The following is a 100,040-nucleotide window of genomic DNA, read 5'->3' on the forward strand; positions in this document are numbered from 1 at the left end:
GTTAGCAATCGCTGTTTTATCAAAAGTTGATTCTGAAACCAAGTCCTCATCTCCTACCAGTAGAAAATGTACAGAATTTGCATCAGAACGAGATGATAGATCAATCCCCAAGTAACGTGTGTCATTAGTTAGACCAGAAATTGATTCAGCATGTAAATACTCATAACCATTAAACATGAAACTAATAAGGCTCTGATAGATTTTACGTTTAGCATTTGCAAGCGTTACTGTAGCGCTTGGATTGCTAAAGGTGTTCATATTTTCATAACTTTGGAATCCCTGAGCCTCATCTTCAGCTGAAGTTGTTTTGAGTCCAACTTCTTTAGCTGCAGCATTAACCGCCTTGGCATCATGTCCGATTGTACGTGTCTGAGCAAAAGACCAGTTGTCAGCAACATATCCATCTGTTGTTAGATCTGCTAGGCGGATAGCTCCTTTGGTTACGCTAGTTGAAGTTGTTCCAAAGGCTTGACGAATTTGATTGAGTAAATCTGAAGCAAATAAGGAAAGTTCTGTGCGGACGCTTTCTGACAAGTTATTAGTATCTAAAACAGTCATATCATCATTAGCGTTAGCCTTAAAAACATTTTTTGAACGTAAATCTTTTGCCATCCCGTCCAGTTTAGCCTTAGCTTCTTCACCTTTTTCAAAATAGTTAAGCGCATAGTCACGTAATGCTGCCACGTACTCAGGAGTTAGCGTTATCGTGTTAATACCCTTAACGTCATTTTCTGCAACCATATAGGCTTCTTCAGCTGTTTTCAAGACTTTCATTGCTTGGTCAGCGACTTCTTCAGCCTCAACCACAAGTCTTGTGGCTGTTTCAAGCGCTTCATTCGCAACTGCTACTTGTTCTTGATTTTTTGTAATAGTGGCTTGGCGCTCAGCGTCGGCTTGTTTAGCTTGAGCCAAAGCTTCTTCAGCTTGTGCTAGTGCTTTTGTATCTTCTGCTAGAGTCTTAGAGGCTTCTTCAGCTTCTTTAACAACTTGAGCTTGACCTGTACCATCAAGGATAGCTTGTGCCTTATCAAGATTAGCTTGAGCTTGTTCAACTTCTACAGTTTTCTCAGCCACCTTTTGTTGACTAGCCTGTGACTTAGCTTCTTTAGTTGCAACAACTTCTGATTGAGCGATTTCTGCTTCTTTAGCGTCTGACAAGGTTTGTTCTGCTTCTGTTACTTCTTTCTCAGCAGAAGATATAGCAGTTTGAGCTTGTTCAATACCTTCTGGAGTTGCTTGTTCAGCTAACGTTTGTGCTTTAGATAGATTTGTTTCAGCACTAGCAACTTCTTCAGTGGCAGACATCACATCTTTTTCCGCTTCAGCAACGACATTTGCTTGAGCTCGAGTTTCTTGGGTTGCCGTTTCAGCAACATCTTTAGCCGTTTCTACGTCGGCTTGAGTGACTTCTTTTGTAGTATCTTCTGAGACGGTGTTTGGCTGAGTCGTTTCAGTAGATACTTCGTCAGCATGAACTAGAGTTCCTGATGTTGCCAACAAAACTGTTCCAGCAATCGCAAGGCTTTTTTTAGCCAGACGTGCTGCTTGATTGTCTGTTTGGGATTTACTGTTTCTCAATTTTTCTTTCTGTTTCATATCATCACCAATAATTCATAGATTACTATTTTAGGCTTGATGGCGCTTCTTCCACGTGAAGATGGCGGATAGCGCAGATAAGAAAAAGCCAAGCAAACCAAGAGCAGATTCAGAATCTCCTGTATGAGGAAGCGTCGCTTTAGTACCATCTGCCTTAGTAACAGTAATTGTCTTATCTGCATTTGACACGGCTCCGATTACTTCAGGGGCGACAGTTGAACCATCGCTAAGCACAAGTTGGCCAGCCTGAGTGCTAACGATAGATGCTCCAGTATAGGTTCTAATAGGCACTTCAGGTGTCACAGACTGAACTACCTGACCAGTCACAACTGAAGTCGTTCCCTCTTGAGGTTTTCCTTCTTTGATTGCTTGTTCAGCCGTTTGTGGGAGTTCCGAGCTAGGAAGTTCTGTTTTTGGTTCTTCTGAAGTAGATGGTTCAGTATCCTCTCCACTTTTAGGATCCGTTGGAGTCTCAACAGCTTGAGTCGTTTCTGTCGAAGTGTTACCCTCTCCAATAATTTCAGAATCTGGGATCGTTGAAATAGTCGGATCAACTGGAGGAGTCGGAACTTCAGTTTCAACTGTCTCTGTAGGGATAGTAGGATCTGTTGGAGTCTCAACAGCTTGAGTCGTTTCTGTGGGGGTTTCAACTGGAGTTGTAGGTGATGATTCTGTGGATGTCACAATCTCTGTTGTTGGAATTGTTGGATCTACGGGTGTGGTTTCATCTGCAAAAGCAACTCCTCCAGAGATGAGGAGGGTAGAAGTCGCAAGTGTAGCGAATATTTTTTTCTTTTTCATGTTAGATACCTTTCTTTTTTTAGTTGATATAGTCTGCTTCTTTAGGTTCAGTTGTCACAACAAAACCATATTTAGCAGAATCAGATTTTTTAGCAGTAAAACTTAAACGAATACTTCTAGCTTTATCACCTTCTTTAACTGATAGAACGTAAGTAGGCTGATATTCTTTAGTTTCTGGTTCATAGGTCAGTTGTTCAAGTATAACTGACTGTAAAGTTCCTTCTTTGGGAACAGTATATTTGGCATCTCCATCAGAAAGAAATTCCTCAAGATTTTCTTTCTTACCAGAATAATAATTTGGTAAGAAATAACGACTAAACACATCAATCTGATGTTCTTCATTAACGAGGTTCTGAGTGTTTTTCAGTTCCTGATAAAGATAAGTAATTTGGTCATTTTGCTTGGTTAGTTGCCTGTATACAATAACAGATGAAACGATTCCTCCAACAGCTAAAGTTGCTATAAACCCTATTAACAAGTAAACTTTTTTCAAAGAAGCTTCTTTAACCTTTGGTGCTGTAACTGATTGAGTAGGAATCACAGACATTGTGGAGACTTTCTTTGAAGTCGGTGCTACAGTTGATACTTGTTCACCTTCTACTGGAAATAGGGGCAAGCTTGATTCTTGGATTCCTAAGCTTACTTTGTAAGCTGGATAAATCTGATTCACAAAATACTCACGTTTTTCAGTGTAAGTATATGACTGAAACTCAGTATCTGTAAGAATGGCTTGAATCAAAGGCAATAGAAGATTTTGATAATTCCCATCAATAACAAATGGACTAGCAAATACTTCTCCTTCTGAAACAGCTTCTTTCCCTTCCAAGTGACAGATAGCAACTTTGTTCAATTGCAACTGGCCATAAGCATCCTGTAATGCTTGAAAAAGCATTTCCGCCTGAAAAAACGTCACATAAGGCAACGATTCTTCAATTGGATGCAGGAAGGTTTCTAAATACTGCTGATCTAACCCTTCAATAATTCCTAGAAGTTCACTATCATCTTCTGGAGATTTTCCTTCTTCCCAGGTTATCTCTACAAAAAGATCATCAGTCACCAAACATTTATTACTTTTCTTGAAAGGGATAAATGCCATAGTAACCACCTTATCCTTTCACGAAGTTAAAGCCCCATTCAACAATACTTGGACCAGCTGAAACCGCAATAATTGCTACTGCAATAGCCACCCAGTGTTTTTTGATAGCCGCTTTGACTTCACGTCCGCCAAAACCGTAGACTAGACCGGTTACAACAACGGCAAGACCTAGAGTCACAATACCAATTCCTTGAACTTTAGAAATACCTTGTTGTGCCAGTGCATCAGTTTTAGCGAACGGATCGTCTGCATAGGCTGTATTGGTCATGATACCTGATAGAAAGAGTGAAAGACTGAGTAAGTATCCTTTACCTTTTGTCTTCACTTTATCGATAAAATGTGTCAATTTGCTTTTCATAAAAGTCCTCCTTTAATTTATTGACATTATTAGTGTAAGGGATAATGAAAATTCCTGCGTTAAGCGGACAAGTCATGGGGAAAAAGTTTTTTTCAGCTGAAAAGAGCATCAACTTCTTCTCCAATTTCTCCTTCAACATCTAGCTGAATTTGTCTCAAATCTTTTCGATGTTGGCTATCTGGTGCCTCTCCCTCAACCCATAGATGAATATTGTAGGTTTGCCTACTTTTATCTAAAGAAAGACTTTTAGCTGAAATAGGGGCTAAAACTTTTCTTTTAATCAAACGCTCTAAGGGACGTGCGCCATTTTTTACATCGGTTCCGACATCAGATAAATACTGAATTAAACTAGGCTCATATGAGAGTGTCATATTTTGACGCCTCATTCTATCTTCAATTTCAGACAAGTTTTTTTCTGCAATCTTTTCAATAATTTCTCGTTCCAAAAGATTAAAGATAAGCTTATTTTCAATACGATTAAGGAACTCTGGTCTAAACTCAGTTTCAAGTTCACTAATCATTGACTTCTCAAATTGTTGCCTATCACGTTCGGTTAGATTTTGGAAACTCCCTTTTAATTCCCATTTATTAATGATTTTTTTAGCTCCAATATTAGTCGTCATAATGACAATAGTATTTTTAAAACTAATCAAGCGACCCGAGCTATCTGTTAAGCGACCATCATCCAACACCTGAAGAAAAAGATCCATAACCTCTCCATGAGCCTTTTCAACCTCATCTAACAACACGACACAATAAGGTTTTTGTTTTACAGCTTGTGTCAGTTGCCCCTTGGTTTTCGTTGCACGATTACCAATCAGTTTAGCTACATCTTCTTTCTCTTTGAACTCGGACATATCAAATCGAATCATGGCATTTTCATCATCAAAGAGTGCTTCAGCTAAAGCCTTTGATAACTCTGTTTTACCAACACCTGTTGGCCCTAGGAACATGAATGACGAAATCGGTTTATTCTCATCTTGCAATCCAGCTTGAGCAATCGTGACAGCATCCACAATGGCATCAATAGCATCCTCTTGCCCCTTGACACGATTCATTAATTTTTCCTTCAGACCATCTAAGCGTTCCTGATCACCTTTTAATATTGTAGTGACAGGAATACCAGTTTTATCCTTCAAGACCTGGGCAATATCCTCTTCTGTAATACTGTCTTTTCCTTCAGCTGAAGCAATAGTTGCTGCTTCATCAATCAAATCAAAAGCTTTGTCTGGCAGAAAGCGATCTGTTAGATAACGAACAGATAAACGTACCGCTTGTTTCACAGCTTCAGAAGAAATTTGAATCCCATGAAATTTCTCATAAATTATTTTCGCTTGATCAATAATGGATATGGCTTGTGGAATCGTTGGCTCTTCAACCATAACAGGCTGCATCCGACGTTCTAGGGCCCTATCGGTTTCAATATAATCATGGAACTCATCTAAAGTAGTTGCTCCAATCAACTGAATATCTCCACGTGCCAAAACTGGTTTTATAACATTCCCTGCATCGAGGGCTTGACCGTCCTGACTACCTGCACCAACAATAGTGTGAAATTCATCGACAAAGAGAAGATTATGACCACGTGTGGCAACCATCTCCTCAATAATCTTCTTGAACTTAGCAATGAAGCCACCATCTTCTTCACTCATCAAGCTGGATAGTTCCAGGGAACGAACCGTTAAACCTTTTAAAGCTTCAGGAACTTGGTCACGCATAATAGCAAGCGTTAGGCCTTCCACAATAGCTGTTTTCCCAACTCCAGCTTCTCCTACCAAGATAGGATTATTTTTAGTTCGTCTGAGAAGAGAGATAATGACTGCTTGTACTTCCTTATCACGGCCATACACTTGATAGTCGTCTGATTTTTTAGCAACTTTAGCTGACAAATTATCAGTGTATTTATCAAGATAGGGGGTCTTCAATTCATCTTCCACTTCAATCATTCCTTCCTTTAGCAGTTGCAATCTGATCGGTTAGCTTTTCTTTGATCGCATCAACAAACTCACGTGGATTAATTTTTCCCTCTCCAATCTGAGAGAGGAATAGTTCCCAACCGCCAGTCGTTTCAGGACTCGCAAACTCATTATCATAAAGGTAATGAATTAAGAGATAGGCTTTGTTGGTTGGAAATAGTTGACCTGATTTCTTATTTTTAGTGATATAACCACGGTCTTGAATCGTTTTAAGCGTAGCAGCTCTTGTTGCCTGTGTTCCTAAACCATACTTAGGTAAGATTTCACTGATAAATTGAGCTTCAGTAATTCTCTTAGGTGGTTTTGTCACACCTTCAAGAACCAGTGCCTTCGTTTCTAATTGATCCCCTGTGCGATAATCTGGAAGTTCAACATTACCTTTTAATTTTTGTTTACTAAAAGCGACCCAACCAAAATCAAGCATTTGTCTACCTGCTGCCTTAAAAATCAAGCCTTTATTTTCCAATTCAACAGTTGTAGTGTTGTAACGACAATCAGCGGCAAACATCAAAAGCGTTCTGCGAACAATGGCTTCATAAACTAAACGCTCATCAGGTTTTAAAGTCACTAGGTTAGGAATATTTTCTGTTGGAATAAGGGCGTAGTGACTCGTTTTAGCCACTTTTTCAGGATCAACGTAATTTTCCCTTGGTTCTAAATGAACTGGCTCAAAATGGCAACTGATAGTATCTTGATAACTCTTGATGTAAGTCTTTAGATAATCAAATTCCTCTTCAGTAATAAATCGAGTATCTGTTCGAGGATAAGATAAGTATTTTTTCAAATAAAGACTTTCTACTATCCTTTCTGTTTTGAGAGGTTCAAAGCCCCACCATTTTGCAGCAAGCCCTTGAACATCCGAGAGATTAAATAATGCAGGTGCTGCTTTTTGGTGTTCCGTCATTTCAACTGAAGAGACAATAGAGATCGGACTTAATTGTCGTGAAGTGGCCAGAACCACATCACTATCTGAATACTTCTCTTTATTAGAGAATATCACACCTGTTTCTTTATCTTCCAACTGTAATTTCCAATACGTTTGGGGTCTAAAATTCTGAATAGCTAAATCATTTTCACAGATTAAACGGACTGCTGGAGTTTGCACTCGACCAACAGATAAGCTATTGCCTTTGCCTCTGGGAAGTCGTCCTTTATTTTGCAGATCTATCGTTGCTAGAGGCGATAAATTCATTCCTACTAACCAATCTGATTGCGCACGTGCTTCAGCTTCTAAATAGTAGTTATAGGTTTCCATCGGTTCCCTAAGTGCCTGAAAAGCTTTTTGAATAGAACGAGTGGTAACCGAGTTAACCCAAAGACGTTTGGTTACCTTGCTTTTCCCTTCAGGAATATGGGATAAAATCGAATAAGCAATCCTTTCCCCTTCTCTGTCAGAATCTGTACCAATAATCACCTGATCAGCTGCCATAACTTCTTGATAAATCTGCTTAAAGGTCTCTTTAGAATCTTTGTCCTTCTTTAGTGTCTGTTTAAATGAAACATCGACTAAGGGTAACTTATCTAAATCCCAATTATCCTTTGGTAAACCATACTCAAATAAGTGTCCTTCAGCAGCAATAACATGAACTTCATCTGAAAAGTACGGTGTGTGTTTAATTATATGAACTTTTCCTTTTTTACTAGCTGTTCCTAGACTCTCTGCGTAAGCAGCAGCCTGTGTTTCTTTTTCAGCCAAAATGACTGTCACCATATAATTGTCTCCTTTCTCTTAATAGTTCCATCTTAAGAGATAATAGAATTTCTTGCGTTAAGCGGACAAACCCTTACAACTAAAAGAGTCATGACACAATTTGTTATATAACTTTTTGTATCATTTCTTATATATAAAAAGGCACTCTCAATTGAGAATACCTTTTATCTTAACGGCTTGGCCCTTTGGTAGGCGCTTTAGGAAAATTTGGCGATTGTCCCCGATTCTTTCCTTGCTGATAAGGTTTCGTGTGATGCTCAATTTGCTTGTGCATCTTAGAAACTGTTTTATGGATACGTTTCAAAGAGTCCGCTAATTGCTTATCATTTAATCCTTGTAAATTGTCGGTCCACTTAGCCATATAATCAATAGCCTTCTCAGTCGTATCTAAACCAAAATGCTTTGAAAGCAAATGACTAGTCATTTCAGCTTCAAGCTCTTTTTGAACTTTAGGTAACTCTTTATACTGATCTGTAAGGCTAGGATTATGAAGTGTTGCATGAGCCAGTTCATGAATCGTTGTTGCAATTTTTTCTCCAGGCGTGTTATCTGGATTAATTAAAATTAATTGTTCTCCTGGAAAAAAGGCACCTTTCGCATTTCCAAGAACATGAGCTTCATCTTTCATGATAGAAACTCCAATGCTTTCAGCATAATCACATAAGCCTTCAAGTACTTCTTTAGTCTTAACCTTATCGGTATTAAAGTTATAATGACGGTTTGGCATAGCTTTTGGATAACTTTCTGGTTTAAGTGTAGTTTGTGATAGTTCAAAGACCTTGTAAGTGGTAAAACGAGGATACCCTGTTTTCGGATCCCTTTCTTGGAATTGACGTACAGAAAGTTTGCCGTCTTTCACAAGAGCTTTTTCTTGTGGCGTAGCATCAGACAATTTTTTGTACTTTGGATTGCCTTTATCATTTTTTAGCTGTTGGCCAAGTTCATCTAGAACTGGAATCATCTTAGCCATAACTGGTCTAAAAAGCGTAATTTTAGACTTCTCGCCTGTTTTAACTGACAGTCCTTGGTGTACTATTTCTTTCGTTTCACCAGTCCTCTTGTTGGTGTACGTCGCTTTTGTCTGGATAACATCGTCTGGTTTAATACCTAAAGTTTCTCCCATAGCTTGCCACTGATCATAGGTTGCAACAGCATTAGCACCGCTCCACTGCTCATGAATTAAGGCTACATTTCTAGGAGATAGCTGTGGGAATTTACTCATGAAATCCATATACTCCATTAGATCCTCAGGTGACTGTGTGTATTCACGAATTTTTTGGAAAGCATGTTCACTGATTTCAAAAGCGGATGCGCTGGTATAATCAAATGGTTCATCAGATGTCACAGGATGCTCCTGCTCATTTTCTCTGACTGGATTTTTAACTGATTCTTCAGCCATAATCTCTTCAAGCCTTTGAGCTAAACTAACTTTCATTTCTTGATTAGGAGATTGGAAATGTTCTCTAGGATTATTTGTCTCATCTAAAAGAATGTCTTGCCTCTTCAAGCTCTGCTCATTAGCTTCAGTGGCAATTTCCTGATTCACTTCTTGATTTTCCAGCTGAGAAAGAATCTTTTCGTCGATAGCTGCTAACTCAGGTTGTCCTTCTAAACGACGATATCCCAGCCCCAACAAGCGTGAGATAGGTTCCGTTTCATCACCAATATCATAGCGGATATTATCTTTGATTAGTATGCCTCCAGGAGCATACACGTCAAATTTAACTTTAGTAAACGGTACATAATCTGCTTGATTTCCTGTTGCCAAACTTTCTTGATGTCGGTCGTAGAAGGCTCTATTCTGCTTGTAAAGCTCTTCAGCAAATGTTTGATACTCTACAAGCTCTGTTTCCTTAAATGGAATCTGAGGGCCGTCTGGCCATATTTCAGACCATTGAAGACGTACATGGTAAGTTTCATTATAGATACGGTCTTGATGCCACTCTTGATAGAAATGTGACGATTTATCAACTAGCTCCTGCTGGTCAGCTGCTGCAATCACAGCAGTAAAGTTTCCATCATGACCATCAGAAAGTTCATAGTAATGCTCCCATGCAGCTTTTGACTCTTCAGGTAGTTCTGTTCCCAGTTGTCTAGGATCTCCTACATTATATGCAGCATCTAGCACCTGTGTGAAAAGTTCAGCTGAGATAGTATCGCTTTGAACAATTTCTTGACTCGGTTCAAGAGCCTCTTCATATTGCTTATTTTCTAAAATTGATAACATTTCTTGACCACCATCTTTGACAAACTCTTCATTGATTGACAGTTGATCAATTTGCCCATCTCTTTCTCTATAAACACCCAAAATAATGTTTTCGTCAGCTGTTTGTGCTAACTGATTTTTTAATCCTGTACGTAGCTTCATCAAACTAGCAGGAAAAGTAGTATTATCAACAGTCCTAAGTGCCAAAATAATATCTTCATCCCCAGATTTAATGGCTTTATCCAAATCTAAAGAATGAAGTTTTGGAACTTCAGACAGATCACCAAAATAAAATGAATCTGATTCTACAATTGCTGGCAATTCAGGCAAGACTTTTAACTTATCAAACGCTGCACCTTTATTTGCTAAGAGAATTGTATCAAAAGCACCATTACCATTAGCAAAATCTTCCAATGTTTGCTCTGCTGACTGACCTTCCTTATATGGAAAAACTCCTGTTAAGTGTTGAAATTTATCCTTATCAAATGTCACCTGAAGCGTCTGGACAGAGTCATTTTCTTGATAGAAATAATAGATTTTACTATCTGCTAATTCATTGAGATACCAGTTAGCAGCTTGTTGTAACGTCCCAGCGTAACGATTCAATTTCACCAAATCCTTATCACTAATAGCGTGATAATTACGTTTATTGATTGACTGCCCGTCCTTATTTATGCTAAAATGTAATAAAGGCTGAGGCTGAGTTTGATTTGGTGACAAGTCATTCAAAGGTTGCGACTGGTTCGCTTCAGGTAGAGGTGCTGCCTCCTGATTGTTATCAGGAAAATCCCCGATTGTACCCTCAGCATTTTTTTGTTGCCTTGATTCGCTTATCGTCTCTTGAGTCATTTCAAGAGACTTTTCTTTTTCTTCTGGAACAACAACCGCTTCTTGTTCTTTTCCTGATACCAGCAAGTCGGCGTCATAAGCTATCTGGAGATACTCTGCTGGCAAGGCTTGTGAGAGTTGTTCTGATAACAACTCTTTTTCTGTGCCAATATCGTATCTGAAGGACTCTACAAGAATCTCACCATGTTCATTTTGAAGAGCAAAATACGTCTTAAAATAACCAAGGTCAAAAGTCGCTAGACTGTTCTCCTGGTAGAGGTCAGAGACAAACTCTTGATAAGGAATAATGTCTCCTTGCTTGTATTTCTCAGCGATTCTGCGATTTTCAGAGAAGTCAAAAATCACTTCTAGTTGTGGTTTCTGTGATAATTCTGGGTTTTTGACCTGCTGGAGATAGTCGTTCCAGTCTGTCTTTTCTTGACCTGCTTGCAATTCTGGCAAGTCAGAAATAATGGCTGCCCCTTTCTTCTGAAGAGAGTCAATAAAGGTGCGACCGCCTTCGTCGTTATCAACGGCAAGAGTGATCCAGTTTGCATGTTTTCCATCTGTAAAGAAATTATTGTCAATAGCTGTCTGTAATCCTTCTCCTAATTGATCATGAGTCCAACGAAGCGGACGACCTGAAATATCTGCCTGAAGCTGTGCTAAATGCCTTCCTACCACAGATTCTTTCAAGCCGTCCATCGATACTAATCTGACATCTTGTAGTTTTTCTTTATTCAATTCATAGTAAGACATCAAATCAATAGCACTTTCTGCAAAGATAAGGCGATTAGGTTGCCCAATATCAACGTGCATACCAGTAATACCATCTGAATTTCTGACAATATTCTTAGCATATCCACGTTCTGGCCATTTCTCCCAATTTTCTTCACTACCTTGCAGAGTAGCCCCTACAATTTCACCTGAGAAATCAAATGACTTAAAAACAACTACTGGCTCAATACTGCCATTAACTTTAGCATTAGCTTGGGCAAGGACTCCCTTTTCTAAGAAAAAATCAATCGTTTCATCAGAAAGGCCACGTTGTTCTTTTAGATAGTCTCTAGCAGCTTCAAATGGCTGCTCATAAGGCTGCAAATAGTAGGTAAACGGCTCTTGTACTCGTTCTACGTGAGTAAATTCTTTAAAGGTACCATCATTGAGAAAGTCAATTGCTTGATTAAAGTTGACTTCTTTCATAGTTTGAACTAGAGCAATAACATCACCACCTTGATGACGTGAAAACCAATTCCACATGTTTTTTTTAGGTGAAATCACCATAGAGTCGTGCTCTTTCCAGCGATAATCTCGGCCTGATTGAACCAATTCCATGCTAAGTTCATTAGCAACATCTAAAATATCACGAGACCTGGCATGTTCTACTCTCTCACGACGGCTTTTCCCACGTGGAGATTGTTGTTGTGTATGTTCTTCTGCCATAAAAACTCCTTTCATTCACTAAAAACACTCATATGTCGGCTGATATGGTGATATTTCAGGAACAACAAAAATTTCTTTTGGTAATTGAACTAGCTCTCCAACCGAAAAAATTTCAAAATGCTCTGCATTATCTTGAAAATCAAGTTCTAATTCTAGATCACCATTTTTTCCTTGTCCGGAAAAAAGAATTTTCTTTTGAGTATCATCAATGGCCCTAACCAACCATTCAGCTTCAAAATCAAATTCCTCTTCTGAGACACCTGGGAAATGTAACATTGTTTTCACCTCCTTTTCTACAGTTACTTTTAGTGTAAGAGATAATGGATTTTCTTACATTAAGCGGACAACTCACAGGATTTTTCAGCAAAAAAGCCATTGATAGCTTATCAATGACTTATTAGCGTTGTGCTTGTCTGCGTTCCTCTTGCTCCTCACGTTCATCGCTTCGTGCACGTTCCATCAGTGCTTTTTTACTTGCTTGTTGTGACCGTTTAAGAGAAGCTGTTAGTTGTCTCATAAAGTCGGTATTGATTCTACCACTTCCCTGTGACTGTTGCATTTGAGCTTTTTTGATGACTTTACGCTCTTGTAATTGCTTAGAAACAGCTTGAGTAATCTGACTTTGATTCTCTTCATTTGGTTGTAATTTGGCATATAAACGCTTTAACTCTGTAAAACCTTGTGCATTAGCGATTTTCATCTCTTTGATAGCTGATTCATCAGATAATTGATTCATCTGTTGATTTCTCGTGTTGATTTGATATTTCAACTGAAAAATAGAGATGTGAGTTTGAAGTTCCTCAACATAAGCCTCTTTTGAGGTTGTCACCCCTTTCAGAAGCATTAAAATCCCATCATCTTGAAGTTGATTGACAAACCCTATCTCAGATCTCAGCTGCCTAATAGGGAGCTGTATCGTGCCCGCAGTAGCTTTATTGATAGGCAATGCAACACTATCCTCAAATTGACCTTTTAACCGCTGCTTAAGCAACTGCTCATCTTCAGATAACTTATAGTTCGGAGTGAGTTGTAACTGTATAGCTTGCAACTCCTGAGTTATCGATTGTTTCTTGAAATTCACAAATGGTTGATCAGAAGCTAGTGGCTGGATCTGTTCAAGTAGTTTTTGACGAACTTGCAATTCCTTCTGACTAGCTTCTAACACGCTGAGTTTCAACGCATAACGATAAGTACCTAATTCACGACGTTCTTTCTCTGTGGGGTTAGGCTTTAACTTAGCAGCATCCACCAACTCTTTTAATTCATTTGATGACAATAAGGACAAGTCTTTTAGTGTCAAGGTTTTCATCTGAATATTTTCTGTTAGCTGGCTAATGTCATAAACATAATCTAGGACAAACTCTGGCTGACCAATTCCCTTACCATCCGTATCGTAAGCTTCATAGACTGGCTTTATAATTTCAAGTGGTTGTTCTCTAGGTTTCACAAAATAACCTAACTTCTGCCAAGCTTTCTGACTTTTTACTACACTTGCTTTAGGTAGTTGTTCCAAAATTTTTTTCTGATTCAAAACAGAAAAGTTCTTCAAATTTTTTTCCAGCTGAACGTCCTGAATTTGTGGCGCTGCCTCTCTGAACGATCGTAAGATATTATTAGCTAAACGCTCCCTTAAATCCATCACACGACGTGCTAAATGATGTTCTAAATCATATCCTTTGGATTCAGCCAATGTCCGAATTGTTTGTCCATCAACCTTTCGGATTTTTTCATAGACTTGATTTTTTTCAGCCGAATAGACCCCAGTGTAGGTCTTTAGCAATTCTCTAGTCTCTTGAAGAAATTCTTGATAGGCAACACTCCCCTCATTTTGCAAGTAGGAATCTAAATAACGATCAAGAAAAAACTTACTAACCGCAAAATCTCTGGCATTAGATCCATAACGCCACCTCTTGTTTAGCGGCAAGTGATTATAGGCCTGTTCCAAAAAATTTTTTTCAGCTGAAGAGGTGATTTTGTCCGCCTGGTAAACTGAAGTCATTAAGTCAGTTTTTAAGTTAGCAAGAACCTGCTCTTTTCTGATAAGGTTTGATCGTGTTTCTTCTTTCAGAAGTCCATGATAGATACCACTCTTAAAACGGTTGATTGTTTTCTGGGAAAAATTTCCTTTGTACTCCATACGTCCACGAGGCCGATAGAAAATTTTGTCACGATTAGATTCAACCTCAGACAGTCCAAAATGAATATGAATATTATCTGTATTCAGATGGATATTCCCCCACCAAAAGGCAGAAGTAGAAAGCCCTTCTTTCTGAATGAGTGTAGGCATCATATCACGCATAGCCGCTTTAATCGCTTTTTGATCAACTTGGCCAGTTGCAACATCATACAATCCCTGTTCAGCAAGAAAAGTATTATCAAACGAAATAACACCTTGCCAAAGAAGTGAGCCATTTTGGTAAGCTGATTCTAACTTATTTTTTAGGTCGTTTAATCGACGTTTCTGGAGATAATCTGCTTCCTGAGTAAAGACAGCTGTTATTTCTTCTGATTGGTTTTCTGTTGCATATGATCGGTTCATATAATCAATGTATTCCCTAAAATTTAACTGAGTTTCAGGAACAGCTTCCTGAATACGAGTCATCTCGTCTTCAGTCAATCCTTCAATCATTTGCCTGTTTGTTTCTAAGGACAATTCTTCGTCAATTTTGACAGCTTCATCACGATTTGTATAATCCACATACTGAGGATTAGCCTCTGTATATTGAAGCATAAATGTAATATTAGGACTAGATGATACATTCATCACTTATGCTCCTTTCTTAGTCAAAACAATCCATCTTTCCTTAATTGAACATAATCTTTCAGTAGAGGCTGGAGTTCTTCAGGTTCTACTTTAAAATCTTGAAACCACGGTCCAGTTTGAGAGACATGCAACTCTTTTTTAGCTTCAATAAATTGCATAGGAACTAATAAAATATTTGGCTTATGCAATTCTGAGCCGCTTTCACGTTCTAGAAATGCTACAATAAAATCTTGACTGCCATTTGTTCTAAATTGCCAATGTTGAGAGTTTCCATTTTTCTTTTTATGTAGAGAACTATACTTAACATCAATCGTCAAGCCATCAAACCAAAAATCATAAACAGGATTATTTTTCTTAAAGTACTTATTAGCATCTGTTGCTTCTGGAACATACTTTTGAAAGAGTTCTTCTGCCATTCCTCCCAGTTTAGCCGTTCGAGATCCGTACTGAATTTTATCTTGAATTTTCAAACAACCACTCTTAATTAATTTCAAGTGAGCAATATGAGTCGGTAATCCAGATTGCTTTACTGCCTCATGAAAATCTCCTGTTTCTAAATATATGTCAACTATATCAGCCATTTTAATTATCCTTAATGTGAGTTTTTAATTGTTTGGCCACGTGCCACATCTTCTTTAATGAGGTCATCAATTCTAGCCATCAATTCATGCTGAGCTGGATCAAAGCGAGAATGAACAGACTCTAAATCTTGAATATCAAAATCATCGCCTTTTGTAATGGCATGGAAATTAGTCAATTCTAAATAAAGTAGCTGATCCAATTGACGACGGATAGATTTTAAAGCACGCCCTTCATCTGAGTTGGTCAATTTTTTTTCCAGCCGAGACAGTCTTTCGGAAAATGGCTGTCTTTCTCCTGTTTCCAAAAAGAGTTTATGAAAGGCATGAATCACTTTAACTACTGTCGCTGAGTTGTTAGGACTTTGACGATTCAGACTTCCTCCCATTTCTTCTTCTAAATAACTTTTGATTTCAGTAAACTTCTGTAATGTCTCTTCGTTAAAATAGACGTTGATTCTTCTAGTCATTGCTTCTCCTTACTCTGATTTTTTGAAGTTCCTGTCAGATAGTTAATGTCATATCCTGATTGAACATTAAAGATATAAACATCAAACGACACTGTTTCATCTTCTACACTCTGTGCTTCCATACGAATACCACGAGCAACTAATTCTACATTTTTAAAAATAGGCGTTACTCGATAACGAACGTGATGGTCTGTCTCTCTTATATAATTTGCGACTAAATTTTCATAGTAAACCATTGACGATTTTTCATCATCAAAGTTTGCATTAAGGGCACGTGTTCCTGTAAATAGGTTTTTTACATTAGCATTCTCACCACTTAGTTGAAATCCAATCAAGTGTGACCGATTATACAAATAATCTTGTTTTCCATTAAACAGGATTTTTTTATTCTTCCATCCAGTCGGTTTTACGGATGAAATATCTTCACGTTCATTTGTTGGCATCAACTCTTGGCCCAACATTGCTTCAGCAACCCCAACACGATTCAAGAAATCTAGGTTACTGTATTTTTCCCATGAACCATTTTCTAGACTCAACTCTTCATCAGTAAATTGTGCTTTATCATTCACCACAATAACCTGATGTTTCCCATCAAACACCTTACCTTTCAATTCTTCATTTTGTGTCTGGTGAGCATTGCCTAAATCACCATTTTTTTCTTCAGGTGAATCCGAAATATTTAACTGACTAGCCAGATCATTTTGAGTAAATGCACTTTTTAGAGATTGAAAATTTTGTGGCTGCACTAACAATATGACAATAAATAAAATACTGACTAATAAGAATTTGTTCTTTTTCATGAGCGCCTTCCTGCCTCTCTTTCAGCAGCAAGCGCATCAACATCATCCATAAATCGCAACCAGTCTGTTGTCAACTCTTCAACAATATCTTGCTTGGCACTGTAAGCTAATAACTTGATTTCATTTTTTAGTAACAGTTCCAATATCTGTGACTGTTGTTTTTTAATATCTGCCAGAGTTTCCGCAAACTTATTATCGTACAAATCCAATCCATCATTTTCAACAATTCGTTGAAGTTGAGCAAGCATAAATTCGTTAAAAGACGGATACTCATATTCTTTTGATATCATGTGTAACTGGGTCCATGTCGTTTCTGGAATGGATCTAATTTTTATTTCTTTAGTCACTTCTTTCCACCTCACCCTCATATTCTAACCATCTCGAAATATGATCTGCATAGCGAGCCATTTTCGTTTCAAAATCAGATAATAGATTTGTTTGTTTTTCAGCCAACAATAAAATATGATCTGATGTCAATTTCATGTTTTCTAAATACGCAAGATAGTTCGATTCAACTAAATTAAATTGACCTTTTTCAATTTTTTCACGACACATGACTAGTAAAAATTCATTAAATGATTTTGCTTTAGTTTCTCTTGCAAGAGCTTTTAAGTAATCTATCTCTCGAATAGATAGCCCTCGAATTTCAATCCTTGTTTGATGGCTTTTAGCCATATTAGTTACCTCTCTTTCTACAAAGCAGAGCGCCCTTCTTTTTTCTTTTGACGAGGCAAAAGCTAAAAGAAGCAAAAAAGAAAACCTCAACCTCGCAACGTCACGAACCAAACTGGTTCTACTTTTGCGGTTTTTCCACACACTAACACACACTACTACGGCTAATGCCTTTTGGGGTGTGCTGTGTTAGAAAAGAGCATAAGGGAAACTGTCCCCACGTTCCGTGTGGAGTTGATAGTATCAACGTTTCCGTTACCGGTAATTTTCTCGGCTACGCCTACTTACACACACATAGGTTACACACCTAAGCACACTGTATCTTTCAATATACACACTTAGACACACCGTAACAGCCACAAACACACACAGTATTCAACTGTCAAAATGTGGTGATTATTCAGCTGGAAAGGTAGAAAGTTTAACTTTTTTATTCTCCCTCTTCTCGCTCTTTTTTAGCAGCCTCACGTCTTGCTTTTCATCTTCTTTAATAATTGCAAGCTCTGTTTTTAGATCATCAAGGATTGATTCATAGGACTGATTCTTGTCCTTTTTCAATTGAATCTGAACGTAAATTTTACCAATTTGTTTTTGAAAATTTTCTTCCACAAGCTTCCGTTCATTCTCTAAAGAAGCAACTTTTTTCTTTGCCTCTTCTAGTTCCAAATCAATTTTAGTAAGATCTTTTTTTGCCATTTAATAGCCTCCTTCATTTTGATAATTTTAGTATAAGGGATAACAAAATTTCTTGCGTTAAGCGGACAAATCATAGAAAATATAAAAACTCCCTAATATCAAAATTAGGGAGTAACACAATCAGCGATTGAGGCCAAAATAGAGAAGCATTTCTTTCCTAAAAGTAGTCTTTCGACTATTCAATGTACTGGCTTGGATAATTTGTTCCAAGGGCTCTCATGTTTCGTAAATGCAGCTTTTTGACTAAGCTCAAATTGAATTAATGTGTGGTCAAAATTTTCCTCAATTCCAAAAGGATAAACTCTAAAAACAGGATAATAGATGGTATCAACATCTTCAAAAATTCGTTCTACTTCTTTAGTAATAAGATCCGTTTTGTGATGGATACCTGTTGTTACTTTTCTATTTAAAAAGCTCAATTCAACAACATCTTGATATGGTTGTTTGATCACATTTTGGTTAATTTGTCGCATCCGTTTATCTGCATCTGCTTCATCTACATCATTGTAAAAATTGATTTCTGGTGGCAAATCATCTGTTAATTTCCGAATACCTAAATACTTTTTATCAATGATATTTTTCAAGACATAGTACCTAAATAATCTTGGTAGAAGAATATTTCCTAAAATTGCAAAAGCGGCACTTATAATCCAGAACTTGTATAAGTTATTTACCATCTGTTCAGATATTGTATGGTCGAAAGCATAGTCAGCTTCTGCTAGAAAAACAAGCAAAAATATAAATTCTTTTAATGATAATTTTATACGTCTAAAATCTTGTAACCACGTACCATAACCAAAATTGAAGATAACATTAGCCATTAGAAAATATCCTATAAGACCAATTGCAACTACTCGATAATCTTGTGGAAGGTAATACATCAGCAAGCCTAAAAAACCAGCTGAGAAGAGATAAAACTGACTTTTAGCAACAAATCTAATGAGCCAATTTAAGCCACAAATAAGAGATAATTTGATTCCGTTTTTGTTTAGTGATTTCCATTTTGAAGTAATTTTTTTCATGTTACTTTTCCTTTCATTTCAATATTAATTTGTCTTCTGAAAATGTGGTCAATAGGTCTCTAATCCTTTTATTTTCCAATCTCTTACTCCTTTACAGTTTTAGCAAATGAAAATCCAACAAAATACTGTATAATGCCGCTAAAAAATTTATTACAAAAACCAATAGACACCATATCCATACAAACGGTTCTCTCCGGTGAAATGAGATAATAAACATGGGATAGATCCACAAAGCGATACAAATATTAATTGGTACTAAAATGCTCATTTTTTACTCCTTTATTTCATTTCTACTGTTTCAATCGGATTAGAAAATTCAAAGGTTCCATCTTTAATAGCGGCCTCTTTTTTCTCTAGGCTGTCAATCTTAGCTTGGACCTTTTCAATATTTTGATTAGCAGTTTCAATAGACCTATTCTTAGTTTCGATGTTGCTTTCAATAGTAGCAATATCTTTTTGATTGGTTTCTAAATCATCGCCAGATAGGTAATCTGCTTCTTTGAGAAGGCCCTCTTTACGAGAATTATCATCTTCAATTGAAGCATTAAGCTGTTTGATTGAGTTATTCAACTTTTTGATCTGACCTTCTTGAAAAGACTTCTCTTCTGTGATTTCTGATAAGGCAAATTCCTCACGAGAAACACTTTTTATCTTTTCTTTTTTAAGCCTACTATTTTGAGTCGTTACATAGAACTGAACAACATTATCTTCAGTATCTTCTGTTTTCACAGATTTCTCTTGTTCATCTGAAGGGCTAGAAATATATATATCAATTGAGCTAGTGGAAACTGTTTTATTCGCAATATCAATCGCATAGGCTCCAAAATTATCCGGTACATTTCTGATGATCACTGAAATTTTATTATCTACAATCGGTACAATTTCCATTGTTGTATCAGCAGATTTATTCTGCGCATATAAGTCCCATTTAAGACGTTTGGTATCAATACCACGATCCACTGGAGAGGTAGAATCTTTTGTTTCAAATTGTAGAACTATAACACCTGTCGAAGGCGAATACGTTTGACTAGAAAGTCTAATCTCACCTGTGCCATTCTCAAAAGACCTTTTAGTTTTTAGCTGTTCATCAGTATAGGTTAGTCTTTGTGGAGAATAGAAAGCTCCCAATAATAAGCTTATCCAAGCTGTAAATAGTATTGAAAAAATAACTAATTTACGCTTAATAACATTTTCTTGAAACCACCTCTTAATTCCTATAAAAGGTTTAGCAATAGAGCTGGATTTTATCTTTTCAATCAGGTTCTTTATAGTGTCAATCATAAGTTACACAGCCTTTCTTATTAACTTTTCGTAATCTTTCCTTAAGTCCTCATCCTTGGTATTAGTAGCAATCATAGTCTGCTTTTTTTCACCCTTAACGCTGAGAAAAACACCAATCACTAATAAAAGCAGTATTACTATCCCAACAATAATAGGTTTTCCCATGGTATACCTTTTAAATACTTCCCAAACTATAGGTTCACGAAACTGATCTGCATCTGATGGCTTCAAAAATCCTAAACTTGCAACCTTCAAAACAACCTGATGAGCGTACGATTTTAACATCTTTATACTGAAGTAATACAAGACTCCTACAAAAAAGTAAATCATTGTGCTAAATACTAATAAACTCCCTAATGATTGTGAAGCGGCAGCTTTCCTATACTCTTTATTAGTAGCTAATAACACTTTTGTTTTTAATAAAGGATTCATAGGTTCGCAATTTTCATTATTAGTAGGACCTTTAAACTGTTTCCCTAACTTATGAGAAGCACGTCGCTTTTTCTTCTGATCCCATGTCCTATTCTTTCTCCTTGGTATCGTCATCTGTCTTACTCCTTCCTGATAATAGCCACCTCACCTGACTGTTTGGTCGAAATATTTTGACCAACATCATAACTGCAAGGCTTAAGTAGCGTGTTCGTTTTTTGTTACCAAAGTTATCGTAAATTTCAACTTCAAAAAGAGGAAATACCCAAGCTGAAACAAGAACAATAAGGAAAAGATAATGCCCAGCTGCCTTAAGAATTATAATCATTCAATGCCTCCTTAATGGCTTTCTTATCAGACCGAATCTTACCTGCTTTATCCTTAGTAGCATAGAGAAAAAGCTTGAATTTACCGTCTCTTATTGTGACTAGAGTCGCTGCTTTTTCTACCTGATATTTCTTCACCAAGACTTGACCATCTGCTGATTCCACATCGATATAAAACGTTGGATAAGCACTCTTCTCAGCCGCTTCAATGACAGCCCTTTTCCCCTTTTCACAATAAGGGCAGCCATGTCTATAAAAGACTAAGTTAGCATTCTGATTGATCACAGCATCCACATAAACTTGTTCCGTAAGGTGTCTATCATAGCCTTTAACAAAGTACCTAGTCCAAACTGTCTGTACACCAATAACTGTGAAAAATAGCAAACTGACTGCTGCTATCGTGCCAAAAATCATTTTAGCCCATTCAAATCTATTAGCCACTATCCTTCACCTCCTTGCATAAAATCGAATAAGTCTCCTTGAACATAGTTCACTTTGGCCAAGCGCTTGATCTCTGATTTTAAGTTATCAAAAACAGTCATCATGGTACTAAATTGTAACGGATCGAACTGTTCATACAGAGAAACAAGCGGCAGCATAGGAAAATGGTCCTTCTTTTCACTTTTAAGAAATTCTAAAACCTGTTTTTCTCCCTCAATAACTGCATCTACTCTAATCAATGCAGGTATGCTTGTAATAGCATCTCCATTTTGATAAAAGGTCAAAGCAATGTCTCCAGCTTTCACTACCTCAAACTCAGGAAAATCATCTGTAATCTTAAAATAATAAGCTAATGGTTCTTGACCTAAACCAGTAAGATAATAGCCACGTAACACCTTGATATTATCCATTTTCTTCCTCCTCGTTATCCCTTTCTTAACAAACTCTATGAACTTTAAACGGTGCCTGGTAATAATTTGAATAGTGAATAACTTTCTTAGTCTTCTGAACTGGTAAAGGAATATGATAATGCACCTGCATGTACTGACAAGCTAATCCTCTACTCTCAAAGACTAATAAATTTCCCTTGTTGTCATAGAGATAATCTCCATCTTCAAAACTAAAAATAACGTATCCCATCTATTCTTCTCCCTTTCTAGTTTGATCTACAATTGCCCTATAATCATTTTCAAATTCCATAACATAACCTTCTGCATATCTAATCTGATGACTACTGATAAGCCATCCTAACAGAAATAATGCCAAACAGAAAATTGCTATAACTAAACTAATTACAATAATCCACGTCCACATAAAATTCTCCTATCAATTATTTTCATATTAGTTTTTTCCCCTTCTCAAACCTGCTCTCATTATCAGAGATATAAATGTAATGGCAGTTTGCGGGTTTTATCAATTAACCAATGTCAGCCTCAAATAGAGATAGTTGTCTTGCTTGTTTAAGCCCATTTTTAACCCCTTCTATCACCCTTTTGGTGAACCCTATACTCTCATCAAAGAAAGTAGCAATGTTTGCAAAATAAGCCTCCTGACGCTCTTTTTTCACCTGAATAAGGGAAAAAACAATAGCTTTAACAGAAGCTAATCTAATCCCACCACCACGGCCAGCTTTAACCGCAAAGAAAATCTTACGATCAGCTTTAAGAGCCTTCAGAACTTTATCTAATGAACGTTCAGGGATATTTAACTCTTCCCTAATAGCTTTTTTAGTCGTCTGAATAAAAGGATCCTCAGACTGATAAAAAACTTCTAAATAAGCCATAATATCAGCTTTCCACTCATGTAGGTGGCTATGCTTACGATCTGCACGTTTCTTCTTAAATTTATACCAGCGTTGCTTGATAAACAAATCTGAGCCCTTCAGATTCTCATTGACCCAAGCTTTGCATAGTAATTTGATGTAATCTCGACTAGCAGCTTCATATTTCCCTGAATAAGCTGAGCCAACGACTTTTAGGAACTCGTCCTGAGAGAGTGGTTCGGCCAAGTGCTCATTGAAATCGGCTAAAACAGCCTCACAATCGCTCTGAGAGACACCACTTGAAAAGTTAGCCAGTGCCAAAGTAAAGAGTACATTGTTTCTTCCCATCAATGCTTTAGCTCCTCTAATATTGGCTTCTCTCAGCAGTAAACCATACCAGGGTTCATCTACCTGTTTAACTCCTTCAGAACCTGCAATAACCGTTAAATTAGGTTTCTTACTTGGAAACGGTAGATCAGACTGTTTCATAGACCAATCTAGCCATTCCTGGAATGAATAAGTATAGTCAGCATGAAAGAACTCTACATTGTTCGTTCGTGGCATACGTGCAATACCAAAGTGGTTACACGTCATATCAACTGGCAATGTTTGGCCAAAATAGTTACGTAAATTTTGAGAGATTGCCTTGGCCACTTTTACTACTTTGAACTGTGAATGAGTTGTCACATATGCTGCTTTATCCAGTACAAAATATGCTTGATAACCCTTGTCAGATTTTAAAATCAACGTAGGCATGAAGCCTAAATCAATGGAAACTGTTAAAATATCTCCAGAAGTCATCTTTTCAGCTGAAGATGTGATGTCAAAATCAATATAGAATGTATTAATTTGTCTTAAATTATCTTCAGAATGTCCACGTGTAATTTGACGTTTGGGATCGCTGTAACTACCAAAACGGTAAACATTTGGTGTCCAGTGAGTGAATCTATCCTCATTCTCAGAAATAGATTCCATTGATGTCAAAACAACACCGCGTGCTTTTATCATTTTTTCTTTTGTACGATATCCAAAGATTGCTCCTCGATTTCCTTCTTCAACTGAAGAAACTGGTTTTAAGTGACTATTCTTAAATTTATAGTTTCTTAAACCATCTTTTAGAATCAAGCTGTAGATGTTAGTTAAGTTCATCTGTTTCCTTACTATTAATGATTTTATAAGCTAATTTTCCCTTGAATTCAGTTAGTTCTAGACCTAGCATTACAGCCATGTCTTTATATTGACAAAATTCATCTACGAGAATCCCTCCATCAGTAATTGGAAGCCTTTTATGAAGCTCTCTTATCTGTTTAGATTTGGTATCCATTTAATAATTCCTCTGACAGCAACTTTGTTTCCTTTGACTGTTCAAGACCAGAAAGATACGCCTCATAATCAACGTCAAATGCCATTTTAAGGCTTCTACTTTTTAGGTCTCCCATACGCTGTCGCTGTTCTTCTAGAACCTCTTCAGGAACCTGTACCATTAGAGCATACTCTTCTGACGACTGAACCTGATCTCTGAAGCGATGATCAAGACCTTCTAAGAAACCTAATAGATAAGATTTCTTATAGTCTTTCCACCTTGACTTTGTAACAGTAGGCAAGAGCCGTTTTAATCGATATTTAAGATATAAAATCGCTCCTTCATATACTCTAGTGCAAAGTTCAGTATCAGACCGATAGCCAAAGAAAATCACCTGAGTAATGCCTTCATCCATCTTCCGTCTTCTAATTGTTTGGCATCGGAAATTTTTTCCTAGAATTGCAGCTAATTCCTCCTGCCACCAGGGCATTCTATATTCCCATGTCCCAACTGCCTCACCTATATTATTTTTGGTTTTAGTAGCCGTTACATCACTCATCGACAACTTATGTTTAAACATGAGCTTCTGAGCCATTAGAAGGGCTGTCTGTCCTTCTTCATCATTAGGTGCATCATAGGCTAGTTCCAAAAGATTTTGGATTTTTTGAACGATTTTATTTTCCATATAAATTCTCTCAACGATACTTTCTTGGCAAATATCTAGCATAATGTTCAGAATCACTCACCATTGCATTATAGAAAATCATATTATTAGCAATGATTTCTTGCCATTTTGGAATCTCTTCACGGTAAATACGGTTAATACCATAGAAATTCCTTACAATAAATCTAACGGCTCCAATATGATCACCTAAACCAACTACACATAGCACATCGTGTTCCATATCATAAACCCAGTGATACTTTGGATTTCTCAATATTCCCTCAGCAAATTCTCTATCTCTTTTTAGCCAGTCACGCCCTGGTCGATAGTAAACCTTCATCTGATAAGGTTCATCGTTCCATCCATGGAAACAGTGGCTACATAGTGTTCTATTCTTATCAATCCACCAGCAAGCACCGTGTTCTTCATCAATACAAGGCGTAACCCAATTACAAGCACAACGTCTGCAAATCCCTGTTTCCAGTTCCTCATCATCAGGTATCAACTGCTTTAGTTCAATCGGAAAACCAGTTTCTACCCAGTCTTCAACCAGTTGATCAATGTCTTCTTGTGATATCATTAACTTCTCCTTTAGTTAATTTTCATACTTCTGGGAAGAGTCGTATTCGGCACGCTGTAACCATCCTGTAAGTCTCTCTTCAAATAAAATTCAGGGCTTATTGTTGTAACGTAGTCACTTCTTTTCCAGTTACTTCGTAAGCGTGTATTAAATAGTGAAATCCTAGCTTCAATCTCTTTGAACCTGAATCCAAGCTTTAGATAAGTTGTAACAATCTCATTAACATGCTCTTTAGATTCTTTATTCCTAACTCTGTTGTGAACACCTTGTTCCTGATCTTCCAATATCAAGCTTTTCTGATACTGAATATACAGTGCTCTCATCTGTTCTATTTTGTTCTGCCAGTTTAGATTGTAAGGTTTACCTGAATATTTGTTTTTCAAATTCCTAACAGGTTCACAGAACTTCATCTGAATAGAATCGAACTCTCCTAGATCACTCAGAGGATCAATAAAACCTAATGGTTCACTATTGATTAATTGATCATAAAACTCATTCCTAACCATTATGTCCTCCTAGCTATGTTATCCATTAACTAAACTATTCAAGATGTATTAAGTAAGTTCATTTCTTCAAATAGATCCAACTGATAAACTTTAACAATATCACTACGATTATCAAAGACTAATTCTTTTTCTTCCTCAGTTGATTCTGAACTCACTTCTTGATCGTGATCAATGACTTCATAGACTTCTAAAGTCTCAATATCCATCACTATTTCCAATCCCTTCATGGTAAGACTCCCTTCTTTATGAAATTTTAAGCGAACAAAAAGGAGAACAGATTTCTCCGTTCTCCTCATAAATACAGGATTATTTTCTATTTCTAAAAACTCTTACCACTTACAGCAGATTTCATGAAAAGTCGCCTCCACCTTCTTAGACAGACTCTCAAAATAATGAAAAATCATGCTTCTAGGACTAAAACGACTTACTATTTAGTTATCATTTTAGCAAAAGTCCGAGCTTCTTTACGAACCCAAAAAAGACATGACCGCCCAAATCTAGCAAAATCTCCTCTGAACTTTCTGTATTCAAAAATATCGGGGGCCCTGAAATCTGTCCGAGCTCGTCTCCGAAAATCTGGATCATGATGGTTGACTGGTAATACATCGAGTTCCCAATGGCGCTCGTTATTTTGACTGGCATAGTTAAAACTAGCGCCATTGATAATTCCAGCCTCAGTTACCATTTCAGGATCAAGTTCATTGAGAAATCTCCCCGAACTATTCAGAATAAACTCTGTGTGAAAATGCTGCAAAATTTTGATATTATAACTCCTTTTGCCATCGGGAAAATGAACCTTACCACCTCTAAAAGCCAACTTATTGTGTAAACGAGCCGATTCAGTCAAATCGTAGGAACGATTGCTCAGATACTTGGCTAGACTTTCAGCATCTGTCATCTTCCCTCTACGAAAATGTTGGCGAACATACTCCGCCTGATGGCTAGAAATCACATAGCGTAGCTGATGAATCTGTCTAGCAAACTTCTCCTTTTGAGACAAGCTGTCGCCAGGAAAAGCTTGATCGACCAGCTCTGCAATCTCCCTCCAAAAAAAAGAATCTGGTGACAGGTCAGGATAGATATTAGAAAGGATAGACTGCGTCTGGGCAATTTCTCCTGTCAACTCAGAGAAATTTAGAAGTTCTAGCACTAATACGAGCAAGTCCCTTGGTCCTTTTTGCCTTTTGTCAATTTGCCAGAGACATTCAAAGCTTGGCGAACCTAGACGGGGATCAATCACTGTCAACTGTCCCAATTTTTGAAGGGCTTGCGCTGACCAAGATAGATTGAAAAATCGTTTTAATTGTAGGTATCTGAGCCAAACTTCTTGCATGACTCCTCCTTCCTTGCATCTCCCTTATCTCTCAAAGGAGATAAATCGTGTTCCTTGATAAGTCAGTTTTCCCAAATCTCCTTCAGCAAGATAGGCAAAAATTTTCGAAGGCACCTTAAACTCTTTGCGACTACCATCGCCAAATTCAAAAGTCACAAAATATCAAGTGACCGCCCGACTTTGATTACCACCTGAAATAGACTGGCGTTTGGTGATTACTTTGGCCATATCGATTTCCTGCGGCAACTGATTATTTTGGTGCCAAGTCCATAGTCTCCTCAACAACTGAAAGACGATAAGGGCAAAGACAAGCCCCATAAAAACGTGAACAAATAGGAAATGCACATCACCCATAATCCCAATCTCCGTTTTTCTATTATTATAACAAAAAAGAAAAGCCCTTTCGAGCTTTTCCTAATCAATTATTTAGCTTTACGAAGGTATCCAAACAGCACACCAGATACCACTGCTCCGATAAGAACAAAGGCAAGGTAAAGGAATGGATTTGAAGTCAAAGCAATAACGAAGATACCTCCATGTGGCGCCATCAATTTGATACCTGCAAGTCCAACAAGTCCACCTGCAAGGGCAGAACCTGCGATAAAGCTTGGGATAGCACGTGCTGGGTCAGCAGCCGCAAATGGAATCGCACCTTCTGTAATGAAAGACAGACCCATGATAATGTTTGTCAAACCAGAATCGCGTTCTTCAGATGTGAATTTATCCTTGTTAAGAAGGGTAGCAACGAATACTGCCAATGGTGGCACCATACCACCAGCCATAACAGCTGCCATAACGATTGAACCACCGCTTGTTACTGATGCTGCCAAAGTACCGGTACCAAAGACATATGCCGCTTTGTTGATTGGACCACCCATATCAACAGCCATCATACCACCGACAAGGAGACCAAGAAGAACCGCCGAGCTACCAGATAGTCCGTTCAAGAAATCATTAAGGGCAGTATTGATTGCTGACATTGGAATGTTTACAGCCAACATTAGAAGCCCTGTCAAGATAGTTCCAAAGAGAGGCAAGATAAGGATTGATTTTGCACCTTCCAATGAGCGGGGAACTTTAACATATTTCTTAAGAGCAAGGACAAGATAACCAGCAAGGAAACCACCAACAAGTGCTCCAAGGAAACCTGAAGGAACTCCTGAAAGACCTGAAGTTGCCTCGCCACCAGCAGCGTATGCGATTTTACCATAAGCCAAACCGTTTGAAGCAATGGCACCTGCAACGAAACCAGCTACCATACCTGGTTTTTCAGCGATTGAGTAGGCCACATATCCAGCAAAAACTGGAATCATAAAGCCAAAAGCAGCCTGACCAATCTTCATAAAGGTTGATGAAATTTCATGATAAGAACCAAGGTTGCCAAGTTGATCCTTTGGAACGCCCAAAATATTATCAAATAGAAAGGCAAGGGCAATCATGATACCGCCACCGATAACAAATGGAAGCATTTGAGAAACACCTGACATCAAGTGTTTGTAGAAGGCTTGACCAGCAGAAAGTTTTTCTTCTGATTGGACACTTGCTTCTCCTTCTTTAGCCACGTAAGTGTCAGCTTTTCCTTCAAGGATGATGTTAATGAGTTCTTCTGTTTTCTTAATACCATCGGCTACTGGACGGTTTACCAGCGGTTTACCATTGAAACGGGGCATATCAACTGCCTTGTCAGCTGCAATGATAACCCCTTTAGCTTTGGCAATATCGTCAGCTGTCAATTTGTTACCAACACCGGACGCACCGTTTGTCTCAACCTTGATAGCTACACCCATTTCAGCAGCAACTTTTTTAAGTGATTCTTCTGCCATGTATGTGTGGGCAATTCCTGTTGTACATGCTGTTACAGCGACGATGAAATCTTGACCTTCAACAGGAGCTACAACTGCTTCAGCGTCAGCTTTCTCAGAAGCAGCGTCAAAGACAGCAATCACTTCTTCTGGAGTTCTAGCCGCACGAAGTTTGTCCGCAAACCCATCTTTCAAAAGGTATTGTGACAATTCAGCTAGAGCAGCTAAGTGCGTATCGTTAGCCCCTTGAGGAGCAGCAATCATAAAGAACAAATCAGTCGGTTGCCCATCAAGTGATGCGTAATCAACACCCTTACTTGATTTGGCAAAGAGAACTGCTGGCTCAGCTACCACAATATTTTTAGCATGTGGCATGGCAATACCATCACCAAGACCAGTTGTCATTTGCTCTTCACGAGCCATGATGCCTTTTTTGAAGGTCTCAAAGTCGTGGACAATATCTTTTTCAACTAGATTGGTAATCATCTCATCGATTGCCGCTTCTTTAGTGATAGCTTGAAGATCAAGCAACATCAAGTCTTTTTTCAATAAATCTTGAATTTTCATCGTTTTTCTACCTCTACTTTTTCAAAAGTCTCTTTAATAAAGTCAATACTTGCCAAATCGTCAGAAAAGGCAGTTGCTGTACCACAAGCCACACCCCATTTGAGGGCCTCAAGTGGATTACCAGATGCTATAAACTCTCCTGTAAAGCCAGCCACCATCGAGTCTCCAGCACCAACCGAATTTTTCACCTGTCCTCTGATTGGTTTGGCGAAATAAGCCGCTTCAGGAGTGACTAGAAGGGCTCCGTCACCAGCCATTGAGACAATAACGTTTTGAGCACCCTTGGCTAAAATCTGACGAGCATACCTTTCAACATCGTCAATGCCATTAAGCTCAACATCAAAAATAGCTGCCAGTTCATGATTATTAGGTTTCACTAAAAGTGGCTGGTAGACCAAGCTATCTAGCAAGGTCTGGCCTTCAAAGTCACAAACCACTTGAGCGCCAGCATTTTTCACCAGAGGAATCAGTCGGTTATAGACCTGATTACCGAGGTTACTTGGCGCCGAACCTGCAAAAACAACGACATCCTCTGGTGTCACTTGAGATAAAAGTTCCTCCAGTTCAGCCAGCTGTTTGTCTGTGATGATTGGCCCCGTACCATTGATTTCTGTTTCATGGTCCGCCTTAATTTTGACATTAATGCGGGTGTCTTGGTCAACTTGAACAAACTTGGTTTTGATGCCTTCAGCAGCCAAACCTTCTGTCACAAAGCGACCAGTAAATCCGCCCATGAACCCAGTTGCTGTACTGTCATATCCCAGCCTTTGCAGAATGCGACTGACGTTGATTCCCTTTCCTCCGGCAAACTTATCATCGCTCTCCATACGGTTGACAGCTCCGATTTCCAGAGCATCCAGGCGGACGATAAAGTCAATAGAAGGATTTAGGGTTACTGTATAAATCATACTTCAATTACCCTCGTTTTTTCTTTTATTTCTTGGAAAATGGCAGAGCTGCTTTCAGAGGTCAGTAGCGTTACCTTTTCAATAGGTGCAACTTTGACAAAGGAGACCTGCCCAAATTTTGACGGATCAACTAGAATGAAACTCTCTTTAGCGTTGTCAATAACTGCCCTCTTAACCATAGCCTCCTCAAAATCAGGAGTAGTCAAATAGCCAGCGTCAACGCCGTTCATGCCCAGAAAAGCCTTGTCAAAATTAAGGTGTTCTATTTGCGCTACCGCTGCTTGACCAACGCTAGCATCGGTGGTTAATTTCACAAAACCGCCAATAATAATGGTCTTAATCCCCTTGTCAATCAAGTGACTCGCGTGATGAACCGAATTGGTCACCACCGTCACTGTCATATCTGTCAATGCCTCAATCAAGAGTGCCGTTGTCGTACCAGCATCTACAAAAATCACATCGTTGGGATGAATTTCTGCTAGCGCTCGATTAACAATTTTTGCCTTTTCTTGAATGTTTTTGACAGATTTTTGAAGATTACTGGGTTCATCTCTCAGAGCCTGTAAACTTTCCGCACCGCCATGAACACGTCGCAGTTTGTTTTCTGCCTCTAATTGATCTAAATCCCTTCGAACCGTTGATTCCGAGGTTTCGAGTAAGCCGACCAACTCTTCCAAGGTGGCAAATTTGTCCTCTGCTAGCTTGTCCATAATCACCTGCTTACGCTCAGATTTTAAGATAGGAACACCTCCTTTGCAATCGTTTACAGTTTTATTTTACATCATTTTCCTCCAAAGTCAAGCAATATCTATCAAAAACATTCAAAAAATTGTTAAGAGCCGTCTTTTAGTAAACGGCTCTCCCTATTATTTGATAATTGGTATCCAGAGTTCCATCTCGTAGTCAGGGTGGTACATGTCACCCTCCCTATAAACTTCAAAATCTGGCGCTCCTGAGTGTCGGTATCCTGTTTCTGGGAAGAAAACTTCTAGGACATATTTCCAAGCTTTATGAATAGAGTCTGGAATCGAACCTTTAACTGGGATGACGGCGTATTCAGCCGCCTCTACCTCTAAGATAAAGAGATTTAATTCTTTAGCTTTTTCCTTATCAGTCACGTCGTAAGCTGCCATGTAGTTGATTAGGTTTTCTTCTTTAACATCTAGGCAAACACCATAAGATTGCCCATTTCCGAGACTTTCTAACCCTGCAAGAGAATGCTTATCATAGAGCTTGTCCCATGCTGACGGGCAAAGACTATTCGTAATATTTTCCAGTAATATCCCCGCTACTGTAAAAGCTGTTTTTCTTTCAATTTTGATGTCCATATCTTTTCCTCCTGTGATTTTCAGTGATAATTGAATGGGTGGAAAGATCTTGTAAGCCTTTCATTGCCTAACTTGAGAGGGTGTAGAATTGTGAAACTTCTTAAAGGCTGCGCTGAAAGCATCCGCCGAATCATAGCCGTATTTGATAGCAATATCGATAATTTTATCAGACGTTTGAGTCAAATCATAAACAGCTTGTGAAAGCCTACGATTGCGCAAATACTCTGTCAAAGTCATGTCAGCTAAGACCGAAAATAGCCGGCTAAACATTGCGTAAGAATAACCTGATAGCTGTTGGATCTTCTTATAGTCTATCTCCGAATCCAGCACAGTTTCTAGATATTTCATAGTTTGGTTAAAGTGATGCATCATTTATGACAATACCAAGAACGACGAGAAAGCTCGGGTTCAGTTCCTTTCTTCACCTCTCACTGAGAGTATAGCAAAATTCAGAACAGCTCATCCTAGAATTTTTGTACAAGTTTTATTGGATAAGAAGAGAATTGCAAAACCGCCTCTCCTGAGAAAGGCGGTCATCATCATTAGTCGTTAATAAGCGAAGTGGAATGCACTGGTCGATTATCCTTATCTGGATAGGCATATTTGATAGCCTCATTGACTGCGATCGGCGCTTCACCAAATCCTGTGGCAATCAACTCCACCTTTCCTTCATAATCAGCTGCATCACCGATAGCAAAGACTCCCTCTTGACTGGTTTGGAAAGTCTGTGATACGTGAATTGAACTGCGTTTGTAGTCTACATTCCAATTTTTGAGATTTTTATTATTTGTTGAAAAGCCAAAGCTAACAATTAGAGCATCTAGCGGTAGGGTGATTGTCTCCTCTGACTTGACTTTTTGGACAGTCAAGCAGGTCGCTCTGCCATTTTCCCCCAAAATAGAAAGGGGGAAGTAAGGAGTTAGAACTTGAACAGTTGAATTTTCCATGACCTCAACGCTATGCTCATGGGCACGGAAGGAATCTCGGCGATGAACCACCGTCACACTCTCAGCGATAGGCTCGAGGGCATTGGCCCAATCAACTGCTGAATCTCCGCCTCCACAGATGACTACCTTTTTACCTGCAAACTGATCCAACTTGTGAACATTGTAGTAGAGATTGGTATCCGCATAGAGCTCTTCATCTTCTAACCCTAAGGGACGTGGCGCAAAGGCTCCGTTTCCACAAGCGATAATGATTGAGCGTGACAAATGCTCAGCCTTATTGGTCTGAATATGAAAGATTCCACCAACCTTTTCAAAACTTTGCACTTCTTCTTTTAAACAAATAGCTGTGCTATCTTTGAAACGCTCCAACTGAGCAACTAATTTCTCGGTAAGCTCATTCCCAGTTGTGACAGGATAAGCTGGGATGTCATAGATTTTTTTCTCTGGGTAGAGGACAGCAGGTTGTCCCCCTAGCTCAGATAAACTCTCAATGATTTTAACGTCCATACCGCGAAGCCCTGCGTAAAAGGCTGCCCAAAGACCGACTGGTCCTCCTCCGATAATGGTGATGTCATAAATTTTTTCTGTCATACGTCCTCTATTTCTAATTACAACTGTCGTCGCAGATAGAGCGAGCTTGGCCCACATTCTATCGCCTTATTATCTTTAGCATATTGAAAGACAAAGCCCTGTTTTTCATAAAAAGCTTGCCCAATATGATTGCCTTCCGTAAGCGCACTAATCCATTGTTCCTTTATCCCATAAACTTCTTTTTGATAGGCAATAAAACCATCTAATAAGGCCGTGCCAATCACTTGTCATTTAAGCTCTGGTGTCATATAAAACACATAGATGTGACCTACTTTTTGCTCATCAATGCACCACCGATACAGCCGATGACCTGATAATCCTTTTCTGCTACCCAATAACCGTGAAAATAAGGGGTGTTTCCCCTAATCTCCCTAGTCACACGCTCCTTATGATAGTAGTCGGCAATCACCCTGTCAATGTAACTCTGTGGATATAGTTCTTTATAGGTTGACTGCCAAGCAGCACTACAAATGTCTATGATTGCAGAAACATCGCTTACTTCTGCTCGCCTGATTAGCAATGCTGTCATAAGCTTCCTCCTTTACCTAGAGCCAATCTCCTGCAAAAATGAGGCAATGGTTTGTGCTAGTCCCTTTGGATTTTCTTTATTACTCTCATGCCCTGTACGGGGGAGAATCGCCAGCCTAGCATGTGGCATAAGAGCCAACAACTCTTTTGAAGTTTTAAGATTGATCTTATCTCTATCACCACAAATTAGCTGACAGGGAACTTGAGACCTTTTCAAGGTTTCAGTCAAATCAAAGTTAGCCATTCCCTGATAAAAGGATAGGACATTGGCCTTATCCACCCCATGCTTTTTAAAAAAGGATTTGGGAAATAACCTAAATAAGCTCACTTGAAACTGATAAGCTTTATTATGTTTGAAACGGTATTGCCCCGCGCAAGCAACTATCCCCTTGAGATAAGTACTAGGATGTTCAAGTAAAGACAAGGCTAACATAGCCCCTAGAGATAAGCCAATGACCACAGTATCTTCCTCAAAATCTTCAATCATTTCATGTAAGCACTGACTTAGGATATCTAGATTTTTAGGTAAACGCCCCTTGTCAAAAAGTTCCAGACAAGAAACCTTATCGTCCGGAAAAGCTTGTATCACTTTCTCCCAGCTATCTGGACCTTGCCCTAATCCATGTAAAAATATCAGGCGCATCTAAGCCACCATCTTTAAGGAAATGGGATGAACCAAAGAAATAATCTGCCCTGTCAAAACAACAGCAACAATGGTTCCAATCCCCATACCAAGGAGTCCCTGACCAGTAGCAAGACCAAGAATAGCCGCCAGTAGGACACACATGGCATCTAAAAGATTTTTCCCAATACCAAAACCTTTTTTTAGACTGATTCCGATAGCATTGGCTAGGCCATCTGGTGCACCAGGAAAAAGCTCTGAAACAATTGTCAAGGAAGCCCCAATAGCAGTCAATAGGATACCTATCAATAAAAAGGAAACCTTGCCAGTCAGTAATTGCGGTCCTTGAATAAAACTATCAAAAATCTGCAATAATAGACTAGATATAAAACTGGAAACTAGCTGTAGCCACTGGGAGACAGCAAAATGTTTCCCCAGTAATACTAGCTGTAAGACTACCATAATCGTATAGATAGCAAAACTAGTGATACCAATAGGAATGCCCATCATATCCGTAAGCCCATAAGGGATAGCCATAATAGCCGACATCCCCAAATTTGCCTTAGCATTAAGGCAAATCCCCAAAGCTAAAATGATATTTCCTAACAAATAGGCCCAAAATCGTTTTTTCAAACGTCCCCCTCCTTCTTAATCTTATCCAAAATGTCCCTTTCTTCATCCGTGAAATCGTAAGTCTCCAGCAGATCTGGTCTGCGCTCTAAGGTTTTTTTCAGGCTTTGTTCCAAACGCCAGAGGCGGATATTCTCATGATGTCCTGACATGAGGACATCAGGCACAGTCATGCCACGAAAGTCATAGGGACGCGTGTATTGAGGATATTCCAAAAGACCTGATGAGAAGGAGTCGTCTTGATGACTAGCCTCTTTACCAATCACTTCTGGAATGAGGCGCACCGTCGCATCAACCATGGTCATGGCTGCCAATTCTCCACCTGTCAAAATAAAATCTCCAAGAGAAATCTCATCGGTCACAAGCGTCTTGATGCGCTCGTCATAGCCCTCATAATGACCGCAGATGAAAATAAGCTCTTCCTCTTTTGATAAGTCTTCAGCGTAGCCTTGGTCAAAAGTAGCCCCCGCAGGATCAAGGAGAATCACACGGGGCTTTTTGGCGTCAATTTTCTCGATGGTATCAAAAATAGGCTGAGCACGAAGCAACATTCCTTGACCGCCACCATAGGGCTCATCGTCTACATGGCGAGCTTTCTCAGCATTCTCTCGAAAATTATGGTAATTAATCTCCAGCAATCCCTTTTCCTTAGCTTTACCGACAATGGAATGTTCAAGCGGTGCAAACATTTCAGGAAAAAGGGTTAGAATATCAATTTTCATCATCCAAACCTTCCATGAGTTCCACATCCACACGATTACCAGCAATATCCACATTTAAGACAACCGGTGGAATGTAGGGCAGGAGCAGGTCTTTTTTCCCTTTACGCTTTACCACCCAGACGTCATTAGCTCCTGGTTGTAGGATTTCCTTAATTTGACCAATGAGAATATCCTTCTCATAGACATCTAGCCCGATGATTTCGTGATAATAAAAATCACCATCTTCTAGCTCAGTCAGATTTTCTTCGGCAACTTTCAGTGAAAAACCTTTATATTTTTCAACTTCATTGATGTGGTAAAGACCTTTAAACTTAACAATATCAAAATTTTTCTGCTTACGATGACTGGCAACTTCTATGTCCATAACAAAGTTATCCTTATCATCAAAAAGTGACAAAATGCTACCTTTTTTAAAGCGTTCCTCCGCAAAATCAGTCACACTCATCACACGTAGCTCGCCTTGCAAGCCTTGCGTATTCACAATTTTTCCAACGTTAAAATAATTCATTTCAGTTCTTCTTTTCTACATAAAATCCTTACCTATTTTACCACGAGCGCTCAAAAAAAGCCAACTTTCGTTAGCTTTCTTTTACTTCCAATTTAGACCTACCAGATTGTTCATTTCTTTGTAGGCAATGTCAACTTTTTCTTGAATAGGAGCTGGGATTTCTGAACGGTACTTACCACCTTCGATAAAATCTTCTAAAATCAGGACACGGTAGTCAAAATGTTCATAGCCTTCAACATCATAGTCCCCCTTGCCCCAAGCCCAGACCATGGTAGGATGAGCCTTAGCAGTTTTAATGATGGTCTTATCGTCCTTCTTTTCAAAGGTAACATCCATAAGGAGGCCTCGTTCAGTCCAATAATCTCCTAGCATTTCATAGGTTTGATTAGAAATGAAATTCCCCATGGAATAGATAATCAATTTTTGATCACCATCATGCTCGACAATTTCTGATGGCTCTGCCACATGAGGATGACCTCCGAAAATGACATCTGCTCCCCAATCAATCATCTTATGATAGAGTGTGACCTGCTCTGCACTTGGCTCCAAAGCATACTCAACCCCCATCTGAGGCATGACAACGGTAACGTCCGCTACCTTTTCAGCTTGCTCAAGCTCTGCCTTCATCTTTGTCTCGTCTAAATCTGACATATGCTTTTGGTATTCTTCGGCCGTCAGGTTGCCTTCCATGCCATTATAGCCGTATGCGTAACCTAAGATGGCAATCTTGATTCCATTGACTTCCTTAATCAGAAAATCTTGACTGTCTCGATTTTTTGTATAAATACCGATGGTATCAAGTCCTAGCTTATTAAAGGTGTCAACTGTATTGAGTGCACCAGATAACTGAGAATCCAAAATATGATTATGCGCCAAGTCAACCACATCATAGCCCGTATTTTTCATGGTTTGCGCAATTTCTGCCGGCGCATTGAATAGCGGATAACCCGCTAAAGGAAAGTCCGGACTAATAGTCCCCTCATAGTCACCGATTGCCAAATCTGCTTTCTCAATCCATTCTTTAGCATAGGCAAAATAGGGGTCAAAGTTATAAGTACCATCAGCCTGATAGGCCGATGTGTAAAGAACATTATGAAGAAGAATATCCCCATTAGCCACAATACGAGCCGTTTGAGTCTCTTTGTCAGAATTGGATATGTCGTCTTTTGAATTTAAAGCGGACTTGACGGTATTATTTAAAACAACATCACCACTATTTAAACGTCTCTCCAATAGAAACACAAAAAGAACCGTCAATAATAAGAGGGTGAATAAAATCCATGCACGACGACATTCCTTTTGTCGTCTTTTTAAGCGTCTTTTATCCATAAACACTCCTTTCCTGCATAACTATTATAACATGTTATACAAAGATAAAAAAGCGGTTTACGATGAGAAAGCAAAACAGCACTCCAACCGTCAGGAATGCTGCCCTCATCTCAATAGCTTTTATATATGTAAATCCTTACGACAAAAAACCAGAACACCTAAAGTGTAGAGTAATACCGCTCCTACAACTAAAACAATAGCTCCCAGTGTCGCATTACTATCACCAGCCACTATTCCATTTGGATCAAACAAAGTGAAAAAGGTCATTTTATTTATAAATTCAGCTTTTTCTCCAGAATTGGCAAGCATTTGAAGGACATACATTAAAGCTGGAATCCCAGCACCAACAGTAATACTGTATTTAGTATCAGAAAAAAAGCAAGTAGCTAAATAGCAGATACTACCGATAAACAAATGCAAGCATAACAATGCGCTATTTAACTTAAAAAGTTCAGAAATCGCTAACTCACCTGGGAATTTCGCATGTGCAACAGCTAACTCAAGTCCTGTCGCATAGGCAATTAAAAGGACAATGCCACTTAACAAGACCGATAACTGTGTCAAAGCAACTGTACTCCTTTTAACTGGGGAAGCTAGGAGTGCCACCATTGACCCTTTCTCAACATATTTTGCAACCAAGCTATTCCCACGGATAATTGCAAAAATCATAGGAAATACTAGCAGGATAAATCCATATAGATAAGAAATCATAAATCCCAACAAACTTGTCGCTCCAGTAGTCATTCCAACTGCCGACATCAATTCTGGCATCATATCGTAAAATTGGTCAAGTGAGGCCATCATTTCGGGATCGTACATACCAATTATGATGGCTATATACATTGAAATCACTGCTACAAAAATGACCAGTATCTTAATACTGTTTTTCATTTCACGCTTATATAAAGTGAGGTTAATCATTTGGCTCACCTCCATAATAAGTCAAAAAGATTGACTCTAAACCCTGTTTTGTCACAACGGTCACGTTATTTCCGTGGCGTTCTCCATTGAAATCTTTAGCAAAAGCTTCTGCTTCTTCAGAGGAATGCAGCTGAACAGTATAAGATCGCATATGACGATTTCTTAAATTTTCCACAGAATCAACCGTCACCAACTTACCATTTCTAATAATCCCGATACGATTGCAAGTCCTCTCAACTTCTTCAAATATGTGACTGGAGAGCAAAACAGTTTTGCCCTTTTCTCGTTCTTCTTCTACAAGGTCAATAAATCGATTTTGCATTAAAGGATCAAGCCCACTAGTAGGTTCATCTAAAATCAAGATTTCAGGGTCATGCATAAAGGCAGATACGATACCCAATTTTTGCTTCATCCCCTTGCTCATCTTTTTGATTCTCCCTCTAGGATCAAGTTCGAATCGCTCAATCACTTCTCTCATTTTTGTATCATCTTTAATCTTGCGGTATTCCAACTGAAATTGAAGAAACTCTTTCCCCGTCATATCGTCAAAAAAGCTAATTTCACCGGGAATGTAGCCGAGCTTTCTCTGGATAATTTCTCTATCTGCCCAGCAATTCTTACCATCAATCTGGCAACTTCCTGTTTGAGGCCTGATAAATCCCATAAGATGACGAATAGTTGTTGTTTTTCCTGAACCATTTGGTCCTAAAAAGCCAAAAACTTCACCGCGATCAACACCAATAGATAAGTCAAAAATCCCTTTCCCAGAGCCATAGTCTCGGGTCAAATGCTGGACACTAATCACAGTCATCCCTACTCCTCCTTAGCCATAATTGACTAAAATACGTTTGCTAGCATACCAATGTTGCACTCACTTATCCTCAAAGTAGCAGACCTGCATCATAGATGAACTACTGCTCTCTACCCTTAACGATATATATACATATTATACCATAAATAAAACCCCACCAAGATTAAATCTTGGTGGGGTTTTGGTGGAGAATAATAACATTCTCCCGATTTTTTATCGCTCTAAGCAATTCTAAAACCTTGATTTACTAGGCTTCCGCAATCAAATTGCGATACTCTATTATTTAAGAGTAACAATTGCATTCTTTCATTTTTTCTTTGTATTATCAGTATTTCAGCTACCTATCTATTGGTTGTGGTGGGGTGTGAGGTGGGGTGTGCAACAGTTTTATTTGATTGTGTTTTTGCAACTCCACTTTGTTCCAAAATTTCCTGAATTTGTCCACCAATTGTATTATCTACTTGATAATAATGTGAATAGGTATTTAAGGTGGTTGCTTTATCAATTCTTCCTGATCTGTGTGATAATGCTACAACATCTAAATGTAGAACATTTATCATGAATGAATCATGTGAGTGCCTTAATCCTTTTCCTGTAATAATAGGAACGCCTGCTTTAAGTGCGTATCTTTTTAGCATTCTTGATAAGGTGCTTTTTACCATGGGTTCACCGAATCTAGAAAGGATAAAATTATCCTTTGAGTTCGAAACTTGAATTTTTCTCCATTCCATTAATATCCTTACCGTTTCGTCATCTAAAGATATGTAACGTTTTCCTGCGTCAGTTTTTGTTTGTAATTTTCTAAAATACTGACCTTTCCCAATCGCTTCAAGTGTTGATTGGACATGAAGTGTTTTTTTCTTAGCATTGAAATCAGACCAAATCAACGCGAAACCTTCACTTACTCGAACTCCAGTCATATAGTATAACCAAACTGTTACATATCTTAAATGATCTTCATAATCAGTTAAGTCAAATTGCTGAATAACTTTTAAAAAATCTTCATAAGTCCAGAATTTAGTTTCCGGTCTTTTTCCTTTTGGATTATCTAACGCTTTACATGGAAAAGATTTTATATACTCTAAACGTTCTGCATATCCTAAAGATTGTTTAAATCTACACCATAGTTGTTTGGCATAGTTTGGTGAATAATTGGCAATGATTTTTACTCTAAATTGCTCACACATTCTTGGTGTGATATTTCTTAGTTTTGTATCACCAAATTCTTTAATAAACAATTCAAAATGTACCATGGCAGTACGATAAGTTAATCCTTGAACAGTTTGTCTGTAATATGGTAGGAAAACACTATTCATGAATGTCGAATATGAAATATCATAATCTGAGTATTCAAATTTATCATGATACTCTGCACGCACTCTACATAATTCATTGTACGCTTCCTTTTCTGAATCAAAAGGTTTCCCCCATCTGTTTAAATAACTTTTATATCTTTGTCTTTTACCTGTAACGGGATTTGATTTAAATTCTGTCTGTATGTATATTCTGCCTTTCTTATCTTTATTAACACCTTTATAACGTTTAGTCATGGTTAATCTCCTCGTATTCAACGAGGGAGAAACCTAATAATTCTTCAACAATAGATAGCGGTGCTAAGTCTAATCGCCTATTGTCGAATGGAGATTTACTTAATTTTACCGCATTTTTACTATTTTTGTCTGCTTCTTCGAATCTCTTTATTGCAATATTTTTGGCCTGACGTATTATTTTTCTAGCTGTAGTTTTTGCAAAACCCAATCTCATTAATTCCTTGTGAGTTATTGTCTTCATATAATACCTCTATCTATTAAAAATTTCCGAATGAATGTTACTCAGAACTAAGTTTCACGACATTGGTGGGTTGATTTGGACATCAACATAGGAATCTCACCTGCTCCATTTTTCGACTAGAGCCTGAACGTTCAGAAGTATCATTAACATTATTTGTGTCATGGCAAATTGGATTCCATCCCAATTTTAGAAACAGATATTTTTCGCTCATATCATCGCGTATCTATTTCAACTGCTCGACAAATAAGTAAAGTCCCACCTTGGTCTATTCAATTTTCAAAGGACCGGGAGGGACTTATTTTATCTTGTTCTTTATTCTAATTGGACAATCAGACAAACCTAAAAGATAATCGGTGCTGACATTATAGAGATTTGAGAGTCGAATTAAGTCTGGAATCGATAATCCTCTTTTTCCAGATTCAATTCGAGAATATGTGGCTTGTGTACAAAATAATTTTTCAGCAACATATTGTTGCGAATAATCTGCATCCTCTCTCAAGTCTTTTATACGTCTGTACCTCACATTCGTTCACTCCTATAATCAGTATATAGGTAAATAAAGCGAATATTCTCTTTTATTCCAAATTGGTATATTATTATTTGTATTCCAATGATATAGCTTAGCTTACTTTGATCTTACTTCTATAAAAATTCTTCCTTTGGTGTTACACCAAAACGAGTAGCCAATTCCTTTAGTTCTGAATCTGTTATTTCTTGTTTGATAACACCGCCTTGTGCCCCCACTTGGCTATAAATCATAGCTGCTTTTTCAATAACTTCCACCAAGCCATAGGTTTCATCAAGAGAGACACCAGAAGCAAAGAGTCCATGATGTGGCCAGATGACTGCTGAGAAATCGGACATTTTTTCTGCTGTTGCTTTTCCAATTTCAGTTGTGCCCGGAGTCATATAAGGAATAACTCCGATTCCTTCTGGAAAGACAACCAGCGATTCTGCCTGCATCTTCCATAGTAAGCGAGACAAGTGACGTTCATCCAAATCTTGCGTAAAGGTCAAAGCAATCAAGTTGGTCGGGTGACAATGGAAGACAACACGTTGTTCAGGGTTAACTTTCAGGCGTTCAATGTGGCTCATCAAGTGACTTGGAAACTCTGAGGTTGGTAAGCCACCATCTTCAAATCCCCAAACAATATCGTAATGGTGACCATCTTCAGAAATTTTGACCAATCCTAAATCAAGTAGGGGTTGCTTAGTCACATTTCTAAAATAGCGACCTGTCCCTGTAACAAGATAATACTGACCTGCTAATGCTGATGCATCAAAGCCAAGTTCATGCGTGGATTGGACTTCATGCACATCTTCATAAGGGCTCACTTCTTTCTCGGTTAACCGGCAGGAAACATTGCCACCATTTCGCTCATCCCAGTATCTAAGATAAGACTGGTAAGTCACTTCTCGCATGGTTTCTACATAGGGTGAATCAATAAATTTTGTCATCATGTTCCTCTTTCTAGTTTCGTTTACTTAAAACATCTTCTTCATATTGACGGACTTCAGTTAACCAGTCCAAGCCAACAGGTACATTATTCTGCAAGCAGAAGTAATTCCATACATCTGCATACGGGAAATCTTTCAGCTCTTCTGTGTAGGCCAAACGGGAGGTGAAATCAAATGCATTTTCCATATCTTTCAAATCTTGTGTGGGCTCAAGCAAGGCTTTCAAGAGAGCTTTTTGGGTATTGCGTGTACCGATAACCCAGGCTGCAATTCGATTGATGGTAGCATCGAAGAAATCAAGACCAATCACTGCCTTATCCAACAAGTCATTGCGGACCAACTCTTTGGCAATATCTTGCAATTCATCATCCATAATGACCACATGGTCAGAATCCCAACGGACAGGACGTGAAACATGGAGCATGATTCCTTTTCCGAATAGTGCTAATGAAGACAGTTTGTTTGAGATAACTTCAGTTGGGTGAAAGTGTCCTGCGTCTAACAAAATCATCTTACCACGAGTCAAGCCATATCCCATATAAAACTCGTGTGAGCCAACGGTATAGGCTTCTGCTCCAAGTCCAAATAATTTGCTCTCCACTGCATCTTGTGTGTAGGTTTCATCCACATGGTCAGCGAAAATTTCATCCAATGATTCCATCAAACGTTTGCGAGGGCTGAGTCGATCAACTGGATTATCTTTGAAACCATCTGGCACCCAGAAGTTGTTGTAACAAACTTGACCTAGTTCTTTCCCCATGTACTCAGCAACCTTACGGCTACGTTTGCCATGCTCAATCCAGTAGTCACGAACTTCCTTATCTGGATGGGACAAAGTAAAACCGTCTTTCATCATCGGATGCGAAAAGAACGTTGGGTTAAAATCAAGTCCCAAGCCTTGTTCCTTAGCCCAAGCTACCCATTTTTCGAAATGTTTTGGCTCGATTTCATTCAAGTCTACTTTTTCATTTGTGTCTAGATAAATGGCATGAAGGTTGAGTTTATGCTGGCCAGGAATGAGGCTAAAGGCTTTTTCCAAATCTTGACGCAACTGGTCTGGGTTCTTTGCTGCACCAGGGTAATTTCCTGTTGACATGATACCACCAGTCAAGTCTCCTTCTGGTGACAAGAAGCCTTTGACATCATCTCCTTGCCAGCAATGCATTGAAATCTTGATTTCTTGAAGTTTTTTTAGAGCAGCATCAGTATCAACTCCAATAGCTGCATAACGTTCTTTAGCAACTTGATATGCTTGTTTCAATTGTTCAGCGTTCATTTCTTTCTCCTTACAGTTGTGGTATAAATGTTTCAAATTCAGATGTTCCTGCTAACCATTGTCTAGCTTCTTGAAGATTTTCAAACTCCCCTGTCGCAATCATCTGGACTAGGATATTGCCAATTGCAGTTGCCTCTCCAGGCCCCGCAACCACTTCTTTTCCGATGACGTTGGCAGTCAGCTGATTTAGCAAGCTGACATTGGAGCCACCGCCTACGATATGAAGGCAGTTAATGGTCTGACCAGTTAATGCTTCAACTTGCTTCAATTCTCGTCCGTAGGCCTTAGCTAAGTTGGAATAGACAGCCATAACCAGTTCTCCGATAGATTCAGGCACTTTTTGTCCTGTCTCATGACAAGCCTCTTTGATTTCTTCTATCATATTTTCAGGATTAGTGAATCGATCGTCATTCAGATCAATCTCTTGCTGGAATGGCTCAACAAGGGCTGCCTGCTCTGCCATTTCCTTAAAGGAATAGCGATAATCGGTCAGGCGTGCAATTTCTTGGACACACCACATACCTGTAATGTTTTTGAGGAATCGGTATGTCTGATAAGCGCCCCATTCATTTGTATAATTGGCTAGATAGCTGTCTTGATTGGCGATAGACTGTTTAGATTCAATACCTATCAAAGACCAGGTGCCTGAGCTAATATAGGCCCAGTTCTCGCTAGTCGCTGGAACCCCCACAACGGCCGATGCGGTATCATGTGTACCGACCGCAATCACTTGTGCTTCTGGTAGATCATATCCATCTACTTCTAACCGACCGATGAAACCACCCGCTTCAATCAAATCAGGGAACTTGCTATTCTCGATACCAATCACTTCCAACAACTCCTTGTCAAAAGTGCGTGTTTCAAGGTTCATAAATTGGGTCGTTGACCAATTAGTCACTTCTCCTGTCATCTTTCCTGTCAATCTGTAGGCAATGTAATCAGGAATCATAAGAATTTTATCTGTTTTTTCCAACAAACTTCTGTCTTCGACAAAGAGCTGATAGAGGGTATTGAAATTTAGAAATTGGATTCCTGTTTTCTGATAAATGGTTTCTTTTGAGATATGCTGAAAGACTTGTTCCATCGCCCCTTGAGTTCTAGCATCCCGGTAGGCAATTGGTTGAGCTAGTAGGTTGCCATTTTTGTCAAGTAGGCAATAATCAACCGCCCAGGTATCAATACCAATTGTACAGGTGTTTACCCCACTTTGTTTCACTTTTTCTAGCCCAATCAGTACATTATCAACCAGCTGGTCAATATCCCATCTATCATGTCCGTCTGACTTCTCAAATCCATTTTTAAAACGATAAATTTCTCTTAATTCCAATCCATCAGTCTTATTTGCTAAGATCACACGGCCACTAGATGCTCCAATATCAATGGCAACATGATAGGTCATGAGGTTTCTCCTTTGTTTTTTGATACTTCTATTTAACCTTATTTCTGTTTATGGTACAATGTCGATAGAACATTGAAAACGTATCAAATTTACAGTTAGGAAAAAACGAAATGAATCAGTTAGAACAGTTATTATTAAGAAAAACAGAGCATGAACTCTTGCAGGAAAAACAGGGATTCGTAGCAGATTATTTGGACATACAATCCGCAAGTCAGACACCAAAACTCTCTCAACATTTCTTTTTTCAAAATAAAGATATTTTTATCAGTAAACATAGCCGGTACGCTGCTTATCCAGAGCATACCCATCAATTTTTAGAGATCAATTATGTCTATAAGGGGCGTTGTTGCCAGCAGATTAACGGCCAGGAATTTGAGCTGAAAGAGGGAGATATTCTGCTCATGGATGTGGAAAGCCGGCATTCCATTGAGGCATTAGGGGACGAGGATATCCTGATTAACATTTTGTTTCAAAATAAGGATGTATCGATCAACTGGCTCAAGCAACTTCAGGGTGAAAACAGCCTACTTTATCAATTCTTACTGTCAGATTCCTCTCAACACTTCAAGCGGGACAATTTCCTTTTGTTGCATACGGAAGAAAATAGCCCTGTCCGACAAATTTTAACCGAAATGATGACCGAATATTTTTTGCCGCAGGAATTTTCCCAACAGATGTTGAAACACTACCTGCCACTCTTTTTCTACCAATTGGCTCGACTATTGCCAACCCTTGAAAAAACTGTTGATTTACATTTAGAAGAATCAACCTACGCTCAAATATTGAAAATTATTGATCGTGAATACGCTACAATTAGTCTCACTAACCTGGCCCAGCGACTGAGTTTTAATAAAAACTATCTGAGCAACCTCATCAAAGCAGAATCTGGCCAAACCTTCACCCAACTGGTCAATCAACGCAAACTGATGAAAGCTCAATTATTACTGCGAACAACCCAACTCCCTATCCAAGAAATTGCCCTCAGTGTCGGTTTCAGTAATAAAACCTATTTTTACGAAAAATACAAAGAAACCTTCGGCCATGGACCGAAGGAGGAGAGAAAAAGCTAGCAGTTTGAGGCTGCTAGCTTTTACGTTTATGAAATATTCTTTGTTGTATGTACTGCATTTCAAATTTATCCATACGTAAATTACTCATAAAATATACGGAAATTAAATTACATAGAATAGGAATACCGAAGCAAATTAGTAATGTTATCCATTTCTTTTCGACTGTAAATCTGTCAGAAGGTTGTGGTATTGTATCCTGATAACCAACAAATGAAATAGTTCCAGCAATAACCAATGTTGTCGCTGAGCTAACAAATTGGTCTAAAAAATTGAATACACCGTTAATTACAGCTGGGAAATACTTACCTGTTCTATAAAGCTCATAATCAACCATATCATTTTTTAGAATCCCATTTGTAATAATTAGGATCATGTTTGAAGCATTCGTTAGTAATTGTAGAAAAAAGAAGAAACATGCAAAAATCGGATTTTCTATTGAAATACCAGCTTTGGAATAAAATACAGAAATAGCACTCATAAATAGGAAAAATATATTAGCCAACATTGAATAATAACTTATTTTTTTTGCACCATGTCTTTCTATATAACGAAGGATAAACATTCCTATGAAAAGTGATGGCAACAAGGAAATGGTGTTTATAATGGTTCCTAATTGATAGTTTCCTAATACAATCCCATATAAAAGCGTCGTCACAATCGTTTGTCCTGAAATTTGTTGGGCAAATTTTGTAAATATTGAGGTGGCAAGCAACTTTTGAAACGACTTATCTCTAATTAGAATGTCGAATACATCATTCCAGCCTATTTTTCCCAATTGAAAACTTCTATCCAAACCACGAAATCGTTCTGGAGTATCAATCTTTGATAAGGATATTATAGATAAAATTGTAAATAATAAGGTTAATGGTAATAATTTTAGCGCAAGATTACTTAGCAAAGCTTCAGAATATGTATTATTAAACATTGGCAAAAGAATTATCGTTACATATAAAATAGTTAGCAATGGAGTTAAGTAACTATATAGCGTTGAAACAAGCTGTAATATTCCCCGTTGTTTTGGATCATTAGTTAGAACGGCACCTATCATACTTCCACTAATATCTGAAATTGAGGAACCACAAATAAACAAAAGATAAGTACAGATAAAAAAGATAATTCCTAATTGATTATCGATTCCTAGGACAAAAAGCAAATAGATTGAAAGCGCCCTAATTAGCCACCCTAAAGCCATAAAAATACGTAATTTACCAAATGGAGATTTAAAGCGATCTATCATTAAAGCTAACAATGGATCGATTAGGCCATCAAAAATTCGAGTATTTGTTAGAATAAATCCACTAACTACTACTGTAATTCCATAGCCAACATTTGCCAGGTAGCTCATATAAGTTAATAACGTAAAGAATAACATGGAGGAAACAGAATGTAGTTGTGAAAGTACTATTGTGCTAATCTTCGAGCGATTATAAATTGAACTATCAATCTTATCCTGCATAATCATTTTGTTTCCTCCAATATGTTTTCTAATTATATCCTATTTTTTCAAATTTGAAAATTTTCTACCTAGTTGAGTTAGACTTGGTTTAGGCATTCTTTCTTGAGTTTCCCGATTAACAGCTACCAGACCAAACTGCATTGCAAATCCTCGTTGCCATTCGAAATTATCCAGCAAACTCCAATGGAAGTATCCTTGGACTGGATAACCTTCTGCAACCAATTGTTCTACGTCCTTACAAACTTCATTAATAAAATGAACTCGAATTGTGTCATCTGTTGCAGCAATCCCGTTTTCAGTAATGATAATGTTACCGCTATAATCTTTTGCAACTTTTTTAACAACATTTGCTAGTGCATATGGATAATTTTCATATCCCATATCTGTTAAACTAGCCCCTTCAGGAGCTTTTTGAACTCCATTTTTTCCTATAATTTCTCGAGTATAATTTTGAATACCAAGAAAGTCGTCTTTTAAAATGTATGGCAAATAGTGTAAAAATTCTTCATTCCATCGTTTAGCCACATGTTCAGAAGCTTCTAAGCTATCATCCGCAACTTGAAAATCATGAAGGCTTAATGTTAATCCAACTTTTATTTCAGGAAACAAGCTCTTAATTACATCACGCGCTGCAAGATGACAATCAATAATAATCTGATCACCTTTTCTAGTACGATTGGATAAAAATGTATTAGCTTGTTCACCCTCTTTTAATCCAAATACACGACAAGCTTCCTCCTGTTGTTTTTTCATTTGTTCCATCAAAGGATTTACCCCTACTTGCAAGGACTGCCCACTTTGTTTCATTAGACGTTCCATAATCGCTGCCAACTGTAACCCCATATTGGCTTCATTAATGGTACACACATGATTCAACCGATGACCAAGATTTTCCATCACTACTTGTGTATAGCTTCTAAAATAATCGACAGTTTCTGTATTTTCCCATCCACCTTCAGAAATTAACCATTTGGGACTTGAAAAATGATGGAGGGTTACGAATGGCTCGATTCCTTTCTGGTGACAATAATCAATTACTTCCTTGTAGTGGTTTATTTCCTCGCTAGAATATTTTCCTCTTTCAGGTTCTATTCTAGCCCATTCAATTGAGAATCGATATGCATTAAATCCTGCATCTGCCATCAAGTCAATATCTTCTTTAAATCTATGATAGTGGTCTACCGCATCTAGTGATGGTTCCGCAAAGATTGAGTTTTCCATTTGTTCCTGTGCCCAAAAATCGCTATAGATATTATTCCCTTCAATTTGGTGAGCAGCTGTTGATGTACCTAAGTAAAATACCATGATTAATTCCTCCTAAAAAGTATACTTATAATTCCCTGCCGATACTTGCTGAGACATTCCATTTGGCAATTCGATTATAGACTCTACTGGAGTTTCAACACTTAAGTGCCCAGTGCCATCTTCATCCAATTTCCATTCAACAGAAATCTTACCATTTCGGGAGTTATAACTTCCTGAAACTTGACCTAACCGGCTATCCATGATTGGTTTAATTTGAACTTTTTTATAGCCTGGTAACATTGGTTTAATTCCCAAAATATATTCATAAATAAATCTTCCAACACTTCCGAATGCATAATGATTAAAAGATACCATATTCCCATCTGACTGCATTACTTTATCGTCATTGATTCGACCATCTGGTTTTATAGCATCCCACCGCTCCCAGATAGTTGTTGCTCCTCTATTGACCTGATAAATCCAACCCGGACAATCTTCTTGAAGTAATAAATCATATGCTAATTCAGGCTCTCCATTTTCAACCAATAATGGTAATAAATATTCGGTTGAGAAAAATCCTGTGTTAATCCCGTTTTCTCTAACGTTTTCTACAAATTTTTTTGCAACCTTGTTTCGCAACTCACCTGGTTCTAACACATATTGCAATGCCATAATATATGCACCTTGGTAATCTCCAACAACTGTACCATCTACGCTTACAAAAGTAGAAATATAGGCTTTTTGAACTTGTTCATATTTTTTGCGATAGTATAGATAATCTTCTTCAAAACCTAACCGTTTGGCTAATTTTGAAAAAATGTTTAAATCGTTTACAATAAAAGAATTTGAAACAGGTCCATTATTCGTTGCCATCCAAGCCATATCTTTATCAGGCATTAACCAGTCCCCTAAGTTAGGAGCTAACCATAGATTATTTTCTCCGAGGTGCGCAATCTCACAATCAATAAACGCTTTCATATTGTCGTAGTATTGAACCTGTAAATCTTCTGACCCAAATTGCTGATACATAGCCTCAGGAATAATGGTTACTGCATTCCCCCATCCCAACATATTTAAGAATCCAATGCCTCCAGGACCATTTGCTGGAATTGTTGGAGCGACATAGTTTTCACTATTATCAGCCTGTGAAAATGCAATGTCTTTGAAAAATTTCTTCCAAAAGTCTTCGCTATCAAAATTATATGCACCAGTCCGTGCAAAAGCCTGTCCATCGCCAGTGTACCCCATCCGTTCATCACGTTGTGGGCAATCTGTCGGTACTTCAACGTAGTTGGATTTTTGACCCCACAGTTGATTTTCGTATACTCTTTGAAGTTTTTCATGACTGGTATTGAAGTACCCTGTTCTACGCATATCATTATAGAGAGCTCTAGCCTCTACCAGTCCATCCTTGTATTCTACCCCTGAAATTTCGATATAACGGAAGCCCATATAAGTAAATCTCGGCCGATATTTTTTTTCATTTCCATCAGAAGTATAAATAATTTCTGCTTTTGCTTTACGTAAATTATCAGTATAAAGCTGCCCATTTTCTGTAAGTACTTCCCCATGTCGAATATGAATGGTCTCTCCAAAATTTAAATATTTAGTATTTAACTCAATAATTCCTGCAAAATTTTGTCCAAAATCAATAATAGTTCGATCAGGCTGACGAATGACCTCTTTAATTGGAATTTTCTCCTGTAAGATAACTTTAGATTGTGTTAGATTTAAATGTTCAGGGATTGAACCAGTATACTTTACTGCTTCTCCAATAATAACGGGGTCAATTCGGTCATCACGAATTTCACCATCATAAAAACCAGCGTATTGGTATTGTGAAACTTTCTCCACGACTGCATCACTTGAAGTTATGGTATCTTGTGAGCCATCCTCAAAATGAACTGAGAGCACCCAAGAGACCGCTGTCTTATCGCCATAGATTTGAGTGATATTTTCATGAGTGAAACGACCACTGTACCATCCTTGTGCGAGATATACATCGAGTGTATTTGTCCCTGCCTTCAATAAGTCCGTAACATCATATTCTTGATAAAACAAATCTTTTGGATAGTAGGTAAATCCCGGTGCAAAAATTTGATTTCCCACCTTACTACCATTTATCTCGGCTTCGTAAATTCCAAGAGCAGTTATCACTAAACTTGCTTTCGAAATTCTGTTTTCTAATTGACAGACTTGAGAAAAATGATTCACTTCTCCTTCAACATACTCAGAACTATTACTCGTAATGAAATAGCTTTTTAAATTTTCCATTTTACTACCTCTAATAAAATTTATTTAGATAATCAATACTTACCTTAGCAGATTTAAAGCCACTTTTTTCAACCCAATTTCTATGAGTTTCTACGACGATTCCTTCAACACCATATCGCTGGCTCTGACAAATTATCGATTCTAAATTCATATTTCCAAATCCTAATTCAACACAGTCGGATTTCTGAATCGAATTTTGACTAGTTTTTGTTGTTCGAAAACCTCGATCAGTCAGGTGTAAAAGTTTTAAACGACTACCAATCCTCGTTATCCAGTGACTCACATCTGCACCAGCTTCCACTAACCAAAACACATCTAATTCAAAATTTAGAAAATCTGAATTTGTTTTCTCAATCAGATATTCAAAAAAACTCTTTCCAGAATTTAATCTCATTAACTCAACATTATGATTATGATAGAGTAAGTTTAAACTTTCTGATTTTAACTCTCGACCAATTTCATTTAATTGACTTATGAGCTTGTCTGCTTCTTCCTGTGATTGATAATTAAAATTTCTAATTCCTGTTAAAACTATATTATTCGTGTGGAAACTCTTTGCTCTTTTAATTACAGTTTTACGATCTGTTGTTAAGCTTTCTATACTTTCGTGAATACTTACAACCTTTAAATGTGATTCTTCGATCAATCTATGCCAGTCTAATCTATCACAATTTCCAATTGACATACCACTAAGTTTTAAAAGAGTTTTAATCTTGAAAGATAATGGTGTAAGCATAAAGCTATTTAATTCAATACCCTCAAAACCAGCATTTTTCAATTCTTTCAACATTTGTAAAGTCTGCTGATACGTTTTGCAGTCCTTACCTATTTGTAATTGTTGTATCGCTTTCATTATACTCCTTTACTTTCATTTCACTACCTTTTCCAAGTCGGCTAGTTTTTTTGAAAAGAGATAGATACCGAACATACATGCTAGTGGAATCAATGCATAGATACTTCGAATCATAAACAAAGCACTTTCAGATTGAACATTCGCTGAACCAATATAACCTGAAATACCAAGTAATAGTCCAACAAGTCCTGTACCAATACCATTAAATACTGCACCAACAAACCCAACACTTACATTTGTACTACCTTCCATACGTTGCAGTCCAATTTGTTCATTATAACCTGCTAAATTCATAATAATGACATTTCCAAGATAAGAAAGAGGTAAGACCGCTAAACCTGAAAGGAGACTGCCCACAATTAATAATGGAATGCTATCTTTAGCAAAGAAGTTTATTAGATAACCAACACCTGAAATGATTGCACTATATTGAATTAACTGAGATACACTCAATTTTTTCATTAATTTGGGGAAGAAGAACATAATTGGTAGCATTAGGATTGTTAAAAATCCCATAATACCTTGTAAAGAAATATTCCCGACTACATATTTAAAATACTGAGCTTGGACCGCCATCCCCTGGATGATATTAAAAAGACCTATCATACCCGCATAAAACCAAAGGAATTTATTGGCTTTAAACATTGTCACAACGTCTTTTATTTTGATTTTTTCTGAACTAGCACCAGCATAGATTGAGGTATCTTCTTTAACAAAAATAAATCTAAGGATACCAATAATGCACAATGGAATTGCATAAATCAGAATTAATTTATTCCAACCAGCACCTGATGTTGCTAATTTTCCCATCATCATCGGAAATGTAATACTTACTATCATCGCTCCTAACATTGATATTACACCACCATAAGATGAAACCTTAATCACCTGGTTTCTACTAGGAAAAGCACGAATCATATATGGGGTTTGAGCTGCTGTTAAAAGCGAGTTAAAGACAGAAAAAATAAAGAAATACATTATTACAATCCAGATAGACTTGACTGTAGTTGACCATTCAGGTGGACAACTAAAAAGTAGAACAGTACAAATCCAAACGCCAATAATCGCAATTTCATATGGACGACCCTTGCCAAGTTTTGTATTAGTGTTGTCCACTAAGAAACCTGCGAAAAGGTTAGTGATGGCATTAATGATTTTACTAATCATCAGTAGCCCACCAACAAATGCAGGAGACAAGTGTAAAGTATCTGTTGCAAAAAGCATAAGATACCCAAGAACAATAACTTGAACTGCGGACGAAGAAACATCTCTTCCCTTCCATGCTAAAAATTTTCCCAAGTGTAATTTGTCACTTGGATTACTATCAACTGTTTTATTCATCGTTGATCCTCCTTGTTTTTTATGTCATTATTATAATTATAAACGTAACCGGTTTCTTGCATTTTATTAACATTTATTGTATTATTTTAACATCATTTAAATTTGGAGTAACTCAATGAATGAAAACGAATTAACACATTTTCTAACACTACAGAGCAAATTATCAAATGTACCTTGTTCACTTTTCAAAAAACAAACTTGTATCTTTTCGGTAAATATGCCCCAAGGTTTTGCAAATGGCTATTTTAGAAATAATCTCACTTCAGATTTCTATTATCATGTTACAGATGATTTTCTAATATATGGAGTCCTTCCAATATCTGATGAGAGTCATCTTTGTATCGGTCCTGCATTAATAAGCGAACTTTCAAAAAAAGATATTCAATTTTTCCTAGAAAAAGTAAATATAAAAGCTGATGTTGCCGAAAATGAAAAAATATATTCCCTTGAATATATTTCTTTGGAAATGTTTCTCTGTTTACTTTGCATATTTCAAAATGCAGTCAATCATCAACTTGTCGATGTTAAACAATTGATGCAAAAGAAGGAAATAAGTTTTACGGATTTTCAAATTAACATTAGTGAAAAAATAGTAGAAAAAATAGATGAGGAGCAATTTGAATTACAAAATAACTTCCATTCCTCAGACATTGAAGAGAGAATATTCTTAGTAATAAGTCGTGGAAATAGTAAACGCTTAAAAGAAATATTGCTAAGTAATACTTACCAGCTAGGAAAACTCGCCTCAAATACATTCAGACACTTGAAAAATGCTACACTAATCTTAAATAGTATCTCACTTAGAGCAGCTATCAAAGGCGGACTTGACTCCGCTACTGCATATCGCCTAGGTGGGATATATGCCCAAAAAATCGAGAACTGTCAAACTATTGATGAATTGAATTCTGTCAGTTGGCATATGGCATTGGACTACTGCGAAAGGGTTAATAATCATTTGAATCGTGACCAAATAATCAGTCAGAAACAAGATATCAATGTTCGAAAATGTATTGACTATATTCTAGATCATTATTCTGAAGAGATTAGTCTGGATCTCTTAGCAAAAATTACTGGTTACTCTGCTCCTTATTTATCAAAAAAATTCAAAATGGTTACCGGAGTGACTATTACTCATTTTATTAATAAGAAACGCTGTTCTGAAGCACAAGAACTCCTTCTTCTGACAAATTATTCAATTTGGGAAATAGCTAGTCAAGTTGGCTATTCCAGTCAAAGTTACTTCCAAAAACAATTTAAAAAAATAGCAGGTTCAACACCACAAGAGTATCGAAATGAAGAGAATTTAATACACCAATCAATTAATATGTTCGAATAAAAAAGTTACTTATATCCTGATATTCTAGTTTTACAGGAAATGATGACCGAATATTTTTTACCGCAGGAATTTTCCCAACAGATGTTGAAACACTACCTGCCACTCTTTTTCTACCAATTAGCACGACTATTGCCAACCCTTGAAAAAACTGTTGATTTACACTTAGAAGAATCAACCTACGCTCAAATATTGAAAATTATTGATTGTGAATACGCTACAATTAGTCTCACTAACCTGGCCCAGCGACTGAGTTTTAATAAAAACTATCTGAGCAACCTCATCAAAGCAGAATCTGGCCAAACCTTCACCCAACTGGTCAATCAACGCAAACTGATGAAAGCTCAATTATTACTGAGAACGACCCAACTCCCTATTCAAGAAATCGCCCTCAGTGTCGGTTTCAGTAATAAAACCTATTTTTACGAAAAATACAAAGAAACCTTCGGCCATGGACCGAAGGAGAAAAGAAAAAGCTAGCAGTTTGAGGCTGCTAGCTTTGTTAGAATACCGTCAAAAAATAGAATACGTCTATTTCTTTAAAAATTGCTCAATTGCTGGAATAGCAACTTGATTGAAGTTATTGTCAATCCAGTGTACGCCACCCTCTACAGTTACAAGTTTCGATGATGGAAATAATTGATTGGCCTCAACAGCATACCGATAGGGCACTACTTCATCATTGGTTCCTTGTATAATCAGAACAGGGGATTCAACTTTTTTTATTTCACTATCAATATTAATGCCAAGTGCATCTTTTAGATAAACGGCACCAAGTTGAGCATTTTTATGTGTAATCACTGCTGGAATCTGATCCGTTGACGAGACACCTAAACTGGCATAAGTTTCTTTGACATCGTCAAAGAGAACAAAGGCTGGGAAAATCAAAACAAGATTTTTTATAACTGTCGGATTTTCTGCTGCATATAGAGTCGATACAACTCCTCCTTGACTAGCTCCAAGTAAGGTTGTTGCATCAGGATTGACAAACGATTCTTTTGAGAGTTTGTCAACTACTGCTGACAAGTCCTGTTTTTCAGTCAAGACAGACATAGATAACATATCTGTTCCGCCACTTTTTGAGTTATGACTTCCGCCATAAAAATCAAAGCGATAAACGATAAATCCCATACGAGCCAGTTTATCGGCGTATTCTTCATACATTTCTAAGGTATTGTTAAAACCGTGTGAAATGATGACAAGCGGTCGTTTCTCGTTTTTATAGTTGCGAGATGCTGTTACTACACCATATAAGTTAACACCTTCTCTTTCAACCATATAGGTTTCAGAAACGATGTCTTCAGTAGCTTTGAGTTCAAAAGTTGAGGAAGATGTTGTTGTTTCAGATGTCAGTGCTGTCGATTGTTCTGTGGATGACTCACTGGTTGATGTTCGGCTAGTCATCTGATTTTCTACATTTCCATTCTTTTGTTGTACAATCACAAATATTAATACAAAGATACTCATTAAAGTTGCCAAAACTAGTATGATTTTTCTCACAATTCACCTCGTATTATGTTTTTATTATATTCTACCATTTTTTTCTGAAAATAGACTTTGTCCATTACTAGCTATCACTTCTTTGTACCACCAAAATGATTTTTTCTTAAATCGTTCAAGCGTTCCCTTTCCGTCATCATTTCGGTCAACGTAGATAAATCAGTACCGTTTGCTGAGTTCCGCCGTGCTTGCTGAAACCAGATCAATCGGTCCCCAAGTAGTGTATCCCCATAATTCCACGCCATCCTCAATTACCTCAGCCAATTGTCTGAGATGTTTATGCGGTAATCACCCTCAACAGTTGGACCATTAGGTCCATCAACAAGTACATCTTTCGCACCTAGCCCATTTTCAACGATAAAAAGCGGTAACTGGTAGTGATCATAGTAATCATTTAATACTAATCCTAACCCAATAGGGTCAATCTGCCAACCCCATTCTGAACTTTTAAGATATGGATTCTTCATACCACCTGGGAGTTTGAACAACGCTATCTCTCCTATGTCCGTGAAGGCAATCTGGAAAAACTCTAACAACTCATGGAAAACCCAGAAAATATTGATGCTGGTATCGTCTCTGACGATAATCTCCGACAAATCAAAAACCTCCATATTGCCTCAACAACCCTGTCTACACGCGCAGCTATTGAAGGTAGACTAGAACCACAGATTACCTACCATTTCAGGGATATGGTCCTCTGGGAAATGGAGAAATTATCCAATCTGGAGAATATTATGGAATAGCTACAATCCTTTCTCTTTGAATTGACTAAAAAGGTCGCTGCTCTAAAGACAGTTAAAACCGTCGGACCACTTGTACAGCAAGTCATCAATTACATTGCTACTCATATCATTGAGCCGTTGACCGTCAATAACCTGGCGCAATCCCTCTATCAAAAACGCTCTTATCTGTCCCGTATTTTCAAGTCCGAAATGGACACAAACTTGAGCGACTATATCATCGAGCTCAGACTCCTTGAAACTAAAGATTCGCTTCTCTTCACTGATAGAGCTGATAGCGACATCAGCAACTTCCTCGCCTTCTCCAGTCAATCCTACTTCCAGACCGTCTTCAAAAAAAAGCACGGTGTAACCCCACTACAATACCGCAGGCACGCAAAAACCTATTCTTCCAACAAATAAGAATAGGTTTTTTATTTTTTGAAGATTATTTACTTACTTTGAGTAGTCTGTCTCCAATTTCAACTTGTCCACTCGCTAATGATAAGACAGCATGGTAGTCAGCAGTATTGGTTACAATAACAACGGTTGTATCGTCTAAGCCTGCTGCGGTAATTTTCTCTTTATCAAAGGTACCTAGTAGGTCACCTGCTTTGACTTTAGCACCATTTTCTACCTTGAGTTCGAAGCCCTCACCATTCAAGGTAACGGTATTGACACCGACGTGGATGAAGACTTCCGCACCAGATTCTGTCTTCAAACTGAAGGCATGACCAGTCGCAAAGGCTAAAGTCACTTCAGCATCAGCTGGTGCATAGACTGCATAGTCACTTGGTTTAATAGCAATTCCTTGTCCCATGGCTCCACTTGAGAAGACTGGATCGCTGACATCACTTAGTGTCACTACTTTACCAGCAAGTGGTGCAAGTAGAACTTCGTCTGAAACTGGAGTTGCTTGTGGGCTTGCAACCTGTACACTGGTTGCATCTGTTGTCTCTGTATTTCCACGACGTTCCGCAATAGCTGCGTAAATTTCAACCATTCGACCTTCCAAGTCAAACTTACGAAAGCATAGAAAACTGACCAAGCTCAAAATAAATGGTACATAGATAGAAAAAGTAAAGATTGCCTGACGGACAGCCTCAGTTGCAACTGTCATCTCTGCATTGTAACCAGCAACTGCCAAACTCCAACCAATGATAGATACACCAAGACCATTACCAATCTTGTTTGTAAAACTTTGAGCCGCACTCGAACGTCCAACCATTTTCGTACCAAAGAGATAATCATTGTAGTCAATGACCATGGCCATGAGTACACCTGACAAAGCCATAATTGGAATACCAGTAAAGGTTGTAATCAAGCCAACGGCTGTGTTAAATACAAAATGGTCAGGATTGATAACACGTGCAGCAGTAACCACAGTGGTAATCAAAGCCATAACTGTCAAGAGTTTCGTTGGACCCAATTTTTTCACAAGAGGTGTCAATAGTACAAAGCCAAGCAAGGTTGCCAGCAAGCCCAAACCACCCATGATGGCAACTAGGTTGTCATTACCATAAATCCATTTTGCATAGTAAGTGCTAGAGGCTCCTGAAATCCCCCATGAAACTTGGGCAGCAAAGTTGATGACAAGTAGCAAGAGCCAATATTTATTGCGACCTAATTTTGCCAAAGCCTCCCTGTAGGTAAGCTTTTCTTCCTCATCAACATGAGTATGTTTCACTACTTCTTTTGCAGTTTCTTGGCGTGCATCTACTGCTGATTCACGTGCATACTTGTAGCAAAGAAGCATGGAGAGAACGATGATAGCTCCAAAGAAGGCAGCTAGTTTAATCCATGCTGATTGGTCTCCACCCAACATATTTGTAATTGGAATAACCCCGATAACAATAATCATACCTGATACATAGCCAGCTGCTGCTCGCCATGTACCCATATTGCTTCGTTCTTCCTGACTGTTGGTCCGCACGATTTGAAGGGAAACATAAGGAAGTGAAATTGCTGTATAGAAAATATCTGTAATCAAGAGGTTCATAACCATGATATATCCCAGTTGGAACCAATCTGGACCTGGTGGAATGATGAACATGGTCACCAATAGAAGACCAGCTGGTATTCCTGCTTTCAAAAGCCATGGCCGATAGCGTTCTTTCCCTGGAGGAGTATTGTCCACAATAGAACCCATAAACAAGTCTGTAAAGGCATCGATGATACGGTTGATCATAAAGATGGTCGCAATAGCCCCTGCTGCTAAGCCAACCTTATCTGTATAGAAGTAGGTCAATTGGCCCGCCAAACCTGTGATGATGTTAAGCGAGAACATTCCCAAGGAGTCCGCAAAATAATCACGAATCCGCATCACCTTCTGAATCCCGTCACGGTCGTAGCGGATGGCATGTTTGTCTTTTTTACCCACGATATTTTTCCTCCTATGTGTAGGTTATAACTGTTTTATTGATTCAAAACTGCAACAAGTCCTTCTAGCATAGACTTTTCAATCCCTGGTACGAAGCTCAAAAGCTGTCTGATTGGCATTCCTTCCATCATGGCTTGCATCATTTCTGCACTGACGGCATCTGACTGGCTATCAGCCACTTGTTGAGCTTCAGCATTGCCTCCCAGTGCACTGCCCATCATCTGTTCAAAGATTGGACCGGCATGTTTGTCCGCCAATATTTCTCCAATCGTTGAGTTCAGGTGAAAGACCTTTCTTGTAGGTTGGGCTGGAGCGACATGGACACTTGCTTCCAAGATTTTTTCCTCAGCTGACCGACCGATGATAATTGTGTAGTCACCTTCTTCAACAGTCCAGTTCTGTCTATCCATATCCCAGTAAGCAAAGGCTCTCTTGTCCAGTTCGACTGTTACCGTCTTGCTTTCGCCTGGCTCAAGTCCAATTTTGTCAAAGGCCCGTAACTCTAGGCTTGGACGGATAATCTTGCTGTTTGGCGCTGCCACATAGACCTGCACTACTTCTTTTCCGTAACAAATCCCTGTGTTAGTCACGCGAACAGTGACAGCAAGTGTATCAGCATCTGTTAGTTCCTTTTGGCTAAGCTCCAGCTGACCATAGCTGAACTGGGTATAGGACAAGCCATGACCAAATGGAAATAGGACTGGCATTTCCTTAGAACTATAATAACGGTAGCCGACAAAGACACCTTCTCGGTAATAGGACTTGTCATTTTCTCCGCCGTAATCCAAATATGTTGGAGTATCTTGAAGACGAAGGGGGAAGGTCTCAGCTAATCGTCCACTTGGATTGACCTCGCCATAGAGCAAATTGACAGTAGCTTGACCAACCGCCTGCCCTCCGAGATAGACTTCCAAAAGCCCTTTAACCTTGTCAATCCACGGCATTTCAATAGCGGAGCCATTATGAAGAACGACAACTAGATTTTCCTGCACCTGACTGATTTTCTCTAGCAATTCAACCTGATTAGCTGGTAGTTGCATGTGCTTGCGGTCATACCCTTCTGATTCATAGCGGTCTGGTAATCCGATAAAGAGTACGGCCACATCGGATTGTTGCGCTAGTTCGAGCGCCTGTTCTTCGAGGTTTTCTACTGCCACATCCAATCTATCATCATAACCTCTGGCATAGCTAACAGACAAGTCCTTAGCAGCTTCTAATGCTGAATCGACTTTGAAGCTATTGATGTGGGAAGACCCGCCACCTTGGTAGCGTGGTTCTTGGGCATATTGACCGATAAAGGCGACCTTTTGCTCCTTTTTCAGTGGCAAAATGGCATCTTGGTTTTTCAAAAGGATGCTGGACTCTTCTGCTAAGTGTTGAGCAACCTTGTGGTCAGCTTCCCTGTCAAATACAGCTGACTCATCGCGATTGTCCACATAATTAAAGATAACTGTCAAGAAACGCTCTACGGCTTGGTCAAGAATAGATTGGTCCAACTTACCTGACTCAACTGCTGCTACAATCTCCTTGTCAGTACGGTCTGACATAGCTGGCATTTCCAATTCACAGCCCGCTATCAATCCATCTACTCGGTCATTCATAGCACCCCAGTCGGTCATCACATAGCCTTCAAAGCCCCACTCATCCCGGAGAATATCTGTTAAGATTAGCTTGTTTTCACAAAGATAGGTTCCGTTCAGCTTGTTGTAAGCTCCCATCATGGTCCAAGGTTTTGCTTCCTTAACCATCTTTTCAAATGAAGCTAGATAGATTTCACGCATGGTTCGATCGTCCATAATGGAGTCGCTAGTCATCCGATGAAATTCTTGGTTGTTAGCCATGAAATGCTTGGGACTGGTTGCCACATTCTTGCTCTGAACTGCTTGGACATAAGCACTGGCCATATCAGAAGAAAGTAGGGGATCTTCTGACAAGTATTCAAAGTTTCGACCACATAGTGGCGACCGTTTGATGTTCATGGCAGGTCCCAAAATAGTGGACACATTTTCAGCCTGACATTCATTTGCAAGGGTTTGGCCTAGTAGCTTGGCTACTTCCCTATCCCAGCTGGATGCAATGGCACAGCCTGCTGGAAAACAGACTGCTGGAATACTTTCGTTCAATCCCAAGTGGTCGCCTTCGCTCTCTTGTTTGCGCAAGCCATGCGGACCGTCTGATAACATAACTGACGGAATCCCTAAGCGTTCAACTGCCTTTGTATTCCAAAAATCTCTACCAGAACACAAACTTGCTTTTTCTTCCAGAGTCATCTGGGTGACCAGTTCTTTGATATTTCTTTCTGTCATGATATTCTCCTTTGATAACGTTTACAATACTATCTTATAGTGTTTTTAGTGCAAAATATTGTAAAAATCAATTTTTTTGTATAAATTACAATTTAATTTTACAATTTTCTACAAAATCCAAAGCTTTTTTCAAACTCTTTCTCGCTTCTGGTAAAAATGGAAAGGCATGGCACTGCTTGTCTTGAATATCAATAGCGATTCGATGATCTTACTGTTTCAGTTTTTCATAAAGCAGTTTTGAATCATCATAGTGGACCTCGCTGGAAGACACTGATAGTAAGATTGGTGGCATGCCTGTATAGTCTGCAAATTATGTTGAGATGTAAAGATCCAGCAAGGCAACTCTGCTATTAGCCACAGCCCAACCATAAACTGCTTCTTTCTGTTGGTAGCTAATGTAATTACCTCTCAACATGTAATCCATCGCTCTATTTGACAGATGAGACGGGAGCTCGTCTGCATGGTTGGTTGGTGGGGAAAGGGCAATAATGGCGCGTGGCAGGATGTGTTTGCCATCTCGAAGTTTGAGGCCTAGATCCAAGGATAGGGTACCACCCGCACTTTCGCCCATGATGATAGCTTGGCTCAAGTTATGACTACACTTGGCTAAATCTAGAAAGATTGCATAGACATCATCTATCTGTCTCGGCCACTTGTGCTAAAGGGCCAGCCGATAATTGACAGAAATACAGTCGTAACCCAGCTCTTTTAAAATATACTGGGTAACCGCTCGGCGCTCACCGGCAATACCTGTCGTAAAACCACCTCCGCGGATATAGAAGACCCATTTTGGATTGCCAGGTTTGGAATAATACTCGATAATCTGACCTTGTATTTCCAACTCTTCATACTAGAGACTGGAGTCGATTTTGCCACTGTATTTGGCATTTTCTCGCTGTTCTTTTTCGTAATCATATGGACCTGTTGTTTTGTCAACAGCTGGTCGCAGTTACATATAAATATTTAATAAAAACTTTGAAAGCTCATCTTATTCTCCTATAGAGAAAGTATGTGTACTTCCTCAAGATTATTCTGTAATTCAATCCGTTTTGAACCAAGTACAAGCTGTCCTCGAGTATTGCATGGTAATGTTGTCTTGACAATTACCTGATTTCCTTGTTTTTCCCAAGCTATAGAAATTCGCCCATATGGACTGTCATAGTGTCCATAAACCTGATTAAATGGTGCATCAAAGTCAGGCGAAATTTCAATTTCCTGGAAACCTGGACTGGTTTGTTTTAATCCTAAAGCCTCTTTGTAAAGGAAATCGCCCACACACCCAAAAGCATAGTGGTTAAAGGAAACAGGATTGATTTGCCCGTCTGGTCGAATGGCATCCCAATTTTCCCATAGACTTGTCGCTCCTTGATTGACCTCATAAAGCCAAGAAGGACATTTTTCCTGAAGTACCAAGGTCCAGGCAGTATCTGCATAACCATTGGCCTTCAAAACTTCTAACAACAGTGGAGTAGCCATGAAGCCGGTATCCAGACGGTAATCATTTTCAGCTATCAGTTGATTGAGACGATTGGCAAAGCGGACAGCATCAACCTCTGGAACCATTTGATGAGCTAGGGCCAACACATAATTCCCTTGAATTTCCTGCTCTAAGAGTCCGTTTTCTTTAACAAAGATAGCTTGAAAGGCCTGACGGACGTCGGTAGCAAACTGACGAGCATCTTCAGCAAGGTTTGTATCACCAAGAATCTCAGCAATACTTACCAACTTATCCGCCCCTGCAGCAACCAGACAGGTTCCCACTACGTTCATGGTTAGGAAGGAAGACATGGGGCCGTCTGTAAATCCTGCTTCGTTAACAACGGAGGGAATAATCCAATCTCCAAAATGAAAACCAGTATTGATGACATGCTGCTGATGTTTCAAGTCAGTCTCTGATAGGTCATCTGCAGAAACTCCATAAGGTAATTCAGCGACCATTTGTTTAACTGCTGAAAACCACTTTTTCATAGCATCAAGATTCTCAGTTATGACTGTAGAATCGTTATAGACAGTATGCAAGGTTAGAGGTAGGTCATAGATAACATCTGCCCAGCCCAGTGAACCTGCAAAAGATTGCTGGATATAATTTTTAATCTGAGGAACTGTATGGATAATATGTCCATTCTCTCTTTGCTCTGCGCGAATACTCTTGAGCCAGTCATCATAAAAAGCAAACATGTCTTGGTTGAAAAGGGCTGTCTTAGCATAGACAAGGACATCCCCAGTCCAGCCTGCCTTTTCTCGTGTAGGGCAATCTGTTGGAATATCGATATTATTACTCCACTGACTCCACTGGATATTTTTTTGTAGACGATTGATTTTAAGGTTATCCGTTTCAAAACTTCCGGTTTCAACGTTGGAAGAACTAATGGCTAAAGCTGTGAAGTCTTCTTTTTTCCAGTCGATATTTCCAGTAAGTCTCAGGTACCTAAATCCATGATAGGTAAATTGAGGCTGGAAAATTTCTTCTTGACGACCAGCACAGATATACTCATCCATTTGGCCTCTGTGGTCACCGGTGAAAGGATAATAAAAATTCCCTTCCTTATCCAAAGTTTCACCGTGCTCAAAACGAAGCTCCTGACCTTCCTGAGTATTTTGCAATCTCACATGTAACTGACCTGCTAAATTTTGTCCAAAATCAACAAGGGTATCGCCATTAGGAGCCAGCCAGATTTTTTCAGCCTTTACTTCTCTGATAACGGAAACATATGGAGATAATTGAGCTTCCAAGTTTTCTAGAGAGTAGCTTGCCAATTCTACTAGCTTCCATTCATCTGCCTGATAGTTAGGTAGATGAATGGCCAGATTTTCTAATCTAGCATCAACCTTTTGCCCCAGGAATAAATCTGCATGTCGTACGGGTCCATTATAACTATAAGTCCATGACTCATCTGTTTTCACAAGTACCTCCTGGCCCAACTCATCTACAATCTGAATTTGGCCCAATAAGCCAAGTACATCACCATACTCACGTCCCCGACCCAATGCGATTTTTCCCTTGTACCACCCGTCAGCCACTGTAACCACAAGGACATTATCACCTTTCACTAAGTAATCCTTAATATCGTAGACTTGGTAACGTAATCGTTTGTCGTAAGTAGTAAAACCAGGTGTTAGTAGGGCGTGGCTGACTTTTTTGCCATTGATTTTCAGTTCATAAATCCCGTGACTGGTCATAAAAACTTTTGCTTGTTGTACTGTTTGCTCCAAAGTAAAGACCTTACGAAATTGGACTGCAGGGTCATAGGGGCTTAGCGGAAATTGAGACATGAGCTCTTCATCTGTTTTAAAATCGCTCATATCCCCAGTCATGATTTTTGGTAATAAGGCCAGCCATTCAGCCGTAGCTTCTGCTATAGCATCAACTGCTGGTTGTGGCAAAGGAGCAGGCTCAATCCATTTGGCTTGCCAATCAGCTATCTGTAGTAAGCCAGTTTCAAAATAGAAATCATCGCAGGTCACGGTCATTCCGTTCGTAAACCACAGTTCCAGTTTGATTTGATAACGATGATTAGACTGTAAGCTTTCTGAGGCCTTCATCTGTGCCATATTTTTCTGGCTAAGTATTCGTCCAGAATCCCAAAGAACACTCCCATCTTCGTTTACTACAGTAAGCTGATAAGCCTCCTGAAGTAAGTTTGGCAAATCTGAGGCTAGTTTCCAAGAAAAACGTGGATTTCCTTTGGTTACAGCTATTGGATTTTCTATATACTCCGTATAAAGTTTACTGACTGTAATCATTCTCTCTTCCTTTCTTTCATCAAGGGTGTCACTTGAAACGTTTTTTTTGATTATATCTATTTTCTTCTCAATAATATTGTATAATTCAACTTTTTTATGTAAAATACAATTATGATTGATGTATTAAACTATTGTAATTCTTTTTACCATGCCCACTATATCCCTGTTTCCTATTTTGATACTGAGAAACATTTAGTAGTCTGCTTTCCAGATCAGTTAGGTTGTTTAGGTAAACTACTTGACCGATTTGAAGAAACGGATGAAGTAGGTATCTTCTACGCAACTGGTTTTTCTATTTTTTACAAGATTGAACTTGGAAATGAAAATGGAAGCCTTGTTTTTGGTCCTTTCTGCACTAGCAAGCCTAATCAGCAAGAAATGAAAGACTTCCTAGATTGCTTTGCTATTTCCCAAGAAAATACCATGCTGATGGAACAAAGTGTACGGCAAATTCCGATAACTTCTATCAACCAGAGTCTCTTTATCTTAGATCAGGCCTATACTGCCGTGAAGCAGGAGCAAATCAATATTTTTGAGCGCTTTGGCTTTGTTCATCCAAGCCAGCAGAGCATTCAGGAGGATTTAACTGACCAGCTCTACGATGCCAAGGAAGAGGCACGCCACCACAACACCTACTATTTTGAAAAGCGGTTAATTCAGGCGGTGAAGACTGGCAATGTCCAGAAACTCCATGAGTTATTGGTCTACCAGGACCAGGCCTATCACGCTGGTCAGTTGTCTGACAATCTTCTGAGGCAGTTGAAAAATATCTTCATTATTGCGATTACCCAAACCGTTCGTGCGGCTATTGAGGGAGGGCTATCTATTGAAAAAGCCTATCAGCTCAGTGATATCTATATCAATAAGTGCGAGCATATGACAGATGAGGCTAGTATTTACGGTCTTAGCTACACCATGTATATGGATTTTGTACAACGGGTAGCAGATTGCAAGATTCAGTCTCGTCTGAGCCAGCCAGTTCAGCAGGCCCTTAACTATATTCAGACCCATACCAATCTACCTCTGACTGTTCAAATGGTGGCAGACCATGTTGGTTTCAGCTACTCCTTCTTCAGTAAGCAATTCAAACAGGAAACTGAGAAGACGATTAACGAGGCTATTCTAGAAGCTAAAATGGAAGAAGCCATGGAACTGCTGGCATTTACCGATAAGCCTATCAGCCATATTAGTACCTATTTGGCCTTCTCCAGTCAATCCTACTTTCAAAACCAGTTCAAAAAGTTTACTGGACAAACTCCACTCCATTATCGGAAGGATAAAAGATAAGGGAGGAAGGTGCTCAAGTACCTTCCTTTTACTCCGCCCTCATTTCAACCATTTCTTTGTTCTGGGACTCGAGTGACAACTTGACTGAATCGTGAATAGCTCCCACAATGTCGTCCTCTTCTACACCTAAAATGGTCGCTCCCTGGGATTTATCGATATATAGCTGACTGCACTGCAAGTCAGCAAAGCGAACCACATCTAATCCACCCTAGTGGCCATCTTTTTTCTGGGCATTCATAATTTGCTTACCGACTTGAGCATAGGCCCACTTGGGAATGGAAATAATCTTCTTGCCCGGCGTTCTCATGGCATAATGGAAGTGACCTAACTTTTTTATCTTCCAACTTGTAAAATTTATGATGTGTTAAACAATTTTAATGAATTTTATGATACAATGATATATATCAGCTTACCGCTCTACAACTTTGAACTCTTGTAGCAAGCACAGTAAGTGGGTACCCACTTACGATAAAATTAACGAAGCAGACGCCTTTGGCTCTGCTTTTTTCGTTATATTTTACTTGTTAGGGAGAACCCTAAGACCCCGATAGGAAGGAATAGACAATGGAAAAACGTACTAGACCAAACCAATTAAAAATTCGACTTTCGGATAAAGAACTTGCTCAAGTGCGACAAAAATATGGACAATCTCGGTCAAAATCAATGCGACATTTCGTCCTCAAGTGTATCCTTGAAACATCGATTTATGAAGTCGATATGCAACCATTTAGAGAGTTACAACATCTCCTTTCCAAGACCTCCACTAATGTCAACCAAATTGCCAAGAAGGTCAATACTTACTCCCTTGTTTATAAAGAGGATATTATGACGATTCAAAACGAAATACATCGTTTGAGTAAGGAACTCAATAAACTACAAAACATACTCTACAACAGAACAAATCAGGGGGATATTTGATATGGCTGTTACTAAAATTCACCCCATTAAATCTACTCTGCATTTTGCAATAGACTACATCCTTGAGAAGAAAAAAACAGATGATCAAACGCTCATTTCGACACACATGTGTTTCCCTACCACTGCTCATTTACAATTCTTACAAACTCGAAAAGAGAATAAAGTAAATGGAACGGTACTAGCTCGACACCTGATCCAATCCTTCTTACCAGGTGAAGTTGACCAAGAAACTGCCCATAAAATTGGATTAGAACTCTGTAAAAATATATTGAAAGATGAGTATGAATTTGTACTTACTACTCATATTGACAAAGGCCATATTCATAATCATATTATTTTTAATAATGTCAATTTTGAAACTGGGAAATGCTATCAAAGCAATAAACGGACCTATCATCAAATACGGTCTACTAGTGATCGCTTATGCAAAAAATACAAATTGTCAATTATTGATGAACATTATCAAACTTATCGCAAGAAATACAAAACCAGGGGAAAATCCCATTATGAGTGGGAACAAAGCCAAAATGGTAAAGGTTGGAAGTCATATTTACAATTTCTTATCGACCTAAATGTTTCACGTTCGAACTCATGGGACGACTTTCTTGACCGTATGAAGAAATCAAAATGCGAAGTCAAATTTGGAAAACACATTGCCTTCAAATGTAAAAATGCTTCTAGATTCACACGCTCTAAAACAATTGGATCCGACTATACTGAGGAGAGATTGAAAAAAAGAATTGAGAATAATCCGCCTCAACAACTTATTGATACAAGTAAGATTAATGATAAAAAAGGATTGGAATTTTGGGCGAGAAAACACAACTTAAAATCCATGGCACAAGGTCTAGTTGAACTGAGAAACCTAGGTATTCAAACAAAAAATGATTTAGAACTTGCCATCGAATCTATTGCTGATAAACAAATCTCGATTCAAGATGAAGTTAAGCAAATTGATAAAGAAATGACGGAACTTGGTAAGATAATGGAAAATCTTCACGTCATACAGAAGAATAGACTCATTTATCATCATTATCAGAAGCAACCAAATAATCGCCAGTTCTTAAAAGAATATCAGAAAGAAATTACTGCCTACAAAATGGCCAAACAAGACCTTTCACTCAATAATAAATCAGCCAATCCAAAAGACATATTATCCCAGTTAGAACATTTGCAAGAAAAAAAGAATACCCTTATGACAGAGTATTCTCAAATAAAATTTCAATTCAACAAACTATATCAGCACAAGAAAAATATTGACTATTACTTTGAAACTGAACAAAATCGCAATATTTAAGATTATTCACCAGCTAGATAATCCATCCGCTTCTTCCATACAGGTATAGAAACAAAGAAGAATAGTATATAGTAAAATACATCATTAGCAAGGTCATTATTCAAAAACTGTAACCGATAGGTTGCTTCAATGTTTGAATTAAAGATTGATAGCAGGGAAGTTATGAAATCAGTTGCCAAACAAATACCTATCCCTACACCAAAATATACTATGACGAAATTGATAATCTTACTTACCTTTGGCAAGTAAATGGTCAACAACAACATTAGAAAACTATAGACCACGATTGAAGCCAATCCAAACAAAACATCCCAAAAATAAGTCATATTTCCGCTAGAAAGTTTACTAGATACTGGTCCGTGTAAAAGATAAATTGTATAAATAAATACCGCAACGAAATCAATTGCAAAACAAGTAAGCTTAACAGAAGTCTTTGCAAAGAAAAAGAAAAGACAAATTGCTGCAACAATAATTAGCCCATATAAACTCAACAAAATCATAACAGTATCACTCCTTTCGCACTTCTAGTTTACTGCATTTCTCATAATTTGTCCGCTCATTATATGGAGTTGTTGAATTATTTTTTTAACTAATACTTGTCAAAATTCAAAAAATATTTTATACTTTGTGTAAGTTTATAAACTGACAACGGAAGGAGTAAACATGTTCTCTCCAAAAAAATTAAAAGAAAAAAGAACAGAATTAGGATTCTCACAAGCTGAAATAGCACGAAAACTGAATATTAGTCGCATGTCTTTTAGTGCCTGGGAAAGCGGAAAAACCAAACCAAATCAAAAGAATCTTGCCATACTTGCTGATATTTTCGACGTAGAGGAATCATTTTTTGAATCTGAATATACTATCGTTCAAAACTATCTTCTACTCACAGAAGAAAATAAATTAGCTGCCGAGGATTATGTTGAACAACTGTTAGCATCTCAATCCATTGCTGAAAATGTTGTGTCACTGTTCTCCTATCAGGTGCTTTCTGAAATTCAATTATCTGCCGGACCAGGTGAAAGTTTCTTTGATGAGTATGAAACAGAAACTGTTTATTCAGAAGATGAATATTCAGGGTTTGATATAGCGACTTGGATTTCAGGTAACTCAATGGAACCTGTTTACAAAGACGGAGAGGTTGCGTTGATTCGAGCTACTGGATTTGATTATGATGGGGCTGTCTATGCATTAAACTGGAATGGAGCTCTCTACATCAAGAAACTCTATCGTGAAGAAGACGGCTTTAGAATGGTTTCTATCAATCCAGATGTTGCCGAGAAATTTATCCCCTTTGAAGATGAAATCAGAATTGTTGGCAAGGTTGTAGGGCACTTCATGCCTGTGATTGGAGGGTAGGAGATGTCAAAGTTTGTTAAAGAAATGATTTACCTCAAGGAAGACCGCATTATCTTATCTCTTGAAAAAAAAGAATACGACGTAACAGACCATCTGACAGAATTGGTCGATGAACTAGCAAAACTAAAAACAAGGTGAATAGTATGGGCTATATCGACTATTCAAAAGAACCACGTAGCGATATTGCTTTTGTTGATATGAAATCCTTCTACGCATCAATCGAATGTGTAGAGAGAGGACTTCACCCTCTCCATACTTCACTTTGTGTCATGAGTAGGGCTGACAACTCTTCTGGTTTAATTTTAGCCTCTTCTCCAATGTTCAAAAAAGTCTTTGGTAAAGGAAATGTCGGTAGAGCCTACGACCTCCCCTTTGATGTTCAGACAAGAAAATTTAACTACTACCGTGCTAAAATCTCAGGATTGCCAACGGATGAAAAGTTTGTTTCCTTCATAGAAAATTGGGCCAAGCGTACATTTATAGTGCCACCCAGAATGGACTTGTACATTCAAAAAAATCTTGAAATACAAAAGGTATTTCAAAATTATGCAGATCCGACAGATATTCTGCCCTATTCTATTGATGAAGGATTTATAGACTTAACTTCATCGCTAAATTATTTTGTTGAAGACAAATCTCTAAGTCGCAAAGATAAGTTAGATGTGGTTTCAGCAAAAATTCAACACGATATTTGGGAAAAAACGGGTGTCTATTCAACTGTTGGAATGAGTAATGCCAATCCACTTCTAGCTAAGTTAGCACTTGATAATGAAGCTAAAACCACTGCTACCATGCGTGCCAATTGGTCCTATGAAGATGTTGAAACAAAGGTCTGGAATATTCCAAAAATGACTGACTTTTGGGGAATAGGTTTACGAACAGAAAAACGACTAAACAAATTGGGAATCTACAGCATCAAAGAATTGGCCAACTGTGACCCTACTATCTTGAAAAAAGAATTTGGTGTAATTGGCGTGCAACATTGGTTTCATGCTAATGGTATTGATGAAAGTAATGTCCATGAACCCTATCGACCGAAAGAGGTTGGGATTGGTAATTCACAAGTACTTCACAAAGACTATACACGTCAAAGCGATATAGAGCTTGTCCTACGTGAAATGGCAGAGCAAGTCGCGATTCGGCTACGCAGAAGACACAAAAAAGCAACCGTAGTTGCCATAAATGTAGGCTATTCAAACTTCGAAAACAAGAAATCAATCAATGTTCAGAGAAAAATTAACCCCAATAATCGTACGCTTGTTTTTCAAGATGAAGTTGTTTCTCTCTTTCGTTCTAAGTACGATGGAGGGGCAGTTAGAAGCATTGCTGTAAGGTATGATGGATTGGTGGATGAAAACTTTGCTGTGATTTCACTTTTTGATAATTTTGAAAAAAGCGAAAAAGAGGAAAAATTGGAGACAACCATTGATTCCATTCGTGATCGATTTGGATTTCTTGCTGTACAGAAAGCTAGTTCTTTATTAGAAAATTCAAGGGCAATTGCTCGCAGTAGATTAGTCGGCGGACATTCCGCTGGAGGATTGGAGGGATTAAAATGATTGATAGAAGTTATCTGCCATTTAAGGTTGCTAGAGAATATCAAGACCGAAAGATGGCCAAATGGATGGGATTTTTCTTATCAGAACATATATCGGGTTTAGAACAAAAACGCAATCGCATTGATTATTCAAGTGAGTTAAGTTTGGCAGATAAACTACTGCTACTCAATCAACTATATAGCCACCAATTAACTGGTATTCTGACAGTTCCTGGTAGGACTTATGTAGGGAAAGTAAAGAACTTGAATTTTCAATCGATTTCATTTGAAACAAAAGAAGGCTACATCAGTATCCAAATATCTGATATTCTTGCAATAGACTTGGAGGTAGAGTATGAATCAGCTTGATTTTAATAAGAATCAACTCCAGATGGACTATTTTAGTGACAGTTACCGAAAATTTGAAGCGGATTTCTATCGCTATTCTGCTCTAGATACACCACTAACATTTTTAACAGATGATATTATGCTTGCCATGGCCAAATCTCAAAAATCCTATTTCAAATTGAACAAAGAAAACGCTAAAGATTATCAAGACCATTATTTTATGTTCAATGTTGAATCACTAAAAGATAATAGGCTTGTTCGTTTATATCAGTATCTAGGAGTAAAAACAAGACCTACTAATCTCTAACTTCAACTTATCCTGAGACTAATTGCAGAATAGTTATTTTTTTGTAAAATACTTGATTTAATAGAACATTTTCTATATAATAAAACTGTAGATAACAAGAGTATTTACTAAGCGTTGAAAGTCTATGGTCGGTTGGTTTGACTGTGGCTGGAGCTTTACCAGGGTTGTGTGTGAACACCTCAAGCCAACACTGAAAACACTCATTACTAAGGGCAGGTTATCCTGTCCTTTTTTCTAAGGAAATACATGGAATCATTATTACTCTCATCCGCAAGAAATTATAAAAAACTCCTTTCGAAAACCTATCAAATTGTTTTAGGGCGAAAAGGACAGCAAACAACGCTCAATCTTACATTTGCTGAGGAACATTTTGTACACTTAGCAGGAATACATAAGTTAAGAGGCTTATCTTTACCAACCAGATCTAAGCACGAAATCTATAATTTGATTTTGAACAAAACGATCTCTGAAGAATTGCTAACTAGTTCAAAAGGTTTTACTGATATATGTGGAAGGTTGCGTATTCTCGAAATACTCAGAGAAAGTTTTTCTTCACCAACTCTATCAGTACGATTTACAAAACTATATCCAATCAAGGGAAGCAAGATTCGATGGGAGTATCTATTAGAATTTACGTTCGACAATAAAATCGGTTATCTATTTCTTGATAGACAGAGAGATTCCAAAGAGCCAAATCAGTATATACCTGTTTCAACCTTTGAAAAATCAACTCGTGACTACACAATGAATCAAGTAAGGTATACAGTATTAGAGATAATTGAAATTGACCATCAAACCAAGCAATGCACAACACTTTACTCCAGACCGAAAAAATAAGCTAGACCTCCAAAATCGGAAGTCTAGCTTATTTCATAACTCCATCCCTTTATCCTGTTTAGGTTTAGTTTGTTCTGATTTTGTTTGTTGGGAATACTCTTTCAATGCTCCTAACGTTGAAGGTTTCTCTTCTTTCGCAGCCTTCTCCTCCAGGGATTTCTTTCTCGTTTTTAAGATTTTTATATTCTTAACAACAAGGTTATTGAAGAGTTTGCCTTCATACTCATCATACTTCATCTGACCTGTTAACTTGACAAAATCCCCTTTCTTTAATTGCTCTGCAAAGTCAGCCCGTCCGTTATAAGCTATTACCTTCGTAAATTGTGTATTCCCTTCTTCATCATTGCGTGCTATGGAAAAATTTGCAACTTTAAAATCCTCGCCATCCGCACCTCGAAATACGTTAACCTCGACATCTTTCGTAACATTGCCTACAAATTCAACATTAACTAGGGATATTTGGCTCTTATCAGTTTCTAATGTTTCAATAATAGCATCAATATTGGAATGCAACAAACCTGAAATTGAATCATCATCCATATAGGCCTGGTAGACTTGTTCCAACAGGTCTGGGTCTGAAATATCCTTTTCAATTGAAATAATGGCCTTGGTAAAGTCTGCATAGTTTTCTTTCAACATATTTTCTAAAGTTGATTTCATTTCTTCAAAATTCATATTACTTGCTCCTCTTCTATTTTTTCTTTCTTCTGACTTTTGTAGTCACGTTCTTCAACTTCAGCTTTAAAAGCTTGAATTTGTGCTAATGTGGAAGGTCGTTTTTCCTCTCCATCGACATCATAAGTTGATTCAAAGGCATCACTATCCTTAATATCATGGTCATAACGGTCTGCAATTCCATCGTTATCCATGTCATGATTAAGCGACTCTCTCGTATAAGGTAAACCGAGCATTTGACAGGTTGTTTTCTCATCAATTGATAGCAAATCGTCTTTGGTTGAATGTTCTAAAAATAACTTAAAATGCTGGGCTTGCTCCTCTGGTGTACTTCCATCAAACTGACCTGTACGAATATCTGAATCTGCGAAGGTTAATTTCCAAGAAAAATTGGACAAGTCCACACTATACTCAATATCATATTCACCAACGTTACTTTTGCTCTTGGCTAAGTAGACTAAATCTCCAGTTGAGAATATATCATTGAATTGTTCTTCTTTACTTTGATTTGATTCTTTTCTGGAGCCATACTCACGATCCATAAAGTCAACAATCGCTGCTTTAACATCTTCAAGTAAGGGATTGGGGTTATCCAGTTCTTCTACTTCGCCCATGTCCAAGATACGATTGACCTCTGCTAAACGCAAGGTCTTTTCTTTTAACATATCAGCCTTTTCAAATGGTTTTGTCACCTCTTCTTTTGCTACCTGGAGCTTGTATTGGACATCTGACAGTCTATTTTCTAGCTTGGATAGTTCTTCATCAATCCGATCCAAAACGTTGTCTAAACGCTGAATATTGCCTTCTGGGCTTTCACCAAAATGACCATTGTAAGAAAGATTTCCCTCAATCACAAAATCCATTGCTTGAGCAATCTGATTGAAGAAGGCTGAAAGCTCAAATCCACGATAGTTGCCAATAGGCATACTGCCTTCAGCTGGAACCAATGGTAAAATTTTCATCAATTCTTCTGCTGCTTCTTTTTTGTCAGAATAAGTCTTACCTAAAATCTCTATTCCGTTGAATAGGCCATCACCTTGTAATTTAGGCTCACGTCTTTTAATATCTTCATTTGCTTTTTCAATTTGCCCTTTTAATCGAATAATCTCTGATGGATAATGTTTTGCAATTTTATCTTCCAACTGATAGAGGTTAGATTTATAATTGGATTCCAACATTCGTAACTTCGATACTTCAACATCTAAATCCATCTTTTCTTTAATAAGTGGATTACCAGTCGCAAGTGCTTTAATTTCTGCATAGTTCAAGGTATTCTCATCAACATCATCAGCCACGCGCACAGGTGTTTTTGAGGTCATAATTTGGGAGATAAACTTTTGCTTATTTTCAATGGTCTGCCAAAGGTACGCATCAAAGGTATTCTCGGTCACATAACGGTAGATATAGACATCCTTGTTTTCGTTCCCCTGACGCACAATACGACCAGACCGTTGCTCCAAATCAGCTGGCCTCCAAGGAACATCTAAATCATGTAAGGCTATTAGTTTACTTTGAACGTTTGTTCCTGCTCCCATTTTAGACGTAGAACCAAATAAAATGCGAACATCTCCACTTCTGACCTTGGCAAAGAGTTCTGCCTTTTGCTTTTCATTATTTGCATCATGTATAAATGCTATTTCATTTTCTGGGATACCTAGTTCAATTAACTTGTCTTTCATATCATCATAAAGATTGAATGTTCCATCCCCTTTAGGTGTAGACATATCACAAAAAACTAGCTGTGCTGACTGTTGTTCGCTCGATTTTTCCCAAATAGAAAAAATATTTTTTGTGCAAACATTGACCTTACTCTCCGGATCATCTGGTAGTAAGGTATTGATTAACCGTTGATCCAAGGCAATCTTTTTTCCATCATTTGTTATTCGCAACATATTATCTTCATGAGGCTCAACTTTTCTATTCCGAACTTTATCAGCTCGTTCAGATAAAGTCTTTAAAATTTCTTTCTGATGGTTCGTAGGTCTGGTTAAAATTGTTTCGTAATGGGCTTGGGGTGTTGGTAAATTCAAAAGGTCTGCAGTTTTAATATCAGCCATTTCTTTAACAAAGGACATGAGTTCAGGCAAATTATAAAATTTTGAGAATCGTGTCTTACTACGATAGGAGTCACCCTCTGGAGATAGTTCGATGGCAGTAACTGTTTCACCGAATGTAGAAGCCCAGGAATCAAAGTGGTGTAAACCTTTTTTCTCCAGGTCATCATATTGGAGATAACGTTGCATTGTGTAGAGTTCACTCATCGAATTTGACACTGGTGTACCTGTCGCAAAAACAACACCCTTTCCACCTGTCAACTCGTCCAAATAACGACACTTCATAAACATATCTGAAGATTTCATAGCTTCAGTTTGGCCAATTCCTGCCACGTTTCGCATTTTGGTATAAAGATAAAGATTTTTGTAGTTATGAGCTTCATCAATATATAGTTTGTCAACTCCCAATTCTTCAAAGGTGACAACATCATCCTTACGGAAATCATCATTTAATTTTTTTAGTTTGGCTTCTAATTTCTTCTTAGTTCCCTCAAGTTGCTTGACAGTAAAGTTTTGTTCTCTTTGGTACTTATATTCTTCAATAAACTCAACTATATCTTGAATTTGACGTTTTAAGTGCTGCTCCTGATATTCCTTACTCATTGGAATCTTCTCAAATTGAGTATGTCCAATAATAACTGCATCATATTCACCAGTCGCTATCCTACCAACAAACCGTTTACGATTGGCAGGTTCAAAATCTTTTTTCGTGGCCACCATGATATTGGCAGCTGGATACAACTCCATAAACTCCCGTCCCATTTGTTCCGTCAAGTAGTTTGGAACAACAAACAAAGCTTTATTGCTCATGCCCAGACGCTTACTTTCCATAGCACTGGCAACCATCTCGAAGGTTTTACCTGCTCCAACAACATGAGCTAGAAGTGTATTGCCGCCGTATAGTGTCCTCGCAATAGCATTTTTTTGATGAGGACGTAAACTTATATCTGCTGTCATTCCTTCAAGGGATAAATATTGCCCATCATACTCACGATTTCGTATAGAATTAAATTTCTCATTATAGAGTTTTTCTAAACGATGTCTTCGCCTTTGGTCCTTAAAAATCCAATCCTTGAAAGCCTCTTTGAGAAGTTCCTGCTTCTCACCTGCTAACATAGTTTCTTTCTTGTTTAGAACTTGTCTCTTATCACCACCATCAGTATAGACAGTATCGTACACTCTAGTATCACGCAAATTCAATGAATCTTCAATAAGTCGATAAGCATTTACCCTGCTTGTCCCATAAGTCAAATTTGCTAAGTCATTGCGACTATCCTGGGTCTTGCCATCTATCTTCCACTCTGATGTAAAAGGAGAAAAATGAACATTTATTGCTTGTTTGGCATAATAACCTGGCTGTAAAGTGTCAAAAATAAATTGATTGATATCTGATGTAGGAATCCAAGTTGCACCAAGTCGTACCGATATTTCACTTGCGGTCAACTCTTTAGGCATGACTCCCTGAAGTTTATCTCGCTGAAATTTCAGTTCAATTATATTATCAAGCACATCCTTATCTGGATTTTCAATTGCTTGATACCTTTCAATGTAAAAATCCATGATTGCCATTTTCTCACGAATATTTCCACTTAAGTATTGGTCTGCCGGAACATACGTTAATCCCATTTCTTCCATCCCTTTATCTGAATATGGAAGTAATGTTGTTTCGGGATATATGTAGGGAATATCGAGATATATCTCGCCTTTCAACTCTTTTACGAGAACTTCTCTCGGTTTGTCGGTCAACTTAGTCATATAATCAAAGTCAACTCTTCCCTTTTCTGAAATTGAAAGTATCAAAGCTTCATGACTAGATTCACAATGCTCGACAACTTTTGCTTTAGCAATCGTCCGTTTAAAGAAAATATCCCCTTTCCCTGCAAACTTACCTTTATCCAGTTTCTCAATTGATGATACTAATGGATAGTTACTATCCTCTCGCAAATTCCTACGGTTTAGTGTAGAGTTAATATAATCATGATTGGCTTTGAAAGTATCATAAGCTTTATTTAACCTATGTTGACTTTCTTGAATTAACTCATCACTAGCATTTTCTTTTTGGAGTTGAATGACTTCCTTCAGACTTTCGACAACCGCTAGATAATTTTTTAGTCTATTGATTTCCTTGTCTGTCATGTGTTGCCGAATCATCACCGAATCTTCACGAAAATAGGGAATTCCATCTATCATGGTATAAGAAAAATTCTTAACATGATCCAAAGCTGGAAGTATGTCCTGCCCATCATTGATTTGTTGATGGATTTTAATATTTGGTATCTCACCTTGAATTTCTTCAACGGCAGTTGTCAATTGCACACTCAAATTTTCCTCATTAGGAATACAAGCTAAACTTGGACCAAATCTCCCAGACACTTCTGTCATTTTACCCAAGACCATCTCTGGATGATCTACAAAATACTTATTGTAAGTAAATCCATTCTCATCTCTTGCTAAATGTATCCAGTCAACATCTTGCTCTCGAATCACATCTCGCTTCTGCAAGAAAAGAATATCACTAGTAACTTCAGTTCCTGCCAAACCTTTAAAAGTTGAATTTGGTAGCCGAATGGCCCCCAATAAATCGCACCGATTGGCCAGATACTGACGGACTCGACTATCTTGTTTGTCCATGGTTCCAGAAGAGGTCACAAATGCAATCACTCCACCACTGCGAACCTTGTCTATAGACTTGGCAAAGAAATAATCATGTATCAAGAATTTTTCTCGGTCATAATCTCTATCCGAAACTTTAAAATCACCAAACGGAACATTTCCAACTGCCACATCAAAGAAATTATTTGAAAAGCTTGTATCTTCGTATCCTTGTATTTGAATAGAGGATTTTTGATATAGTTCTTGTGCAATCCTACCGCTGATTCTATCCAACTCTACACCATAGATTTTTGAATGCCCCATTTCACTTGGTATTCGACCGAGGAAGTTTCCAACCCCACAAGAAGGCTCCAAGATATTACCATTTTCAAATCCAAGATTCTTCAATCCCAGATAAATAGCGTCAATGACCATTGGTGGTGTATAAAAAGCAGTCAAGGTGGATTCCTTGGCTGCTTGAAATTCTTCTGGACTAAGCAATTCTGTAAGTTCATTTCGTGCTTCTAACCATTGTCCGGTTTTCTCCTCGTTAAAAACATCAGCCAGACCACCCCATCCAACATATAAGGCAAGTGATTTCTGTTCTTCAAAAGTAGCTCGTCTACCTTCCAAATCTAATTTTTTTATGATTCGAATCGCTTCTAAGTTATTGTCTAAGCGTTCGGAGGGAGAGAGTGAATGTGGTAAATTATCTAGAATGTAGTTGTCTAATAAATCAGGTTTCCTAGTGGACTGTGAAGGAGTGAGATGGTCTGCTGAATTTATAACTTCCGCAACAGATATTGTGTCATCAACACTACTATCATCAAAAGCTGAATCATCAAAGAGATCCAACTGCTCATGCTGACTGATTTTTTCTATCAGCAAACTAGTTTCTAGGTTTTGAACATACTCATCAATTTCAAACTTAAAACGGTCCTCTAACTCTACAACATAGCTAACCTGACCAACTGTATCAATTCGTGCTACAAGTTCATCTTCCAAAAATACATTAACTTGACCATTGTCCAGTTTATCAAATTCAAATAATGGTGATTCTTGAAAATTAGAGAATATCTGTTCATTGTATTGGTAAAGCTTGCTTTCGTCATCAGACAGATAGGTTTCATTTTCTAAAAGTCTATCAATTTCACCTGCAACTTTCCTCCAACTAAATGTTTCATTATAACCATCAGCCTTTCTTGTCAAGTGTAAGCCTCTGGAGTCATAATTGTAGGAAATAGGAAAATTAGGACCAGTAGCACCACCCCACCCATATTCTTTTTGTAAAAACTGAGCTTGAATTTTTATATCTTCCTGACTAGAAAAAAAGTGAGCAACTCTAAGTCGCCCACCTCTTGTACCAGTACCTTTTCGAAGTACATCATGCAATTCTTCAAGTGATATTTTATCTAAATGTAAATTAGATTCTCCCTGACTTGTTCCTTGACGGATTGACGAAGATTGTTCATCTGGCTGATCCAGCTCAACATATCCTTGGTCTTCAAGTCCTCGGTCAACTTCCATTCTTGAATCAGATGACTTTCTATTTGTTCCGCCATGCTCTGTGATTCTTTCTCCACTGCTATCAAATGTGGAATCAGCTGTCCTGTATGATATAATTCCAAAAGTAGTTCGGTCTTGTTCTCTTCCTTGCTCAGGAACTCCAATCTTTCCTTGGCGTAGAGAGCTTTCCCAATCTCGTGCCGAATCTGTTGATTGGTTCGAAGGGTCTGTAATGTTAGACGATAAATCACCTCTACTATCTCCTCTGTTGATTGACAGTGACTGAAGTCGTTGACTGTCAAGGTCGTGTTCATCTTCTCGATCAGTAATGCTTGATTCATCTCTTTGTCCTCCTCTTTCTTCTACAACCTCATTATACCGCTCAATCAGTTCTTTTGTCTGCTCTTTTAATGCAATTTTCTCATACTTTTTTTGATGAATAATCCTGAGAATTTTTTGCGACATTCTGGTCAAATAATCACCAAATATCAGAAACTGACGTGGGCTAAATTGACCGAGACCATTTTCTAGCAAGTCTTGGTTCAATTTTAGTGCAATTCCAAGTCTATTTGATAATACAGCTTCAAAACTTTGTTCAATAAAGCGTAATAAGTTTGATTCGGTTTCCACATCTAAATGCATTCCGACAAGAACTTTTGAACCAATACCTTTCGTTGCAAGATTTGCAAGATAGCGAATTGCAGCAACCTCATTTTCTGGTCTAAGCGATAGTCTCTCATGAACAAGGTCTGCTAAAATGGATAGATCCTGACCTGCTTCATATTGCCACTCCACAATTGGCTTGTTATCTCTATTCGTCAAAACTGTCTGACTTATGTCAAATACATATCCAATTGACATTTTGGATTGTTTATTTAATAAAATTGGAATCCCTTTTTGACCTCGTCTAACAATATGGTCAACTGATTTCCAGGATTGAAAGTCTGAGCATAAACTGGCTGTCGGTCTCTGATGAATAATGCTCAATTGATTTTGAAAGTCAAAGCCAACAACAAAGCCCAAGCGTGCTAACAGTCTCTGATAAGCATCAACATCTGAGAGATAGTAACTGGATAAGTCTCCGACATAGTTGGCATAATCTTCAACTCGCATGACTTCTCCTTTCTATCCCTATAAAACATGTTCGGACTTAGGTTTGTTCGTTTGCTCTTTTTCAGGGACTGGACAAGCAAAGTGCTGACCAAAATCCACTTTATTATCATCTTCATCTTTAGAGATAACTGTTACAGAAGTTCGAACCACATCCGATACACCAGTAGAGCGAATGGTATACGACTGGCCGTAAGCCATAAAGCAAAGATTTCCTTCGTCAGTCAAAAGAACATCAACTCCATTTTTTATGTCTTGCTCCGCAATAAAATCGAAAATATTATGAAGAAATGATTCATAGTCTAAAGGAACATTCATTTCCTTATGATAATCATCCTCGAATCGTAATTGAAATTCCGATTGGTAATCTGGTAGCGACAAAAGTTTTGATATAATATCGTCTATCTCCTTGTCATGTCGTAAAGATTCTTCGTAATTGCTCTCGTAAATTGATTTCTTGTGTAATAGTTTCATTTGATTAACTCCTTCTGATAAATTTGTTTTATGATTGCCTCTAGAACTGGTACTACTATGGAATTTCCGGCTTGTTGATAGAGGATACTGGATTTCTTGTTGGTTTTTTCTGGATATACAGTTCGTAATAAATCAAAGTCTAAATCAGTAAATCCCATCAAGCGGAAACATTCTCTTTCTGTTAGATAGCGATATTTCCCATTTGTAAGTTTAATAAACCCAGCATTTGGTACTCGTGTTTGCTTCGTAGAAATGGTATAGCAATAATCTTGAATGATATGAACTCGTTCAGTAAAAACTGACTGACAAGCTTTTTCAATATATTTTAGAATTGAAGGTTGGGTGACCAGATACTTCTCGGCTACATCTTTCTCCAAAAATACCTGAATCGACGGAGATTTCATGCGTTCCAATTTTGAAAAATCAAATGGGTTAACTTCGCCAAGAAAACTCACTACAAAGACACGCTTCCGTTTTTGAGGTATTCCAAAATCATAGCTGTCCAAAACCCAATAGCAAGATGAATAGCCTAAATATTCTAGTTCAGATAGATAGGTCTCAAATGTTGGCTTCATTTTCTTATCGAGTACACCTACGACATTCTCCCAAATGACCCATTTAGGTTTTTTGACAGCATTTTTTAAAATCATAATTGTCTCAAACAATAGTGAACTTCTCGTATACGAACCTTTCCTTCCCCCTCTTTTTAGTCCAGAACGTGAAAAATCCTGACAAGGACTACCATGCATTAACAGGTCAATCTGAACATTTGGTAAGGAATACCCTTTAACGGATTGAGGAATAAAATTCTCGTTATAGAGGACGTTATAACTTTTTACACAATTCCTATCTATTTCAACAAAGTCTATCAATTCATGAGGGACCTTCTGATTTAGTAGTGCTTTCCGAAAAGCACCAATTCCTCCAAATAATTCAACAACTCTCATGGTTTTCAACTGCTTTTACCTCCTTTTCTATAGCGGCTAATCGCTTGCCAATTTCATAAACAACAGGTACCGTTACTGCGTTACCTGCTTGCTTATACAATTGCGAATTGGAAGAAACACTACTGGCTCGACTAAATGCCCAGTCAGGAAAACCCTGTAAACGAAAACACTCTCTTGGAGTTAATTTACGAATCCGCAATTGATTCGTTACAACTCCAAGAGAGTTACCAGTTACTAAGGTTTGAGCAACCTGTTTTCCAACTCGTCCTCTACGAAAATTTGATGATGGATAAGCAAAATTAAGCGAGTCACCTTCAATAGCAATCTCGAATCCCTTATTTGTATTTGAACGTATGTAAAGTCCTCGTTTTCTCGGCATGCGTTTTTCCAAGACAACTCCGTGTCGGTCTTGTGCCGTTAACGTAAACATGGGTTCTGTTGGGTCTTTCATCCGCCGTCCCCTTTGCCTTTTAACCAATCTATCAGGTGTTAGGATAGGATAAGCAATTTTTACCCCCTCACCTTTATTAGTAGTCAAAGTGGGCGAAATTCCGCTCGATGAATATACATTTCCATTTAACCCACTTCCTGAAGGATTTATATTTCCTAGACATGTTGGACTTGATAAATTAGTCTGTTTACTTTTTCGTCCGATAGGAAAAATGAACTGTCGACTTCTTCCTCTAGAATGTCCAATAATATAGACTCTTTCCCTGTGTTGAGGGACACCAAAATATTTGCTGTCAAGTACTTGCCATTCAACATCATACCCCAGTTCATTAAGCGTGGTGAGTATAGTTCGGAACGTCCTCCCTTGGTCATGATTGAGTAAGCCCTTAACGTTTTCAAGCAGTAAAAACCGTGGTTGGATTTGTTGGGTCGCTCTAGCAATCTCGAAGAACAGAGTTCCTCTAGTATCTTCAAATCCCAATCTTCGTCCAGCGAGCGAAAATGCTTGACAAGGGAATCCACCACAGATGCAATCAATTTTTCCTCGGAGCTTTCGGAATGACTTATTGGATATTTCTCGTATATCATGAAATTCAACTTCTCCTCCCGTATCAAAAATAGCTTGGTAGGAATTTCGAGCAAAGCGGTCTATTTCACAAAAACCTACACAAATGTGACCAGCTTGTTCAAGTCCTAATCGAAAACCTCCTATCCCTGCAAATAAATCCAAAAAATACATTTTTCCTCCTTTCTGACAATAGAAAAAAGCGACTAGATTTCTCTAATCGCTCTAATGATTAAGTATCAAAAAGTTTTTTTAAGTCTGAAAATACTCAGGTTTTATTTTATCAATCAAGGTGCTTGCGATGGAGTTAACCCCAACATGCATCAAGATTGGATCTTCAAAATCTACCTGACTTGCATACTGTCTTGCAATTTGATGTGCAACACTAGCCTCAAGTCTGTATTTAGATGCTTCTAACAAAGCCTGTGCTAATTCATTACTATACAAATCAACAGGGCTAATCACAGTTTTTACCATTGGTCTAACTCCTTTCCATCTTCAGATAAATATATCTTATTTACCTTCATTATATCACAAAAGTCTTGATTGTGAATGGATAACTGCTTAAATGAGAATGGCTTACGAAATTCTTCTAAAACATCTGCTTTTGAAACCATTCCAGCCTTATATTTTTGAAGTAAACCAGTCGGATTATCATCTGTCTGAACTCCATAGATAAAATCAAATTGATGAATAAGCTCCGTTGAGCGAAGCCGATTCTGAAACACGAACTCAGCAAAATCTATTACATCATTAGAAGCCTTATGACTATTGAAATAGTGACACTTGTATTTAGAATTTGTAAAGATGGAAGGAAAATCTGTCAGTTCAAACTCTAAAATAATCCCTTCCTCATCCACATTCCCCAAAAATTTCGAACTAGCATTATTGGCATTTAGAAATTCTACCAAACGATTGATATATTTTTGAGCTTGTTGAAAATCCGAAGTGATATAAAATCCAGCACCAAAATCGAGTTCATGTCCTAAGTTGAAATCTACCTTTATCCCTTTCAACAAAGACGGAAGATGTCTTTTTAAAGTAGCATGATACCATTTACTATGTGATAAATTTTTAATTTGCTTACTTGTTAAATCCATTTCAATACCTCTATAGTCATTATACAAAAAAGGAAAACAATGTCAAACTTCCTCTTCTCCTTCACTTACGTAATCATCATCTTCTTCAAACTCTTCAAAGTTGTGTTCTTTTTTGGGTTTAATGACCTTCATATAGTAACCTGCACACAAAACTCCTATAAGAAATAGACCTATGATAATATAGCTACCAACTGAAGAATTTTGTTTCGGTTCTTCTTTCTTGGCAGTTTTTTCTTCGACAACTTCTTCAGTCTTTTGTGGTTTGACTGCAACCGTATTAGTTGATTCAATTAGGTTAAGCAAATCCTGTTCTGAAACTTCTGTTAGTAATTGGACATTCTGTCCACCTTTATCATGATCAATAATCAGATGAAACACCTTACCTGATTTACTCGTGAATGTGACAAATTGTCGCTTAGTTGCAACAGATTCGGTAATTTCATAATCTTGATTATTAGCATCAACATTTTCTGTAACTTGCCCCTTAGCATTGCTTTGCTCTGAGGCTTGAGGATTAACCGAAACTGCTACTGGCTGACTATTTGTGTCTAGATTTGGAGAACTTGCATAAATAGTTTGGCAACCACCAAAAAGCATAACCAACCCAGCCAACCTCACAAAACTACTTAATCGTTTCATGCGACAACTCCTTTTCAAATAGAACTTTTTTAGTAAATTCTTCAAGTGATAGATTTGATTTTTCAAAGACAACGATGACCTCTTCATAAATTAAATCTTGTTCATCCTGCAAAACCTGAGCCAAATCTTGGTCAAGTTTTTGCTTTTTTTCTAGTAACTTTTCTTTCTTTTTTTGCAACATTTGAATATCTTTACGCATATATTCCTCCTTATAATCCAAAATTGATGTAATAACATTGTGCCGCCATCTCCCGAGGAAGATAGCCTGTTGAAATCACGAATTCCCCTTTAACATTCATTTCTGATATAACGATACTTCCATCAGGATTAACTCGCTCGACAAACGCAATATGACCGTAGGTAGGGTCCGCATAGGGTACAGTTGGTGGCATACATACTGCGGTACCAGCTCGTGCCTCCCGACTAACTGTATAACCGTATTTTGCAGCGTAGAAAGCCCACTCTCCTCCATTTCCCATTGGGGAATGTTGGATTGGCTTTCCAAGTTGTGAAAAGCGATTATATACATACCAGGTGCATTGCCCAGGGTAACCACCATTTAAGGCTGCAACATGGCTAGGATTTGGTGGTGGAAAATTACCACCTGTCAAATTTACGTCGTAAACTGATGATACATTTCCTGGAAGACTGATTCCTGTACCTGAAGGAAAAGAAGCTTCTAAGTTCCCTTTCGATTCTCGTAGTATCTTATAATGTTCTAAATTATGTGGCTTACTCGCAAATATTTCATGAACTAGACCATCCATATCTTTTTTTGAAACCGTTGCGACTAATTTTCGATACAAATATGGAACTCGTTTTTCTACAATAGTTTTCTTCCCACTTGTGTCAAGCACTTCTTCCTTGACTGTTCGGTACCGGATTTCCTTCTCCTCATGGTAGGAAACATGATACATCTGCTCAAATAATTGTCTCATCGCAGGTTCAACACTTGCTTGGTCTTTTATTTCACCGAAACGAGCTGTCAGATAGGCTAATAAGACATGCGGATCATGGCCAATTTGTTCCCTACCTTTTACAATGTATTCATCATATCCAGGTTTCGACTCCTTCAATCTCGTCAACTGATTGGATAATGTCAATTCATAAGTAGAGAAAATGTGATTTAAGGCAATTAGCATTTCCTCTGAAGATAAATAAGATGTAGTGGTAAGTTGGTAAGAAACTGATGATAGAGCACCGAACATAAATTGACTATTAGAGTAAACAACCGTCAACAGTGAAAATACAGCCAAAACCAAAACTAACATACTCTTCCATTTTGTGGTAATGTATTGAACGAATTGATTAAGTATTTTTATTGCTTCTTCTTTTATCCTGTCTCTGAATCTAGGAAGGTGTTTCTTACGTATTTGTTGCCTCATTCGATGACGATACATCGCTTTGCGGTAGAATGATTGCCGTTTAAAAGTTTTATCTTCCTTCAACAAACGATACTTATGTCGAAACTCCAACTGTGATTGTCTAATCTTTGCCTTCTTTGTCAGTTTCTTCAAAGTCTTTTTTCGATTAGATTTTTGGGCAATCTTCATAGTTGTAGTTGCATGGATATTCATCGCTTTTGTTGTTGCATCCACTGCCACATTCTCCTCAGCCCCCGCTTGAAGATAACTAGCTGCTAGAAACTCACTATTGGCCATTACTGACATTACTTTTTTATATGGAGTTCTTTGGATTCGACCAAGTTTACTTTTTTCAATGTTTTTTAATAAACGGTTATTCTTCCTATCCTTGACGAATTCAATAGGTTCATTTACTAATGAATTTATCTTTTCGTGTACCTGTGCCTGTCCATTTGGAAATCTGAGTGGTTTATTTGGTTTTACCTTAATGTTATTTTTTGACGGAAGACGCCCCTTATATGTTTGATTCATAGTTGTTTTTGTCAAAGCATAAGTTGGTCTTCTATCAACAGGTAGTAGGCTAGTATTTGACGTGGGTTTGGATACTAAAGAATCAATTTGACTATCTTTGTTATTAGTAGAATCTAGAATAGATCCCTTATCAACAAATACTTTTGCTTCCTTTTTTACCTGTCTACTTGAAGATTGCTTTCTTGTTCGTGTTGAAAACTGATTCTCTCCAATCTTTACCTTTTCAATGACAGCATTTGATTGCAGAATATTACTTGAGAATAGGCTAAATTTTGATTGATGTAACTTTTTTGACCAGGCATTTATAGACAGATCTGTTTGTCCAACCGTAATTGTATTATCATTAAGATTTGGCTGAAATTGCTCTGAACTTTGATAAGCTTCATCAATTAGAGTAACCATTTTATCATTTTGAAGGTGCTGACTATTCTTTACAAACATTCTTCTGATATTCGGATTTTTTGATTCATCAGAAATGATGATTTGAGAGTTTCTATTGCCCGGAATAATCCGACTTGAAAGAATAGAATCATCATTAACTTTTACATTCCTATCACCTTCAATTATTGAAGCTGTCTCAACAAAACCAGTGGAATCTGCTTCATTTTGAGATAACTCTAAACCAGTTTCAAATGGTGATAAAGGTCTATCTGAGAAAATATTGCCACGCTCTTTAACTAACTCACCTTGACCGTGTATTCTTCTCTTCTTTTTTCTAAGTTGAGAAGTATTTTCTTGGCTTTGGTGATGAATAAGTTTTGTTTCCCCCTCATTTCTACGATGGGAAAACTTTGAGTCTGCATCAACGATTCTACTTTGATTAGTCTCAAATCTACGAAATGGACTTTCGGGATTTTTTCTAACATCTGACTGATTGCTCAGAGAAACGCTTTTTCCCTGAATATGACTAGTTTTTGACTCTATATCCCCATGCTTCTTTATATATAATTCAGTTGAATTAACAAAGTCTTCATGTATACTTACAAGTTCAGGAGGTCGGCCATCCATCTCAAGAGGGGGTGGTTGAATATCCTCCTCAAAACTTGTTTTGATTTCGGAATGTAAACTAGTCTGGACAGTAGTTGCGTAGTCGTTCTGTGTTTGTGAAAATTTTTGATTTTCAAAAGAATTACGTTGATTTAATTGAACTTGTCTTCTCTGTGTCGGTGGCCTTGATTCAACTTGTAATCTTTCTGGTAGATGAGACTGTTGCGAACTTTCCTGATTAACCATTTTAGTTCGTAAACTATCAAGTTGTATAGTTGATTTGTTTGCGTCTTGATTGTTAGAATGTGCTTGCAGGGATTTATCATTTGATTTTTTGTGAATATGATTCTTTTTTTCTGACGTATCACCTTTAAGATGGTTACACTCTAGTTTACTTCCCTTATGAATAATTTGGTGCTGAAAGCGAACTTTCTCATCAACCGCTCTCCCAGAAAAATCTTGTACTTCTTTCCGTTGTCCTATATCAGGTTTAGATTTAGAATAGCGTTTCTTATTGGTCTCTCGGACCATTCGTTTTGACTTTCCCATTTCTCACCTAGCCTTTCTTGACCTCCTCTGGTTTGGTAGTCATCTTTTGATACAAGAGTGTATTCTTAGGAAATTGGTCTAGGAATGGGACAATGGTATTCCCAAAGAATAGTAGCCCCTCACCTGCATTAGAGTTTGTCACGTAATTGAGCTGATAAGGTGAAATTTTTAGCTTTCTAGCTAATATTTCTCTATCGCCAGAAGCCTGGTTTAACATCATGATAAAATCGGTGTTATCAAAAACATTTTCAATTTCTTTGCTTGCCAATAAATCCTTCACGTTCTGGGTTAATCCAGTTGGAATACCTCCCCACTTCCTAAACCTCTTCCAAATTTCAACAGAATACTGAGCTGTTTGTTCTTCCTTTAGTAGTAAGTGAAATTCATCTATATAATAGCGAGTTGACTTTTGGCTCTGCCTATTTTGTGAAACCTTGTTCCATACCTGGTCTTGAATAACTAACATACCTATCTTTTTCAATTGGGTTCCTAACTCTTTAATATCGAAACATAAGAGGGACTTATTCAAGTCAACATTTGAACGATGATTGAAAACATTAAGGGAACCTGTCACATAAATTTCCATTTCAGTCGCTAATTTCCGGCCAACACTTTCCTCCTGTTTTAACAATAATTCATATAGGTCTTGTAAAATTGGCATATTCTCTGGTATCGGATTTTCAAAATACGCTTCATAAATTTTTGGAAGACACCTATCGATAACTGACTTTTCTGCTGCAGTTAAACCAGAACCACCTACAACCAATTCAAGCATAGACATAATAAAATTCGCTTTATCCTTCAATGGTGCATCCCCATCCCCATAGTTAAAGTTAATATCCAAGGGATTTAGGTAATCTTTTGATTTTGCGGATACATGAATAACCTCTCCACCAAATGCTTCAACTAAAGCACCATACTCTCCTTCCGGATCACAGATGAGAATATCATCATCAGTTACTAAGATAGCATTGGTGATTTCACGCTTTGCTGAGAATGATTTTCCAGACCCTGGCGTCCCCAAGATTAAACCATTGGGGTTCTTTAGTTTCTTTCTGTCTGCCATGATTAAGTTATGACTAATAGCATTTAGACCATAATAGATGGATGTACTAGAGGTCATGAATAATTCTTCAGTCGTAAACGGAATAAATACGGCCGTGCTTGAAGTTGTTAATTGTCTCTTTATTTTGATGCAATTCATTCCTAATGGTAGTGCTGATATTAAGCCCTGCTCCTGTTGGTAATCCAAACATTTCAGCATACAATTGTGGCGACTGCAGATGGTCGCCAACTGGGAGACTGCATTGTCCAGTTTAGCTTTTGAGAATCCTTGGTTTAGAATGATAAACGAAACGAGAAACATCTTCTCGTCACGACTTTGTAAATCATTCAATAGGTGTTTCAAATCAGTACCGTAGGTCATTAAGTCTGAAGGAATAATATCTAAATCATAACCAGAACGATAAGCTTTCTTCTGCTCTTCCATCGTCATCCGTTGCACATCGGTAAACTTACGTTTGACTAACTTTATCGCATCAACTTGATCCAAGGCTTGAATATGCAATGATAGAACCATATTCTCCTCTAGTGAAAGTAATTCAGTTAAGAATCTATCAGACAATTCTGATGCTAATATCTGCACATGACTAGTCTGGCATAGGACATTATCCATTGAAAAATACTTCTTCTGAAAGTGAATTTTATCTGGTACGATTATAGAACGACAATCCCGATTTTCCATTTCATCAGGTAATGTAGATAAGTGCTCTGTCGGGTTCAATATATGATGAAGTACAATCAAACGTTCAAAACCGTTTAATACAGTAGAACGAATTCCCATCCCTTTTAAATGAGATTGTAAGTCAATTTCTAGCCTTGATAATACAACCTTTGCTTGCCTATACGAATCCTCTTTTACACCAAAAACGATATACTTTGTCTGCCTTAATCCATTATTTCCTTTCTCCAATTGATTTTGAAGCATAGTCCTAAACTCACTTCGAATTTCCTCAAGTCCGTCATTTTTAATTGGGATTGTAATTGCATCAGCTAATTCTTCTAACCTTCCAAGTTGATTCGTAAAACAGAGTTGCAATCTGGTATTGTTATCAAAACTATTTAAAAACGAAGCAAACTGATTGAAGATGTAATCTCGTTGCTCTTCCAATGCTAGTTGGTAGTTGATGTCTTCAAAAGCAATCATTTTAGTAAAATAGCCATCAGTTAGTCGACAAATCCCATTCTCATACACTGTCTCAATAGGAATTGTATCTTCTACAGTAAAACATTTTTCACCTAATTCAAAAAATGATTTTATAGAAGCAACAAACGAATTTCCTTCCTGTTTTGCTGTTTCCTTTTGTATCTTTTTTAGTTGGGCCTGCTTCACTTCAAGAAATTCTTGTGCCTGTTTTCTTTTTCTTTCTGGTCTCATGTACCTCCTCCTTGAATTTTGCTTTATAAAGTGCTCTTTTATACCGCACACATGGCTGATAGTGTTGTTGTAAGAAAATATACTTTAGATAGATTTCACTCGTTAACCCATCTTTTTCATAAAAAGTTAAAAATAAAAATGGGAAAGCAAGAATAATAAAGACTAACATTGCCAAATCATTTCCAACACTTTCCCTAATTGATAAATAAACAGGCAGACTAACAAAGCCTGCCAATGAAAAACCAATTAACTGACGCTTGGTTAAATTAAATGCTATTTTAGTTTTTACTTTGGATAAATCCTTTGGAATTTGAACGTAGGCCATAAACTCTCCTCTCTAGTGGGCATTCATAATCGACCTTGCAAGTGTACCAGTTTTCAACATCATGAATCCTAGCAGAACTGTATAACCTAAAATGGAAAAGACGGACATATGAATATCCGTCATTTTTACACCTCTAAGTAATACTGCATAGATTCCAAAACAGATAACCAGGAACAAACCTTGCAGAGCCAATGCAAACAGTCCACGAATGTAGTTATGTCCAAGTTGGCCCCATTCCCTATTGCCAATGGTAGCAAATGGCAAGGCAGCAACCGAACTATAAGCATAAATTTCGAACATTCTTCCATAAGTGATGATAAGAATGATTAAGGAAATTATCTGTATCGTTAGCTTAACCGCTTGAAGTTCAAAAACAATACCAGCTAATTCTCCAATATTCTTATCTTTTAAACTGTCAACCATTGCTGTAATCTGTTCGGATGATATTGATGTTTCGCCATGAATGACTCCTGTTGCTTGTCCAATCATGTGTTGACCCATATCGAATGCTGCCATGGCAAATTCAAAAGCATGGGAAACCAAGTATACTGCAACCCACATCTTAATGACATATTTGAAAAATTCAAACGTATCAACTTCTGCCATATTGTTCTTTTGCATCACTACTTGGATCAATTCTAAACATAATACAGCTGTAATTACCAAACCAGCTATTGGTAGTACAACACTATCATTAATGTGTTTGATAAAGGAAAACACTTCAGCATTGAACTGGCTTGGCGATTGACCGACCTGACCAGATACAAAGTCTAATTGATGATTCAAGTCAGTAAACATACTTGTCAAAGTCCCTTTTATCATATCCAAAAGAATTTCTTGAATCATCTCTTCTAGTTTTCCAAATATATCAAACATAGCTCCTCCTATTGGATTAAGTTAGCAAGCAGAGGAATTAGTTTTAAACCAATTAACACAATGCCACCACCTGCCATCAGTTGCTTGATCCCCTGTGACTTAGCTCCTGGGTTATCGTTACCATAACCTTCCATGAGGTTAATAACACCCCAGGCACCTAAACCACCGCCAATTGCGATAACCAATGTTTTTAAAACATCCACTCCCTGTGTGAAAAAATCCATTACTCTTCCTCCATTTCATCTTGTTCAATTTTATACATTGATTTAACAATAAAATTCTTGTATACCTTATCACCTTTACGATTTTCTTTAAAGTAACCGAAAACATGGATAAGATCTCCCTTTTCAAATTCTTTTGCAATCTCAACCTTATCACCATAGGCAGAACAGTTAGTGTATTCCTTACCCTTTCCATATTTTTTAACAAGGGAGAAATTTACAACTGGGACAATTCCATCCTCGGATTCAAAACTTGAAAACACAACATCTTTTACAAGATGAGCGTTAATATTTATCATTTCATGTTCCATAATTTTCCTCTTTCTATTTTTTTCTTTACGTTTTGTGTATGTTGGTGGTGCTCTAATCCTCATAAGCAACCTCCTACAATTGAATAACCTTTGTATTCTCAGTTAGTTTGACTCCGCCTCTTTTCTTGAGATACTTTTCTATGTCAAACTTGTTTCTCTTATCAAAATCCTCTAATAATTTGTAATGCTTATGCTTGGTAATATCATACTTATCTGAATAAAACGGCCGTGTACCACGAATCTCAAGAATACATTTTCCACCATCCATGACTTTTAACTCATCTCGTGACATTAGCTCCTTTCCTAGTTTCTGGTAATTCAGACCAAATGATTTCTGATTGGACCTAGTTTCACTAGTATTGTATAGATCGATTGTTTCTTTACCTAAATTCTCCGCTAATTCTTTCAGAGTAGTTCCTTCTTTGCCACCAAGAAATAACTCGGTATCACAGTTTCCTATAATTGTATCTGCATTATCTTTATAAATGGCTTTAAGTTGAGATTTTGCTTGAAGAATGATAGCAGCAGAAATTTCACGAGAACGAATGGTAGCAATCAACTTTTCAAATCGTGGAATTAAACCAATGTTGGCAAATTCATCTAATAGGCAACGTACATGTACTGGTAATCGACCTCCATAAACATCGTCCGCCTTGTCACAGAGTAAATTGAATAGTTGCGAGTACATAATGGAAACCACAAAGTTAAATGTATCATCTGTATCAGAAATAATGACAAAGAGTGCCGTTTTTCGGTCACCAAGTGTATCCAATTCTAACTCATCATCACTCATCAATTCTCTCAACTCTTCAATGTCAAAAGGTGCTAGCCTTGCACCACAAGAAATCAAGATTGATTTTGCAGTTTTCCCAGCTGCTAACTTATACTTTTTGTACTGTTTAACAGCAAAATGATGAGGCTTTTTCCGTTCTAAAGCTAAGAATAGATAATCAATGGCATTCTTAAAATTCTCATCATCTTCACGCACCTCACTAGCATCCAACATTGCAAGTAAAGTATTAAAGTTTTGTTCTTCCTTCGGACTTTCATAGTAGATATAACCAATAAGTGCCGTGTAATAAAGTTTCTCAGCCTTGACCCAAAAATCTTCTCCAGCTTTTTCACCCTCACCCTTAGTATTAGCAATGATTGTCTGAACTAACTTGAGAATATCTTTCTCGCTTTTCAAATAAGCGAAAGGGTTGTATTTCATGGATTTCTTGAAGTTGATTGTATTTAAGATTTTTATCTGATAACCGTTACTTTCTAACATCTTGCCACATTCTAAAACTATCGTCCCTTTTGGGTCTGTTACACAGTAACTCGAATGCATTTGCATAAGATTGGGTTTTACAAAAAATCTAGTCTTACCACTGCCTGAGCCACCTACCACCAGAATATTTTTATTTCTGGCAAACTTTGGGTTTGACGGTCGGGAATTCATAGTTAGCTTTTCGCTATTTGTCAACAAAATATTATTCTCAAAAATTGGATCCTCATATGGTTGAATATCTTTCCCATCTCCCCATCTTGCAGAACCATATTCAACTCCATGTCTAAATTTTTTTGCATGACGCTTTTTTGAATACATCACTCCCCAAACGCTTATAGATAAACCAATACCGAGAAGCAAATCATCAAAACTTGGAATGAATAACCAACTCATAGATTCAATTTCTAAAATTGCTTGAAATAGCCTATCTAATACATCGCCCCCTTTAAAACTTCGGATATGGTGGCCTAAACAGGTTCCAAGATAGAAAAAAAGAAGATAGGGAATAAAACTTTTAATAAGTGTTCGCCTATCTCCAATTGGAATACTATTTAGAATGTCAAGTTTAATTTGCTCGATCACTTCAATCCTATCACCTCCTACAATGACTGTTCTTGATGTTTTTGTTTGATTTTCGGTTTGATAATCTGTTCTCCAAGAGATTTTTGATACTGTTTGATTTTTTTCAAGGTTGACTGCTTGATTCTTGTTTTCCTTTCAGCTTTTTGAACTGCTTGTTTGAATGAGTGTTCTAATATAGCTGTGTCTTTCGCTTGAAAAAATACTTCAAAGTTTTTGTTCTCTTTGTTTTTTAAAATAGAGAACCGAACACCATGTTTATTTAGCTCCTTTTTTAACTCAAGTAATTCAGGATGTTTCATAGGGATATTCTCTAGTGAACCCTTGCCAACCAAATCTTTTAAAGGAACCTCTCCTTGTTCACTTTTATGTGATAAATATTGTTTAACTGATAACTTTTTTGATTCTGCCTCCTTAGCCAATACTTTTAAAGCTGCTACTATCAATTTAGCTGATACCTTCGCCAGACGAAGATTTAATGTAACTAAACGATTTCCAACATCCTCATTTATCATCTGACTTCTTATCCTTCCACATTATCATTCCTATTGAAGTAACTAGGCACAATAAACTGCTTACTATGACTAAAAGAGGATTTAGAACTGTCTCTCCAGTTTCTGGCAATTTTTCAGACACTATTTTCTTGTCAGAATTATCACTACCATTCGCCTGCGTTTGACTAATTTTCTCTTTTGATTTCACTGGATAGTCTGATACAGATCGATTGGGCTCTTGATTTTTGGGTTTACCATTATCACCCTCTGTTACCTGTGGTAGGATTGGAGATTTTGAATTATCATCAGTCTCGTTTTTGTTCGGAGTTTGATTCTGTTTTTGCACCTTCTTTGTACCAACCAATATTATTTCTTTTACTGGTTCCAAAATGACTTCCTCTTCAATTTGGACATCACCATTTTGAACACCTCTTAGGTAATTCGTAACGACAATCACTCTTTTCTGACCGTTTTTGCCTTCTTGAATAGTTTTCACAATGCCTTCTTCAAGTGTGTCATCTATCTTTTTCTCCACTTCGAATGGAATATCAACCAATTTTTCAGAACTAGTGATAGATTCTATTGGTTTTGTTCCCACTTTAACCACTTCATCAACTGGTGCTCTTACAACACTTTCAGATATATTGATTGGGTCACCAACCTTCTCCCCCTTGTTTGTCTTGTAAGTTGTAACTAAATCTACAAGCCCTGGAACGCCATTTCTCACAATAATTCGCTCATCTTCATACAACGAATCATCTCCCTCAACAAGAACTCCAAATGGGGTTATTTCACTGTTTTTTTCAGTTGTCTCCCCTTCTGTTTTCTTAGTTCCAATTCTTACAACCTTATTTACTTTTATTTTCGTTTCAGTAGATTCTGAATTAAATGGTTCAGGATCTCTTACACCCTTAAACGTTTTATAGTGGTCATGGATAGTTACCTCACCGTTCTGACCCTCAGTAACAATTACAGCTTCACCTTCATACATATTTGGATCTGATTCTTCAATTACATCGAATGGTACAATCTCTGTTCTTGTTATTACTTGTTCATTTTCAATTTGTTTCGTCCCATACTGAATGATTTCGTCTACCGCTTCTTTATTTATGATAGTTTTCGTATCAAGCAATTTTTGTGTTCTAGCACCTTTTCTTGTTTCGAATGTTTCTTGAATTATTCTGATACCTTTACTACCTTTACTTACAATAACTTCTTCATCTTCATACATTTCTGAATTTTCTTGACGTATTACCTGGTAGTCAATTTCCTCTTTCCTTTCAACGGTCTCTCGGCCAACTACCTCATTCACAATGATTTGATAAGGGCTATTATCTTTAAGTATTATACTTGTTGGAGGTGTTGTGGAAAATACATATCCATTAGGTGGTGTCACTTCAAGTGTTACCTCATCACCTTTATTGCCGGTAATTGTATGTCCGTCACCAACTTTTTCTCCATCCTCTGTTACATACTCAATTTTCTTAGCAATTGATTCAGGAATAACAGGAGTGTTTTCAGCTTTTTCAACAACCTCAATATAGTTGTGATTAGAAGCAAATAAATCAAATCCATGTAGGTTGCTTCCATCTCCAATCGACATAATCGCAAGTCGAGTTTTTAACGGATTTATTGTTGAGTTTTTCCATGAGTTGATTCTTCCACTCGTCTTGTATGTTTTTCCGTCAATTATAAATTCAATATTCGAATTTACTTTTTGGTCGGTCAGATTCAATTGTTGAACTTCCTCTTCAGTAAGTTCTTTCAAATGCTTAATAGATTTCCCTGTTTGTGGTTCTATTGAAAACTCACTGTTTAAAACTAAAAAATATTTTTTAGTAGCTGATTTCAACCCCTTTAGTCTACCATCAATGATGTTAGTTGATAACTCCTTGTCACCAACCTGCACTTTTAAATAGCCTGCATTTGATTTCTGATATGCTGAAGCCATTTCATAGTATTGTGGAGTCTGAAAAAATCCTGTGACTAATTGACCATTTGCATCTCGTACATTGTCTGCTTCTGTCAATTCAAAATACCCGTGATGAGAATTTCGACTTGTTAGAAAAGCATATGCAGTGTAAGAAAGGTTCCCGTAAATATTATAAATATCTTGACCTAAATAACGGTTCAATTGATATTCAACCATTCCATAATCTAATAATGGAACTTCACGACCATCAATCTCTGCGATTAGCTTACCGAGTTTATCACGCCTAAAATCTGACAAAGTTTTAGGTTGTCCATTGACTAATAATTTGTATGGATAAGCTTCAGGAATACGAATAGCCTGATAATTCTCAGTAAGGCTCGAATGTGCCCCCTTAGAAATCTCCAAACTTGTATCCGTATAATCAACAACGAATTGATTCCCATTTAGAGTACCCCAATCTTTACTACTCCCATCTACATCATTTCGATGAGAAATTACTTCATTGGCATATACTGTAAATGAATTTACAGATGAAAGTTGTGTAGAATTAAGACATATAAGTCCTATGGAAAGAGAAACCAGTCCAATTGTTAATTTACGCAGACAAAATTTACATTTTTTTGAAATCATAAGTTATTTCCTCCAAAATCTTGTTTCACTTGGTTTGAATAATAGGCACCAATAGTCTGAGGTGCATTAAAAGCTGTTGTTAAAATATAAGCTCGGATATTTCGAATGTTTGTATCGACCTTCGATAAACACTCGCAGATGTAGTCAATATGATACATTGTCAGCTGTCTAAATCGCTCTTTTACAAAGTCAATCGGCAATCGCATCTGATTGATAGAAATTGTTCCATCAAGCTGATAAAACACATCAGCTATCACTGGTAGAACCTCATCCCATTCACATAATTTTTCTCGACAACCTGACTGTACTAATAATTCATACTGTACTTGTTTCTTTAATTTCTCAAGTTCATCCCCCTCCTCAATAGATTGATTGATATAAAATGAAGTATCTTCTGTTGTATTATTTGTTGTATTATTTGGTAATGGTTGGTTCAAATTGACACCATGTATTGGGTCGTTCTGACCTAATGCAGTAGAACTTTTTGAACGAGTGCATTGTGTCAAATTGAACTTTTCCATTGGGTCATTTTGACCCAATGCATTGGTTAATGTAGAATTTATTCCTTCATCCAATGCTTTCTCTGCAATTTGATTTCTTTTTATTTTTACCATCTCCTGTAATTCAAAAATTCTTTCTAAGTCCAATGAATACCACTTGGTTTTATCTCTTGGATCTTTATTGTAATTGGCAGTTAAAAGAAAACCTGCTTTTTCTAGTTTTGAAAAAGTCCTCTTAACTGTTTCATAACTAAGATATGAAAAATCGGACTCATGCCAAGCCCGAATAGAATTATATGTCCAATATCTACCATCATGGTAATTTTTCCCATTTTGTTTATTAACTTCAAGCCAGAAATTTATTTGTTGGAGAACAATTGCTTCATTCAAACCTATTTCTCTAGCCAAGACAGGATTTGCGACAATTGGTCGCTCATCAAACAAGAGAGCATTCATAGACACCTCCTATAAAAATTCTTTAAAAAGAAAAGCAACCAGAAGAATTCTGATTGCTCGATAATCTAAATTATGACAAAACCCCACCACGCGAAATCGTGGTGGGGTTTGTGGTGGGGAATCAAGTGATTCCACACCATTTAAAATCTCCATAGAGGCTTTAAAAAGCCTAACTATTAGGATTCTCACCTCAAATATACTCTAATTTATTATTTAAGAGTAACTGAAAGTAACGTTTACATAAAGTTTCAAGAGGGAAAAAGCCTATAAAATAAGGCTTTGTAAGTTTAAAACCTATCATGTTTTACTACATAAAATATAGTAAGTTTTGAACTTATGCCCCCTTTTTGCCCCTTGTGACTATTTTTTATCAAAGGGGCAAAACAAAGTCCGTTATAACAGACATTTTTGAAAATGTCCGTCATAATAGCAAAAACCCCCGGCAAACGCTGAGGGTTTTTGCTATTTTTTTCATTTTGCCCATTTTGTCAAAATAGAAATCAATTCCAGCGACCATTATTGACAGAATGGCGATCTTGTCAATAATACACCGAAGTTATTTTCCAAGTAAATTCCAAACGGTCTAAAAACGTTGATTTAACAATGTTTTTTTATTTTCCAAACAAATACGGTTGAAAATCTACCGCAAATCTACTGTATTTTACTATCTCCTACTGTATTTTGTCAGGCTGACCGACATCAATGTCGGTAGCAAAAAAAGCCCCCAGCAATCTGCTAGGGGCTTTGTGTGATTATTAAACTCGTTTAGCGCCTGTCGCGCCGATAAAGCGCACGTACCAAGGTGCTTTGCTAGTCCATTTTTTGTGAGGCATATCTCGGCCAGTAGACTCTTTAAACATCTCTTTGATGATTTTCCACTCGTCTGGATGTGATAGCCCTTTGATTGTATTGTTAGATCCGTTGTAATAGTAAACGGTGCCTTTATTCCAGTTTTTGTCTCCGTCGACGGTAAAAGTAAAGTGCATATCTGCTCCTTCTATTGATTGATTTGTTTTTGGTGTGGTAGATTCTTTTTTACTTGGTTTAGCTACAGTTTTTTTAGGTCTAAAAGCCG

93 protein-coding genes and 7 pseudogenes are annotated in these 100,040 nt (G+C 37.7%); 14 read left to right on the top strand and 86 right to left on the bottom strand.

The genetic code is table 11. From position 1 onward, the window contains the following. The 52 genes and pseudogenes from G576_RS0105255 to rhaB all read right to left on the bottom strand — a co-directional run. The coding region (locus G576_RS0105255; RefSeq protein WP_027973719.1) for an SEC10/PgrA surface exclusion domain-containing protein at positions 1 to 1,596 on the bottom strand (1,596 nt) is incomplete at its 3' end. Between the two features lie 30 nt (positions 1,597 to 1,626). Further along, positions 1,627 to 2,397, bottom strand: a complete 771-nt coding sequence (locus G576_RS0105260) for an LPXTG cell wall anchor domain-containing protein (RefSeq protein ID WP_027973720.1) — start codon at positions 2,395 to 2,397, stop codon at positions 1,627 to 1,629. 19 nt (positions 2,398 to 2,416) lie between these two features. Next, complete coding sequence (locus G576_RS0105265; RefSeq protein WP_027973721.1) at positions 2,417 to 3,493, bottom strand: hypothetical protein; 1,077 nt, start codon at positions 3,491 to 3,493, stop codon at positions 2,417 to 2,419. A gap of 10 nt (positions 3,494 to 3,503) precedes the next feature. Next, positions 3,504 to 3,851 (bottom strand): TrbC/VirB2 family protein, encoded by a 348-nt coding sequence (locus G576_RS0105270; RefSeq protein WP_000837589.1) that lies wholly within the window; start codon positions 3,849 to 3,851, stop codon positions 3,504 to 3,506. Positions 3,852 to 3,943: 92 nt separating this feature from the next. Beyond that, complete coding sequence (locus G576_RS0105275) at positions 3,944 to 5,797, bottom strand: AAA family ATPase (protein ID WP_037618566.1); 1,854 nt, start codon at positions 5,795 to 5,797, stop codon at positions 3,944 to 3,946. Continuing rightward, entirely contained in the window at positions 5,790 to 7,538 is a 1,749-nt protein-coding gene (locus tag G576_RS0105280) for a type IA DNA topoisomerase (protein ID WP_027973723.1), read from the bottom strand. Before G576_RS0105280 ends, G576_RS0105275 begins: the two co-directional genes overlap by 8 nt. 169 nt (positions 7,539 to 7,707) lie before the next feature. Further along, positions 7,708 to 12,015 carry a PBECR4 domain-containing protein gene (locus tag G576_RS0105285; protein WP_027973724.1) on the bottom strand — a complete coding sequence of 1,436 codons (4,308 nt, stop codon included), beginning with the start codon at positions 12,013 to 12,015 and terminating at the stop codon, positions 7,708 to 7,710. A gap of 18 nt (positions 12,016 to 12,033) precedes the next feature. Next, positions 12,034 to 12,291 carry a hypothetical protein gene (locus tag G576_RS0105290; protein ID WP_027973725.1) on the bottom strand — a complete coding sequence of 86 codons (258 nt, stop codon included), beginning with the start codon at positions 12,289 to 12,291 and terminating at the stop codon, positions 12,034 to 12,036. Between the two features lie 121 nt (positions 12,292 to 12,412). Further along, positions 12,413 to 14,779 carry a MobP2 family relaxase gene (gene mobP2, locus G576_RS0105295; protein ID WP_027973726.1) on the bottom strand — a complete coding sequence of 789 codons (2,367 nt, stop codon included), beginning with the start codon at positions 14,777 to 14,779 and terminating at the stop codon, positions 12,413 to 12,415. Between the two features lie 20 nt (positions 14,780 to 14,799). Then, positions 14,800 to 15,360, bottom strand: coding sequence for a hypothetical protein (locus G576_RS0105300; RefSeq protein ID WP_027973727.1), 561 nt, complete (start codon positions 15,358 to 15,360; stop codon positions 14,800 to 14,802). An 11-nt stretch (positions 15,361 to 15,371) separates the two neighbouring features. After that, positions 15,372 to 15,827, bottom strand: a complete 456-nt coding sequence (locus tag G576_RS0105305; RefSeq protein ID WP_027973728.1) for a hypothetical protein — start codon at positions 15,825 to 15,827, stop codon at positions 15,372 to 15,374. Next, entirely contained in the window at positions 15,824 to 16,627 is an 804-nt protein-coding gene (locus tag G576_RS0105310; protein WP_027973729.1) for a DNA/RNA non-specific endonuclease, read from the bottom strand. Before G576_RS0105310 ends, G576_RS0105305 begins: the two co-directional genes overlap by 4 nt. After that, a complete protein-coding gene (locus G576_RS0105315) occupies positions 16,624 to 16,974 on the bottom strand; it encodes a hypothetical protein (RefSeq protein WP_027973730.1) in 351 nt (116 codons plus the stop codon). The genes G576_RS0105310 and G576_RS0105315 overlap by 4 nt, the downstream gene beginning before the upstream one ends. Further along, positions 16,967 to 17,302 carry a hypothetical protein gene (locus G576_RS0105320; protein WP_027973731.1) on the bottom strand — a complete coding sequence of 112 codons (336 nt, stop codon included), beginning with the start codon at positions 17,300 to 17,302 and terminating at the stop codon, positions 16,967 to 16,969. The genes G576_RS0105315 and G576_RS0105320 overlap by 8 nt, the downstream gene beginning before the upstream one ends. A gap of 427 nt (positions 17,303 to 17,729) precedes the next feature. Next, positions 17,730 to 17,995, bottom strand: a pseudogene (locus G576_RS12340) (hypothetical protein). Between the two features lie 179 nt (positions 17,996 to 18,174). Next, a complete protein-coding gene (locus G576_RS0105330; RefSeq protein ID WP_027973732.1) occupies positions 18,175 to 19,017 on the bottom strand; it encodes a hypothetical protein in 843 nt (280 codons plus the stop codon). A 279-nt stretch (positions 19,018 to 19,296) separates the two neighbouring features. Next, a complete protein-coding gene (locus tag G576_RS0105335) occupies positions 19,297 to 20,298 on the bottom strand; it encodes a coiled-coil domain-containing protein (RefSeq protein ID WP_027973733.1) in 1,002 nt (333 codons plus the stop codon). 3 nt (positions 20,299 to 20,301) lie between these two features. Next, positions 20,302 to 20,844 (bottom strand): hypothetical protein, encoded by a 543-nt coding sequence (locus G576_RS0105340; RefSeq protein WP_027973734.1) that lies wholly within the window; start codon positions 20,842 to 20,844, stop codon positions 20,302 to 20,304. Further along, positions 20,819 to 21,055 carry a hypothetical protein gene (locus G576_RS0105345; RefSeq protein WP_027973735.1) on the bottom strand — a complete coding sequence of 79 codons (237 nt, stop codon included), beginning with the start codon at positions 21,053 to 21,055 and terminating at the stop codon, positions 20,819 to 20,821. The genes G576_RS0105340 and G576_RS0105345 overlap by 26 nt, the downstream gene beginning before the upstream one ends. Next, positions 21,039 to 21,494, bottom strand: coding sequence for a thioredoxin domain-containing protein (locus tag G576_RS0105350; RefSeq protein WP_027973736.1), 456 nt, complete (start codon positions 21,492 to 21,494; stop codon positions 21,039 to 21,041). The genes G576_RS0105345 and G576_RS0105350 overlap by 17 nt, the downstream gene beginning before the upstream one ends. Further along, on the bottom strand, positions 21,494 to 21,904 hold the full coding sequence (locus tag G576_RS0105355; RefSeq protein WP_003045896.1) for a hypothetical protein: 411 nt from the start codon (positions 21,902 to 21,904) through the stop codon (positions 21,494 to 21,496). Before G576_RS0105355 ends, G576_RS0105350 begins: the two co-directional genes overlap by 1 nt. Positions 21,905 to 21,929: 25 nt before the next feature. Continuing rightward, positions 21,930 to 22,133 carry a hypothetical protein gene (locus G576_RS0105360; RefSeq protein WP_027973737.1) on the bottom strand — a complete coding sequence of 68 codons (204 nt, stop codon included), beginning with the start codon at positions 22,131 to 22,133 and terminating at the stop codon, positions 21,930 to 21,932. After that, positions 22,134 to 22,307 (bottom strand): hypothetical protein, encoded by a 174-nt coding sequence (locus G576_RS13710; protein ID WP_169361570.1) that lies wholly within the window; start codon positions 22,305 to 22,307, stop codon positions 22,134 to 22,136. It lies immediately after the preceding gene. A gap of 103 nt (positions 22,308 to 22,410) precedes the next feature. Then, positions 22,411 to 23,904 carry a primase C-terminal domain-containing protein gene (locus G576_RS0105370; protein ID WP_027973738.1) on the bottom strand — a complete coding sequence of 498 codons (1,494 nt, stop codon included), beginning with the start codon at positions 23,902 to 23,904 and terminating at the stop codon, positions 22,411 to 22,413. After that, positions 23,891 to 24,079 carry a hypothetical protein gene (locus G576_RS0105375; protein WP_027973739.1) on the bottom strand — a complete coding sequence of 63 codons (189 nt, stop codon included), beginning with the start codon at positions 24,077 to 24,079 and terminating at the stop codon, positions 23,891 to 23,893. The genes G576_RS0105370 and G576_RS0105375 overlap by 14 nt, the downstream gene beginning before the upstream one ends. Beyond that, a complete protein-coding gene (locus G576_RS0105380; protein ID WP_027973740.1) occupies positions 24,063 to 24,743 on the bottom strand; it encodes a DUF2786 domain-containing protein in 681 nt (226 codons plus the stop codon). The genes G576_RS0105375 and G576_RS0105380 overlap by 17 nt, the downstream gene beginning before the upstream one ends. Before the next feature lie 10 nt (positions 24,744 to 24,753). Further along, positions 24,754 to 25,302, bottom strand: coding sequence for a hypothetical protein (locus tag G576_RS13900; RefSeq protein ID WP_245563016.1), 549 nt, complete (start codon positions 25,300 to 25,302; stop codon positions 24,754 to 24,756). Positions 25,303 to 25,313: 11 nt separating this feature from the next. Further along, on the bottom strand, positions 25,314 to 25,808 hold the full coding sequence (locus G576_RS0105390; protein WP_027973742.1) for a hypothetical protein: 495 nt from the start codon (positions 25,806 to 25,808) through the stop codon (positions 25,314 to 25,316). A 38-nt stretch (positions 25,809 to 25,846) separates the two neighbouring features. Then, a complete protein-coding gene (locus G576_RS0105395; protein ID WP_027973743.1) occupies positions 25,847 to 26,035 on the bottom strand; it encodes a hypothetical protein in 189 nt (62 codons plus the stop codon). A gap of 200 nt (positions 26,036 to 26,235) precedes the next feature. After that, entirely contained in the window at positions 26,236 to 27,141 is a 906-nt protein-coding gene (locus G576_RS0105400) for a DUF3114 domain-containing protein (RefSeq protein ID WP_027973744.1), read from the bottom strand. 24 nt (positions 27,142 to 27,165) lie between these two features. Beyond that, complete coding sequence (locus G576_RS13770) at positions 27,166 to 27,297, bottom strand: DUF2500 family protein (RefSeq protein ID WP_083959950.1); 132 nt, start codon at positions 27,295 to 27,297, stop codon at positions 27,166 to 27,168. 6 nt (positions 27,298 to 27,303) lie between these two features. Beyond that, positions 27,304 to 27,495 (bottom strand): DUF2500 domain-containing protein, encoded by a 192-nt coding sequence (locus tag G576_RS13775; protein WP_083959952.1) that lies wholly within the window; start codon positions 27,493 to 27,495, stop codon positions 27,304 to 27,306. A gap of 68 nt (positions 27,496 to 27,563) precedes the next feature. Further along, positions 27,564 to 29,510 carry a PTS fructose transporter subunit IIABC gene (locus G576_RS0105410; protein ID WP_027973745.1) on the bottom strand — a complete coding sequence of 649 codons (1,947 nt, stop codon included), beginning with the start codon at positions 29,508 to 29,510 and terminating at the stop codon, positions 27,564 to 27,566. After that, entirely contained in the window at positions 29,507 to 30,418 is a 912-nt protein-coding gene (gene pfkB / locus G576_RS0105415) for a 1-phosphofructokinase (RefSeq protein WP_027973746.1), read from the bottom strand. Before pfkB ends, G576_RS0105410 begins: the two co-directional genes overlap by 4 nt. Next, positions 30,415 to 31,158, bottom strand: coding sequence for a DeoR/GlpR family DNA-binding transcription regulator (locus G576_RS0105420; protein WP_027973747.1), 744 nt, complete (start codon positions 31,156 to 31,158; stop codon positions 30,415 to 30,417). Before G576_RS0105420 ends, pfkB begins: the two co-directional genes overlap by 4 nt. A 126-nt stretch (positions 31,159 to 31,284) precedes the next feature. After that, a pseudogene (locus tag G576_RS12350) lies at positions 31,285 to 32,118 on the bottom strand (AraC family transcriptional regulator). Positions 32,119 to 32,288: 170 nt separating this feature from the next. After that, the gene (locus tag G576_RS0105430) at positions 32,289 to 33,284 is read right to left on the bottom strand and encodes an NAD(P)/FAD-dependent oxidoreductase (protein WP_027973748.1); all 996 of its coding nucleotides are present in this window, start codon (positions 33,282 to 33,284) and stop codon (positions 32,289 to 32,291) included. 17 nt (positions 33,285 to 33,301) lie between these two features. After that, positions 33,302 to 33,508 (bottom strand): N-acetyltransferase, encoded by a 207-nt coding sequence (locus tag G576_RS12990; RefSeq protein ID WP_051178011.1) that lies wholly within the window; start codon positions 33,506 to 33,508, stop codon positions 33,302 to 33,304. 44 nt (positions 33,509 to 33,552) lie between these two features. After that, a complete protein-coding gene (locus G576_RS12995) occupies positions 33,553 to 33,813 on the bottom strand; it encodes a hypothetical protein (RefSeq protein WP_051178013.1) in 261 nt (86 codons plus the stop codon). Between the two features lie 12 nt (positions 33,814 to 33,825). Continuing rightward, a complete protein-coding gene (locus tag G576_RS0105440) occupies positions 33,826 to 34,455 on the bottom strand; it encodes an alpha/beta fold hydrolase (RefSeq protein ID WP_027973749.1) in 630 nt (209 codons plus the stop codon). After that, the gene (locus G576_RS0105445) at positions 34,456 to 35,067 is read right to left on the bottom strand and encodes a YczE/YyaS/YitT family protein (protein ID WP_027973750.1); all 612 of its coding nucleotides are present in this window, start codon (positions 35,065 to 35,067) and stop codon (positions 34,456 to 34,458) included. It abuts the gene before it with no gap. Then, complete coding sequence (gene trmD / locus G576_RS0105450; RefSeq protein ID WP_027973751.1) at positions 35,064 to 35,789, bottom strand: tRNA (guanosine(37)-N1)-methyltransferase TrmD; 726 nt, start codon at positions 35,787 to 35,789, stop codon at positions 35,064 to 35,066. Before trmD ends, G576_RS0105445 begins: the two co-directional genes overlap by 4 nt. Next, entirely contained in the window at positions 35,776 to 36,294 is a 519-nt protein-coding gene (gene rimM, locus G576_RS0105455) for a ribosome maturation factor RimM (protein WP_027973752.1), read from the bottom strand. The genes trmD and rimM overlap by 14 nt, the downstream gene beginning before the upstream one ends. Positions 36,295 to 36,375: 81 nt before the next feature. Next, a pseudogene (locus G576_RS0105460) lies at positions 36,376 to 37,431 on the bottom strand (CapA family protein); the annotation flags it as partial. Positions 37,432 to 37,743: 312 nt separating this feature from the next. Next, positions 37,744 to 38,544: an ABC-2 transporter permease gene (locus G576_RS0105465; protein ID WP_027973754.1), complete on the bottom strand. Its 801-nt coding sequence runs from the start codon at positions 38,542 to 38,544 to the stop codon at positions 37,744 to 37,746. Then, positions 38,537 to 39,355, bottom strand: a complete 819-nt coding sequence (locus G576_RS0105470) for an ABC transporter ATP-binding protein (RefSeq protein WP_027973755.1) — start codon at positions 39,353 to 39,355, stop codon at positions 38,537 to 38,539. Before G576_RS0105470 ends, G576_RS0105465 begins: the two co-directional genes overlap by 8 nt. Before the next feature lie 341 nt (positions 39,356 to 39,696). After that, the gene (locus G576_RS0105475) at positions 39,697 to 40,905 is read right to left on the bottom strand and encodes a tyrosine-type recombinase/integrase (protein WP_027973756.1); all 1,209 of its coding nucleotides are present in this window, start codon (positions 40,903 to 40,905) and stop codon (positions 39,697 to 39,699) included. Beyond that, the gene (locus tag G576_RS0105480; RefSeq protein ID WP_027973757.1) at positions 40,898 to 41,146 is read right to left on the bottom strand and encodes a DUF3173 family protein; all 249 of its coding nucleotides are present in this window, start codon (positions 41,144 to 41,146) and stop codon (positions 40,898 to 40,900) included. The genes G576_RS0105475 and G576_RS0105480 overlap by 8 nt, the downstream gene beginning before the upstream one ends. 295 nt (positions 41,147 to 41,441) lie before the next feature. Next, positions 41,442 to 41,669 carry a helix-turn-helix domain-containing protein gene (locus G576_RS13235; RefSeq protein WP_032502205.1) on the bottom strand — a complete coding sequence of 76 codons (228 nt, stop codon included), beginning with the start codon at positions 41,667 to 41,669 and terminating at the stop codon, positions 41,442 to 41,444. Between the two features lie 119 nt (positions 41,670 to 41,788). After that, complete coding sequence (rhaD, locus tag G576_RS0105485) at positions 41,789 to 42,604, bottom strand: rhamnulose-1-phosphate aldolase (protein ID WP_027973758.1); 816 nt, start codon at positions 42,602 to 42,604, stop codon at positions 41,789 to 41,791. Between the two features lie 13 nt (positions 42,605 to 42,617). After that, the gene (gene rhaA, locus G576_RS0105490) at positions 42,618 to 43,880 is read right to left on the bottom strand and encodes an L-rhamnose isomerase (RefSeq protein ID WP_027973759.1); all 1,263 of its coding nucleotides are present in this window, start codon (positions 43,878 to 43,880) and stop codon (positions 42,618 to 42,620) included. A 10-nt stretch (positions 43,881 to 43,890) separates the two neighbouring features. Then, positions 43,891 to 45,279 (bottom strand): rhamnulokinase, encoded by a 1,389-nt coding sequence (gene rhaB, locus G576_RS12360; RefSeq protein ID WP_037618576.1) that lies wholly within the window; start codon positions 45,277 to 45,279, stop codon positions 43,891 to 43,893. Between the two features lie 110 nt (positions 45,280 to 45,389). Here rhaB and G576_RS0105500 point away from each other — a divergent pair, with 110 nt between their 5' ends. Continuing rightward, a complete protein-coding gene (locus G576_RS0105500) occupies positions 45,390 to 46,349 on the top strand; it encodes an AraC family transcriptional regulator (RefSeq protein WP_027973760.1) in 960 nt (319 codons plus the stop codon). A 13-nt stretch (positions 46,350 to 46,362) separates the two neighbouring features. On the opposite strand, the gene G576_RS0105505 is transcribed toward G576_RS0105500, so the two are convergent. From G576_RS0105505 to G576_RS12365, 5 genes are read right to left on the bottom strand one after another with little or no spacing between them, the layout of a single operon-like run. Further along, complete coding sequence (locus tag G576_RS0105505; protein ID WP_027973761.1) at positions 46,363 to 47,811, bottom strand: MFS transporter; 1,449 nt, start codon at positions 47,809 to 47,811, stop codon at positions 46,363 to 46,365. A 33-nt stretch (positions 47,812 to 47,844) separates the two neighbouring features. Continuing rightward, positions 47,845 to 49,110 carry a glycoside hydrolase family 1 protein gene (locus G576_RS0105510; protein ID WP_037618579.1) on the bottom strand — a complete coding sequence of 422 codons (1,266 nt, stop codon included), beginning with the start codon at positions 49,108 to 49,110 and terminating at the stop codon, positions 47,845 to 47,847. 12 nt (positions 49,111 to 49,122) lie between these two features. Continuing rightward, positions 49,123 to 51,324 carry an alpha-L-rhamnosidase gene (locus tag G576_RS0105515; RefSeq protein WP_156875114.1) on the bottom strand — a complete coding sequence of 734 codons (2,202 nt, stop codon included), beginning with the start codon at positions 51,322 to 51,324 and terminating at the stop codon, positions 49,123 to 49,125. Between the two features lie 10 nt (positions 51,325 to 51,334). After that, positions 51,335 to 52,177, bottom strand: coding sequence for a sugar phosphate isomerase/epimerase family protein (locus tag G576_RS0105520; protein WP_037618582.1), 843 nt, complete (start codon positions 52,175 to 52,177; stop codon positions 51,335 to 51,337). Between the two features lie 15 nt (positions 52,178 to 52,192). Next, the gene (locus tag G576_RS12365) at positions 52,193 to 53,518 is read right to left on the bottom strand and encodes an MFS transporter (RefSeq protein WP_024398056.1); all 1,326 of its coding nucleotides are present in this window, start codon (positions 53,516 to 53,518) and stop codon (positions 52,193 to 52,195) included. Positions 53,519 to 53,633: 115 nt separating this feature from the next. Here G576_RS12365 and G576_RS13000 point away from each other — a divergent pair, with 115 nt between their 5' ends. Both G576_RS13000 and G576_RS12370 read left to right on the top strand, forming a co-directional pair. Beyond that, on the top strand, positions 53,634 to 54,854 hold the full coding sequence (locus G576_RS13000; protein ID WP_027973765.1) for a helix-turn-helix domain-containing protein: 1,221 nt from the start codon (positions 53,634 to 53,636) through the stop codon (positions 54,852 to 54,854). A 39-nt stretch (positions 54,855 to 54,893) separates the two neighbouring features. Beyond that, positions 54,894 to 55,331: a helix-turn-helix transcriptional regulator gene (locus G576_RS12370; RefSeq protein WP_245563017.1), complete on the top strand. Its 438-nt coding sequence runs from the start codon at positions 54,894 to 54,896 to the stop codon at positions 55,329 to 55,331. Positions 55,332 to 55,382: 51 nt separating this feature from the next. On the opposite strand, the gene G576_RS12375 is transcribed toward G576_RS12370, so the two are convergent. Both G576_RS12375 and G576_RS12380 read right to left on the bottom strand, forming a co-directional pair. Next, positions 55,383 to 56,294, bottom strand: a complete 912-nt coding sequence (locus G576_RS12375) for an alpha/beta hydrolase (protein WP_169361571.1) — start codon at positions 56,292 to 56,294, stop codon at positions 55,383 to 55,385. Between the two features lie 81 nt (positions 56,295 to 56,375). Then, positions 56,376 to 56,824, bottom strand: a pseudogene (locus tag G576_RS12380) (family 1 glycosylhydrolase); the annotation flags it as partial. A gap of 66 nt (positions 56,825 to 56,890) precedes the next feature. On the opposite strand from G576_RS12380, the gene G576_RS13545 reads away from it, so the two are divergent. Both G576_RS13545 and G576_RS14135 read left to right on the top strand, forming a co-directional pair. After that, a complete protein-coding gene (locus G576_RS13545) occupies positions 56,891 to 57,094 on the top strand; it encodes a hypothetical protein (protein ID WP_027973768.1) in 204 nt (67 codons plus the stop codon). Positions 57,095 to 57,283: 189 nt separating this feature from the next. Further along, entirely contained in the window at positions 57,284 to 57,493 is a 210-nt protein-coding gene (locus G576_RS14135; RefSeq protein WP_425423366.1) for a helix-turn-helix domain-containing protein, read from the top strand. 25 nt (positions 57,494 to 57,518) lie between these two features. Here G576_RS14135 and G576_RS14035 read toward each other — a convergent pair whose 3' ends face one another. The 4 genes and pseudogenes from G576_RS14035 to G576_RS0105585 form a co-directional block, all read right to left on the bottom strand. Then, positions 57,519 to 59,450 (bottom strand): glucose PTS transporter subunit IIA, encoded by a 1,932-nt coding sequence (locus G576_RS14035; RefSeq protein ID WP_281168622.1) that lies wholly within the window; start codon positions 59,448 to 59,450, stop codon positions 57,519 to 57,521. Between the two features lie 35 nt (positions 59,451 to 59,485). Continuing rightward, positions 59,486 to 61,756, bottom strand: a complete 2,271-nt coding sequence (locus tag G576_RS0105570; protein ID WP_027973770.1) for a glycoside hydrolase family 3 C-terminal domain-containing protein — start codon at positions 61,754 to 61,756, stop codon at positions 59,486 to 59,488. A gap of 310 nt (positions 61,757 to 62,066) precedes the next feature. Then, positions 62,067 to 62,597 (bottom strand): annotated as a pseudogene (locus G576_RS13915) (alpha/beta hydrolase fold domain-containing protein). 155 nt (positions 62,598 to 62,752) lie between these two features. After that, positions 62,753 to 65,500, bottom strand: coding sequence for an alpha-L-rhamnosidase (locus G576_RS0105585; protein ID WP_027973773.1), 2,748 nt, complete (start codon positions 65,498 to 65,500; stop codon positions 62,753 to 62,755). A gap of 111 nt (positions 65,501 to 65,611) precedes the next feature. Between G576_RS0105585 and G576_RS13005 the strand changes: the two genes are divergently transcribed. After that, positions 65,612 to 66,787, top strand: a complete 1,176-nt coding sequence (locus G576_RS13005) for a helix-turn-helix domain-containing protein (RefSeq protein WP_051178015.1) — start codon at positions 65,612 to 65,614, stop codon at positions 66,785 to 66,787. A 28-nt stretch (positions 66,788 to 66,815) separates the two neighbouring features. On the opposite strand, the gene G576_RS13550 is transcribed toward G576_RS13005, so the two are convergent. Next, positions 66,816 to 66,983, bottom strand: coding sequence for a hypothetical protein (locus G576_RS13550; protein ID WP_156875115.1), 168 nt, complete (start codon positions 66,981 to 66,983; stop codon positions 66,816 to 66,818). Between the two features lie 368 nt (positions 66,984 to 67,351). Here G576_RS13550 and G576_RS0105605 point away from each other — a divergent pair, with 368 nt between their 5' ends. After that, the gene (locus G576_RS0105605) at positions 67,352 to 67,705 is read left to right on the top strand and encodes a plasmid mobilization protein (protein WP_027973774.1); all 354 of its coding nucleotides are present in this window, start codon (positions 67,352 to 67,354) and stop codon (positions 67,703 to 67,705) included. Between the two features lies 1 nt (position 67,706). Next, the gene (locus G576_RS0105610; protein ID WP_027973775.1) at positions 67,707 to 69,002 is read left to right on the top strand and encodes a relaxase/mobilization nuclease domain-containing protein; all 1,296 of its coding nucleotides are present in this window, start codon (positions 67,707 to 67,709) and stop codon (positions 69,000 to 69,002) included. A gap of 2 nt (positions 69,003 to 69,004) precedes the next feature. Here the strand turns inward: G576_RS0105610 and G576_RS0105615 are convergent, their stop codons facing one another. Beyond that, a complete protein-coding gene (locus tag G576_RS0105615) occupies positions 69,005 to 69,502 on the bottom strand; it encodes a hypothetical protein (protein WP_027973776.1) in 498 nt (165 codons plus the stop codon). Positions 69,503 to 69,665: 163 nt separating this feature from the next. On the opposite strand from G576_RS0105615, the gene G576_RS0105620 reads away from it, so the two are divergent. The 6 genes from G576_RS0105620 (at position 69,666) to G576_RS0105645 (ending at position 73,387) form a co-directional block, all read left to right on the top strand. After that, positions 69,666 to 70,358 (top strand): LexA family transcriptional regulator, encoded by a 693-nt coding sequence (locus G576_RS0105620; RefSeq protein ID WP_027973777.1) that lies wholly within the window; start codon positions 69,666 to 69,668, stop codon positions 70,356 to 70,358. A gap of 3 nt (positions 70,359 to 70,361) precedes the next feature. Next, positions 70,362 to 70,496 (top strand): hypothetical protein, encoded by a 135-nt coding sequence (locus tag G576_RS14040; RefSeq protein ID WP_014636986.1) that lies wholly within the window; start codon positions 70,362 to 70,364, stop codon positions 70,494 to 70,496. Between the two features lie 5 nt (positions 70,497 to 70,501). After that, the gene (locus tag G576_RS0105630; RefSeq protein ID WP_027973778.1) at positions 70,502 to 71,917 is read left to right on the top strand and encodes a Y-family DNA polymerase; all 1,416 of its coding nucleotides are present in this window, start codon (positions 70,502 to 70,504) and stop codon (positions 71,915 to 71,917) included. Beyond that, positions 71,914 to 72,264, top strand: a complete 351-nt coding sequence (locus G576_RS0105635) for a hypothetical protein (protein WP_027973779.1) — start codon at positions 71,914 to 71,916, stop codon at positions 72,262 to 72,264. The genes G576_RS0105630 and G576_RS0105635 overlap by 4 nt, the downstream gene beginning before the upstream one ends. Further along, positions 72,251 to 72,550: a DUF5960 family protein gene (locus G576_RS0105640; RefSeq protein ID WP_014636989.1), complete on the top strand. Its 300-nt coding sequence runs from the start codon at positions 72,251 to 72,253 to the stop codon at positions 72,548 to 72,550. The genes G576_RS0105635 and G576_RS0105640 overlap by 14 nt, the downstream gene beginning before the upstream one ends. Before the next feature lie 246 nt (positions 72,551 to 72,796). Then, on the top strand, positions 72,797 to 73,387 hold the full coding sequence (locus G576_RS0105645; protein WP_037618590.1) for a PBECR4 domain-containing protein: 591 nt from the start codon (positions 72,797 to 72,799) through the stop codon (positions 73,385 to 73,387). 33 nt (positions 73,388 to 73,420) lie between these two features. Here the strand turns inward: G576_RS0105645 and G576_RS0105650 are convergent, their stop codons facing one another. From G576_RS0105650 to G576_RS12405, 21 genes and pseudogenes are all read right to left on the bottom strand, one after another. Next, positions 73,421 to 74,062, bottom strand: a complete 642-nt coding sequence (locus G576_RS0105650; protein WP_027973781.1) for a single-stranded DNA-binding protein — start codon at positions 74,060 to 74,062, stop codon at positions 73,421 to 73,423. Next, positions 74,059 to 79,422 (bottom strand): annotated as a pseudogene (locus G576_RS0105655) (DEAD/DEAH box helicase family protein); the annotation flags it as partial. The gene G576_RS0105650 and the pseudogene G576_RS0105655, both read right to left, overlap by 4 nt. 698 nt (positions 79,423 to 80,120) lie before the next feature. After that, complete coding sequence (locus G576_RS14140; protein ID WP_425423365.1) at positions 80,121 to 80,555, bottom strand: TnpV protein; 435 nt, start codon at positions 80,553 to 80,555, stop codon at positions 80,121 to 80,123. Between the two features lie 790 nt (positions 80,556 to 81,345). Further along, positions 81,346 to 81,798 (bottom strand): hypothetical protein, encoded by a 453-nt coding sequence (locus tag G576_RS0105660; protein WP_027973783.1) that lies wholly within the window; start codon positions 81,796 to 81,798, stop codon positions 81,346 to 81,348. After that, positions 81,795 to 82,754, bottom strand: a complete 960-nt coding sequence (locus tag G576_RS0105665; RefSeq protein ID WP_027973784.1) for a DNA cytosine methyltransferase — start codon at positions 82,752 to 82,754, stop codon at positions 81,795 to 81,797. Before G576_RS0105665 ends, G576_RS0105660 begins: the two co-directional genes overlap by 4 nt. Continuing rightward, positions 82,732 to 83,934: a DNA (cytosine-5-)-methyltransferase gene (dcm, locus tag G576_RS0105670; RefSeq protein ID WP_027973785.1), complete on the bottom strand. Its 1,203-nt coding sequence runs from the start codon at positions 83,932 to 83,934 to the stop codon at positions 82,732 to 82,734. Before dcm ends, G576_RS0105665 begins: the two co-directional genes overlap by 23 nt. A 78-nt stretch (positions 83,935 to 84,012) precedes the next feature. Further along, entirely contained in the window at positions 84,013 to 84,237 is a 225-nt protein-coding gene (locus G576_RS0105675; protein WP_027973786.1) for a hypothetical protein, read from the bottom strand. Then, positions 84,231 to 84,860: a DUF3990 domain-containing protein gene (locus G576_RS0105680; RefSeq protein WP_027973787.1), complete on the bottom strand. Its 630-nt coding sequence runs from the start codon at positions 84,858 to 84,860 to the stop codon at positions 84,231 to 84,233. The genes G576_RS0105675 and G576_RS0105680 overlap by 7 nt, the downstream gene beginning before the upstream one ends. Before the next feature lie 42 nt (positions 84,861 to 84,902). Continuing rightward, positions 84,903 to 85,499, bottom strand: a complete 597-nt coding sequence (locus G576_RS12395; protein WP_051178017.1) for a CD1107 family mobile element protein — start codon at positions 85,497 to 85,499, stop codon at positions 84,903 to 84,905. After that, a complete protein-coding gene (locus tag G576_RS13715) occupies positions 85,483 to 85,698 on the bottom strand; it encodes a hypothetical protein (protein ID WP_027973788.1) in 216 nt (71 codons plus the stop codon). Before G576_RS13715 ends, G576_RS12395 begins: the two co-directional genes overlap by 17 nt. Positions 85,699 to 85,708: 10 nt before the next feature. After that, positions 85,709 to 88,930, bottom strand: a complete 3,222-nt coding sequence (locus G576_RS13920) for a CHAP domain-containing protein (RefSeq protein ID WP_027973789.1) — start codon at positions 88,928 to 88,930, stop codon at positions 85,709 to 85,711. Positions 88,931 to 88,937: 7 nt separating this feature from the next. Continuing rightward, a complete protein-coding gene (locus G576_RS0105700) occupies positions 88,938 to 91,367 on the bottom strand; it encodes a VirB4-like conjugal transfer ATPase, CD1110 family (protein ID WP_027973790.1) in 2,430 nt (809 codons plus the stop codon). Continuing rightward, positions 91,324 to 91,692: a PrgI family protein gene (locus G576_RS0105705; RefSeq protein ID WP_023370251.1), complete on the bottom strand. Its 369-nt coding sequence runs from the start codon at positions 91,690 to 91,692 to the stop codon at positions 91,324 to 91,326. The genes G576_RS0105700 and G576_RS0105705 overlap by 44 nt, the downstream gene beginning before the upstream one ends. A 12-nt stretch (positions 91,693 to 91,704) precedes the next feature. Further along, positions 91,705 to 92,568, bottom strand: coding sequence for a VirB6/TrbL-like conjugal transfer protein, CD1112 family (locus tag G576_RS0105710; protein WP_027973791.1), 864 nt, complete (start codon positions 92,566 to 92,568; stop codon positions 91,705 to 91,707). Positions 92,569 to 92,576: 8 nt separating this feature from the next. Further along, entirely contained in the window at positions 92,577 to 92,792 is a 216-nt protein-coding gene (locus G576_RS0105715; protein WP_014637003.1) for a Maff2 family mobile element protein, read from the bottom strand. Then, the gene (locus G576_RS0105720) at positions 92,792 to 93,100 is read right to left on the bottom strand and encodes a single-stranded DNA-binding protein (RefSeq protein WP_027973792.1); all 309 of its coding nucleotides are present in this window, start codon (positions 93,098 to 93,100) and stop codon (positions 92,792 to 92,794) included. Before G576_RS0105720 ends, G576_RS0105715 begins: the two co-directional genes overlap by 1 nt. Positions 93,101 to 93,173: 73 nt before the next feature. Then, the gene (locus G576_RS0105725) at positions 93,174 to 94,955 is read right to left on the bottom strand and encodes a VirD4-like conjugal transfer protein, CD1115 family (protein ID WP_027973793.1); all 1,782 of its coding nucleotides are present in this window, start codon (positions 94,953 to 94,955) and stop codon (positions 93,174 to 93,176) included. A 17-nt stretch (positions 94,956 to 94,972) separates the two neighbouring features. Continuing rightward, a complete protein-coding gene (locus G576_RS0105730) occupies positions 94,973 to 95,467 on the bottom strand; it encodes a PcfB family protein (protein WP_024394602.1) in 495 nt (164 codons plus the stop codon). Further along, positions 95,457 to 98,009 carry a G5 domain-containing protein gene (locus G576_RS0105735; protein WP_027973794.1) on the bottom strand — a complete coding sequence of 851 codons (2,553 nt, stop codon included), beginning with the start codon at positions 98,007 to 98,009 and terminating at the stop codon, positions 95,457 to 95,459. Before G576_RS0105735 ends, G576_RS0105730 begins: the two co-directional genes overlap by 11 nt. Further along, positions 98,006 to 98,965, bottom strand: coding sequence for a DUF6017 domain-containing protein (locus tag G576_RS12400; protein WP_051178019.1), 960 nt, complete (start codon positions 98,963 to 98,965; stop codon positions 98,006 to 98,008). Before G576_RS12400 ends, G576_RS0105735 begins: the two co-directional genes overlap by 4 nt. Positions 98,966 to 99,720: 755 nt before the next feature. Beyond that, positions 99,721 to 100,040: pseudogene (locus G576_RS12405) on the bottom strand (hypothetical protein); the annotation flags it as partial.

The sequence above is a fragment of the Streptococcus porci DSM 23759 genome, assembly GCF_000423765.1.
GTDB classification, from domain to species: Bacteria; Bacillota; Bacilli; order Lactobacillales; family Streptococcaceae; genus Streptococcus; species Streptococcus porci.

Bases quoted from the DNA above. Each gene is read 5' to 3' on its own strand.
- G576_RS0105260 (WP_027973720.1), bottom strand. From the start codon at position 2,397: ATGAAAAAGAAAAAAATATTCGCTACACTTGCGACTTCTACCCTCCTC.
- G576_RS0105265 (WP_027973721.1), bottom strand. From the start codon at position 3,493: ATGGCATTTATCCCTTTCAAGAAAAGTAATAAATGTTTGGTGACTGAT.
- G576_RS0105270 (WP_000837589.1), bottom strand. From the start codon at position 3,851: ATGAAAAGCAAATTGACACATTTTATCGATAAAGTGAAGACAAAAGGT.
- G576_RS0105275 (WP_037618566.1), bottom strand. From the start codon at position 5,797: ATGATTGAAGTGGAAGATGAATTGAAGACCCCCTATCTTGATAAATAC.
- G576_RS0105280 (WP_027973723.1), bottom strand. From the start codon at position 7,538: ATGGTGACAGTCATTTTGGCTGAAAAAGAAACACAGGCTGCTGCTTAC.
- G576_RS0105285 (WP_027973724.1), bottom strand. From the start codon at position 12,015: ATGGCAGAAGAACATACACAACAACAATCTCCACGTGGGAAAAGCCGT.
- G576_RS0105290 (WP_027973725.1), bottom strand. From the start codon at position 12,291: ATGTTACATTTCCCAGGTGTCTCAGAAGAGGAATTTGATTTTGAAGCT.
- mobP2 (WP_027973726.1), bottom strand. From the start codon at position 14,779: ATGAATGTATCATCTAGTCCTAATATTACATTTATGCTTCAATATACA.
- G576_RS0105300 (WP_027973727.1), bottom strand. From the start codon at position 15,360: ATGGCTGATATAGTTGACATATATTTAGAAACAGGAGATTTTCATGAG.
- G576_RS0105305 (WP_027973728.1), bottom strand. From the start codon at position 15,827: ATGACTAGAAGAATCAACGTCTATTTTAACGAAGAGACATTACAGAAG.
- G576_RS0105310 (WP_027973729.1), bottom strand. From the start codon at position 16,627: ATGAAAAAGAACAAATTCTTATTAGTCAGTATTTTATTTATTGTCATA.
- G576_RS0105320 (WP_027973731.1), bottom strand. From the start codon at position 17,302: ATGGCTAAAAGCCATCAAACAAGGATTGAAATTCGAGGGCTATCTATT.
- G576_RS0105330 (WP_027973732.1), bottom strand. From the start codon at position 19,017: ATGAAAAAAATTACTTCAAAATGGAAATCACTAAACAAAAACGGAATC.
- G576_RS0105335 (WP_027973733.1), bottom strand. From the start codon at position 20,298: ATGATTGACACTATAAAGAACCTGATTGAAAAGATAAAATCCAGCTCT.
- G576_RS0105340 (WP_027973734.1), bottom strand. From the start codon at position 20,844: ATGACGATACCAAGGAGAAAGAATAGGACATGGGATCAGAAGAAAAAG.
- G576_RS0105345 (WP_027973735.1), bottom strand. From the start codon at position 21,055: ATGATTATAATTCTTAAGGCAGCTGGGCATTATCTTTTCCTTATTGTT.
- G576_RS0105355 (WP_003045896.1), bottom strand. From the start codon at position 21,904: ATGGATAATATCAAGGTGTTACGTGGCTATTATCTTACTGGTTTAGGT.
- G576_RS0105360 (WP_027973737.1), bottom strand. From the start codon at position 22,133: ATGGGATACGTTATTTTTAGTTTTGAAGATGGAGATTATCTCTATGAC.
- G576_RS13710 (WP_169361570.1), bottom strand. From the start codon at position 22,307: ATGTGGACGTGGATTATTGTAATTAGTTTAGTTATAGCAATTTTCTGT.
- G576_RS0105370 (WP_027973738.1), bottom strand. From the start codon at position 23,904: ATGAACTTAACTAACATCTACAGCTTGATTCTAAAAGATGGTTTAAGA.
- G576_RS0105375 (WP_027973739.1), bottom strand. From the start codon at position 24,079: ATGGATACCAAATCTAAACAGATAAGAGAGCTTCATAAAAGGCTTCCA.
- G576_RS0105380 (WP_027973740.1), bottom strand. From the start codon at position 24,743: ATGGAAAATAAAATCGTTCAAAAAATCCAAAATCTTTTGGAACTAGCC.
- G576_RS13900 (WP_245563016.1), bottom strand. From the start codon at position 25,302: ATGATATCACAAGAAGACATTGATCAACTGGTTGAAGACTGGGTAGAA.
- G576_RS0105390 (WP_027973742.1), bottom strand. From the start codon at position 25,808: ATGGTTAGGAATGAGTTTTATGATCAATTAATCAATAGTGAACCATTA.
- G576_RS0105395 (WP_027973743.1), bottom strand. From the start codon at position 26,035: ATGAAGGGATTGGAAATAGTGATGGATATTGAGACTTTAGAAGTCTAT.
- G576_RS0105400 (WP_027973744.1), bottom strand. From the start codon at position 27,141: ATGCAAGAAGTTTGGCTCAGATACCTACAATTAAAACGATTTTTCAAT.
- G576_RS13775 (WP_083959952.1), bottom strand. From the start codon at position 27,495: ATGGGTGATGTGCATTTCCTATTTGTTCACGTTTTTATGGGGCTTGTC.
- G576_RS0105410 (WP_027973745.1), bottom strand. From the start codon at position 29,510: ATGAAAATTCAAGATTTATTGAAAAAAGACTTGATGTTGCTTGATCTT.
- pfkB (WP_027973746.1), bottom strand. From the start codon at position 30,418: ATGATTTATACAGTAACCCTAAATCCTTCTATTGACTTTATCGTCCGC.
- G576_RS0105430 (WP_027973748.1), bottom strand. From the start codon at position 33,284: ATGACAGAAAAAATTTATGACATCACCATTATCGGAGGAGGACCAGTC.
- G576_RS12995 (WP_051178013.1), bottom strand. From the start codon at position 33,813: ATGACAGCATTGCTAATCAGGCGAGCAGAAGTAAGCGATGTTTCTGCA.
- G576_RS0105440 (WP_027973749.1), bottom strand. From the start codon at position 34,455: ATGCGCCTGATATTTTTACATGGATTAGGGCAAGGTCCAGATAGCTGG.
- trmD (WP_027973751.1), bottom strand. From the start codon at position 35,789: ATGATGAAAATTGATATTCTAACCCTTTTTCCTGAAATGTTTGCACCG.
- rimM (WP_027973752.1), bottom strand. From the start codon at position 36,294: ATGAATTATTTTAACGTTGGAAAAATTGTGAATACGCAAGGCTTGCAA.
- G576_RS0105465 (WP_027973754.1), bottom strand. From the start codon at position 38,544: ATGATTAACCTCACTTTATATAAGCGTGAAATGAAAAACAGTATTAAG.
- G576_RS0105470 (WP_027973755.1), bottom strand. From the start codon at position 39,355: ATGACTGTGATTAGTGTCCAGCATTTGACCCGAGACTATGGCTCTGGG.
- G576_RS0105475 (WP_027973756.1), bottom strand. From the start codon at position 40,905: ATGACTAAACGTTATAAAGGTGTTAATAAAGATAAGAAAGGCAGAATA.
- G576_RS0105480 (WP_027973757.1), bottom strand. From the start codon at position 41,146: ATGAAGACAATAACTCACAAGGAATTAATGAGATTGGGTTTTGCAAAA.
- rhaD (WP_027973758.1), bottom strand. From the start codon at position 42,604: ATGACAAAATTTATTGATTCACCCTATGTAGAAACCATGCGAGAAGTG.
- rhaA (WP_027973759.1), bottom strand. From the start codon at position 43,880: ATGAACGCTGAACAATTGAAACAAGCATATCAAGTTGCTAAAGAACGT.
- rhaB (WP_037618576.1), bottom strand. From the start codon at position 45,279: ATGACCTATCATGTTGCCATTGATATTGGAGCATCTAGTGGCCGTGTG.
- G576_RS0105500 (WP_027973760.1), top strand. From the start codon at position 45,390: ATGAATCAGTTAGAACAGTTATTATTAAGAAAAACAGAGCATGAACTC.
- G576_RS0105505 (WP_027973761.1), bottom strand. From the start codon at position 47,811: ATGATTATGCAGGATAAGATTGATAGTTCAATTTATAATCGCTCGAAG.
- G576_RS0105510 (WP_037618579.1), bottom strand. From the start codon at position 49,110: ATGGTATTTTACTTAGGTACATCAACAGCTGCTCACCAAATTGAAGGG.
- G576_RS0105515 (WP_156875114.1), bottom strand. From the start codon at position 51,324: ATGGAAAATTTAAAAAGCTATTTCATTACGAGTAATAGTTCTGAGTAT.
- G576_RS0105520 (WP_037618582.1), bottom strand. From the start codon at position 52,177: ATGAAAGCGATACAACAATTACAAATAGGTAAGGACTGCAAAACGTAT.
- G576_RS12365 (WP_024398056.1), bottom strand. From the start codon at position 53,518: ATGAATAAAACAGTTGATAGTAATCCAAGTGACAAATTACACTTGGGA.
- G576_RS13000 (WP_027973765.1), top strand. From the start codon at position 53,634: ATGAATGAAAACGAATTAACACATTTTCTAACACTACAGAGCAAATTA.
- G576_RS12370 (WP_245563017.1), top strand. From the start codon at position 54,894: ATGATGACCGAATATTTTTTACCGCAGGAATTTTCCCAACAGATGTTG.
- G576_RS13545 (WP_027973768.1), top strand. From the start codon at position 56,891: ATGGAAAACCCAGAAAATATTGATGCTGGTATCGTCTCTGACGATAAT.
- G576_RS14135 (WP_425423366.1), top strand. From the start codon at position 57,284: ATGGACACAAACTTGAGCGACTATATCATCGAGCTCAGACTCCTTGAA.
- G576_RS0105570 (WP_027973770.1), bottom strand. From the start codon at position 61,756: ATGACAGAAAGAAATATCAAAGAACTGGTCACCCAGATGACTCTGGAA.
- G576_RS0105585 (WP_027973773.1), bottom strand. From the start codon at position 65,500: ATGATTACAGTCAGTAAACTTTATACGGAGTATATAGAAAATCCAATA.
- G576_RS13005 (WP_051178015.1), top strand. From the start codon at position 65,612: ATGATTGATGTATTAAACTATTGTAATTCTTTTTACCATGCCCACTAT.
- G576_RS0105605 (WP_027973774.1), top strand. From the start codon at position 67,352: ATGGAAAAACGTACTAGACCAAACCAATTAAAAATTCGACTTTCGGAT.
- G576_RS0105610 (WP_027973775.1), top strand. From the start codon at position 67,707: ATGGCTGTTACTAAAATTCACCCCATTAAATCTACTCTGCATTTTGCA.
- G576_RS0105615 (WP_027973776.1), bottom strand. From the start codon at position 69,502: ATGATTTTGTTGAGTTTATATGGGCTAATTATTGTTGCAGCAATTTGT.
- G576_RS0105620 (WP_027973777.1), top strand. From the start codon at position 69,666: ATGTTCTCTCCAAAAAAATTAAAAGAAAAAAGAACAGAATTAGGATTC.
- G576_RS14040 (WP_014636986.1), top strand. From the start codon at position 70,362: ATGTCAAAGTTTGTTAAAGAAATGATTTACCTCAAGGAAGACCGCATT.
- G576_RS0105630 (WP_027973778.1), top strand. From the start codon at position 70,502: ATGGGCTATATCGACTATTCAAAAGAACCACGTAGCGATATTGCTTTT.
- G576_RS0105635 (WP_027973779.1), top strand. From the start codon at position 71,914: ATGATTGATAGAAGTTATCTGCCATTTAAGGTTGCTAGAGAATATCAA.
- G576_RS0105640 (WP_014636989.1), top strand. From the start codon at position 72,251: ATGAATCAGCTTGATTTTAATAAGAATCAACTCCAGATGGACTATTTT.
- G576_RS0105645 (WP_037618590.1), top strand. From the start codon at position 72,797: ATGGAATCATTATTACTCTCATCCGCAAGAAATTATAAAAAACTCCTT.
- G576_RS0105650 (WP_027973781.1), bottom strand. From the start codon at position 74,062: ATGAATTTTGAAGAAATGAAATCAACTTTAGAAAATATGTTGAAAGAA.
- G576_RS14140 (WP_425423365.1), bottom strand. From the start codon at position 80,555: ATGAATCAAGCATTACTGATCGAGAAGATGAACACGACCTTGACAGTC.
- G576_RS0105660 (WP_027973783.1), bottom strand. From the start codon at position 81,798: ATGAAACTATTACACAAGAAATCAATTTACGAGAGCAATTACGAAGAA.
- dcm (WP_027973785.1), bottom strand. From the start codon at position 83,934: ATGTATTTTTTGGATTTATTTGCAGGGATAGGAGGTTTTCGATTAGGA.
- G576_RS0105675 (WP_027973786.1), bottom strand. From the start codon at position 84,237: ATGGTAAAAACTGTGATTAGCCCTGTTGATTTGTATAGTAATGAATTA.
- G576_RS0105680 (WP_027973787.1), bottom strand. From the start codon at position 84,860: ATGGATTTAACAAGTAAGCAAATTAAAAATTTATCACATAGTAAATGG.
- G576_RS12395 (WP_051178017.1), bottom strand. From the start codon at position 85,499: ATGAAACGATTAAGTAGTTTTGTGAGGTTGGCTGGGTTGGTTATGCTT.
- G576_RS13715 (WP_027973788.1), bottom strand. From the start codon at position 85,698: ATGCGTAAAGATATTCAAATGTTGCAAAAAAAGAAAGAAAAGTTACTA.
- G576_RS13920 (WP_027973789.1), bottom strand. From the start codon at position 88,930: ATGGGAAAGTCAAAACGAATGGTCCGAGAGACCAATAAGAAACGCTAT.
- G576_RS0105700 (WP_027973790.1), bottom strand. From the start codon at position 91,367: ATGAGACCAGAAAGAAAAAGAAAACAGGCACAAGAATTTCTTGAAGTG.
- G576_RS0105705 (WP_023370251.1), bottom strand. From the start codon at position 91,692: ATGGCCTACGTTCAAATTCCAAAGGATTTATCCAAAGTAAAAACTAAA.
- G576_RS0105710 (WP_027973791.1), bottom strand. From the start codon at position 92,568: ATGTTTGATATATTTGGAAAACTAGAAGAGATGATTCAAGAAATTCTT.
- G576_RS0105715 (WP_014637003.1), bottom strand. From the start codon at position 92,792: ATGGATTTTTTCACACAGGGAGTGGATGTTTTAAAAACATTGGTTATC.
- G576_RS0105720 (WP_027973792.1), bottom strand. From the start codon at position 93,100: ATGGAACATGAAATGATAAATATTAACGCTCATCTTGTAAAAGATGTT.
- G576_RS0105730 (WP_024394602.1), bottom strand. From the start codon at position 95,467: ATGATAAATGAGGATGTTGGAAATCGTTTAGTTACATTAAATCTTCGT.
- G576_RS0105735 (WP_027973794.1), bottom strand. From the start codon at position 98,009: ATGATTTCAAAAAAATGTAAATTTTGTCTGCGTAAATTAACAATTGGA.
- G576_RS12400 (WP_051178019.1), bottom strand. From the start codon at position 98,965: ATGAATGCTCTCTTGTTTGATGAGCGACCAATTGTCGCAAATCCTGTC.